The organism is Rhizobium sp. BT04 (genome assembly GCF_030053135.1).
GTDB classification, from domain to species: domain Bacteria; phylum Pseudomonadota; class Alphaproteobacteria; order Rhizobiales; family Rhizobiaceae; genus Rhizobium; species Rhizobium binxianense.
This window is the reverse complement of the sequence record NZ_CP125652.1, coordinates 1,453,472-1,566,854: the sequence shown is the minus strand read 5'-3', so window position 1 is coordinate 1,566,854 and position 113,383 is coordinate 1,453,472. Positions and strand designations below refer to the sequence as shown.

Here is a 113,383-nt window from a genome sequence, read left to right as displayed (position 1 = left end):
CTCTTGGTACGTCCGAGCTCGCGGAACAACGCTCGCTACTGCGTCGGGAAGCGGCTCAGCATCCGGTCGTGGACATTCTCCTCGCCGACGATCATCGCCGCAAGCGAGATGGCTTTGTCGCGGTCTGCGGCTTTCGTGATATAGCCTTCGAGCAGGACGACAGGGCCGAGCATCCGGATCTCGATGGCGCTGTTGTCGATGTCCGGATCTGCGGACAGGGCTGCCTCGATGGTTGCGATCGTCGATGCTGAACTGTGGCCTTGCGAGCAGCGCTCTTCGTAGCTGTAGTTGTCGGGGCCGAACTTCATAGTCTCCTCCTGATCCGCCCTCCACGGATCTTCAACATGCCTCAAGGCTAATATGAACAGTAGGGCCTGGAGTTGCCAGTCCGACTTAAGTCCGCCTTTCTCTCGGCATCATCCGCTTTAGATGCTCCCCAGCCCTGTTGAAGGGCGCCAGATTGTCGATCCATATGGGGAATGAATAGCAATGCAAACGGTCGGAATAGCGGACTGGCATACAAGTGAAGACTTCGCGCCGCTGGGCCGTTCATCGAAGGTTAATGCCTGTTAACCCAGACTCACAGCCTGAAAGGATGCGCCGATGATGAAGATGCTTTTTTCGTCACTCGCAGCCATAGTGTTGGCTGCATCTTTCGCTCTGCCGCTGAACGCCACACCGATCGTGGTGCCGAACGCAGTACATGTGCGCACCGGCGACGTCGAGCAGGTCAAACACCGGAAACATCATAAATGGCACGCGAATCGCCACTGGGAACGGCGACACGCCTACCGCGACTGCAGGTATTACGGCTCGTGCTACCGTCAGCGGTATTACGGCCATCGCGACTATTACGGCTACCGCGACGATTACCCCTATCGCCGTCGGTCAGGTGTGACCGTGTACTTTGATTTTTAGTCGGCATTGCCGCGGACACCAACCCTAGCGCCAGCGCGCCGTCGGCATCACCGGCCGGCGGCTTTTCCGCCCTTCGCCGTTGTCGTAAAGAGTGCCGATGAACAGCACCTTCATCCATCCCCGAAAGAAACGCGTGCGCCATCGGGGCGCACCGGCTTCGTTCGGAGATGGACATGCATCACAAGAGAAAGCGCCCGCGGAAAGCCGCCTGCGGGCTGTGCAAGCCGCATGAAACTAGTGGCAATTGCCCGCGGCATAAAAACATGCAGGTGGGCAACCTGCGGCGCTACCTGTCGGGATCCGACCAGCTCCACTGCGAGGAGATCAAGATGTCGAGCAGGGATGGGAGCTATCAGCAGTAGTCAGCGATTTTTGGATGGACGACGACTCAACAGGCAGACTGTACACCCGCGCGGCTCGTCGTACGAAATTGGCGGGCGCGAGCGCAAAGCTGCTTCTGTCGGATCGAAACGAGACCAAAAGTATCCCGCTTGGCGGTTCAAGTTTTGAAAAGTGGGACCTAGAATACAAAGATCAGCAGGAAAAACAGGAGCCTGCAGAAAACGTTGGTGGGCCCGGAGGGACTCGAACCCCCAACCAAGCGGTTATGAGCCGCCGGCTCTAACCATTGAGCTACAGGCCCTTGGTGCCGGAGGCCGGCACCTGGATGCCGGGGCAATGGTTCCCACAGCATCGGTTCGCTCTAGCCCAAATTGCAGGGAGCCACAAGCGGGCAGGGCAAGATCTGTGGATGAGGCCGATTTCGCGGGCAAAAGCACTGGAACCTTCCAGAGCGGAAGACACTTATTCGAATCATATCCCGCATGAAAAGGTCGATTGCTGATGGTGGCTCTGAACAGTGCCGTGGTGCTCATCGTGGAGGACGAACCGGTGATCCGGTTCAATGTGCTCGATGTGCTGGAGGATGTCGGCCATGTGGCGCTGGAGGCGGCGAATGCCGATGAGGCGCTGGTGGTGCTGAAGGGCCGGCAGGATGTCGATATTCTGTTCACCGACGTCAACATGGCCGGTTCGATGGACGGTCTCCAACTTGCCAAGCGGGTGCGGGCGATGCGGCCGAACATCGGCATCATCATCACATCGGGCATGGTGCGGCTCGACCCCATGGCGCTGCCCGCCAATGCCGCCTTCCTGCCGAAGCCCTATATGCACGACGCACTGATCTCGACGATCGATTCCCTGATGACGTGACTGGATTGCCTGATGACATGACAGGGGCGCGCAGCCGCAAAACGGGGACTGGTTTTGCGGCTGCGCGCGAGGCGCCGGGAGACATGCTCGTCTTCGGGTGCAGCGGAGGGGGTCGCGCCCTCAGCCGAAGCTGCTCTTCAGCGCCTCGTTCTCGTGATGAGCCTTCTTTTCGTAGATCGTGAACAGCGCCATCGAGAGGAGATAGGAGAGGAAGGGATCGCCTATTTGCGTGGCGATGTCGCGGGATGCGAGAACATGGCGCTCCAGCATGCCGATGTCTTTCTGCGTAGCGGTTTCAACGATGCGTTTCATGCTGCCATCTCCAGGAATTGCGTCACGACCGAACGAGCCGGCACGTGTCTGATATAAAGGGGTAGGGTCAGGCCGAGGGCGGCGCGCATCTTGCGCAGCACGCGGTCCGACACTTCGAAGGCGCCGCAGCAGACGGGATACTTGCCGTAGCCGTCTGCGCGGCCGAGTTCTTCCACTTCGGCGCCCGCACGTTTGTAGACGCGCTTGAGATAGGGCTCGTAGTTGGAAATCATCGTATGGATGCCGTGATCGAGCGCGCATTCGCAAAGCGCAAGCAGCATCATCGAGAAGGCGCGGCCGGCATCGATATTGGGGAAATCAGTGGCGATCGCCTCCTCGTCGATGCACATGCGCGTGCCCTCCCAGATGCCGGGGGCGATGAGATCGGCGGCATCGGGGAACGTCTCGCGGAAGACGTCGTAGAGAAGGGTCGGGCCGGTGGTCGGCATCAGGCGCATGCCGCCGTAAAGGCGGGTGCGGCTGTCGTTGCACCAGACGAGATAGGCGGGAGCCAGCGAATCGTAGCTGTCGCGTTCGTAAGGGCCGACGACGGGAACGTCCCAGCCGAGCGTATCGGCGAACACCTTCTTGCGCAGGCGAAACATCTGATCGAGTACGGCAGCGTATTTCTGATACTCATGTGCCTGAATGATAACGAACATTTTGCCCTCCAGCGTTTGCAAGTCCGTGGAAAGCAGAATGGTTCAGGCAGGCCGGATCGGAAATTCCCTCAGATGGGCCCCCTCAAATGAGGGGATTAGCCCAAAAGTATGATGAGTCGAGTCAGGTGCAACCGCGGCGCGGCAAGGACCCGACGCTCCGGCTTTGTTAATCGAGGCATCGTGCTTTCCGAAAACTGATTTGATTTTCGGGCCGATGCTAGGGATTGATGATGCGCAATTGCACGGCCCGCGAGGCGGCGGCCGAGATCGTGGCGCAGCCGAGCTTGAAGCGGGCGGTCTTCAGGTAATCGCGCGTGGTGTGCTCGGATATGCCCAATATGACCGAGATATCCTTGTAATCCTTGCCGAGCGCCGTCCAGTGCAGACACTCGATTTCGCGGGGCGACAATGCCGGCACCGGATCGTTCTCGCCGTGCAGCTCATAGACGGCCTTGCGATGAATCAGATGGGCGATCTCGATCCATTCGTTGCGGCAGCGGCGGACGAGCTCGGCCCATTCGTCGGTCGGTAAGCGGGCATTCACCGATAGAAGCGCGCGGCGCTGCGCCTTGTCGGCGACGGGAATGGAGTAGCCGTTGCCGCCGATGCCGTGCTTCTGGGCGTCGACCAGCATGGCATAGGCCTCCGGCGTCGGCTCGACCTCGCTCCAGTCGAAGGGCAGCTGGCGTTCGAAGCCCTGCTTGACGATCGGGTCGACCTTCACATAACTGTTCAGGAGATAGCGGGAGACCCAGGCATCCGGATAGGTGGTGCGCACGAAGGGCGAATCGATCTTGCTCGCGATCGTCTGGGCGAGATGGTACGTGACGAAATCGAGGCCATATTCAGCCTGGAGAATGCGGATGGCGGCATCCACATTGACCGCGGCCTTGATCTGTTCGAATGCGGGTTCGAACTTTTCGCTATAGGTATTCTCGATCATTTCCACTGCCCCATTCCCTCAATCCTACCGTGAGGACCGTCACAAATACAAGGCATCCCCACATATGCGGGGAATGACAATCCGGGCTTCGTCTGCTAGCGCCTATCCACGAGGAGACCTCATATGGACAGCAAGAGACCATTCGAGATTGCCGAATGCCAACAGGCCGCCAAGGGCCTGAAATCCAGTTGGCAGGACATGGCGGGCTCCGAAGCGCTGATCCGCGCCCTCGTTGCCGAACGCAACGGCGACACCCCGCTGGCGCTGTTCTGGACCGAGGTCCACCGGGCGCTTTGCAAGGAACACAACGTCTTCTGACATGGCCCGCCCCCGCGGGTTTCTGGCTTTTCCCCGATATAAACAGGATCGACCGGGCCCCGGAATCGACGCCGCGGCGCCCCTGGCGGCGCGTGAATCGGTGCTCGCGAACGAACACGTTTCAGTCTCATCCGTTTCCGATTTTGCACAGAGAGTGTCGAGCGGCAATGTCGCGGGCGGGTGGACGCGAAGCACTTATCCAATGTTTTATGCAGATATGCTTGATGAAGCGTCTCCAGCGGGAGCAGGGACGTTGGCGGAGACGGTTTCACTGTGCCATTGCTGCCAGGCGGCAGGGGCCATCACCCGCCCCCGTCCTTCGAGGCTCCGGCCTGTGGCCTGCGCGCCTCAGGATGAGGGCTGATTGTGGTGCCTGCCGCCTGGGATAACTTGCGAGCTTCCCGTTGAGCCGGGCTGCCACCTCTTTCCAGCCTCATCCTGAGGTGCCCCGTAAGGGGCCTCGAAGGACGGGGCTGGCCGCTGCGCTCCGCTTTCGGTGACGCAAGCCGCGCCCTCTCTCCGCCCTCATCCTGAGGCGCCCCGCAGGGGCCTCGAAGGACGAGGCCGGCCACCGATCACACGCGCTCACTTGGCCTCGATCGGCCCGCGTTTCGACAAATCAGGCAAAGCTCCATAATCCATGGCGATCAACGCCTCCTTCTTGCGGCGCGACCAACCCTTGATCTGGCGCTCGCGGGCGATGGCGTCGATAATGCGGTCGTAGGTTTCGGTAAAGACGAGTTCGACGGGGCGGCGCTTGGTGGTGTAGCCGTCATAGGTGCCGGCATTGTGCTCCCAGACACGCGCCTCGACCTCCTGCTTGGTCAGCCCGGTATAATAAGAGCCGTCGCTGCAGCGGAGGATATAGACGGTAACGTCCAAGATGGGAGACTACCATGCGGAGTGAATGGGCAGCAATCGGGCGGCGTTGGAATGCTCCAGCCACCGCCCCCGTTAGGCTCCGGCCTTCGGTCTGAGCGCCTCAGGACGAGGGCTAGTTGTGGTACCGCGTGGCTGATGGGCGATCAGTGTGCTGTGAGGCAAGCGGCGCCCTCTCCCGCCCTCATCCTGTGGTGCCCCGCAGGGGCCTCGAAGGACGAGGCCGGCCACCGGAGTTTCCTCCGGCAACGGGCTCATCGATATTCCGTGAATTGCCGAGATGGGCTCAGCCGACCTTTGTCGAAGGGTTGACCCAGCCGTCGCGCGGCACCTCGGGCCGTTGCGCCTTCGGGCGAAACTTCACCAGCACCTCGCGCCCATCGGAAGAGGCCCGCGTTCGCTCCAGTTCATCGCGCTCGGCAACGGCCTGGCGCCAGTGTTCATCATCACGGCCGTGCGGGCGGCCCTGTTCTTCCCAGATCGCGTAAGCTCTTTTGCTGATCCATTCGTGACGTCGGCTGCTCATCTATCCAGTCCATTCTCTAAAAGCGTTATTCGGCAATTTTGTCCTGCAAAACCGGCGAACGGCGCTTGGCCGCCATGAGCAGGTCGAGCTCGATCGAAGAGGGCCCAAACCGGGTGAAGAGGCTCTCCGCCTGTTCCCCTCCCAGGCCATATTTGGAGGCGAATTCGTCAAGGCTATAGGGGCGGCCGCGCAGAATTCTGCTTCGGCGCTCCGGCTCACGGATTTGCGTCATTGGATTACCCCAGACTGATTTGCGAATTGTGAGAACAAAACAAATTACAGCGGCAAAAGTTCCGTGAATTTCCTGGGTTTTTTCCTCCGATCGTGCCGTTCGAAGGCATCTGGATCCGGCGGCATGGATTTTCCAGAACGGTGATCGATGAGAAAATTTCGACTAAAACATGCAAGAATATCAGCGTGTTATGGAATTAGCTTCCAAGATGGCCGATAAATGGGCTTTACCCCGGCGCGTTACTCTATAGAATCAATAGTGTTAATCGGTTCGCAGGGGCAGCAAATCGCTCGTTCCCCGCGTTGGCGCGACCGATACCGGAGGACTTTGGCTTCAACCCATCAAGAGGAGACAGACATGATGAATGCCCTGCCGCCACTTCATGACGGCCACGCGCCGTTTAACCTCCAGCAGCTGTTTCGCGAAGCGCTTTACGCCTTCGAGGAATGGGACAGCGAATTGACCGAGCCGATCGTCACGCACGAAGGACGGGTCATCCCCATCAGCTTCGTTTTCGAAGCCATGCGTACGTGCACCGACATCGTGCCGATGAATATCGTCGGCGCGGTCACCGAACGGCTGACCAAGCCGTGGGAAGGCGAAGGCCCGCTCGACCAGATGACTTTCTCGACGGCGGCGCGCGTCATGCGCGTGCTGGTGCGCAAGCGCCTTCTTGCCAACGGCACGGCCGATCTCGTCGCTGTTTCGGCCCACGCGGCCGAAGACCAGAGCCGCGACTGACAAAGTGAGGATCGCGGCCATGGCTGCGATCCTTTTCCGCTTGCCGGCGGAACCTCGCTCATTCCCAGCCGTTTAATTCGGCATGCACAGCCCGCCGCCAGAGACGGGCGAGGAATGAATGCCATGCTGAAATCCATCGTTCATGAACTCATCGGCACGCCCAGGCGCGAGCCTGAGCTTCCGCAATCGCTTGAGCAGTTCCGCGACAGGAAGCGGGTGCTGATCATCTTCGCCGACGCGCAGGACGACCGCGCCGACATTCAGGACGAATGGCTGCGCAAGGCGCATATGCGCCTCATCGAGGAGGACGTCGAGGTGTTCAGCATCGCCGGCGGCGGCGCGTTTGCGCTGTTCGACGACGACTGGGACCTCGATGCCGATGATATCCGGGAGCGGCTCCAAGGGCCGCCGTCCGGCGAATTCGGGCTGATCCTGATCGGGCGTGACGGACGGGTGAAGCTGCGCTCCAGCGAGCCGATGAGTGCGGAGGACATCTTCGCGGCCTTCGAGGTGCTGCCGAAGAAGACGCCGTGGTAATATTTGGGATGTCCGTTGAATCGATAGGGCGGGCAGCGAAGGCGGCACCCGCCCTTTTTCAGCTTTAAAGTTCGAAGGCTTCCTTGAGGCCGAGGCTCTTGCGTTCACGCAGGTCGAGGTCGGCCTCGATATGGGCGATGTGATGCAGCATCAGCCGGCAGGCGCGGTCGAGTTCGTCATTTTCGATCGCCGCAATGATGTCGCCGTGTTCGGAATGGCCGCAGCTCGATACGGTCGACTGGCCGTAGAGCGCGATCACCAACGACGAGCGGGCGACGAGCTCTTCCATGAAGCGCTGCATGATCGCATTGCCGGAGATTTCCGCCAGCCTCAGATGGAAATCGCCTGATGCCTTGATCTCGGCGCGCCGTGCCGTCTGGCCGCGCTCGCTCATCAGGCGGCCTTCTTCCAGCAGAAGCTGTTTCAGCTGGCTGATGTCACCGGGTGTCATTCGTGCCGCCGCCTCGCGCAATATGCCAGGTTCGACCAGGCGGCGGGCGGCAAAGATCTGCCGGGCCTCATCGGGCGAGGGGTAGGCGACGAAGGCCCCGCGGTTCTTTTCGACGCTGACGAGGCCTTCATAGGAGAGCGCCTGCAGTGCGGCGCGGGCTAGCGTGCGGCTGACGTTGAAGAGGTTGCCGACATCGTTTTCCGAAAGTTTGGTGCCCGGCGAAAGCCTGCGCTCGACGATTGCCTCGCGAATGGAATCACGGATCAGTTGTGCGCTGGTTTCGGCGGAGTCTTCGGCCTGCGTGGCCTTGGCAACGGATTTCATGAAAATCAATTTCCTGGTGATCGGCAAACCATATCCGGCTTCCCCGAAAAAGTTAAACGGAATTTGTGCTCGAAGCAGCGCGTAAATTGTATACGATCATTTGCATTAATCGCAGACAATAGCCTAAATCATGTGCAGACATCATTGCGCCTATAATTTGCCCACTCGCATCTCTAGCCGTGGACATCCCAGATTCATAAGGGTTTTGGCTCCGCCGCGGAGTTGGCACGGCAGATGCATCGTTTTGTCCGAACAGGGGAAGGCATGATGTCGAAAGCGGCAGAGATCGATATAGTATCCGTTTCGAAGGTCTATGGGGCGACGACCGCGGTCCAGGCGATCAGCTTGAAGATTCCGGCCGGCTCCTATTGCTGCTTCCTCGGGCCGTCGGGCTGCGGCAAGACCTCGACGCTGCGCATGATTGCCGGCCACGAAAGCATCTCGTCGGGCGATATCAGGCTCGGCAATGTCGTCGTCACCGATTTTCCGCCGGCCAGGCGCGGCACGGCGATGATGTTTCAGTCCTATGCGCTGTTCCCGCATCTCGATCTGATCGATAACGTCGCCTTCAGCCTGAAGATGAAAGGCGTCGACAAGGCCGAGCGGCGGGCCAAGGCGCTCGAGATGCTGAAGCTGATGCAGATGGAGCCTTATGCCGACAGGCGCCCGGCCCAGCTTTCCGGCGGCCAGCAGCAGCGTGTGGCGCTGGCGCGCGCGCTGATCACCGATCCGGAGGCGCTGCTGCTCGACGAGCCGCTGTCGGCGCTCGATCCGTTCCTGAAGATCCGCATGCGCGCCGAACTAAAGAAACTACAGAAGTCGCTCGGCATCACCTTCGTGCATGTCACCCACAGCCAGGAAGAGGCGATGGCGCTTGCCGATATCATCGTCATCATGAATGACGGCCGGATCGAGCAGGCGGCAGCCCCGCGCGAGGTCTTCGAGAAGCCGGCAACCGCCTTTGTCGCCCGCTTCATGGGCGATCACAACGTGCTGTCAGGCCGGGTGACCTCAAGCGAGAACGGCGTGCTCGTCATGACGGTGCCGGAGGGGCAGAGCTTTTCCGTGCGCGGGACGGGCAGGGCGGTCGGCGAGCCCGTCGATATCGGCATCCGCACCGACCGGGTGCGGCTGCAGGTGGCAACCGAATGGACGCTCGGCTTCGATGGCGTCGTCTCCAACATCGAATATCGCGGCTCCTCCGTGAAGATCACCGTTCTCGGCGCCGGCAGCGACGACTTCACGGTCATCGCCGACGACAGCGACTATTTCGCTCGGCCGGTTGCCGTCGGCGACACCGTTTCGCTCAGCTGGGCGCCTGAAGATGCAGTGCTTCTCGGCCGACCTTCCGCATAGACCATCACCATCAAGAACCATGAACCTTCCATATCAAGAAAAGGGGAACTGACATGACGACTGAGACAACATCGACCAAGGCGGAGAAGGGTCTCTCCCGCCGCACGCTGCTGAAGACGGGTGCTGCCGCCGTCGGCGCCATCGCCGGCTCCGGCGCCATCACCGGCTTTCCCACCATCTGGGCGAAGACCAACATCACGCTTCGCCAGTTCGGCACCGGCGTCTCCAACATCAATGCCATTGCCGAGAAGTGCAAAGCCGATCTCGGCATCACGCTGGAGATGACGGCGACCGATTCCGACGCCGCCGCCCAGCGCGCCGTCACCCAGCCCGACAGCTACGACATTGCCGACATCGAATACTGGATCGCCAAGAAGGTGTTTCCAACAGGCGCGCTGCAGCCGATGGACGTCAAGAAGCTGAAATATTACGACAAGATCGTGCCGCTGTTCATCAACGGCAAGCTGAAGGCAGATAGCGTGATTGCCCAGGGCACGGCGCCGCACACGGTCGGCTTCGTTGAGGCGCAAGGTTCCAAGAAGTTCGCCAAGGAGCCGACGCAGTGGATGACGATGGTTCCCACCATCTACAATGCCGATACGCTCGGCATCCGCCCCGACCTCACCGGCCGTCCGATCACCAGCTGGGCCGATATTCTCGATCCGGCTTTCAAGGGCAAGACCGCGATCCTCAACATCCCGTCGATCGGCATCATGGATGCGGCGATGATCATGGAAGCCGCCGGCAAGATCAAATATGCCGACAAGGGCAACATGACGAAGGACGAAATCGACAAGACGATCGACTTCCTGATCAAGACCAAGGGCGACGGCCAGTTCCGCGCTTTCTGGAAGAGCTTCGACGAAAGCGTCAACCTGATGGCCTCGGGCGAAGTCGTCATCCAGTCCATGTGGTCGCCGGCTGTCGCCGCCGTTCGCTCCAAGGGCATCGCCTGCACCTTCCAGCCACTCAAGGAAGGCTACCGCGCCTGGGGCGGCGGCCTCGGCCTTGCCTCGCACCTCAAGGGCGCGCAGCTCGATGCGGCTTACGAATACATCAACTGGTACACGTCAGGCTGGGTCGGCGGCTACCTCAACCGCCAGGGCTACTATTCCGCCTGCATGGAGACCGCCAAGAACTTCATGACGGCAGACGAATGGGGCTACTGGATCGAAGGCAAGGCTGCGACCGGTGACATTCTGTCTCCTGAAGGCAAGGTCATGGAGAAGGCCGGTGCGGTCCGCGACGGCGGTTCCTTCGAAGCCCGCATGGGCGCGGTTGCCTGCTGGAACTCCGTCATGGACGAGGACCGCTACATGGTCCGCCGCTGGAACGAGTTCATCGCGGCCTAAGGCGACTGCCATTTTTCCCCTCCCTAACCCTCCCCACAAGGGGAGGGAGTCCGGAGGCGGTGCGGCAGTGAAACTCCCTCCCCCTCGTGGGGAGGGTTGGGGAGGGGACTTCTCAGTCTCGCTGCCTGAAAGCAAGGTTCGCGGTGGCCCAGGCGCCGCCGCGATTCTCTTCTCCCCAGCAGGGGGCCGAAGGACGGGGCGAGACCAGTGGCTCGACCCAGGCAAAGGTGCCGGCAGGCGTCCCGCCCGACGTAATCAGAACGGAGAAAGCGAATATGGCCACCATCGCGGCGGAAACGGAAGAGGACGGCCATGGCGCGCGCGGCGGGCGTGGACTGAGGCTTTCCCCATCCGCGATCTCCTATCTCCAGGCGACGCCGCTGTTCGTCATCCTCGGCTTCTTCTTCCTGCTGCCGATTGCGATGATATCAGTCGTCAGCTTCTGGGACTATGATTTCGCCGGTCTCTATCCCGATTTTCTCACCATGAACTACACCGATACGCTCGGTTCGTGGGTGACATGGAAGACCTATCTCAACACGCTGAAATTCACCGCCATCGTCTGGTCGCTGACGCTCGTCATCGGATTCTGGGTTGCCTATTTCCTGGCCTTCCACATCCGCAGGACCTCGACGCAGATGATCCTCTTCCTCGTCTGCACCGTGCCGTTCATGACCTCGAACATTATCCGCATGATCTCGTGGATCCCGGTGCTCGGTCGCAACGGCCTTGTCAATTCGGCGCTGATCAAGATGGGCATCATTCCGCAGCCGATCGAATGGCTGCTCTATTCCGATTTCGCCGTCGTGCTCGCCATGGTGCATCTCTATACGCTGTTCATGGTGACGCCGATCTTCAACACGCTGATGCGCATCGACCGGTCGCTGTTCGAGGCGGCGCGCGATGCCGGCGCCTCGGGCTGGCAGGTGCTGTGGAACGTGGTCATTCCGCTCGCCAAACCCGGCATGGCGATCGGTACGATCTTCGTGGTGACACTCGTGATGGCCGACTTTTCGACGGTGCAGGTGATGTCCGGCGGCCAGAGCGCCTCGGTGGCGCTGATGATGAAGAACCAGATGTCGCTGCTGCAATATCCGGCGGCTGCGGCCAACGCCGTGGTGCTGCTCGCCGTCGTGCTTTTGATGGTCGCGGCCATTCTGCGCGTCGTCGACATCCGCAAGGAGCTTTGAGATGAACCACGAAAAACGCGGCCTCGAATTCTACCTGCTGGCGATCTTCTTCTTCATCTTCGTGCTGTTCCTCTACGGCCCGCTTTCGGCGATCCTGATCCTGTCCTTCCAGGGGCCGGATGGCGGCCTGACCTTCCCGATGAACGGCGTTTCCACGCACTGGTTCTTCAACCTGTTCGAGAAGCAGGCGGTCGGCGATTTCGGCGCTTCCTTCCGTCGTTCCTTCACTCTCGGGCTGATGGTGATGGTGGTGACGGTCGTCGTTTCGCTGCTCGCCGGCCTTGCCTTCCGCCGCCGTTTCCCAGGTTCGACCGCGCTGTTCTACGCCACCGTCGCAAGCCTTGTCGTGCCGTCGATCATCATCTCGCTCGGGATCGGCGTCGTCTTCCAGGAGGGAGGGCTGAAGCCCGCCTGGTATTCGTCGGCCTTCGGCGCGCATCTCACCTGGACGCTGCCCTTCGGCGTGCTGATCATGTTTGCCGTCTTCAACCGCTTTTCGCCGGCCTATGAAGAGGCGGCGCGCGACCTCGGCGCCAGCTCCTGGCAGACGTTCCGCCATGTCGTGCTGCCGATGATCGCGCCGAGCCTGATCGGCGTCGGCCTGTTCGGTTTCACGCTTTCCTATGACGAATTCGCGCGCACATTGATGACATCGGGCAGCTACAATACGCTGCCGCTCGAAATCTACGGCATGACGACCAACGTGACGACGCCGGTGCTCTATGCCCTCGGCACGGTGACGACGCTGTTTTCGTTCACCATCATTCTCATCGCGCTCGGCATCATGACGATGCTCAGCCGGCGGCAGGCAAAGATCAACTGATATGCGCATTCTCATCGTCAATCCGAACACCACGGCCTCCATGACTGAGAAGGCCGCGACCGCCGCGCGCGCGGTGGCAGCCGCCGGCACGGAGATCATCGCCGCCACCTCGCGCATGGGGCCGGTTTCCATCGAGGGACATTACGACGGCGCGCTGGCGATCCCCGGTCTGCTCTCAGAACTCAGGGAGCGGCAGGCGGTGGGCTATGACGCGGCTGTTATCGCCTGCTTCGACGATACCGGGCTCGAGGCGGCACGAAGCTTTGCCGATGTGCCGATCCTCGGGCTTTGCGAATCCGCCGTGGTCACGGCGGGCTTCCTGGCGCAGCGCTTCACCGTGGTGACGACGCTGGAGCGGTCACGGGTGCTGATCGACAATCTCGTACGCCGCTACGGCATGGGTGAGCGCGCCAAGGTGCGCGCCTCCGACATCCCGGTGCTGGAGCTGGAAGATGCGGCCTCGGGCGCGATCGGCAAGCTCAGGGCCGAGATCGAGCGGGCGCTTTCAGAAGACGGCGCCGAGGCGATCGTGCTCGGCTGCGCCGGCATGACCGATCTGGCGCGCGAGTTGCAGGAGATCTATGGCGTGCCTGTTGTCGACGGCGTCGCGGCCGCCGTCAAGCAGGCGGAAGCGCTGGTATCGCTCGGGCTTTCCACCAGCAAGCGCGGCTCCTATGCCTCGCCGCTGCCGAAACCTTTTACCGGCGCGATGAACCCCTTCTCGCCGGCTGGGCAGCTCGGCTGACCCATGGCCATTTCCTTCGACTTCACGCAGCTTTCGGAGCGCGAGCGTTACAAGCTGATGATCGGCACGATCATTCCGCGGCCGATCGCGCTGGTGACGACGGTCGATGAGCATGGCCGGATCAACGCCGCACCCTTCAGCTTCTTCAACTGCCTGTCGGCCGATCCGCCGATCCTGGCGATCGGGGTCGAGAACAATGCCGATATGTCGTTCAAGGACACCGGTCACAATATCCGCATGACCGAGGTCTTCACCGTCAACATCGTCTCCTTTGCCATCGCCGAGGCGATGCATGTCTGCGGCGCCAGATATCCGCGCGGCGTCGACGAGCTGAAGGAGGCGGGGTTGACCGCGATGCCGGGCGAGAAGGTGGCTTCGCCCTGGATCGCCGAGGCGCCGGCCGCCTTCGAATGCCGGCGGCATGTGACGCTGGAGCTCGGACGCTCGCGGCAGATCGTCATGGGCGAGATCGTTTATGCGCATTACCGCGACGGCGTCGTCGATCCGGAAAGGCTGCATGTCGATCCGGCCGCGGTCGATGCGATTGCGAGGCTCGGCGGCGACACCTGCGCCACCATCCGCGACCGTTTCGAGATGCTGACGCCGAAGCTCTGACGGGTGGGATAGGCCATAGGTCCAAGTTTTTGCTTTACTTTTTCGGCTCCCGCGCGAATGGTCTGCACGGATTATCGCGGCAGAGGAGCGCTTACCCATGACAATCGAGAACGATCTCAGCCGGATCGCGGAGCAGGAGAAGGCGCTGAGCTTCGACGCTTTCGACCTGACGACGGCATGGCAGCTCGGCAAGCTCCTGCAGGAACTCGCCACCGAGCGCGGCCTCGGCATTGCGATCGATGTGACCCTGCATTCGATGCCGGTCTTTTACGCGGCATTGCCCGGTGTTACGCCCGACAACGTCAACTGGGTCCGCCGCAAGCGCAACATGGTGCTGCGTTATTTCCGCAGCAGCTATGCCTCCGGCCTGAAGCTGCAGAAGGACGGCAAGACGGTTGAGGATAACGGGCTTGATGGCGCCGACTATGCGCCGCATGGCGGCAGTTTTCCGATCAACGTCAAGGGCACCGGCTGCATCGGCGCCGTCACCGTCTCCGGCCTGCCGCAGCGCGACGACCACAATCTCGCCGTCGAGGCGCTGGCGCTGATGCTGGCGAAGGATCTGGATACGCTGCGGCTTGCCCCACCGCTGTGATGCGGTTGCTCTGACATCGTCGCTTTCGCCGTAATTTTGACAGAAAAAAGCCATGAAAACTGCAAAATCGTGTCGCCGCTCCGGTGACGCGGGCTTGTCCTGCGGCTAAGCTGCGGTCATTGCACTCCTCATTTTACCCGGGACGCCATGATCCGCCTGTTCTTTGCGCTTGCCGCCACTGTCGGCTTCGGCCTTTTCCTTGTCTCCTGCAACACGCTGTCCAAGGAGGAATGTGTCGCCGCCGACTGGCGGGTGATCGGCGAGAGTGACGGGGCGGCGGGTTACGAGCCGCAACAGCGTTTCGCCGCACATGCGAAATCCTGCGAGCGGGTCAAGATCGTGCCCGACCAGACAATCTGGTTTCAGGGGTACCAGACCGGCCTGGTGCGCTACTGCACGCCGCTCAGCGGGCTTGCACGCGGCCAGGCGGGCAGCGGTTACGCCAATGTCTGCCCACCGGAAGCCGCGTCGGGCTTCCTGCGCGGCTTCAACCTCGGCAGCAAGCAGCACGGGCTGCAGGAGCGCCTGACCTCGATGCAGAACGATTATAGCTCCAAGGAGACTGAGATCGATGAGCTTTCCGACAAGCTGAAGGATGCCAAGGACGGCGACCGCTCGGAACTGCGCCGGCGGATCGAGGATCTGGAAGACGATATGCACGACATTCGCCGCGACCAGCGCGACGTGCAGGACGACCTCGACCGCGTCAACGAGGATGTCGAATGGTTCCAGCGCAACCCGAGCGCCGAACTGCCGGCGCCGGGCTACTGAACCTCAGAGCTTGCCGCCGGCCTCGGCGATGCCCTTCGTCAGGCTGCCGGTGGCCGGGAAGAGCGGGATGAGGCAGGCCTGCAGGGCGTGGTAGATGTCGCCCTTGCCGGGGAACAGCGAGTGCGAGGGCACGAGATCTTCCGTCAGTTCTTCGTGCCAGCCGCCGTTCTTGTGGTCGATGAAGGCGCGTTCGATCACGTTCCAGATCTTGCGGTAGCTCTCCTCGTGGAAATCGCTCGGCAGGTGCTCGTTGAGGAAGTGTGCGGCAGCCGCACCTTCGCAGGCCGGCCACCAGAGCTTGTTGCGCTTGGCGGGCTTGTCGTCCCAGTCGAGCGTGTAGAAGAAGCCGCCCCTGTCGTTGTCCCAGCCGAGCGCCATGGATTGGGCAAACAGCGCCTTGGCAGCATCCGGCATCCATTCGATGCGTTTACCGCCGAGCGCCCAGAGCTGCAGGATCAGGCGGGCCCATTCCAGCCAGTGGCCGGGCGTCGTGCCGGCCGGGCGGAACATTTCATTCGGGTGATAATAAGTCTTGTCGAGGGTCCATTCGGCGTCGAAATGCTCGGCAACGCGCCAGTCGACCGAACCGGCTGCCCGGCGGATGACGAGATCGGCGATGCTTTCGGCCTTGGTCAGATAGTGTTTGTCGCCGGTGGCTTCGAAGGCCGCCATCAGCGCTTCGGTTAGGTGCATGTTAGAGTTCTGGCCGCGATAGGCGCCGCCGTCGAGCGGCTGCCAGTCGGCGGTGAATTCCTCGGCGATCGCGCCGTGCTTGGCTTCCCAGAACTTGGTGGTCAGGATCTCGGTGATATCGTCGAGCATGCCGTCGGCCAGCGGATGGCCGATGGTTTTTGCGGAGGAGGCGGCGAGCAGCACGAAGGCATGGCCATAACCCTGCTTGTTGGAATCGACCGGACCGTCATTGTTAAGCGACCAGAAATAGCCGCCGTTTTTCCGGTCGCGATGGTGGTTCCAGAGATAGTCCATGCCGTGGTCGACGAGATCGCCAGCCCCCGGGCGGCCGAGCAGGGCGCCGATCGAGAAGCAGTGCACGGCGCGCGCCGCAATATGGATGCCGCGCACCTGGCCCTCGGCGTCGAGCGGCCTGCCTTGATCGTCGAGATCGTAGAAGCCGCCCTTGGGGTTGACGGAATTGTGCTGGAAGAAATCGAAGAGGCCGTTCGCCTGGTTGAGCAGCCAGCCGCGATGATAGGCGTGGGTCGTCCAGTTTCCAAGCACGGCGTTGCCGGTTGTGGGTGCCATGATGCTCCTCCGATTTCGTGCACAAACGTCGCAAACGCCTATATAGAGGTCGAGTGAACCTGTCATCGGCGAAGGTTTGCAAAGCACGAAATCACTAGCCATATATTGACATAAAGATATCTTTATGTGATTTGGAAGTCTGGTCTTACGACGTCAAGGAGCCCTCCCGTGTTTGACACCCTCTTTGGTCCGGAAACGGGCAAGCGTGACGGCAGCGAAGTTTTCGCGGCTTTGAAACAAGCCGCGAGCGAGCGCATCCTTGTCCTCGACGGCGCCATGGGTACGCAGATCCAAGGGCTCGGCTATGACGAAGACCAGTTCCGCGGCACGCGCTTCATCGGCTGCGCCTGTCACCAGAAGGGCAATAACGACCTTCTGATCCTGACCCAGCCGGATGCGATCGAAGAGATCCATTACAAATACGCCAAGGCCGGCGCCGATATTCTCGAGACCAACACCTTCTCCTCGACCCGCATCGCGCAGGCCGATTACGAGATGGAAGGCGCGGTCTACGACCTCAACAAGGAAGGCGCCGAGATCGTCCGCCGGGCAGCCCAGCGCGCCGAACGCGAGGACGGCCGCCGCCGCTTCGTTGCCGGCGCCATCGGGCCGACCAACCGCACCGCCTCGATCTCGCCCGACGTCAACAATCCCGGTTTCCGCGCCGTCACTTTCGACGATCTGCGCGACGCCTATGGCGAGCAGATCGACGGGCTGATCGACGGCGGCGCCGACATCATCCTCATCGAGACGATTTTCGACACGCTGAACGCCAAGGCGGCGATTTTCGCCTGCGAGGAGCGCTTCGCGGCCAAAGGCGTGCGCCTGCCGGTGATGATCTCCGGCACGATCACCGATCTTTCCGGCCGCACGCTCTCCGGCCAGACGCCGTCGGCCTTCTGGAACTCGGTGCGTCATGCCAACCCGTTCACGATCGGCCTCAACTGCGCGCTCGGCGCCAATGCGATGCGCCCGCATCTGCAGGAGCTTTCGGGCGTCGCTGACACCTTCATTTGCGCCTATCCGAATGCCGGCCTGCCGAACGAATTCGGCCAGTATGACGAAACGCCGGAGCTGATGGCGGCGCAGATCGACAGCTTCGCCCGCGAAGGCCTGGTCAATATCGTCGGTGGCTGCTGCGGTTCGACGCCGGAACATATCCGGGCGATTGCCGAGACCGTGGCGAAATACAAGCCGCGGCCGATCCCTGAGCATCGCCCCTTCATGTCGCTGTCGGGTCTCGAACCCTTCGAACTGACCAAGGACATTCCCTTCGTCAACGTCGGCGAGCGCACCAACGTCACCGGCTCGGCGAAGTTCCGCAAGCTGATCACCAATGCCGATTACACGGCAGCGCTCGATGTCGCCCGCGACCAGGTCGAGAACGGCGCGCAGGTGATCGACATCAACATGGACGAGGGCCTGATCGATTCCGAAAAGGCGATGGTCGAGTTCCTCAACCTGATCGCCGCCGAGCCTGACATTGCCCGTGTGCCCGTGATGATCGACTCGTCGAAATTCTCGATCATCGAATCCGGCCTGAAGCGCGTCCAGGGCAAGCCGATCGTCAACTCGATCTCGCTGAAGGAAGGCGAGGAAAATTTCCTCGCCCAGGCGCGGCTGCTGCACAATTATGGTGCCGCCGTCGTCGTCATGGCCTTCGACGAGACGGGACAGGCGGACAGCTATGAGCGCAAGGTGGAAATTTGCACGCGCGCCTACAAGCTGCTGACCGAGAAGATCGGCTTCCCGCCCGAGGACATCATCTTCGACCCGAACATCTTCGCGGTCGCGACCGGCATCGAAGAGCACAATAATTACGGCGTCGATTTCATCGAGGCGACGCGGACGATCCGTGAGCGCATGCCGCTCGTGCATATCTCCGGCGGCGTTTCCAACCTGTCCTTCTCGTTCCGCGGCAACGAGCCGGTGCGCGAAGCGATGCATGCCGTGTTCCTCTACCACGCCATCCAGGCGGGCATGGACATGGGCATCGTCAATGCCGGCCAGCTGGCGGTCTACGACAATATCGATCCCGAATTGCGCCAGGCCTGCGAGGACGTGGTGCTGAACCGCCGCCCCGAAGCCACCGAGCGGCTGCTCGAAGTGGCCGAGCGTTTCCGCGGCGCCGGCGCCAGGGAAGGCCGTGTCCAGGATCTCTCCTGGCGCGAATGGAGCGTCGAGAAGCGTCTCGAACATGCGCTGGTCAACGGCATCACCGAATATATCGAAGCCGATACCGAGGAGGCGCGCCAGCAGGCCGCCCGGCCGCTGCATGTCATCGAGGGCCCGCTGATGGCCGGCATGAACGTCGTCGGCGACCTCTTCGGCTCGGGCAAGATGTTCCTGCCGCAGGTGGTGAAGTCGGCGCGCGTCATGAAGCAGGCGGTCGCCGTGCTGCTGCCTTACATGGAAGAGGAAAAGCGCCTCAATGGCGGCGAAGAGCGCCAGTCGGCCGGCAAGATCCTGATGGCGACCGTCAAGGGCGATGTGCACGATATCGGCAAGAACATCGTCGGCGTCGTGCTGGCCTGCAACAATTACGAGATCGTCGACCTCGGCGTCATGGTGCCGGCGACGAAGATCCTCGAAACGGCGATCGCCGAAAAGGTCGATGTCATCGGTCTTTCGGGCCTGATCACGCCGTCGCTCGACGAGATGGTGCATGTCGCCGCCGAGATGGAGCGGCAGGGTTTCGAGATCCCATTGCTGATCGGCGGGGCGACGACCAGCCGCGTGCATACGGCCGTGAAGATCCATCCGGGCTACAACAAGGGGCAGACGGTCTACGTCACCGATGCCAGCCGCGCCGTCGGCGTCGTCTCCGCGCTGCTCTCGCCGGAAACGCGCCAGAGCTATGTTGATGATATCAGAGCCGAATATGCCAAGGTGGCGGCCGCCCATGCGCGCAGCGAAGCCGAGAAGGTGCGCCTGCCGCTACCGCGAGCCCGTGAGAATGCCCATAAGGTCGACTGGTCGGCCTACCAGCCGACCAAGCCGCAATTCTTCGGCACGCAGGTGTTCGAGGATTACGATCTCGCCGAGCTTGCCAGATACATCGACTGGACGCCGTTCTTCCAGACCTGGGAACTGCGCGGCCGTTACCCCGCCATTCTCGAGGACGAGAAGCAGGGCGAGGCGGCGCGTGCGCTCTGGGCCGATGCGCAGAGCATGCTGAAGAAGATCATCGACGAGAAGTGGTTCCGCCCGCGCGCCGTCATCGGCTTCTGGCCGGCCGGCGCCGTCGGCGACGATATCCGCCTGTTCACGGACGAAAGCCGCAAACAGGAACTCGAGACCTTCTATACGCTGCGCCAGCAGCTTTCGAAGCGGGACGGGCGACCGAACGTTGCGCTCTCCGACTTCGTCGCGCCTGTCACAAGCGGTGTAAAGGATTATGTCGGCGGCTTCGTGGTCACGGCCGGCATCGAGGAAATCGCCATCGCCGAGCGCTTCGAACGCGCCAACGACGATTATTCCTCGATCCTCGTCAAGGCGCTCGCCGACCGCTTCGCCGAAGCTTTTGCCGAGCGCATGCATGAGCAGGTGCGTCGCGACTATTGGGGTTATGCCAAGGACGAGACGCTCAGCAACGAGGATCTCATCACCGAAGCCTATGCCGGTATTCGCCCGGCGCCGGGTTATCCCGCACAGCCCGATCACACCGAAAAGGCAACACTCTTCAAGCTGCTCGACGCTGAAAAAGCGGCCGGTGTGAAGCTGACGGAGAGCTATGCGATGTGGCCGGGTTCCTCGGTCTCCGGCCTCTATATCGGCCACCCCGACTCCTACTATTTCGGCGTCGCCAAGGTGGAGCGGGACCAGGTGCAAGACTATGCCAAGCGCAAGGGCATGGAGGTTTCCGAAGTCGAACGCTGGCTCGGACCGGTGCTGAACTACGTGCCGCGCAAGGCGGATGAGGAAATCGACGACGCGGCCTGATGGCCGAGTCATCCTCGTCGCTTAAGGCGGCAAACTCAGAGATTGATTCAATGCGCGGAAAAGCCGGGAGGTGATTCACTTTCCGACTTTATGATATTGATGTGGCTTAACAATTCCCTCGATTTCACATCCTTTGAATTTGATGGCAGAATGCGAGGTGAAATGATATCATTAGCTAAGTTAGCTAATGAGGGCCGCGATGCAGGTTACGATCCATGCCGCAAAGACCAATCTGTCGAAATTGATCGACGCCGCTCTTTCCGGTGAGGAGGTGGTGATTGCCAAGGGGCGCAAACCTGTCGTGAAGATCATTCCGATTGTGCAGCCTTCCTTTAAAGTCGGCCTGCTCAAAGGGCAGGTTGTTGGACGTGGGCCGGACTTTTTCGAACCCATGGATGAGGGCGAACTTGCATCCTGGGAAGGGGCCGAGTGAATTCGCTTCTGCTCGACACCCATGCCTGGGCATGGTCGCTGACCGGCGACGAGCGGCTCTCGGCCAAGGCGATTGCTTTGATCGAAAAGGCGGAGATTATTCTCGTCAGTCCAATATCCCTGTTTGAAATTGGGCAGAAGGTTCGTCTTGGCAAATGGCCGGAGATGGAGCCTTTCATCGAGCGGCTCGCAGATCTGTTGCATGAACAGGGCGGCGTTACCGCCGCGCTGACGCCGGATATATGTTTGACCGCTGCTGTCATAGAGTGGCAGCATCGAGATCCCTTCGACCGGCTGCTTGCGGCAACCGCCATGCATAATGGTATACCAATCATCTCCGCCGACATGATCTTCGACGAACTTAGCGGACGCGACCTTTGGATTGCCCGCTTCTGGTAAGGTCTACGTGACCGCGATCGTCAGCTCCGCGACAAAGTCATAAGCGTCGCCGCGATAGAGCGAGCGGGTGAATTCCACGGCGCGGCCGGAGCCGAGGTAGGAAATGCGCTCGATCGACAGGCCGGCGGCGCCGACGGGGACGCCGAGAAGCTGGGCGTCGGCTTCCTTCATATTGGTCGCCGAAATGCGCTGCACGGCGCGCACGGGTCGGACCTGGAGGCGTTCGAGTTCGGCATAGAGCGAATTGGTGACCGCCGCCGGATCCGGCAGGAATTCGCCGGAGACGCTGGCATTTTCGATCGCCAGCGGCTGGTCGTCGGCGATGCGCAGACGGGAGAGGCGCGAAACCTTTACGTCGGCGGCGAGGCCGAGGATCATCATCTCGTCGGGCGAGGGGGTGTGGATGCCCTTATGCAGCCATTCGGAGCGCGAGGACATGCCGCGGCGCGCCATGTCTTCGGTGAAGGAGGTGAGCTGCGACAGGCGCTGCTCGACCTTGGAGACCGGCTTGGCGACGAAGGTGCCCGAGCCGTGGCGGCGCACCAGCAGGCCGTCGGCGACGAGTTCGTCGATCGCCTTGCGTACGGTGACCCGGCTGACGGCGGCAAGTTCGGCGATGTCGCGCTCCGGCGGCAGCGCGTCGCCATGGCCGAGGGTGCCTGTGCGCACGGCTTCTTCGAGCGTGCGGCGCAGCTTGACATAGAGCGGGCCGGTGCCGGCCGCCTGCAGGCGTTCCAGCGACAGGATTGTGGCGAGATCGTCGGTCATGCCGCACCTCTCTGCTGATCGTTCAGAAGCTTGACCGCAAGTTCCACCGCACCCTGCAGGGCATCTCCCTTCGGCTTGGCAAGCCGTGACCTGTAGCGTTCGGAAAGCCACGGCTCATAGGCTCCCGCAAGGCCACCGAGCAGGCAGATCGACGGGCATTCGGACCATAGCAGTGCTTCAAGGCTTTCGCCGATCGCCGTCGCCGCATCGGTGACGATGCCGGCCGCAACGGCATCACCCTTGGCGGCATGTTCGAAGACAACAGGCGCGTAACGGGCGAAATCCGTCGGCCGTGCCGAATGGGCGAATTCGACGATGCGCTCGGGGTCGTTGCCGTATTCCGCCATGACCGCCTCGGTCATCGGCGATGCCGGACGCACCTGGTCATGGGCGAGGAGCGAGCGTTCCATAAGGTCGCGGCCGAGGCGGGCGCCGCTCGCCTGGTCGCCGACGACGAAGCCCCAGCCGCCGATGCCATTCAGCCGGCCATCTCTACGGGCATTGTAGACCGAGCCGGTGCCGAAGGCGCCGACGATGCCGTCGGCATCGCCGAGCGCGCCTTGTAGCGCGATCAGCGCATCGGTGACGACGCGGCCTTCGGCAAAGGGCAGGGCCTTTTCGATTCGCTGGCCGTAATCCGTGACATTGGCGCCGGCGACACCGACGACTGATACAACGGAGGAAATCGCTTCAGCGTCGAGCCTCGCATCGCGCAGCGCATAGCGGGCGGATTCGACGATGTTGAAAAGAGAGTTTTCGAGATCTGACAGGATGTTGGCGGGGCCTGATCTGCCGCGACCGATGACATTGCCGCTCCTGTCCGCCACTGCGGCCCGGCAACTCGTTCCGCCGCCATCTATGCCGATTGCAAGCTCCGTCATCGGACCTCCGAATACGCCGTTCCCACATGTTTTGAATACAATACCAAAAAAATACCATTTACCAAGTGGGAATGATTGAGAAAATGTACCTTTTTATCATATTGATTTTGCTTGATAAAATTTTTTAATGAATTTTTGGCGGCGAAAAAGTTAAATTCGGCTGGACAATTGGTATTTTTTTGGCCTTAATTCGACAAAAGGGAACAGCATTTCGAAGCCCACGAAAACCGGCAGCACAGCCAAGCCGGAACCGCTTCGGGAATGATTGCCAGAATGCCGCCGGCCTGTCGGGGCGGTAGTGGAATTCAGGCGTCATCGGCTTTCCCATCATTTCGGCGCGTCCGGTGCAGGTCATCGGCAAGGCGCATAGTCCGGCCGCAGGCGATCCGCCTTTGCGTCCCATCGAGCTTTCGGGGTCGGCAGCCGCTGACGGCCCTCCAAGGGGCATTGGGGTGTTTCCTCAGACACGCCAACTGCTTGTTTCAGATCGAAAACGGCGCCTTCCGGCGCCTGAAAACAGGAGAGGGAAATGAAAAACACTGCTCTGAAAAGCTTCCTGCTTGCCTCAAGCCTACTGACGTCGGCAGGTCTCGTCCATGCCGCCGACGTCACGCTGACGGTCGAAAGCTGGCGTAACGACGACCTGCAAATCTGGCAGGAGAAGATCATCCCGGCTTTCGAAGCCAAGAACCCGGGTATCAAGATCGTCTTCTCGCCGACCGCGCCGACCGAATATAATGCTTCGCTGAACGCCAAGCTCGATGCCGGCTCCGCAGGCGATATCATCACCTGCCGTCCGTTCGACGCATCGCTCGAACTCTTCAACAAGAAGCAGCTCGTCGACATCACCAGCCTGCCCGGCATGGAGAACTTCTCTCCGGTCGCCAAGGCCGCCTGGTCGACCGACGACGGCAAGTCGACCTTCTGCGTGCCGATGGCTTCGGTCATCCATGGCTTCATCTACAACAAGGATGCCTTCGACAAGCTCGGTATTTCCATTCCGAAGACCGAAGACGAGTTCTTCGCAGCCCTCGACAAGATCAAGGCCGACGGCACCTATATTCCGCTCGCCATGGGCACGAAGGACCTCTGGGAAGCCGCCACCATGGGCTACCAGAACATCGGCCCGAACTACTGGAAGGGTGAGGAAGGCCGCGAGGCCCTGATATCAGGCAAGCAGAAGCTGACCGATGCCGACTGGGTCAAGCCCTATGAAGAGCTGGCCAAGTGGAAGCCCTATCTCGGCGACGGTTTCGAAGCCCAGACCTATTCGGACAGCCAGAACCTCTTCACGCTCGGCCGCGCCGCCATCTATCCGGCCGGTTCCTGGGAAATTGCGCTCTTCAACACGCAGGCGCAGTTCAAGATGGGCGCCTTCCCGCCGCCGGTTCCGAAGGCCGGTGACACCGGCTATATCTCCGACCATCCGGATATCGGCGTCGCTCTGAATGCCAAGAGCAAGCATGCCGAAGAAGCCAAGAAGTTCTTGAGCTGGGTCGCTTCGCCCGAGTTCGCCGACATCTACGCGAACTCCCTGCCGGGCTTCTTCAGCCTGAACTCCACCCCGGTCAAGATGTCCGATCCGCTGGCTCAGGAATTCGTTTCCTGGCGGGGCCCGTACAAGTCGACCGTGCGCTCGACCTACCAGATCTTGTCGCGCGGCACGCCGAACCTCGAAAACGAGACCTGGGTCGAATCGGCCAACGTGATCAACGGCACGGATACGCCGGCGGTTGCTGCCGAGAAGCTCCAGAAGGGCCTCGACAGCTGGTACAAGCCGGCCAAGTGAAGTGATCAGGGGCGGCGTTTGCAGCCCCTCATCCGGCCTGCCGGCCACCTTCTCCCCGCTTGCGGGGAGAGGGAGACTCGCAGCGACCTCCCAGCCCGACATGACATCCCAGCAGGGCGCGTTCCTTCTCGTATAGGGAGAGAAGGTGAGGGTGAGGCGCAACGTTATCCATCTGCGCTGCGCCTTGCGGCCAGGCGACTAGAACGGGCAAAGCCATGAGCCAAACCGACAACGCGGCCGATATCGTTCCGATCAAGCGCCCGGTGCGCTGGCACATTTTCGTCTTCATGCTGCCGGCCCTGATCGTCTATTCCGCGGTCATGGTGCTGCCACTCATCGAAACGCTCCGGCTTTCGCTCTACAATACGGTCGACGGGCAGCCGGCCTTCGTCGGACTGGCGAATTTCAAAGTGCTGTTCGGCGATCCGCGCTGGGCGCGCGATTTCTGGAATGCGCTCGTCAACAACCTGATCTTTTTTGCTATCCACATGTGTGTGCAGAACCCGATCGGCGTGGCGCTTGCCGGCCTGCTTTCGGTGCCGAAGCTGCGCGGTGTCGCCTTCTATCGCACGGCGATGTTTCTGCCGACGCTGCTCTCTTTCGTCATCGTCGGTTTCATCTGGAAACTCATCCTTTCGCCGATCTGGGGTGTCGCGCCCTGGATGCTCGATCTCATCGGCCTGAAATTCCTGTTCGCGCCCTGGCTTGGCCAGTCCGGCCCGGCGCTGATTGCTGTGTCGCTGATCTCCAACTGGCAATATATCGGCATTCCGATGATGCTGATCTATGCAGCGCTTCTCAGCATCCCCGAAGAGGTGATCGAGGCAGCCGAATGCGACGGCATCACCGGCTGGGCACAGTTCTGGAAGATCAAGCTGCCGCTCATCCTGCCGGCGATCGGCATCATCTCGATCCTGACCTTCGTCGGCAATTTCAACGCCTTCGACCTGATCTATACCGTGCAGGGGGCGCTTGCCGGGCCCGACATGTCAACCGACATTCTCGGCACGCTGCTCTACCGCACCTTCTTCGGTTTCCAGCTGCAGCTCGGCGACCGCTCGATGGGCGCGACGATCGCCACGGTGATGTTCCTCATCATCCTCGCCGGCGTCTCGCTTTATCTCTTCGTCATCCAGCGACGCATGCGTCGCTACCAGTTCTGAGGAGCGCGCATGTCCAAGGCACGCACATCTCCCATCCGCACCGGCCTCGTGCATCTGGCGCTGAGCGCCTATACGCTGGTCGCGCTGTTTCCGGTGTTTCTGACCATCGTCAACTCCTTCAAGGATCGCGCCTCGATCTTCCGCGAGCCGCTGATGATCCCGACGCCGTCGACCTTCAGCCTCGTCGGCTACCAGACGGTGCTGGGGCAGGGCGATTTCGCCACCTATTTCCAGAACAGCTTCATCGTCACGATCGTCTCGATCCTGCTGGTGCTGCTCTTCGGCGCCATGGCGGCCTTCGCGCTCTCGGAATATCGCTTCCGCGGCAATACGCTGCTCGGGCTCTATATGGCGATCGGCATCATGATCCCGATCCGTCTCGGCACGGTGGCGATCCTGCAGGGCATGGTCGCGGCCGGCCTCGTCAATACGCTGACGGCGCTGATCCTCGTCTATACCGCGCAGGGCATACCGCTGGCGATCTTCATCCTGTCGGAATTCATGCGCACGGTTTCGGACGATCTCAAGAATGCCGGGCGCATCGACGGGCTTTCCGAATATGCGATCTTCTTCCGCCTGGTTCTGCCGCTGGTGCGCCCCGCCATGGCGACGGTCGCCGTCTTCACCATGATCCCGATCTGGAACGATCTCTGGTTCCCGCTGATCCTGGCGCCTTCCGAGGCCACGAAGACGGTCACGCTCGGCTCGCAGATCTTCATCGGCCAGTTCGTCACCAACTGGAATGCGGTGCTGGCGGCGCTGTCGCTGGCGATCCTGCCGATCCTCGTCCTTTACGTCATCTTCTCGCGGCAACTGATCCGCGGCATCACGTCAGGAGCCGTCAAGTGACCGTAAAACCGATCCGTGTCCTCGTTGCCGGCCTCGGCAATATGGGCCGCAGCCATGCGCTCGCCTATCACAACAATCCAGGCTTCGAGATCGTCGGTCTCGTCAACCGCTCGACGCCGCAGCTCGAGCCCGCGCTGCAGGCCTATACGATCCATCCCGACTTCATGACGGCGCTCGCCGAGCTGAAGCCGGACCTCTGCTCGATCAATACCTATTCCGACAGCCATGCCGACTATGCCGTCGCCGCCTTCGAGGCCGGCTGCGACGTCTTCGTGGAGAAGCCGCTGGCGACCACGGTCGCCGATGCCGAGCGTGTCGTGGCGGCGGCTGAGAAGGCGGGGCGCAAGCTGGTGATCGGCTATATCCTTCGCCATCACCCTTCCTGGATGAAGCTGATCGAAGAGGCGCGCAAGCTCGGCCCGCCTTACGTCTTCCGCATGAACCTCAACCAGCAGTCCAGTGGCCCGACCTGGGCGACTCACAAGTCGCTGATGCGCACAACTTCGCCGATCGTCGATTGCGGCGTGCATTATGTCGACGTCATGTGTCAGATTACCGACGCCAGGGCCGTCGAGGTGCGCGGCATGGGGCTGCGCCTGTCCGACGAGATCGCCGCCGACATGTATAATTACGGTCACCTGCAGGTGCTTTTCGAGGATGGCTCGGTCGGCTGGTACGAGGCCGGCTGGGGGCCGATGATTTCTGAGACCGCCTTCTTCGTGAAGGATGTGATGTCGCCGAAGGGCGCGGTGTCGATCGTCATGGATCCGAACGCCAAGTCCGACGATATCGACACGCATACCAAGACGTCGGTGATCCGTCTGCACACGGCCGAGACCGGCCCGGACGGCAAGTTCATCCGGCCCGACCAGGATATGAGAATGACGGGCGAGCCCGGTCATCAGGCGCTCTGCGACCTGGAACAGGCCTTCATGCTGAGGGCGATCCGCGAGGATCTGAACCTCGATCGCCATATGGCGGATGCGGTGGCATCGCTGCGCATCTGCCTTGCCGCCGACGAGAGCGTGCGTACCGGCCAGCCGGTCAGATTATAAGGAATAACCAGTGGGATCGCTTCAACTCAAATCCATCCGCAAGACCTATGGCACGCATGAGGTGCTGAAAGGCATCGACCTCGAAGTCAAGGACGGCGAATTCGTCATCTTCGTCGGGCCGTCGGGCTGCGGGAAATCGACGCTGCTGCGCAGTATTGCGGGCCTTGAGGACGTCACCTCGGGCGCGGTGGTCATCAACGGCCGCGATGAGACGCTGACGCCACCGGCCAAGCGCGGCATCGCCATGGTGTTCCAGTCTTACGCGCTCTATCCGCACCTGACGGTCAAGGACAATATGGGGCTCGGTCTCAAGCAGGCCGGCACCGCCAAGGACGAGATCGACAAGCGTGTCGGCAAGGCATCCGGCATGCTTTCACTGGAACCCTATCTGGCGCGGCGGCCGGCCGAGCTCTCCGGCGGCCAGCGCCAGCGCGTCGCCATCGGCCGTGCCATCGTGCGCGAACCGGAACTCTTCCTGTTCGACGAACCGCTGTCGAACCTCGATGCGGCGCTGCGCGTCCAGACCCGCCTCGAGATCGCCCGGCTGCACCGCAGCCTGAAGGCAACGATGATCTATGTCACCCACGACCAGGTCGAGGCGATGACGCTTGCCGACAAGATCGTGGTGCTGAATGCCGGCGCGATCGAGCAGATCGGTTCGCCGATGGAGCTTTACAATCGTCCGGCCAATGTCTTCGTTGCCGGCTTCATCGGCTCGCCGCAGATGAATTTCATCGCGGCCGAGAAGGTCGGCGATCACAGCGCCAAGACGATCGGCGTGCGTCCCGAACACCTGACGTTGTCGCGCGAACAGGGGACTTGGGCTGCGAAGGTCGTGCATGTCGAGCATCTCGGCGCCGACACGATCATCTATCTGGAATCCGACCAATGCGGCCTGCTGACGGCGCGTCTTTTCGGAGAGCACCAGTATGAACCGGACGAGATCGTCTATGCGACCCCGGACCAGGCGCACGTGCATCGCTTCGATGTAGACGACCAGGCGATCCGCTAAGCGCATGACAGAACGAAAAAGCCCCGACAAGCCTGGCGGGGCTTTTCATTTCCCGTCGTGCACGGTTCGATCAGCCGAGCAAGGGCCGCATGAAACTGCGTTCATAGCTGACGATACTGCGGTTGTGTTTGTCGAGTTCAAACGCGGCCTGACATTCCGGATCGCTTGCCATGCGTGTGCGATAGTCCTCGTAGGCGGCAAGGCTCGGGAAGGAAAACAAGGCAACGGCAATGTTGTTGGCGCCTTCGGACGGCAGGAAATAACCGTGATGGGTGCCGCCCATCCTGTTGACGATCGGAATCCAGAGCCGGGCATATTCCTCGAATTCGGCAAGCTTGTGTGGATCGATCACATAACGCAGGTGGCAGGTAATCATTGACATATCCCATCGCGTAAAATGCCGGACGGAGGGCTACCCGGCTCGTTTGGTTCGCTCAACTTCTGGCACCGAGCTGGGAGAGTTCAAGTGCTTTGCGGTGATGGCTGCATCACGTTTGCTGACAGGTCGGACGACCTGAAATGAAAAAGGCGCCGTTTCGCGGCGCCTTTTGCCTCAGCAGTATTGGCGAAATCAGTCGCGGATGATCAGCAGGTCGGCTGCCATGAAGCGCAGCGTTACCGTTTCGCCGGCCTGCGGCGGGGTGGTGCCCGGGCTGTTGAACATGTCGAAGGAGATGACGTTGCCGCCGACATTCATGCGGGTGCGGATGACCGAACCCAGGAAGTGCGCCGAGACGACCTGACCGGTCAGCGCCGTGTCGCTTCTGGCGCTGTCGGAGAGCGAACCTGCTTCCGGGCGCAGCGCCAGCGAAATGGTCTCGCCGGCCTTGTGGGCTGCGACCGACTGCTTCAGCGTGACAGCCTGGTCGCCGATCTGGATGCGGTTCGTGTTGGGGTCGACGACCGTGGCCTCGATGAGGTTCAGCGTGCCGACGAAGGAAGCGACGAAGCGCGTCGCCGGCGTGTTGTAGATTTCGAAGGGCGAACCGATCTGGTCGGCCTTGCCGGCATTCATGACGACGATGCGGTCGGAGATCGAGAGCGCCTCTTCCTGATCGTGGGTGACGAAGACCGTTGTGATGCCGAGCTGCTGCTGGATCTGGCGGATTTCCTCGCGCAGCGACACGCGGATCTTGGCGTCGAGTGCGGAGAGCGGCTCGTCGAGCAATAATACCTGCGGCTTGACGGCAAGCGCGCGGGCAAGGGCGACACGCTGCTGTTGGCCGCCCGACATCTGGTAGGGGAAGCGGTCGGCCAGGTGATCGAGCTTGATCAGGCCGAGCATTTCCTTGACGCGGGCGTCGATTTCAGGCTTCGGGGCGCCGGCGACCTTGAGGCCGAAGGCGACATTGTCGTGGACCGTCATATTGGGGAACAGCGCGTAGGCCTGGAACACCATGCCGATATTGCGCTGGTTCGGTTTCAGCGAGCTCTGGTCCTTGCCGTTGATGGTCAGCGTGCCGCCGGTCGGTGTTTCGAAGCCGGCGATCATGCGCAGAACGGTCGTCTTGCCGCAGCCAGACGGTCCGAGGAAGGACACGAACTCGCCCTTCTCGATCGTCATGTTGAAGTTCTTGACGACCTGAACCGGGCCGAAGGATTTCTGAATGTTGGTCAGCGTGAGAAAAGACATGAGCCAGATACCTTAAGCCTTTGCCGGGGCGGCTTTGCCGAAGCGGGAAACGAGATTGAGCAGGCCCATGCTGAGCCAGGTGATCGAGAAGGCGATGACGGCGAGCGCCGAAGGCTCATAGGCCTTGTTGGCGCCGACCAGCTGCAGGTAGGGACCGAAGGCCGGACGGTTGAGCAGTGCGGCGAAGGTGAATTCGCCCATGACGATCGCGAGCGTGATGAAGGCGCCCGACAGCACGCCGCTCATGACGTTCGGGAAAATGCACTTGAACAGGATGGTCGTCCAGCGGGCGCCGAGGCTCTCGGCCGCTTCCGTCAGGGTGCGGACGTCGATGGCGCGCATGGCGGTATCGACGGCGCGGTACATGTAGGGCAGCGACAGCGTGATATAGGAGAAGACCAGTAGGATGTTGGTGCCGGTCGTCGAACCCGTCAGCGGCAGATAGGACGACGAGTTGTACATCCTGAGGTAACCGAAGACGATGACGATCGCCGGAATGACGAGCGGCAGCAGCGTAATGAACTCGACGACGGGGCGCATCTGCGGCAGGCGCAGCCGCACCCAATAGGCCGTCGGCACGACGAGCAGCATGCCGAAGACGATGGTCAGCAACGCCATCAGCATGGAATAGCCGAAGGTCTCGCGGAACTGAATGTCCGAGAAGACCGATTCATAGGCATCGAAGCTGTATTCTCCGCGGCGCATGCGCAGCGAAAACTCGATCGTGCCGATCAACGGAATGACGAAATAGGATGCGCCCAGAACGACGGCGATCCAGGCTCCGAGACGTTGAGCTTTCATTTCTGCCACCGTTCGGCGCGCATGCGCAGCATGAGGTAAAGGATGTTGGAGACGCCCGTGATGACGATCATGCCGAGCGCGATGGCGTAGCCAAGGTTGGCATTGTGCAGGACGTCGCCGCGGATCTGCGCATAGAGCAGGATCGGCACGATATTCAGCGAGCTGCCGGTCAACGCAAAGGCGGTGGCTATGGCGCCGAAGGCATTGGCGAAGAGCAGCAGCGTCGTGCCGAGCAGGCTCGGCCAGAGGATCGGCATTGCGACCATCGTCCAGTATTGGCGGTTGGTGGCGCCTAATATCTGCGAGGCTTCGCGCCATTCCTTCTTCATGCCATCAAGCGCCGGCGTCAGGATCAGCACCATCAGCGGGATCTGGAAATACATGTAGGTGATGGTGAGGCCGAAGAAGGACAGCAGGTTGAAACCGGTGCCGTAGAGATTGAAGCCGAACCATTCGCGGAGGAGGAATGTCACGAGGCCGGTGCGGCCGAGCGTTGCCAGAAAGGCGAAGGCAAGTGGCACGCCGGCGAAATTCGAGGCGACGCCGGAGAAGGTCAGCAGCGTCGAGCGCACGGAGGCGGGCAGGCCGCCGAGCACGACGGCCCAGGCGAGAAAGAAGCCGATCAGCGCGCCGCCAAGGGCGGAGGCGACCGAGACGCGGATACTGATCCAGTAAGCGCTTATGATCGATGGGGTAAAGAGATCGCCGATGTTCTTCAGCGTAAGGTCGCCCTCGGGCGTCAGGAATGCGCCCGCCACAAGATAAAGCGTGGGGATGATCAGGAACAGCAGGGAGAAAATGATGAAGGGTGCAATGCCCAGCCAGTCGATCACACGGTCTCGGTTGATCAAGGGGGCGCTGCTCACCATAGGCGTTGACACGGTGCTCATGGAAAAGCTCATCCTGGGGCGTCGGAGTGAGAAAGCCTCCCCGCCTTTTGGGCGGGGAGGCTGGATCGGAGATTACTTGACGGCGGCGCCGACGACGGAATCCCAGTTCTTGGTGATGGCTTCCTTGCCGGCAGCCTGTTCTTCGAGCGTCGGGAAGACAGCCTTTTCATAGGCTGCTGCCGGCGGCAGCTTGTCGAGCAGGTCCTTCGGGATCTTGTTCTTCTTGGCAAGATCGTTGAAGCGGATCGGGTGGCAATAGCCCTTCAGCCAGCCGAGCTGACCTTCGTCGGAATAGAGGTATTCCATCCAGAGCTTGGCAGCGTTCGGGTGCGGAGCGAAGGCGGAGATAGCCTGGACGTAGACGCCGGCAACGACGCCGGTCTTCGGAACGATGACCTCAAACGGAGGGTTGCCCTTCAGGCTTTGACCCCAGGAGAGAGCATTGTAGTCCCAGGCGACGATGATCGGCGTGGAGCCCTGTGCGAACGGAGCGGCCTTGCCGACGACCGGTACGAAGTTGCCGTTCTTGTTCAGTTCAGCGAAGAACTTCAGACCTTCTTCGCCTGCCTTGGCTGCGTTACCGCCGGAAGCGGAAAGACCAGCAGCGTAAACGCCCTGGACAGCCTGGTTGGCAGTGCGCGGGTCGCCCGCGAGGGCGACGGTGTTTGCGTAGTCGCTCTTCTTCAGATCGGCCCAGTCGGCCGGCGACTGCTTGACGAGATCCTTGTTCACGAGGAACGAGAGAACGCCGTAGTAGTCACCGTACCAGAAGCCATCGGCATCCTTTGCGGTGTCCGGGATCGAATCCCAGGTGGAGACCTTGTAAGGCTGGATCAGGCCGTCTTTCTTTGCAGAGGGGCCGAAGGAGAGGCCGACGTCGATGACGTCAGGAGCCTGCGGACCGGTGTTACCCTTGTTGGCCTTGATGGCTTCGACTTCGTCGCCCGAACCCGCATCGGGGTTCAGTTCGTTGACTTCGAGGCCATACTTGGCCTTGAAGCCGGCAATGACGTCGCCATAGCCGCACCAGTCGTGCGGAAGAGCGATCGTCGTGAGGGTGCCTTCCTTCTTGGCGGCAGCGATAAGTTCAGCGCTCGGCTCAGCAGCGGCAATCGCGGTCGAAGCCACGATCATCGCAGTAGAAAGTGAAAGCAGTCGAGAAATGTTAGAGATCACTGTTGTTCTCCTTCGGGTTTCAGTGTCTTGCGATGCTGTTAATGAGCTTGCATGAAGCTTGTGTGACACTTGGATGACGTTAATTTTGCCATGAATGGCAAGCGTTTGCGACGGATGGTTTATTTGCGACAGCGCCATCGGTTTTCGCGAAAAGCCGTCATTGTTTTTCCTTTGTTTTAGCCGCCCTCCTAACCCGGTTTGCGGAAAAGCTTGGTCTGCTCGAACAGGCCTTCCAGCGTCTTCATGCGCTCCTTCGTCTCGTCCCAGGTCGAATTCTGAACAGCCTCGATCAGCGCTTCGACGATGAAGAGGGTGACGACGGAAGAATCCCAGGCGGACGGCGCCTCGATGCGGACGCGGAAGGCATGCTTGGCGAGCTTGGCGGCAGGCGAGCCCCACTGGTCGGTGAACACCACGATTTCTGCGCCGCGCTTGCGGGCGGCGGTGGCAAGGCTCACCATCTCCTGTTCGTAGCGGCGGATATCGAAGATGATCAGGACGTCGCCGGCATTCATGTTGAGGACATATTGCGGCCAACTGCTGGAATTCGACGACAGCAGCGTCGTTGCCGGCCGGATCACCTGCATATGGGTGAAGAAGTACTCGGCGAGCGCGCCGGTGATGCGGCCGCCGGCGAAATAGAGGCCGCGCTTGCGGTCCGACAGCAGCGCGGCGACGTTGTCGAAGGTCGCGGTGTCGAGATCGGTTAACGTCTGGCGCAGGTTGCCCATGATGGCATCGGCGAAACGGTTGAGGATATGCGTGCCCGGCGCGTTCTGCGCCCAGCGATCGTGCTTGGCGATCGGGTTGGAGATCGTCGCCTCGACCTCCTGATGCAGATGCGCCTGAAAATCGGGATAGCCCTTGAAGCCGAGCTTCTGCACCATGCGCACGACGGTCGGCGTCGAGACGCCGGCATTTTCGGCGATGGTGGTGATGCTGCCGAGGCCGGAAACCGGATAATTGTCGAGAAGGCTTTCCGCCAATTGCTTCTCGGCGCGTGTCAGCACCCCAAGATGCGAGTGGATGACGTCCGAAACCGTCTTCGACGCAGTTGTCACTGACTTTGCTCCCCGGGATGGTCTAGCGCCACTTTCCCACCCAAAGTTAACAACGCTGTCATAATCCATGTCAACTGCTGTCATGAAAAGAAACTTTCAGCGGATGCTTGACAGCGGCCGAAAGCTGAAGAATTCTTTTCTTATAAATATTTTATTAAGGGATAGGAGTGGCGCCTTTGGTGCTGGCCCAGCCGAAAATCCTCAGCGAAGCCGACGGCGAATGCGTCGGGATCGAGCGTATTGGCGGCCGCAGCCCGGTGCTGCTCGTCTGCGAGCACGCTTCGAACACGCTTCCTGCCCGGTTCGGTGATCTCGGCCTGTCCAGCGAAGCGCTATCGAGCCATATCGCCTGGGATCCGGGGGCCTTAGCGGTTGCGCGCGGCATCTCCAAAGCGCTCGACGCCACACTTGTCTATCAGCGTTTCTCCCGGCTGATCTACGACTGCAACCGTCCTCCGAGTTCGCCAGGCGCCATGCCGGAGACGAGCGAGATCTACGCCATTCCGGGCAACAAGGATCTGACCGACAAAGAGCGCCTTGCACGCACGGACGCACTCTACGTGCCTTTCCACGATGCCATTCGCGGGCTGATCGGCGATCGCCGGGCGAGGGGGCAGGACAGTGTCATCGTGACGATGCACAGCTTCACGCCGGTCTATCACGGCCACCAGCGCGGCGTCGAACTCGGCATATTGCACGACGAGGATAGCCGGTTTGCCGACCGCATGCTCGACGCTGCGGCCGAGGCGCCGCTTTACCGGACGGAACGCAACGAGCCTTACGGGCCCAAGGATGGCGTGACCCACACGCTGATCCTGCACGGGCTTTCGAACGGCTTGCGCAATGTGATGATCGAGGTCCGCAACGACCTCATCGCAGACGATATCGGCCAAGGGGTCATGGCCGATTATCTAAAAGGGCTGCTCCAGCAAAGCCTGGACGCCTGAATAAAAAGAAGACCCGAGGGAGCAGTCTAACTGCGAACGTCCGCATGGCGCAAATGTCGCGGACAATTTGGCACTGAACCGGCACGCAATCCCGCGGCCGATCGTGAACAGGGGGAAGTCATGTCGGACTATACCGAACTTGATAAGAAGCAGGATGTGCACATCCTGCATTCCATGGGCTATGCCCAGGAACTCGAACGACGCATGAGCTCGTTCTCGAACTTCGCCGTCTCATTCTCCATCATCTGCATTCTTTCCGGTGGCATCAATTCGCTGGCGCAGGCGACCTCGGGCGCCGGCGGAGCCGCCATCGGTATCGGCTGGCCCGTGGGATGCTTCATCTCACTCGTCTTCGCCGTCGCCATGGCGCAGATCAGTTCGGCCTATCCGACGGCCGGCGGCCTCTATCACTGGGGTTCGATCCTCGGCAATCGCTTCACCGGCTGGCTGACCGCCTGGTTCAACCTGCTCGGTCTCGTCACCGTGCTCGGCGCCATCAATGTCGGTACCTATTATTTCTTCATGGGATCGTTCGGCACCAGCTATTTCGGGCTGACGGACACGACGTTGGTGCGCATCGTCTTCCTCGTCATCATCACCGGCGCGCAGGCGCTCGTGAACCATATGGGTATCGGGCTGACCGCGAAGCTGACCGACTTTTCAGGCTATTTGATCTTCGCGACCTCGATCGCGCTGGCGGCCGTCTGCCTGATTGCAGCGCCCTCTTACGAGATCAGCCGTCTCTTCACCTTTGCCAACTATTCCGGCGAAGCCGGCGGCAATGTCTGGCCATCCACTTCGGGCGCCTGGGTCTTCCTCGTCGGCCTGCTGCTGCCGATCTACACCATCACCGGCTACGATGCCTCGGCGCATACGTCGGAAGAAACCGTGAAGGCCGCGGAGTCGGTGCCGCGCGGCATGGTCGCGTCCGTCCTGTGGTCGGCGCTTTTCGGCTACATCATGCTGTGCGCCTTCGTCCTCATGCTGCCGAACATGGACGACGCTGCAAAACAGGGATGGAACGTGTTCTTTTGGGCGATGGACAGCCAGGTCAACCCGATCGTCAAGGACATTCTCTACCTCGCCATCCTGGTCAGCCAGTGGCTGTGCGGCCTTGCCACCGTCACCTCGGTCTCGCGCATGATCTTCGCCTTCTCGCGGGACGGCGGCTTGCCGGCATCGAAGGCGCTGTCGAAGGTCAGCCCGCAGTATCGCACGCCGGTGGCTGCGATCTGGACCGGCTCCATCCTGTCGGTGCTTTTTGTTTGGTTCACCTCACTCGATTTCATGAAAGTCGGTGACACGCCGGTTTACACGATCGTTGTCTCGTGCACGGTCATCTTCCTGTTCTTCTCCTTCGCGATCCCGATCACGCTCGGCCTCTTCGCCTGGGGCACATCGAAATGGGACAAGATGGGCCCGTGGAACCTCGGCGAAGGCGTCTTCAAGCTCTTTGCCGTGCTGACTGTGATCGCGATGATCCTGATCTTCATTCTCGGCATCCAGCCGCCGAACGGTGCTGCGCTTTACGTTACCGTTGGCTTCCTCTTGCTGACCGCGATCGTCTGGTTCGGTTTCGAAAGCCGGCGCTTCAAGGGTCCGCCGATCGGCGCCGATGTGGCAAAGCGCCAGGCCGAGATCGCGGCGGCCGAAGCGGCGGTCGGCGAGAGCGGCGAAAAGTAAGCATCGAGGCTTCCCTCTCAAATGGCGGGGCCGCATCCTGCGGCCCCATCACCGGTTCAACGAAAAGGCATCAGGCCATCATCCGGCCGAGCGCATGCGATTTCGTTGCCCCGATCTCTCAATTCCAAATTTCAGGCGGATCAATCATGAGCAGCAGCTACACAATCGACGATCTCAGGAAGGATGTTGCCGAAGGGCGCATCGATACGGTTCTAGCCTGCCAGGTGGATATGCAGGGCCGGCTGATGGGCAAGCGTTTCCAGGCGGAATATTTTGTCGAGAGCGCCTGGAAGGAAACGCATAGCTGCAACTATCTGCAAGCGACCGACATGGAGATGGAGACCGTCTCCGGCTACAAGGCGACGAGTTGGGAAAAGGGTTACGGCGACTACACGATGAAGCCGGATCTGGCGACGCTGCGTCGCATTCCCTGGCTCGAAGGCACCGCGCTCGTCCTCTGCGACGTGCTCGACCATCACACGCATGAGGAGGTCGCCCATTCGCCGCGCGCGATCTTGAAGAAGCAGGTAAAGCGCCTGGAAGACTTGGGCATGAAGGCCTACATGGCTTCCGAGCTCGAATTCTTCCTGTTCGACCAGAGCTACGAGGCGGCGCAGGCTTCCGGCTACCGCAACCTCAAGCTCGCCAGCGCCTATAACGAGGACTACCACATCTTCCAGACCACCAAGGAAGAAGAGGTTATGCGGGCGATCCGCACCGGGTTGCAGGGCGCCGGCATTCCGGTCGAGAACTCCAAGGGCGAGGCTTCGGCCGGCCAGGAGGAAATCAACGTGCGTTATGCCGATGCGCTCGCCATGGCCGACCGGCATGCGATCATCAAGAACGGCTGCAAGGAAATCGCCTGGTCGAAGGGCAAGGCCATCACCTTCCTTGCCAAGTGGAACTACAATGCCGCCGGCAGTTCCTCGCATATCCACCAGTCGCTCTGGAGCCTGGAGGAAAAGCCGCTGTTCTTCGACCATGCCGGCAAATACGGCATGTCGCCGCTGATGCACAATTACGTCGCCGGGCTTCTTTCCCATGCGAGCGAGATCACCTATTTCCTGGCGCCCTACATCAATTCCTACAAGCGCTTCATGGCCGGCACCTTTGCGCCGACAAAGGCGATCTGGAGCAAGGATAACCGCACCGCCGGCTATCGTCTCTGCGGCGAGGAGACCAAGGGAATCCGCATCGAATGCCGTGTCGGCGGCTCCGATCTCAATCCCTATCTCGCCTTCGCCGCGCTGCTCGCAGCCGGCATCGACGGGATCGAGAACAAGCTGGAACTCGAAGCTCCCTTCGTCGGCGATGCGTATGGCGGCAAGGATATTCGCGAAATCCCGCGCACGCTGCGCGCGGCGACGACCGCAATGACGGAATCGGCAATGCTGCGCAAGGCCTTCGGCGACGACGTGATCGACCATTACACCCGCGCTGCCGAATGGGAGCAGGAAGAATATGATCGCCGCATCACCGACTGGGAAGTAGCGCGCGGGTTTGAAAGAGCTTAATAGGCATTTGCGGTTTGCTTGCCCTTCACCCTAACCTCGCCGGGGTCGAGCCACTGGTCTCGACCCGTCCTACGGACCCCCGCTGACGGGGAGAGGGGATTTGCCGCACGGATCGCTTGAGAGTGCGGAAAAGGTGCGGCAAATCCCCTTCGCCCCGCGAGCGGGGAGAAGGTGCCGGCAGGCGGATGAGGGGCGGTCGCCCACCAAATTTTGAATAATACGAGGACAGGAAATCGATCATGGCAATGATCCAATGCATTTCACCGGTTGACGGCTCGGTCTATGCCGAGCGTCCGGCACTTTCGCTCGATGCCGCCAAAGATGTGGTGGCGCGTGCCCGCAAGGCGCAGAAGGCCTGGGCGAAACGGCCGCTCGAAGAGCGCGTGCAGTTGGTGCTGAAGGGTGCTGCGCGGCTGAACGAGATGTCCGACGTCGTCGTGCCTGAGCTTGCCTGGCAGATGGGCCGGCCGGTCAGGTATGGCGGCGAATACAAAGGCTTCAACGAGCGCTCCAACTATGTCGCCTCGATCGCGGCGGACGCGCTGGCGCCTCTCGTCGTCGAGGAGAGCGAGCGTTTCGAACGCCGCATCGAGCGCGAGGCGCATGGCGTCGTCTTCGTCGTAGCACCCTGGAACTATCCCTATATGACGGCGATCAACACGATCGCGCCGGCGCTGATGGCCGGCAATACAGTGGTGCTGAAACATGCGTCGCAGACGCTTGTTGTCGGCGAGCGGCTGGTGCAGGCCTTCATCGAGGCCGGCGTTCCCGAGGATGTGTTCCAGAACGTCTTCCTCGATCACGAGACGACGTCGGCCTTGATTGCCGTCGGCAGCTTCAATTTCGTCAACTTCACCGGATCGGTCGAAGGCGGGCGGTCGATGGAGCGGGCGGCTGCCGGCACCTTCACCGGCCTCGGCCTCGAACTTGGCGGCAAGGATCCGGGTTATGTCATGGAAGACGCCGATCTCGAGGCGGCCGTCGATACGCTGATGGACGGCGCGACCTACAATTCCGGCCAATGCTGCTGCGGCATCGAGCGCATCTATGTGCATGAATCGCTCTACGACGCCTTCGTCGAAAAATCGGTCGCATGGGTGTCGAACTACAAGCTCGGCAATCCGCTCGATCCCGAGACGTCGCTCGGGCCGATGGCGCACAAGCGCTTCGCCAAAGTGGTGCGCGAGCAGATCGCCGACGCGGTTTCCAAGGGCGCCAAGGCGCTTGTCGATCCCAAGCTTTTCCCTCAGGATGACGGCGGCGCCTATCTCGCACCGCAGGTTCTCGTCAATGTCGACCATTCCATGGCCTTCATGCGCGAAGAGACTTTCGGCCCGGCGGTCGGCATCATGAAGGTGAAGAGCGACGAAGAGGCACTCGCTTTGATGAACGACAGCCAGTACGGGCTCACCGCCTCGCTCTGGACCAAAGATGTCGAGCGGGCAGCGCGGCTTGGCCGCGAAATCGAAACCGGCACCGTTTTCATGAACCGCGCTGATTATCTTGATCCGGCGCTCTGCTGGACCGGTGTGAAGGAGACCGGCCGCGGCGGCTCGCTCTCGATCATCGGCTTCCAGAATCTGACGCGTCCGAAATCCTTCCATCTGAAGAAAGTCACAGCATGAGCAGCAGCAACATCACCGCAAACTGGAGCTATCCGACATCGGTCAAGCTCGGCCGGGGCCGCATCAAGGAACTGGCCGACGCCTGCAAGAGCCTGGGCATCAAAAAGCCGCTGCTCGTCACCGACCGCGGCCTTGCCTCGATGGCGATCACCAAGACCGCACTCGATATCCTCGAAGATGCCGGTCTCGGCCGGGCGATCTTCGCCGACGTCGATCCGAACCCGAACGAGAAGAACCTCGATGCCGGCGTCAAGGCTTTCAAGGACGGCGGCCATGACGGCGTCGTCGCCTTCGGCGGCGGCTCTGGCCTCGATCTCGGCAAGTGCGTCGCCTTCATGGCCGGCCAGACCCGGCCGGTCTGGGATTTCGAAGATATCGGCGACTGGTGGACGCGCGCGAGCCTTGAGGGCATCGCCCCGATCGTCGCCGTGCCGACGACGGCAGGCACCGGTTCGGAAGTCGGGCGCGCCAGCGTCATCACCAATTCCGAAACCCATGTGAAGAAGATCATCTTCCATCCGAAGTTCCTGCCCGGCGTCGTCATCTCCGACCCGGAACTAACGGTCGGCATGCCGAAGATCATCACGGCCGGCACGGGCATGGATGCCTTCGCTCATTGCCTGGAAGCCTATTCCTCACCCTTCTACCATCCGATGTCGGCCGGCATTGCGCTCGAAGGCATGCGCCTCGTCAAGGAATTCCTGCCGCGCGCCTATAGGGAAGGCACCGATCTCGAAGCCCGCGCCAATATGATGGCCGCTGCCGCCATGGGTGCGGTCGCTTTCCAGAAGGGGCTCGGCGCCATCCATGCGCTGTCGCACCCGATCGGCGCCGTCTACAACACCCATCACGGCATGACCAATGCGGTGGTGATGCCGGCGGTGCTGCGCTTCAACCGCAAGGCAATCGAGGAGAAGATCGGCCGCGCTGCCGCCTATCTCGGCATCTCAGGCGGTTTCGACGGATTCTACGACTACGTGCTGAAGCTCCGTTCCGAGCTCGGGGTGCCGGAAACGCTGTCGGCAATGGGAATCGCGGACGATCGCATCGATGAATTGTCGGCCATGGCGATCGAGGACCCGAGTGCGGGCGGCAATCCGGTCGCACTGACGCTCGAAAATACCAAGGCGCTTTTCAGGGATTGCTTCTGACGGCATAAGACCGGACTTGCAAATTGGCCTGGAAGACCTCGGTTTTCCAGGCTTTTTTGTACCGTCCGTATCCCAAATTTTAGGGATGTGAAAAATACCGGCTGCAATTTCGCCGCGCGTGTTTCGAATTTGTTAACCATGATTAGAAAGGATGGATTAACCGCACGATGCTCCGAGGGTGCGTAAAAGAGCAATTCCGGCTCGCACCATCTCCTTCCGAGGACCGAACATGCCTGTTATCACATTCGCAAATACCAAGGGCGGCGCCGGCAAGACGACGGCTGTCCTCCTGCTCGCAACCGAGCTTGCCCGCAAGGGCTATCGCGTCACCATTCTCGATGCCGATCCGCAGCACTGGATTTCACGTTGGCACGAGATATCGGGTCACGTGCCTAATGTTTCGGTGATCGATTTCGTGACCACCGCCTCGCTGCCGCAGCATATCAGCGAGAACAAGCACAATACCGACTATTTCATCGTCGACCTGCCGGGCGCCCGCAATCCGCTGCTCGCCACCGCCGTCGGTCTTTCCGACCATGTGCTGATCCCGATCCAGGGCTGTGCGATGGATGCGCGCGGCGGCGCGCAGGTGCTCGAACTGCTGCAGTATCTCGACGAGAAGGCCGGGATCAAGATCGGCCATTCGGTGGTGCTGACCCGCGTCAACTCGATGGTGACGACGCGGGCGCTGCAAGTCGTCAAGTCGCTGCTCAGCGAGCGGCATGTGCCGGTGCTTGATACCGCCATTATCGAACGCTCCGCTTTCCGCGACATCTTCGACTGTGGCGGCACGCTGCACACGATCGACTCGACGCGCGTCAGCAATCTCGATAAGGCGCGTGAAAACGCCACCTGTTTTGCCGAGGAGATGATGCGCAAGCTGCCGGTCAGGCTGACCGCATCGGCGCGGATGGCGACGGCGGCCTGACATATCCCGTATCCTCAAACGAGTGCGCCCGTTCGCCCGCGACGCATTTCGTTTTTAGGCGCTTGCCGTGCGGCGGCCATCATTGAGGGAATGAGCCAGAAGGCCGGAAAGACGCCTTTTGACTCCGGCCAATTCGTCCGACATACGATTGCGTTGCCGCGGCAGGCCTATATCGACCACTTCCAGAATGCGTCCCGGCCAGGGGCGCATCACGACGACGCGATCTGCCAGAAACGCGGCCTCTTCGATGTCGTGCGTGACCAGCAGCATCGTCGTGGTATTCACACGCCATAGATCGATTAGATGATCCTGGAGTTCGACACGCGTCATCGCATCGAGGGCCGAGAAAGGCTCGTCCAATAAAAGCACGGCCGGCTTCGTCACGAGCGCGCGCGCCAAGGCCACGCGTTGCGCCTGCCCGCCGGATAGTTCCTTGATCCAGCGCTTCTCGTAGCCGGCAAGGCCGATCTTCTCCAGAGCAGCCGATACCTGCTCTTCGCGTTCGCCGCTTGCCAGATGACGCAGGCCGAAACCGATATTGTCGGCGACCGTCAACCAGGGAAAGAGCCGAGGCTCCTGGAAGACGAGGTTCACGAGGGCGTCCGGCTCCGTCAGCCGCCGTCCCTCCAGGCTGATTTCGCCCTGGGTGGGCGCTTCCAAGCCCGACAACAGCCTCAGAAGAGTGCTCTTGCCGCAGCCCGATCCTCCAATGACTGCGATCAGCTCGCCCTTTCCGATGCTCAGGGAAAAATCCTGCAGCGCATGCGTTCCGTTGGGATAGATCTTGGATAGAGAACGGATATCGAGCATCAGATCCCGCTCGCATGGTTGTCGCGCCAGCGCAGAAACGGCGCGGTCGCAATTAGAAGCAGGCTGTCGGTCGCCTTGCCGACAATGGCAAAGATCAAGATAGCGGCGAGGATCTGATCCGGTTTTCCGAGCTGCTGCCCGTCCACCAGGAGATATCCCAGGCCCTCCGACGCGCCCATAAATTCCGCCGCGACGACAAACATCCAACCGAGACCCAAGCCGGCGCGCAGGGCAAGGATATAGTCGGGCAGAACTGCCGGCAGCAGGATCAGACGAATGAGCTCGAACCCGGAAAGCCGGAAGACGCGGCCGACCTCGACGATGCGCCTGTCGACGCCGACGACGGCGCCATAGACCCCGAGATAGACGGGAAAGAAGACGCCGACGCCGATCAAGGCGACTTTGGAGGCTTCGAAAATGCCGAACCACAGGATGAATAGCGGCACCCAGGCAATAGACGGAATGGCTCTGAGGGCCTGCAGGCTCGGATCGAGCAGGCGTGCGAGCAATTTGGAAGAGCCGGTCAGCGCCCCGAGCGCGGTTCCCGCCAGGGAGCCGAAGGCAAAACCGATCGCCACTCTGCGCAGTGTCGCACCGACATGGGTAGCCAGATCGCCGGATGCGGCCAGCGCATAGACCGTATAGAGAATCTTCGAGGGCGGAGGCATCAAGCGGCCGCCGACAAGCCCCGTGCGCACGAGGATCTCCCAGGCGGCAAACAATGCGATTGGAAACACGATCCCGACGATCGGGTGATCGAAAGGCGAGACCCGGCGCTGCCGGGTCTCCCTTTCTGTTTCGGTATTGCGCCATGACAGCGCGATGTCGACCAACGACATGGGAATGTGTTTCCTATCGCTTCATTGGCCGAGGGCGGCGGAGGCGAAGCTTGGATCGATCAGCGCGGAGACAACTGTTTTGACATCGACATCCGCCTTGATGACATCCGCCTTTTGCAGAGCAAGGCCTGCGGCTTCGATCGTCTGGCGCTGGGCGTCGCCGATCACGGAATAGCCGAGGTTCGTGCGCTCCAGCTGGCGCTCAATCACGGTATCGGGCAGTTTGGTGGCGGCAACGAGGGCGGCTTTGAGCTTGGCCGGATCTTTCAGAGCCTCAGTGCGGGCCTTCTCGTAGGAGGCAAGCACGCGTTTGACGATGTCAGGATGCGCGGCGGCAAACTCCTCGCGCACGTTGAGAACGCCCCAGCTGTTGTTCTCCGGCTTGCGATAAAACAGAACATCGCCATCTTCGATCTCGGCGGAGGCCATGATCGGATCGAGGCCCGCCCAAGCATCGACGTCACCGCGCTTCAGCGCAAGGCGGCCGTCCGCATGCTGGAGCAGAACAAGCGAAACATCTTTTTCGGTGAGGCCGGCATCGGCAAGCGCGCGTACCAGGAAAATGTGGGGATCGGTGCCGCGCGTCACGGCGATGGACTTGCCCTTGAGGTCCTCGACCTTGGCAATGCCGGTATCCTTGCGGGTTACGAGCGCGGTCCATTCCGGACGCGAATACACGTAGATGGATTTGATTGGATTGCCGTTGACGCGGCCGATCAATGCCGCCGCACCCGCGGTCGAGCCGAAGTCGAGGGAGCCGGCATTCAGGAATTCCAGGGCTTTGTTGGAGCCTGCGGACTGGACCCAGGTTATCTTGATCCCGTCCTTTTCGAATTCCTTTTCCAGGATGCCTTCATCCTTCAGAATGAGGCTGACCGGGTTATAGGTTGCCCAGTCCACGCGAATTTCCGAGACATCGGCAGCCTGTGCCGTGCCCATTGCAACCAAACCCGCGAACACGCTCAAAGCCAAGCGAACAAACGATTTCATACGACCTCCTAAATGTCAGGAGATGAAATCTACAGATTTGATAGCTTTTTGCGCGCTTTCAGGTTCCAAACTTTGAAAAAGGGAGAGCAAATTTGAACTGCCGCTGCGGCCGCCGCTAGATTGTTGTGTCAAAAAGCGGACGTGGCTTGGCTGTGTCAGGGGCAATCCGCCTGACGACGCGTTACTGCGGTCAGTCGACGAATTCGACCGTCACGCCCGGCTTAACCATCTTGGCCAGCTCGGTCGCATCCCAGTTGGTCAGGCGGATGCAGCCGTGGCTCTGGGTGCGGCCGATCTTAGAAGGCTCGGGCGTGCCATGGATGCCGTAGGTAGGCTTCGAAAGCGCCATCCAGACGGTGCCGACGGGGCCGTTCGGTCCGGGCGGGATGTTGAGGATCTTGTCGTTGGCACCCTGCTGGAAATTGATCTTCGGGTTATAGGTGTAACCGGGATTGAGGGCGACACGCTCGACATTCACCAAGCCCGACGGAGAGGGGGTGTCGGTGGAGCCGATCGATGCCGGATAGGCGGCGAGGAGATTGCCGGCGCCGTCATAGGCGAAGACCTGCTTGCGGCCCTTGTCGGCGATGATGCGGGCGACTTCACCGCTTTTCGGCTCGCCGGGATTGACGACCTTGATGACGGTGCCGGGAACGCTGAAATCGGCGCCGGGGTTCATCTCCTTGAGGAAAGCCTCATCCATGTGGAAGCGTTCGGCCAGCATTTCGGTGGTCGAGGTATAGGCTAGCGAGGGCAGCAGCGCCTTCTGCGAATAATCTTCCGGGATCTGGGCGACGAAGGGACCGGCGGCATCGGCCGGCGTGATCGTGTAGCTGACGACGGGCAGGCCGCCGTTCATGCGCAGCTCTTCCAGAATGGCATCGGTGTCGTTGGGATCGAGCTTCGACCCAGTCATCTGGTCATAGGCATAGATGCCCTTGGTGACGTTCGAGCCCATATGGCCGTCGATGACGCCGGGAGAGATGCCGGCGCGATCAAGGAAGACCTGCAGTGCGACGATCTCGGGCTTCGACTTGTTCTTCAGCGTGATGACGGGTTCATCGGGTGCTGCCTTCGGCGCGTCGGCAGGCGGGATCTGCTGGTCGGGATCGATCGAGGCGTAGTCGTCGTTCGGCTGCGGATTGCCGATGCTGTTATCCTCGGGATAGGGCTGGTCGCCGAGCGGCTGGCGTTCGATCGCCGCATCGCGCGGAATGCCGCCGGTGACCGCACCGCGCTCGGAGTAACGCGTGTCGCCATAGGTATTGTCGTCGGCATAATAGGGATCGTTGCCGTTCTGGTCGGCATAGACATCGCGCGGGCCGGGCCGCGGCGGATAGTAGCCGCGGGCGCGCATCTCGGTGGCGACGACGTTGCCGTAGTCGTCGATCAGCACGCGGTTGCCGCTGCGGTCGCGGGCGTAAATATAGCCGCGCGGGACATAATCGAGGATTTCGCCGCTCGGCGTCACCAGCACGACATCGCTCTGGCGGCGGTCGCGGAACTGCTGTGCGCCCGCCTCCGGCGCTGCAGCCGCAATGGCCGCCAGCACGGCCGCAAGCGAAAATGCCGACTTCAAAAAGCGATTCACGTCTGAAAACCTCGAACAGTGACTGGCAGACACACACCTGCGAATTTTGACGCTAGTGTGGAATTTATGAAAGCGTGCTGAACAAAATATGAAAATCACTAAGATTTCCTTTTACTCATAAACGTTTGCGTCTCTGTGTCGGTTCCGCAAACTCCACACTTGCGGCAAAAACACCAGATGGCGGCGGCGCTAATTGACGAAAGACGGTGCGAAACCTAACGCTACGACGGCTATAATCTCTTGAGGAGACCGCGATGATCGAATTTGCCGCCGCAAGCGGGCCGCGCCTGATGCTCGATGAAACATCGGTGCTGGATATCGGCGGATGCATCATCGAAGGCATCGATATTGCGCCGAAGCGCGCCATTCCCGACGACGGCGATCCGCGAATCGATCATTCGCTCGAAGGCTTCCTCTTCACTTGCGGGCCGGACCATATCCGCCATCGCCAGCCGATCGCCGGCCGGGCCGACGGCAAGGTCTACCCGCTGCACGGATCGGCCTCCGGCCATGCGGCAAAGGTGCTGTGGACGAAATTCGAGAACGGCAATGCCGAATGCCGTGCCGATATCGACATCACCACCGTCGAGGGACTGCCGCAGCGCATCGAGCGGCTGTGGCGCATCGACGGGGCGACCGGCGAAGTGCGGCTCGATGACCGGGTGGTCAATACCAGCGACCAGACGGTGCCGACCTTCCTGATGTACCACATCAACACTGGCGGCAAATGGCTGGACGAGGGCACGCGGCTCGAAGGTCGGATGCTGGAGAATGGCGGTTTCCCCTGGGCGTTCGGCGAGGAGCCAGGCGGCATCTTCTGCGTTGCGGCGCCGGCGACGGAGGAGGGTTTCGCGGAGGTCCGCCTCGGACCAATCGCCGCAATCGGCGGCAGGACGCTGCGTGTGCGCTTCCGCGCCGACACGCTGCCTTATCTGCAGGTGTGGCGAAACCAGAAGGCGCCGGCCCATATCATCGGCATCGAGCCGGTTTCGCATCGCTGGATATCGCGCGACGAGCTTCAGGCCGCAGGTGAGTTCAATATGCTGGCGCCCGGCGAGAGCCGCAGCTATGCGCTGAGCTTTACCTTTCGGTGAGCGAAGTGTTGTTGACGCTGGCAGACCTCCGTCGTAGACCTTCAGCCCACGATTTTTGAGGAGACAAGACGATGGATATTCGCCAGATCGACGATGAATATTCGGTTTCGGGCCAGATCACGCTGGAGGAGCTCGACGAGATCAAGGCGCTCGGGTTCAAATCGATCGTCTGCCACCGCCCCGATCATGAGAGCCCTGATCAGACATCGTTCTCCGTCATCGAGGCGCGCGCCAAGGAGCTCGGTCTCGAGATCGCCCATGTGCCTGTCGGACCGATGGGCGTGACCGAGGAAGCGGTGCAGGGCATGGTCGATGCGCTCGACGAATTCCCGCGGCCGATGCTCGGCTATTGCCGCTCCGGCGCCCGCTCGACGGCGATCTACCAGAAGACCCACCATATCCGCAGCTAGGTCCCGTTCCGGCTGCCGATTTCCGGCGCTGCGCTGCAGCGCCATCACCTTCCATTCACTCAGGAGACTAGAATGAGCATTAAGCGTATCGACATCGGCTCGCGCATGAGCGGCGCCGTCATTCACGGCAACACGGTCTATCTCGCAGGCCAGGTCGGCGAGGGCGAAAGCGTCACTGATCAGTGCAAGTCCTCGCTTGCCGAAGTCGACCGCCTGCTGGCTGCATCAGGCAGCAGCAAGTCGAAGATCCTGCAGACGATCGTCTATCTCTCCGACATCGCCGATTTCGCCGAGATGAACGCCGTCTGGGAAGGCTGGATCGATCCGGCCAATCCGCCGGCCCGCGCCACCAGCGAAGCCAAGCTCGCTGCGCCGAAATACAAGGTCGAGTTCATCGTCACGGCTGCGATCGACTAAAAACCGTTCATTTTTAAACTGGTTGAAGCCGGTGAGTTCAGTTCACGAACTCACCGGCTTTTTGTTTGCGCGATTTCGGACAGCGTGCGTGTCGGCGTGATCGCTTCCGGATCGAGCTTCACTTCGATGATCGCGGGTTTGCCGCTGGCGCGCGCCCGCTCGAAGGCCGCGGCGAATTCTTCCGTCCTTTCCACCGTCTCGCCATGGCCGCCATAGGCGCGGGCAAGGGCTGCGAAATCGGGGTTGGTCAGATCGGTGCTGCTGACGCGGCCGGGATATTCGCGCTCCTGATGCATGCGGATGGTGCCGTAAATGCCGTTGTTGACGACGACCGCGATGATCGGCAGGCCATAGCGGATGGCGGTGGCGAATTCCTGGCCATGCATCAGGAAACAGCCGTCGCCGGCAAAGCAGATGACCTCGCGCTCGGGAAAGAGCCGCTTGGCGGCGACGGCGGCGGGCAGCCCGTAACCCATCGAGCCAGAGGTGGGGGCGGCTTGCGTGTTGAAGCGGCGGAAACGATGGAAGCGGTGCACCCAGGTGGCATAGTTGCCGGCGCCGTTGGTGAAGATCGTCTCTGGCCCGGTATTGGCCTCCAGCCACTCCATGATCGGCCCCATATGGACGGCGCCCGGACCTGTCGAAGGCGGCTTCGACCAGGCAAGATAGGCCTGGTGCATGCGCTCCGTGCGCTCCGCCCAGTGCGGCTCGGCCGGCGCTTCCAGATCGGCGAGCGCTTCAACGAAATCGACAGCTGCGGCGCAGATCGCAAGATCCGGACGGTAGATACGGCCGAGTTCGGACGCATCGGGATAGACGTGGACCAGCGATTGCTGGGGGTAGGGGATATCGATCAGTGTGTAGGACGAGGAGGGCATTTCCGACATGCGGCTGCCGAGCAGGATCAGCAGGTCGCTCTCCCTGATCTCCTTTGCCAGCGCCGGATTGATGCCGATGCCGACATCGCCGGCATAACAGGGATGCAGATGGTCGAACAGCATCTGCCGGCGGAACGAGCAGCCGACCGGCAATTTGAAACGTTCGGCGAAAATTGCAAAATCGGCGACGGCATCGGCATCCCAGCGCGTGCCGCCGAGGATCACCATCGGCCGCTCGGCTTTGAGCAGGCGCAGGTAGAAATCGTCGATCTGGCTGCGGCCGGGGTGGGCTTCGACGCCGACATAGCGCTTGGCGCGGGGCGCCTCGACTTCGTCGCGCAGCATGTCTTCCGGCAGCGTCAGCACCACAGGGCCGGGGCGGCCGGAGGTTGCGATCGCAAAGGCGCGGGTGACGAACTCGGGAATGCGGGCGGCATCGTCGATCTCGCCCACCCATTTGGCGAATTCGGTGAAGGCGCGGCGGAATTCGACCTCCTGGAAGGCCTCACGCTCGCGTGCTTCGCGCTGCACCTGGCCGATGAAGAGGATCATCGGGATCGAATCCTGCTTTGATATATGCAGGCCGGCGGAGGCATTGGTGGCGCCGGGGCCGCGGGTGACCATGCAGATGCCGGGTTCGCCGGTCAGCCTGCCCCAGCAATCCGCCATCATCGCCGCCCCGCCCTCCTGGCGGCAGACGAGGACGTCGATATCGCTGTCGCGCAGCGCGTCGAGGACGGCGAGGAAACTCTCGCCGGGCACGCAGGAAAGACGCTTGACGCCGTTCGCCTTCAACGCCTCGACGATCAGTTCTCCGCCGCTCTTCTTCATGACGATGCCTCCCTCTCGTACTCGGCGAGTTCTGCCAGAATTTCATCCCTGTGTTCGCCGAGGCGCGGGCTCGGCCTGGTGTAACGCAATGGCGTCTCGGACATGACGACCGGCGTCCTGACACCCGGGATCATCGTGCCTGCGGCATCCGCAAGGTCGATGCGCAGGCCGCGGGCCTGCACCTGCGGATCGGCGAACATTTCCTCGATCGTGTTGATCGCGCCTGATGGGACCGCATTCTCCTCGCAGGCCTTCAGAAGATCCGCCTTCTGCCATTTCAGCGTCTCGGTAGAGATGAGGCGGCGCACCTCGCCGCGATTGGCGACGCGGGCCCTGTTGGTGGAAAAGCGTTCGTCGCCTGACATCGCCACCAGGCCGAGGATGGCGCAGAGGCGGCGGAACTGGCCGTCGTTTCCGACCGCGAGGATGAGGTAACCGTCAGCCGCCGGCACGACCTCATAGGGCGAGATATTGGGATGGGCATTGCCGAGGCGGGTCGGTGCTGAGCCGGAGACCAGGTAGTTCATGTTCTGATTGGCGAGGACTGCCGATTGCACGTCGAGCAGGGCCATATCGATGAGCTGGCCTTCGCCTGTTTTCAGCGCGTGGATCAGGGCTGCCTCGATTGCCGAGACGGCATAAATGCCGGTGAAGATATCGGCGATCGCGACGCCCGCCTTCATCGGCTGGCCGTCAGGCTCGCCGGTGATCGACATGAAGCCGGATATGCCCTGGACGATATAGTCGTAGCCGGCGAGGCCGGCATAAGGGCCGGTCTGGCCGAAGCCGGTGATCGAGCAATAGACGAGCTTCGGGTTCACCTTCCGCAGGCTGTCGTAATCGAGTCCATATTTGACGAGGCCGCCGAGCTTGAAGTTCTCGATCACCACATCGGCGGTGGCGACGAGCCGGCGGACGAGATCCTGGCCTTCCTCGCTCTTTAGGTCGGCGGTGATGGAGCGTTTGCCGCGATTGGCGGCGTGATAATAGGCGGCCGAGAGATTTTCGCCATCGGCGCCTTCGACGAAGGGCGGCCCCCATTGGCGGGTATCGTCGCCGCCATCGGGATTTTCGACCTTGATGACGTCGGCGCCGAGATCGGCAAGCATCTGTCCTGCCCAGGGGCCGGCCAGCACGCGGGCAAGCTCGATCACTCGAATGCGGGCAAGCGGCGGCTTTTTCGTCACGGTTTCCGTCATATTCCTCCGGAAGGCGGTTACGGCGCCAGCGTCGCCTCAGATGTATCGGATACGGGTCTGGATGCAAAGCGGCGCTCGCGCCAGAGGATGTAGAAGCCCGACGCCATGATGATCATGATGCCGAGCCATTTGACCGCATTCGGAAAGTCGCCGAAGACCAGCCAGGCGAAGATTGTCGCCGATACGATCTCGAAATATTGCAGCGGCGCCAGCGTCGAGGCCGGTGCGGCGCGATAGGCATAAACCCCGAAGATACCAGCGATTGCGGCCGTGGCGCCGACGCCGGCGAGATAGAACCAGACATTGCCCTGCGGCATGACGGGATCGAGGAGGTCGGAACCGGTTCCCTCGCCGAAATAGAGCAGGATGGCGCAAAAGAGCAGGCCCCAGATGCCCATCTGGAACTGCATCGCCCAGGGGTCTTCCCTGTGCGAGAGGACGCGGGTCATCAGCACGAAGATTGCGATGCAGAGCGCGCTGAGGACGGGCAGAAGCGCGACATAGCCGACCTCCTCAAAACTCGGCTGGATGATCAGCATCGCTCCGAAGAAGCCGACGCCGCAGGCGGTATAGCGCCGCCAGCCGATTGTTTCCTTCAGGAAGATGCCGCCGAAGATCGTCACGATGATCGGCTCGACGAAGAAGATCGCAATCGCGTCGGCGACCGCCATGTATTTCAGGGTGGTAACGAAGGAGATCATCGAGACGGTGATGATCGCGCCGCGGATGGCATGGAACAGGCTCTGGCTCCAGGAGAAATCGGTAAAGCTGCGCCGCCACAGCACGATCGGCAGCATGCAGAGCGCCTGGATGGCGAAGCGGGCGGCGGTGACCTCGGCGGATGGAATGGTGACGACGGCAAGCTTGGAGAAGATATCGATGAGCGGCGAGACCATCACCGATAGAAACATCAGCGCAAGCCCTGTCGTCACTTCGGAGGGGGACGATACTGTACGGGAGGAGGAGCTGCTCATGATGGAATCCCTATGGCTCAGGCTCTTGCGGCGGCCCCGTCGCACCAGTCCGCAAAGGCCGCGGTCGCCGCATCCGCGCCGATCTCATTCAGCGTTTCGTGCCGCATGTCCTGATATATCTGAGTGCTGATACGAGAGAAGCCTTGGGCTTTCAAATGGTTTGACAGCCAGCGGATAGCTTTTCCACGCTCTGTGGCGGGATCCTCTCCGCCGCCGACCAGATGGATCGGCATATCACGGGGCACTCGGTCGAGATGGGATTTCTGCGGCGCGCGAAACGTCAGTTCGAAGAGATCGAGCCAGAGCGAGACCGAGGCATCGAAGCCGCAGAGCGGATCGGCGATATATTTATCGACTTCACCGGGTAGGCGCGACAACCAGTCGAACTCGGTGCGGCGGCCCGGGATCGCATTTCCCCAGGCGCCGAAGGTCAGCTTCGGCAACAGGCCGCTCGGCACGTCGGAGCCCTTCAGCATGCGCTCGGCAAGCAGGATTGCCTGGGCGGCGCGGCCGGCAAGGCCGACGGCGAAATTCGAATTCCAGACGGCGACGGCATCGAAATCGGCCGGCGCCGTGACGGATGCATTGAGGGCGATCAGGCCGCCCATCGAATGGCCGAAGAGGATCACCGGCAGGCCGGGATGGCGGGCGGCGGCATGGCCGCGCATGGCAAGGACGTCACCGATCACCTTTTCGACGCCACCTCGTTGGGCGAAGCGGCCGATCGGCGCGTCGGCTGCGGTGGTTTCGCCGTGCCCGCGATGATCATGGGCATAGACGTGATAGCCGCGCGCCGCCATCGTCTCGGCAAAGGCGCGATAGCGTTTCGAATGTTCGGCAAGACCGTGCGATATCAACAGGATGCCGCGGGCCGCGCCTGTGGCTTCGGCATGGTGATAGGCGAGCGACGCCCCGGGCACGGCGAGCCTCTGCGTTTCAGAAAACATGTCGGTCCTCCTTGCCGCAACAGACCAGATCACCGCCCAAAAGCAACATCGGTTCCGGGGTTATCCGATAACAAATTGCATTGCTGTTGCGATTCAGGGTTGCGGGCTTGCGATCTTCGTGCTTATTTGTTCCTGTATTGTTCTTTTTTGGGGGTTGAAATGAGCAGCATGCAGTTGCGTACCTTGACGTTCGCCGTGTCGATGGTTCTTGCCGGCGCCGCCGTGGCGCAGGAGGCCGGCGGGCGCACCCGTTTTATTCTTGCGGCAAGCTGGCAGCCCGCCTTTTGCCAGACGAACCAGAAGAAGGCAGAATGCGCCAGCCAGACCGGCGAGCGCCCCGATGCGACGAATTTTTCGCTGCACGGGCTCTGGCCGATGCGGCAGGATTATTGCGGCGTGAGTGCCGAGCAGAAGGCCGCCGACAAGGACGGCAACTGGACCACATTGCCGGAGGTCACGCTTTCGGCCGAGACGAAGGCGGCGCTCGCAAAAGCCATGCCCGGCACGCAATCCGGCCTGGAACGGCATGAATGGACAAAGCACGGCACCTGCACGAAAATGAGCGCCGAGGACTATTTCGGCGTCGGCGTGCATCTCCTCGGCGCACTCAACACGTCGGCCGTGCGCGATCTCTTTGCCGCCAATATCGGCAAGCCTGTTAAAGCCGAGGCGATCAAGGCGGCTTTCGACAAGAGCTTCGGGCCGGGTGCCGGTGACCGCGTCAAGATGAGCTGCCGGCGGGCGGGCAATGTCAAGATGGTCAGCGGGTTGACGATCGGGCTTTCGGAGGCCGCCGGAGCGGCGTCGGCGAAAAGTGCTGGCCTTGCCGATCTGATCCAGGGGGCGGGGAAAACCTCCTTCGGCTGCGACGAGGGCGTCGTCGACGCTGCGGGCTTTTGACCGGAAATCCTGAGTAAACCGGGTTTCGGCGTTGCCCGCAGGCGCTGTTTCGCCTACATAGCGGCACGATCGAAGTTTCCCGCCCGGAGCAGCGCAGCATGGCACGTCAGTTCATCTATCATATGTCCGGCCTCAACAAGGCCTATGGCAACAAGAAGATCCTGGAGAATATCCACCTCTCCTTCTACCCCGATGCCAAGATCGGTATCCTCGGACCGAATGGCGCCGGTAAATCCACCGTGCTGCGCATCATTGCCGGACAAGACAAGGAATATACCGGCGAAGCCTGGCTCGCCGAAGGAGCGACGGTCGGCTACCTCGAGCAGGAGCCGCACCTCGATCCCAGCAAGACGGTGTTCGAGAACGTCATGGAAGGCGTTGCCTCGAAGACGGCCGTGCTCGAGCGCTACAATGAACTGATGATGAACTATTCCGACGAGACGGCGGAAGAGGGCGCGAAGCTCCAGGACATCATCGACAGCCAGAACCTCTGGGATCTGGAAAGCCAGGTCGAGATGGCGATGGAAGCCTTGCGCTGCCCGCCGCGCGACGCCGATGTTACCAGCCTGTCCGGTGGTGAGCGCCGCCGGATCGCGCTCTGCCGCCTGCTGCTGTCGCAGCCGGACCTGCTGCTGCTCGACGAACCGACCAACCACCTGGACGCCGAGACGATTGCCTGGCTCGAAAAGCATCTGCGCGACTATCCGGGCGCTGTGATGATGATCACCCACGATCGCTACTTCCTCGACAACGTCACCGGATGGATCCTCGAACTCGACCGCGGCCGTGGCATTCCCTATGAAGGCAACTACTCGGCTTACCTGCTCGCCAAAGCCAAGCGCATGCAGCAGGAAAACCGGGAAGAGGCAGGCCGTCAAAAGGCGATCAGCCGCGAACAGGAATGGATCGCTTCCAGCCCGAAGGCCCGTCAGGCAAAATCCAAGGCGCGTATCAAGTCCTACGAGCAGCTGGTGGAGGCCGCCGAAAAGCAGCGTCCCGGCGACGCGCAGATCATCATCCCGGTCAGCGAGCGCCTGGGACAGGTGGTCATCGAGATGGAGGGCATCACCAAGGGCTTCGAGGGCCGCACGCTGATCAACGACCTGTCGATTAAGCTGCCGCCGGGCGGCATCGTCGGCATCATCGGCCCGAACGGCGCCGGCAAGACGACGCTGTTCAAGATGATCACCGGCCAGGAAAAACCGGACGCGGGATCCGTCCGCATCGGTGAGACGGTCCATCTCGGTTATGTCGACCAGAGCCGCGACGCACTTGACGGCAGCAAGACCGTTTGGGAGGAAATCTCAGGCGGCGCTGAGGTCATCAAGCTCGGCAAGTTCGATATGAACTCCAGGGCCTATTGCGGCGCCTTCAACTTCAAGGGCGGCGATCAGCAGCAGAAGGTCGGCAATCTCTCGGGCGGCCAGCGCAACCGCGTTCACCTTGCCAAGATGCTGAAGGCCGGCGGCAACGTTCTGCTGCTCGACGAACCGACCAACGACCTCGATACGGAAACGCTGGGTGCGCTCGAAAGCGCGCTGGAAGCGTTTGCCGGCTGCGCCATCATCATCAGCCACGATCGCATGTTCCTCGACCGTCTGGCGACGCACATTCTGGCTTTCGAAGGCGAGGGCCATGTGGAATGGTTCGAAGGCAACTTCGAGGATTATGAACAGGACAAGATCCGCCGCCTTGGCCCTGATGCCCTCAACCCGGGCAGCCAGGCGCATAAACGCCTGACGCGCTAATCGCATCTTCTGTCGTGTTGAAAGCCCCGGTTCGGCCGGGGCTTTTTCATGTCTGCGCTGTCGCAATTTGAGCAGGCAATTTCGCTGAAGTGCGAATTGCTGCTTGTCACCGCAATCCAAATCACATAAAGATATCTTTATATCTTGATTGGACCGAAGATGAGCGAACCCTTGAAGCTTGGACTGGATGCGCTGGTGGACGTCTTGAAGGCGGCCGGCGAGCCCACGCGCCTGCGTCTTCTGGCGCTTCTCGACGGCGGCGACCTGACGGTGACCGATCTTACCGAAATTCTCGGCCAATCCCAGCCCCGCATCTCCCGACATCTGAAGCTGCTTGGCGAGGCCGAGCTGATCGAACGCTATCAGGAGGGCGCCTGGGCCTATTTCCGCCTCAAGCAGGACGGCAAGGCGGCCATGCTGGTGCGGGCATTGCTGAAGCATGTCTCCGAGAACGATCCGACCATTCTTCGCGACGGCGAGCGGCTGTCGGCGGTCAAGCGCCAGCGGGCCGAGCGGGCACAGGCCTATTTCAGCCGCAACGCGGCGGAATGGGACGAGCTTCGCCGCCTGCATGCGGCCGACGAGGAAGTCGATGCCGCCGTCATCCGGCTGCTCGGCAGCCAGCCGATCGATTCGCTGCTCGATCTCGGCACCGGCACCGGCCGCATCCTCGAACTGCTTTCCGGGCTCTACCGCCGGGCGATCGGTGTCGATGCCAGCCGCGACATGCTGAGCGTGGCGCGCGCCAATCTCGACAAATCCCGCATCACCAAGGCCACCGTGCGCCATGCCGATATCCTGAACCTGCCGTTCGAGGGCCAGGATTTCGACCTGGTGACGATCCATCAGGTGCTGCATTTCTTCGACCAGCCGGAGATCGCCATCGCGGAAGCGGCGCGCATGCTGCGGCCGGGCGGCCGGCTCGTGGTCATCGACCTTGCGCCGCACACGCTCGAATATCTCCGCGACGAGCATGCGCATGTCCGTCTCGGTTTTTCGCACCAGGCGATATCCGACTGGCTGCACAGGGCCGGGCTCGACGTCGAGCAGGTGGTCGATCTTCATCCGGGTCAGCAAAGCGGGCAGGGGTTGACGGTCACCGTCTGGCTCGCGCGCGATCCCAGGCGCCTCATGGCTTCGCAGACGAGCGAAGGCGCCGAACCTACATTTGCCGGGAGAGTATGACATGGCTTTGAATAACGAGGTACGCGGCCGCAACATCGGGATTTCCTTCGAATTCTTCCCGCCGAAATCGGAGGAGATGGAAGGGCAGCTCTGGGATACCGTCAGCAAGCTGCAGGACTGGGCTCCGGATTTCGTGTCGGTGACCTACGGCGCTGGCGGCACCACCAAGGCGCCGACGCTCACCGCCGTAACACGGTTCCTGTCGCAGACGCCGCTTGCCACCGCCTCGCACCTGACCTGCGTCGGGGCGACTAAGGACGAGACGCATCAGATGATCGAGACCTTCCGTAAGGTCGGCGTGACGCATTTCGTGGCGCTGCGCGGCGATGCGCCCGGCGGCGCCGGCGCGCCCTACCAGCCGCATCCCGGCGGCTATGCCAATGCGGCGGAGTTGGTGGCCGGCCTCAAGGAGATCGGCGATTTCGAGATTTCGGTTTCCGCCTATCCGGAAAAACACCCGGAAAGCCGTGACACGGCTGCCGATATCGAGATGCTGAAGCGCAAGGCCGACAATGGCGCCGACCGGGCGTTGACGCAGTTCTTCTTCGACAACGACAATTTCGAGCGTTATCTGGAGCGGGTGCGCGCTGCCGGTATCTCGATCCCGATCGTGCCCGGCATCATGCCGATCCAGAATCTGACGCAGCTGAAGCGTTTCGCAGGCGCCTGCGGCACCATCATTCCGGCCTTCCTGGATGAGCGCTTCGCCGGCTTCGACGACAAGCCCGAGGAGCGGGCGAAGGTCGCAGCCGATGTCGCCGCCGAGCAGATCGAGGATCTCGTCCGGCGCGGCCTGAACGAGTTCCATCTCTATACGATGAACCGCGCGCCGCTGGTTTCCGCCGTGCTCGACAATCTCGGTCTCTCCCGCCGGGCGCCAAAGAGCGCGGGCGCGGCCGCCTGATCTTTCCACCTTAAAAGGGAAAAGCGCATGTCGGGCGGGGACATGCGCTTTTTCATTGGCGGATTGATCAGGGGAGTTCAGGTACTACCAGTCATTCCGTCTTCGTGTTGGCCGGCTCAGATGAAGAGCATGGACAAGACGAAAGCAAACGCTGCACTGACCAACAGAACATTCAAGGATTGCGTGAGTCCCATGTCTGTCTCCTCGCGTTAACCGGCCGATAATATGTCTGAAATATGTCGGTTGGGAAGAAGATTCTATGCTGCGCTGCAGAAGAGTGCGGTGGATAAGTCAAGTGGCATTTCGGCAAGTTTTTGAAATAAAACGATTATATTCCATAAATTTTTGTTCACAGATTTTAACATGCCGTTAAATTCGGCGACTGTGCATTTACCTATGCGCCCAAAACATGGCGAGCCCGCAACCGGTTGAAATTATAGGGAATCCGCAACCGGCTTTCAGGTGGTGCGGCTCAACAGGCGATAGATGCGGCCGTCAAGAATGACGAGGCCGAACCCGATCAGCGCCATACCGATAAATTCGCCGAGTGCGAGCCTTTCGCCGAGGAAAAGCGCGCCGAGAAGGATGGCGCTCGGCGGCACCAGCAGGGTGACGAGGGAGGCGTTAGTGGCGCCGGCGGCCGCCATGATGCGGAAATAGAGGATGTAGCCGAAGGCGGTCGACAGCAGCGCCAGCGCCAGAATGGCAAGCAGGACATCGAGCGACGGTGCGGCAAGCTTCCAGGGGCGATCTGACAGCAGCGACAGCGGCAGCGCAATCAGCGAGGAGGCGGTCAACTGGCCGGCAGCGGTGACCGGGGCGGGAACATTCCTGAAGCGTTTGCCGTAGGTGGCGGCGAAACCATAAGAGATGGCGGCAAGCACCGGCAGAAGCAGCGCCCAGAGCGGCGCCTCGCCACCGGCCGAGATGCCAGGTCCGATCAGCACGATCGTTCCGGCCAGGCCAACAAGGCAGCCGCCGATCTTTGCCGCGGACAGCTTCTCGTCGGAGGTGAAATAATTGGCGATGAGCACGGTCCATATCGGCGTCGTCGCATTCAGGATCGCCGCGAGGCCGGCGCCGATGCGGGTTTGGCCGAAGAAAATCAGCGCATGCGGCAGGGCATTGTTGATCAGGCCGAGGATGAGGAATTCGCGCCAGCGGCGCCAGAGGATCGAATAGAAGTCGAAACGGCCGGCGATATAGATATGCAGCGCCAGCGCTGCGAGCAGCAGCCTAAAAAAGACCAGCGTCAGCGGCGGCACGTGCTGGACGGCGATGCGGGCAAAGAAGAAGGAGCCGCCCCAGATCAGGCCGAGCAGGACCAGCAGGCCCCAGGTCCAGGCATTCATTCTGCTGTCCACGCCGATTCCTCCACCGCAAGCCGCATGCTCGCCGTATCGTCTTGTCGAAACCGGCGTCGGCTCCTGATCCCTATGTTGAGGGCAGGCCGCGGTCAGCGCCACCCGTTTCTTGCGAAGCGGGCGGCGGCGAGGTCTTCGCGGCGATCAGAGAGCGTTGAGCAGGGCAGGCGTCGCCCAGCCGTCAGCGGGGATGCCGAGGCGTTGCTGTTCCTTCTGGATCGCGACGCGTGTGCCGGAGCCGAGGATGCCGTCGATCTCGCCGACGTCATGGCCAAGCGACTGCAGCTTGGTCTGCAGCGTCTTCATCTGTTCGTTGGCGAGCCCTTGTTCCGGCATGCCCTTCAGATAGGTCGGGGCACCGGAAAGGCGCGTTCCGAAATAGGCGGCCGATGTCGTGTAGATGAACGACTTGTTCCATTCGAGATAGATCTTGAAATTGGGATAAGCGATGAAGGCCGGTCCCATGCGGCCCTGCGGCAGGACCAGGTCGCCTTCGAGGTTGCCGAAGGCGGTATTGCCGTCGCGCGGCTTCACGCCGAGCGCGAACCAATCGCTAGCCTTCATCGTGCCGCCGAGGCCGGATTTCTCCCAGGGCAGGTTATCGGGCAGGGTCACTTCCTGCAGCCAGGGCTGACCGCGCTCGAAGCCGAGATGCTGGATGAATTTTGCTGCCGTCAGGATGGCGTCCGGGCCGCTCTGCTTCAGGCGGACATGGCCGTCGCCATCGCCGTCCATGCCATAGGCGACGATGTCGCGCGGCAGCATCTGCACCTGGCCGATTTCGCCGGCCCAGGCGCCCGTATTGGTGGCGGGATCGAGGTCGCCGTGCTGTACCATTTCGACGAGAGCGATCAGCTGCGGGCGGAAGAGTTCCGGGCGGCGGCAGTCATGCGACAGCGTGACCAGAGCATTGCGGGTGTTGAAATCGCCCTGGACGGCGCCGAAATCGGTTTCCATCGCCCAGAAGGCGGTGATGACGCCGGGGGGGACACCGAATTCCTGTTCGGCGCGGGCAAAAACGTCGGCATATTGCTTCATCTTCTGGCGGCCGATGTCGAGGCGGGCCTGGCTGACGGTGCGCTGGGAGAATTCGAGGAAGGTCTGCTTGAAGACGCCCTGGGCACGGTCCCGGCTCAGCACCTTGGGGTCGATCTCGGCGCCGGCGAAGGCCTCGTCGGCGGCTGCCGCACTGGCGCCGGCCGCAACCGCATCTTTCTTGACGCCTGCGAGGAAGGCGGAGAGGTCGCCGCCGCAAGGGGCAGCCGGGGCTGCGTCCGGCGCCTGCTGGGCGGCCGCGGCGCCGGCCAGCGCGAGGGCAAACAGAAGGGCGAGTGCAGAGCGGCTTGCGAGCGAGCGGTGCATGGATGCGGTCCTTATATCAAACAGATAACCGTCGCTTTCACAGAGGAATGTGACGGAAGCAAGAAACATTGAAAGACGTTACTAAGAATTTCTATCCTTGGAAACGGCCGCGACCCAATTGTTCCAGTTCTTTGCGCTGCCGGCAAAGACATTGATATCGGTAGGACCGCTGATGCCGGGAATGACGCCGGTCGAGGTATATTGCCAGAAGGCCCAGCGGCGGTCGGAATAGGTCACTTCGGGGTGTTTTGCCACCGAACGGACCCAGAAATGATAATCCTGGAAGTAGCCCGCGAGATTGTCGCGATGGAAATCGACCGAGGTGTAGATGATCGGGCGCTTGCCGTAATAGGCCTCCAGCCGGTCCATGAAACGCTGCATTTCGGCGCGCACCGTTTCCGGGTCGGGACGATAGCGGCAGGTCTTCGATTCGGCGTTCCATTCCACGTCGAGCACCGGCGGCAGGCGCATGGCCTCCTTCGGCACGTTGCGGATGAACCAGTCGGCCTGCTGATCGGCCGAGGAGCAGAAATAGTAAAAGTGATAGGGGGCGTGCGGGATGCCGGCGGCGCGGGCTTCGCGCCAATATTCGTCGAAGCGCGGATCGACCCGGTCCTTGCCCTCGGTCGCCTTGATGAAGGCGAAGGCGACGCCGGAATTCCTGACCGTGGCCCAGTCGATATCGCCCTGCCACTTGGAGATATCGATACCGTGGATCTGGTTCTGCTCCGGATGCTTGGGGCCGAAATCCTGCGGATCGGTATCCTTAAAGCGTGTCTTCGGCTTGATCGACGCCGTTTCAAGATAGTCATGACCGGAGGAGGTGCAGCCGGCCAGCAAGATGGCCAGGGGCAAAACGCAAAACAAAAGCCGGCGCATGGGCGTCCCGTCGTAACTCGAATGATCTTTTTGCCCCACAGCTTGACCTTCGGAAATGACGAGTCAGCAGAGGATAACCCTCTTTTCACCATATCAACGTAAAAAATCGGTTAGTTTCAAGCGAATTATGAGCGCTTGCTGATAATGGCCGCCCGCCAGGTATAACCGCCGCCAACGGTATCGAACAACAATCTCGCGTTGTTTTCATGGGCTTGCGCCTCCAGAACCTCGCGCAGATCGGGGCGCGGGGTGACGTGGAATTTCGCAAGCCAGGACTGCAGCATGCGCCGGAACCAGCCAGGCAGGCCTTCCTGCTGGCCGAAATCGACGATGTGCAGCTGACCGCCGGGATTGAGTGCTGCGATCGATGCATCGACGGCCCGCTCCCAGTCCGGGATCATCGACAGGGCGTAGGAAATCAGGATGCGGTCGAAGCCGCTGACGCCGAATTCGCGCGGCGTGAACGCCGTGGCGTCGGCGACGCGGAAGTCCGGGATCGTCGCCTTGGTGGCGAAGGTCTTGCGCGCCGAAATCAACATCTCCTGGGAAATGTCGAGGCCGAACAGCTTGGCGGTCGGGAAATGCCGGTGGGCGAAAGCCATGTTGCGCCCCGTGCCGCAGCCGACTTCGAGCAGGGTACCGTCTTCGGGCACGTCGAGATTACGGATCGTGCTGTCGCGGCCGAGAAGGTAATATTTGCGGGTCAGGTCGTAGATATGGCGCTGGTAGCGGTACATGCCATCCATCAGGCTGGCATGTTCGTCGCTGTTGCCTGCCGTCTCGGTGCCGACCTTGCTCACGCCTTTTTCCCGTAAATGTGGAAGCCGCCATAGATCGCCGAGCGATCGAGCGCCGTCAGTTCACGCGACTTGTCCTCGAAGTAATCCCACTGGTCGCGGATCGAAGGAGAGAGGCGCCCCTCGATGATGCTCTTTTCGGCGGCGGTGCGGAAGATCACGCGCGCGCCTTCGCGCGCCGTGCGGGTGATTTCCCGCCAGACGTCGTTCAGCTGCTCGTCCGTCATCCAGTCCTGCGCGTCGAGCAGGATGTAGCGGTCGCGTGAGGCGGCCGGCTCGCGCGCCAGAAGCTCGGTGAAGCTTGCATGGTGGACGTTGACGCGGTCGACATTGGCGCGGATCAATTCGTAATGCTCCGACTTCAGATAGGTCGGCAGCGGGCCTTCCTCTTCGGTGCCGTAGCGGCGACCGAAGGCCTGCCAGGCGAAATAATTGTCGCGCATCGGGAAATGACAGGCGAGCTTTTCCAGGCGATGCTTCAGCACCGGCGCGATCGAATGATCGGCGGCGAGGCTTGCAAGCTCGTCATATTGCTGTGGCGGGATGCCGAGGCCGAACAGTGAGCTCTTGCGGCCGGTGATCCAACGCACGACCGGCTTTTCGAACAGTGGCGCGATCTGCTCTTCGAAGAACTGGCGCTGTTCGCGAATAGTGCGGGTCTTGGTCATTTCGCGCAGCTTGACGCCGTGCAGGCGGGCAAGAAGATGGGCTGCGCCGATGAAGCGGCCGAGCAGGCCGGTTTCATAGATATTACGGTCGAAGACCGTGACGCGGCGGCGGCCGAACTTGCGGCCGTTCCAGTAGCTGCGGGTCGTCTCGTCGAGCTTGGCGGCGAGGTGCCGGTCGAAGGCGCGGCTGTTCGACTTCTCGTTCGGCATCGCCAGGAAACGGACGAGATCGGCATGATCGGGGAGATGCTTGAAGGCGGCGAGCTTCAGGCGGTTCAGCGCGATATGGTGCGGGTTGAGATCGACGACGTCGATCGAGGCCGGCGCCTTGGAGAGATAGGCGAGCATGTTGCAGCCGCCGGAGCCGATGGTGACGATGCGATGGTTCGGCTTCAGCTCCATCGCCTGCATGTCGAGATCAGGATCTTCCCAGATCTGCGGATAGACGAGGCCGGAGAAGAGAAGGCCGAAGAGGCGCTCGGAAAAGCCGTCCTTCGAAAAAGCCTTGTGGCGGAGAAGGGCGTCCTTGAGTTTCCGGTTCTTGCGGAAGCCGGCATCCGGTGCAAATTCTGACATGAGTCTGTCACCTTTTTAGCGTTCAGGGCGTGTAGCGCGCCACTGCTACAGTTTGATGACGTGGGCTGTGGGCGCCCGCTCGCGCGGCTGCGGCTTTCATGAAGGGTGATCCCGATCACTTCTTCAGGAAGTGATCGGCATGGTGCGCCTTCTTCGCACCGGCCCCTTTCCGGCGGGTGCGATTCCTGCTTTTCTCCCGGCATGGAGGAATGCCATGCGATTTGTCCTGCGTATTCTGAAGGCGCTTGCTCTCCTTATCGTCCTCGTCGTCATCGGCGCCGCCGGCTGGCTCTTCGTCCAGCCGCCGGAATTGCTGCGGGTCGGCGACGGCTATGCCGCGAAGATCGTCTGCTCCAACGTCTTCATTGCCGGCCGCGAGGCCGGGGATGTGCTCCATGACGACGTCCAGGCGCCCGGAAATCCGCTGCTGCGGCTGGTGCGCGTCAGCGTCGACCGCGACAACGATCGCGTGACGGCGCGCTTCATGGGGCTGTTTGCGCCGAGTTATGCGCTCTATCGCAGCGCTTTCGGCTGCACCAGCGTGCCGGACGGCAATTTCGAGGCGGCGGCGAATGCGGTGCCTTTCGAAGCGCCGGCCAGAGTGGAGGCGAACGACGCGGTGTGGCCGCAAGGTGAGGGCGCCGGCGATCAGCCGGATGCGAAGATCGCCGCGCTGCTTGCTGATGCCCGACTTGCCGGCCCGGCCATGCGGGCGATCGTGGTGGTGCGCAATGGCCGCATCGTCGCCGAGGCCTATGGACCCGGATTCTCGGCAAGGACGCCGCTGATCGGCTGGTCGATGACGAAGACGGTGAATGCCGCAATTCTCGGCCGGCTGATGCTCGACGGCAAGATCTCCTTCGACGATGATCATCTGCTGGCGCAGTGGAAGAACGATGCGCGTGCCGGGATCAAGGTCTCCGATCTGCTCGGCATGGAGAGCGGCCTTGCCTTCAACGAGGATTATGGCGACGTCGCCGATGTGACGCGCATGCTCTATCTCGACCCCGACATGGTATCGTTGCCGGCCAACGCACCGATGGAGGCCGCACCCGGCCAGCGTTTCCGCTATTCGAGCGGCACGGCGGTACTCTTGTCGCGCATCTGGATGGACAGGGTCGGCAATCCGCAGGCGGCCTTTTCCTATCCGCACGACGCGCTGTTTTCACCGCTCGGCATGACCAGCGCCGTGTTCGAACTCGATGCGCGCGGCACCTTTGCCGGAAGCTCCTATCTCTATGCGACGGCGCATGACTGGGCTCGCTTCGGGCAGTTCCTGCTGCAGGATGGCGTCTGGAACGGCCAGCGGTTGCTGCCGGAAGGTTTCGTCGGCGCCATGCGCACGCCGACGGCGGCGTCGAATGGGAGCTATACGCAGGGCCAGGCCTGGCTCTCCCCCGGCGGCTCAAGCGCCAAGTTCGGGCTGCCGGAGGATACATTCTGGCTGACGGGTCATGACGGGCAGAGCATGGCGATCGTGCCTTCCGCCAATCTGGTCGTCATCAGGCTCGGGCTGACGCCGGGCTGGCTCGGCTATCAGCCGCAGACGCTTCTGAAGGCGATCCTGGCGGCCTTGCCACCGGGGGAACCGCAACAGCAGGCCGGATCACAATAGCCAAGCCCAGCCGCAGCCATAGGCTGCGACCGCCTTTCAGCCGTCATTCTATTCAGGAATTGCCGATTTCAATAATTGCCTTGGGCGATGTCGCTCATGCCCTTGCGCTTGGCGTCGTAATAATAGCCGCGCGCATAGAGGCGGACGGCATCGTCTTCCTTGTTGTCGGAGACGAGCCAGGCGCCACGCAAATATTTGGCGGCATATTTGATGTTGGTTTCCGCATCGAAGAGACCGCCCGGGGCGCCGTCATAACCCATCGACTTGGCGGTATTGTATTTGATCTGCATGAGGCCGAAATAGCCGCGCTTGTTGTAGGCCTTCGGATTGTAGCGGCTCTCGCGATGGACGATGCGGTGGAGCAGCGTCTCGGGAATTTCGTAGACCTTCGAATATTTTTGAATGAGCTTGGTGACGAAGCTTTTTTCGACCGTCGGCGCATCGTCTTTGTCGTCGTCGCTGAACATCGGCGGCGCCGTCGGCGGATCGATCGGCCCGGATTCGTCGAAACCGTAGTCCATGCTGGCACGCGGCGTGGTGTCGACGGCCGCAAGTGCTGCAAGCGCGCTGTTCTGCGGTGTCGCGGCAAAGGCAAGCTGGGTCGTCGGTTGTGCCGGGGTTCCCGGACGCGGCGTCGGCACGACGGACTGGATCGCCGTCATCTCGGGCGTCAGCGGGATTTGCGCATAGGCTGCCGGCTGCATGCCTGCCTGCATGGCGAGATCGGCAGACTGAGAGGCTGCTACGGTCGGCATCGCCGTTGCGGTCAGGGAGGGGGATGCCTGGGGAATGGTGGCGCCGCCTACGGCTGCGCCTTCGGCTGTCGGGATCGCCGCGAGTGTGGCGTCTTCGCCGGGTTTCGGCATCGGCACGACGGTCTGGGCAGCTGTCAGCTCGGCCTGGGACGTGTATTCGACGCTCGTGCATCCCGTCATCACGCCGCAGAGTATCGTCGAAACGACAAGACTGCGTTTCAGGCCGGACAATCCGATCGCTACCATTCCGCCACTTTCGTGAAATCGCGCCGCCCCGGCAGCGTATAAAAGTTACTAAAAACCTTAAGCCCTGCCCGACCCATTAACCTATTCGTGGCATTCCGGCAACCACGGAATATTTCTAGGCTGCAATACGGCGATACCCGGCAGTGACGGCGCCTGCGGCGATCAGCAAGGTGCCGCCGGTGCGGTTTACGGCGCGCTGGATGCTCGCCTTGCGAATCAGTCCGCGCGCGGTATGGGCGAGAAATGCGTAGGTGGAAGCGTTAAGGATCGCCAGCACGAGGAAGGTCGCTTCCATGATCGCCATCTGGCCGACGAAGGGCAGGGCCGGATTGAGGAACTGCGGCACGAAGGCGACGAAGAAGATGATGCTCTTGGGATTGAGGGCGGTGACGACATAGGCGTGGAGGAAGATCTTGAGCGACTTTTCCTCCGGCAGATTGTCGTTGTCGGCGACCGGTTCCCCGATCACAGGAGCCCGCCAGAGCTTGATTCCCAGCCAGATCAGGTAGGCGCCGCCGATCCACTTCAAGACGGTGAAGAGGGTGGCGGAGGCGGCCAGGACGGCGCCGAGTCCGAAGAGAGACGCCGTCATCGCGGTGAAGTCACCAAGCGCCACGCCGCTGACAGTCGCAAACGCAGTCCTGCGTCCATGACCGAGCGCATAGGAGACGACGAGCAGTATCGTCGGCCCCGGTATGGCCAGCATGATGGCGGATGCGGCCGCAAAAGCGAGCCAGGCTTCAAATGACATGGTGTCTCCTCCTATTCCTCAGGAACAAGCAAAGACATCATATTAACCATCCGTCAATCACGCTTCTTTGTATTTCTGGCCTATATTGTCCATGACTTCGGCAAACCATCCCGTAGAAAGGTCAAAAGCCTTGCCGCCCTTGATGCGCGGGAATTCTATAGTGCGCAATTTACCGTTTTGCGCTTCATCATGGCCGGTGACGCCGGAGACTTTGTTGAGCGCGCTTTCGACGGCGAGATCGACCATGCTCTGGATCAGCCTGAGATCGTCGCCGTTGGCAGGCGCCGAGCGGGCGAAATAGCCTGATTTCTGCACGAGGGAACGCTCGGCGTTCAACAGGCTGGCGAACTGCTTCTGGAACCAGGCGCCGACATTGATCGTGTCGATCTTCACATGGCCGAAGGCGTCGCGCTTGACGGTCTCGCCGGCGGCTTCACGCTCGGCGACGATGGCGTCGAGGCAGGCGCCTTCCGAGACGAAGACCGTGGCGTGGCCGTTGCGGTCCATGCTTTCCTTGAGACGGGCGGCCTCGGCGTCGAGGTCGAAGGCCATCTCAGGCAGGTAGACGGCGTCGATGCTCTTCAGATGCGCGTCCATCATCAGGCCGTCGACATACTGGTTGCGGCTGGTGCGCTGGAGATAGGCGCGGGCGGTGGCGGCCGTCAGCCAGCCGCAATGGCGGCCCATGACCTCGTGGATGACCAGGGTGCGCGGGGCGGCCGTCTGTTCGTTGCCGACATTGTCGAAGAAATGCGCGCCGACTTCGGCGGCCGTCCAGGCGCCGAGCGACTGGCGGATCGGCACGACGTCGTTGTCGACGGTCTTCGGCAGCCCGACGACGGTGAGGTTGTAACCGTTGGCAGCGAGGTAGGCGGCAAGGTCGGCGGCCGTGGTGTTGGTGTCGTCGCCGCCGATCGTGTGGAGAATGGTGATGCCGTCATTGGCGAGGCGTTCGGCGGCGACCCTGAGCGGGTTCTCGCCTTCCTTGACCAGGCCGCGCTTGACGCAGTCGGCAGCATTGGTGAGCTTGACGCGGCTGTTGCCGATCGGCGAGCCGCCATAACGATGCAGCAGCGGCGCCTTTTCGCGCATCTCGCGGGTGATGTCGATGCTGTCGCCGGTGAGCACGCCCTGGTAGCCGGACTTGTACGCGACGATATCGAGGTCGGGTGCCACGTCGCTGTAGCGTTCGATGAGGCCGCCGACGGCGGAGGAAAGACAGGGCGCCAGGCCTCCGGCGGTCAGCATTGCGACTTTCTGCTTGGCCATGATCCCTCCTATGGCGTTTCGGTGCGGCGGTATCGGCGAACGCGCTTCGCATCACATTTGATTCACGCGACGCGCTTAGCCCTTTGTTTTTATGCATGTCGTTATTCCGGAACCGCTGCACCCTTCCGGGCGACATGCATGAGCGCATGGATGCGGCAGGGAAAGGGACCTGTAAAGTAAAGAATTTACGAAAAGCGCGCCTTTCTGCCGCGTGGTGACTGGAAGAGCTGATATAATCGTTTCAAGCCGGTTATGACTGTCGAGAACTGTTGTGGAAATTGCCGGCGGCTTGCGCTCCGGAGCCAACCTATTGGACAGATGTCGGTCATCTCGGCGGCGCCGAGTCTTGCTCTCATGCGGGTCCAAGCGAGCGTGATGACCCTTTGCTGCGGTGCGACAATTACCAAATCGTGAAAACTGTGTTCGGCCCTACGACCAATAGTCGCCTTGCAAAGGCTGCGATTCTTTGGTCAAGCTGTTCTCTATAAGTTGACAAGTATGTGTGAGATTTTCGATGTCCTTCTGGGAAAAACTGTTGAATGCCATTGGCAATACCGCGGGCAATGCGCTCTCCGCGGTGGTCGAGGCTATCCGAACGGTTTTCGAAGGCGATCCCGAGACCCGGCGCAAGGTGGCTTTCTCTGTGGCGATCATCGCACTGTCGGCCAAGATGGCCAAGGCCGACGGCATCGTCAGCGAGAAGGAGGTCGAAGCCTTCCGCGAAATCTTCGAATTCCCTGAGGATCAAGCGAAGAACGTCGCCAGGCTGTACAATCTGGCACGCCAGGATGTGGCCGGCTACGAAGCCTATGCCGAACGGCTCTCGGCGCTTTGCGTCACCTGCGCGGCCAATTGCACGGTGCTGGAAGACGTGCTCGATGGCCTCTTCCATATCGCCAAGGCCGACGGGTTGATCCACGAGAAGGAACTGAATTTCCTGCGCCATATCGGCGAGATCTTCGAGATGAGCGAAACCCGCTTCGAGCAGATCGCCGCCCGCCACGTCTCATCCGGCGGCGATCCTTACAAGGTGCTCGGCGTCTCGCCTTCGGATGATTTCCCGACGATCCGCCGCCGTTACCATGGCCTCGTGAGCGAACATCATCCCGATCGGCTGATCTCACGCGGCGTGCCGAAGGAATTCCATGTGATCGCCAATGAACGCATGGCGGCGTTGAACGCCGCCTATGCGGCGATCGAGAAGGAACGCCGCGCCGCATGACCTCTTTCGAGGCCGACTTCAGGAGCGCCCGCGTGCAGCCTTCGCCGAACCACGGCGAGCGGACGGATGGGCGCCGCCCGGACATGATCCTGCTGCACTATACCGGTATGCCGACGGCGGATGGCGCGCTCGACTGGCTCTGTCGCGTCGAGAGCCAGGTTTCCAGCCATTATTTCGTGCATGAGAACGGTGAGGTGGTGCAGCTCGTGCCGGAAACGCGCCGTGCCTGGCACGCCGGAAAGAGCAGCTGGCGCGGCGAAACGGATATCAATTCGCTGTCGATCGGTATCGAGATCGCCAATTCCGGCCATCCGGGCGGGCTTCCCGATTATCCGGAAAAGCAGATCGGCGCGGTGATTGAATTGTGTCGCGACTGTGTCAAACGTTGGTCGATCGCGCCGGAACGGGTGCTTGGGCATTCCGATGTCGCGCCGATCCGTAAGGTCGATCCGGGCGAAAAATTCCCGTGGGCCGAGCTCCACCGGGCGGGCGTCGGGCACTGGGTCGAGCCGGCAAGGATCACCGGCGGGCGCTTCTTCCAGCGTGGCGATGCCGGCCAACCTGTCGAAGCCCTACAGTCGATGCTGTCGCTCTATGGTTATGGCACTGAGATCACAGGCCAATTTTCCGAAAAGACGGCGGGTGACGTGGAAGCTTTCCAGCGCCATTTCCGGCCCGAACGGGTTGACGGAATCGCCGATTTCTCGACGATCGACACGCTGCACCGGCTGCTGTCGGCGCTGCCGCGTTATTCCTGATCGGAAGAGCCAGGTATCAGGGCGGATTTCTCGCGACCGGCGGGAAAACCGTCTCGCCACATCATTTCCCTATTATCTCCTCATTGCGATGGTCTAAGGACGCCCGCTGAACAGCGCTCACAGCTTTTTCAAGTGTAACGATGGGCGCCAAATGAAACGATAAGAATTGCTGCGGAATGCGATCAGTCCTTGATCGCGTATGACCGGATGACGGCGAGGCGCGCAGTCATGCAATTCTTTGGGTCGGAGTGAAGAGACTATATGAAGAATTTTATTGTTGGCGCTGCGGCGTGCTTCGGCATGCTGCTGGCAGGGTATAACTTTGCCTCGGCGAATGATGACTGGGGTATCAGGGCGCAAACCATTTCGCTGAAGACCGTCGATCGCCAGAGCGGCTATGCTATGCCGGACTTCTCCACCGCCGTTCCCTATGCCGCGCTGATCAATAAATATGCCGCCGAATACAATGTGCCTGTCGCACTCGCCCAGGCCGTCATTCGCGTCGAGAGCAATTTCAATCCGAAAGCACGCGGCAGCGCCGGCGAAGTGGGCCTGATGCAGATCAAGCCGGCAACGGCCAGGATGATGGGATATTCCGGCACACGCAAGGGCCTATTCGATCCCGACACAAACATCAAATACGGCATGAAATATCTGGCCGCCGCCCATCAGCTCGGTGGCGGGCAGACTTGCAACACCATCCTCAAATACAATGCCGGCCATGCCGCAACGCGGATGAACCCGGTGTCGAAGACCTATTGCGGCAAGGTCCTGGCGATGCTCGACTGAGTACAGTGACGCGCGTCCGGGCAAGATGCCGTTGCGGCAATTTTGTGATATGAATCAGCCTGCTTGCCATGATATCCCGGCTTGAAACGAGGTGGACCACCTCGCAATGAGGTGGGATATGGCAGTCGATTTCAGGTTCATCGTTATCGGGCGCGGCATGATGGGCGCGGCGGCTGCGCGGCATCTCTCCTCGATGGCCGACGGCATTGCGCTGATCGGCCCGCGCGAGCCGGAGGAGCGCAAGGCCCATGATGGCGTCTTCGCCAGCCATTATGACGAAGCGCGCATCACCCGCACCTTCGACGGCAATCTGGCCTGGGGAACCTTCGCCGCCCGTGCGCTCGACCGTTACCGTGAGATCGAGGCAAGGAGCGGCATTTCCTTTTATTCCGAGGTTGGCTGCCTCTTTGCCGGTCCGACGCCAAAGGATGAGCAGGACTATATCAACCGGGCGCTGACGATCAGCCGGACGCTCGGCAGCGATATCGAGACCATCGTGCCGTCGGAACTTCGCCAACGTTTTTCCTATCTTGCCGTCGATCCTGATTTCACGGGATATTTCGAGCGCAAGCGCGCCGGCCACATCAACCCGCGGGCGCTGGTGCGGGCGCAGGCGTGGCTTGCCGAACTGGGCGGCGTCTCGCTGATCGAGGCAACCGCGACGTCCGTGCGCGACGCGGGTTCGCATGTCGAAGTGACGGCCGGCGGCAGAAGCTACAGCGCCGAGCGCGTACTGGTCGCGGCCGGCGGCTTCAGCAATTTTCATAGCCTGCTGCCGCGTCCCATCGATACCAGGGTGATGGGGCGCACGGTCGTCTTTTACGAAATGGGCGAGCGTGAGATGGCGATCTTCGGCGATATGCCGTCGACCATCGTGCTCGGCGATCGGGAAGAGGACCACATCTATATTCTGCCGCCGGTGCGTTATCCCGACGGCAAGACCTATCTAAAACTCGGCGGCGATACCGAGGCGCTTTCCTTCCAGAAGCTGGAGGATGCCGGCGCGTGGTTCCGTTCCGACGGCAGTGCGGCCGAACGCGATCACCTCTCGCGCATCGCCCTGCAGCTGATGCCGGAGCTTGCCGGCTGCCCGGTTACTTCAGGCCCATGTGTGGCGAATTTCACGCCGACCGGCTACCCCTATGTCGGCTTCACGCAGTCGCCGCGCATCGGCGTGCTCACCGGCGGTAATTTCGTGGCAGCCAAATCTTCCGACGAACTCGGGCGCCTCGGCGCCGTGCTTCTGGCGGAAGGACGGCTCTTGGATGAGGATTTCGGCCGCGCGCTGACGCCGGTCTTCGCTTGAGAGGGATAACATGGCAGTCGATTTCAAATATATCGTCGTCGGCCGCGGGCTGATGGGAGCCGCCGCCGCGCGGCATCTGGCGCGGCAGACCGATGGCGTGGCGGTGATCGGCCCGGATGAGCCTGATGATCGCAAGGCGCATCAGGGCGTCTTCGCCAGCCATTACGACGAGGGGCGCATCACCCGCACCATCGATCCCGACCGCAACTGGGCGCTGCTCGCCAACCGCTCGATCGGCCGTTATGACGAGCTCGCCCGCGACAGCGGCATCGACTTCTACCGCGAGGTTGGCTGCGTCGTCGTCGCGCCGGATGGAAGCGACTATCTCGAAAACACCCGGAAGGCGGCTATTTCGCTCGGCGTCGAAACCAGCCTTCTCGATGAGGCAGGGCTGAAGGCCGCCTTTCCTTTCTTCGCCTTTCCTGACGGCGGCGCCGGCGTCTTCGAGGCGAAGGGGGCCGGGCATATCAGCCCGCGCAAGCTGGTCAAGGCACAGTCGCTGCTGGCCGAAAAGGCGGGTGCGGCGGTTATCCGTGACTATGTCGTCTCAATCGGCAGCGAGGGCGGGTCGGCGGTCGTCAAGACATCGGGAGGTCAGAGCTATCGCGCTGAAAAGGTGCTGCTGGCGGCGGGCGGATTTTCCATTGCGGAGAATCTGTTGCCGCGGCCTGTTGCCATGACGGTTTATGCCCGGACCGTGACGCTGTTCGAGGTCAGCAAGGCCGATGCGGCGCGCCTGGCCGGGATGCCGTCACTGATTTTCAAAACACCTGACATTCATATCTATCTGCTGCCACCGATCCGTTATCCCGACAGCAAATTCTACCTGAAGATCGGCGGCGACCCGGACGATCTGGTCCTCCGCGACGAGGCGGCGATGCGCGCCTGGTTCAAGACCGAGGGGCGCGACAGCGTACGCGCGCATCTCACCCGCATCGTCGAAGGTCTCGTGCCCGACACGGTGCCGCTCTCGATCTCGACGGCGGCCTGCATCGTGTCGGAGACGGAAAGCGGCTACCCGATGATCGGTTATACCTCATCGCCAGAAATCGCCGTGTTGACGGGCTGTGCCGGCACATCCGCCAAGAGCTCGGATGAAATCGGCCGGCTCGGAGCCGAGCTGCTTTTGTCAGGCGGAATCAGCGCGCAGGGCTACTCCACGGATTTCACACCGCAATTTCGCTAAGCCATATCATTTATTTCGATAGCAATTGCCATCTCTCTCGTTTATGGGAGCCCTGCCAGTTGGCTGGGCAGCCGCGCTTTACCAATGCCGAAAGGCGGTAGGGTGAGGAAAGTCCGGGCTCCACGGAAACACGGTGCCGGATAACGTCCGGCGAGGGCGACCTCAGGGAAAGTGCCACAGAAAGCAAACCGCCTGTCATGACAGGTAAGGGTGAAAGGGTGGGGTAAGAGCCCACCGCATCTCCGGCAACGGAAATGGCACGGTAAACCCCACCGGGAGCAAGACCGAATAGGGATGACGCGGCGAGCCGAAAGGCTCTCCGGCTGGTTTCCAGGCCAGTCATCCGGGTGGGTTGCGTGAGGCAGCGTGCGAGCGCTGTCCCAGAGGAATGGCTGCCACGTTCCGGTTCACGCCGGAGCCATACAGAACCCGGCTTACAGGCCAACTGGCGATTAACATTTGTGGCGCGATCAGCCGCCGAATCGCGGGATAATTTCCATATAAGCCGCTGAAACAAAATGTTTTCAAGGAGATGCTGATGCATCCCTTCGGGCGGAAATTCGTTTTTGTGAAAGTGCCGTCGTTACGCCTCGTGCGAGTGGTGATCCTAACCCTTTGTTAAACTTAACGGCTTATAAATTTTTGATCATGCGTCCATTGCAAACTGGGCGTATCCCATTGACGCCCATATGGTCCCATGCTATCCCAAATGTGCACTGCACCGGGGCAATCACCTGCCCGTTCATCGCAAAGCAAAGGCGTCTTCCGCTCCGGAAGCGTCGGAGGGGTTTTTGCTCATCCGGCTTGCGAAGCTGTGCCTGATATCGGGAGTTTCGGGCGACTTTTGGTCCGGATCCCTGCGGGAACGGATGTTTCGTGTGATGAGCCGCTTCCTTTCGAACGCGACCAACAGGATCGATGCCAAGGGCAGGGTTTCCGTGCCTTCGGCATTTCGTTCCGTGCTGGCGCAGCGCAACGTTCAGGAGCTTTATTGCTTTCAGGACTTTGTGTTTCCGGCGATCAGCGTCGGCGGTCCGGATCTTCTCGAAAGATTCGAACGGCAGATTGCAGCGGAGGATCCGTTTTCGCCGGATGCGAACGAGATGTCGCTTCTCATTCATGGGGGCGGGGTCTTCATGAAGCTCGACGCCGAGGGGCGGCTGATGGTCACGGATTTCATTCGCGGCTTTACCGGCATCTCGGACGAAGTGACCTTCGTCGGTCGGGCGGATCATTTTCAGCTCTGGCAGCCGCAGGCTTTTGTGGCCGCGCAGGCGCAGGCACGAGGGGAGCGCAAGCTGGCGGGCAAGCGTTCCTGAAAGAGCGAGGGAACGGAATGGCGGCGAATCCTGGCGGAGGTTCAACTGATGCCGGTGGCGGACCGGTTCGTCACATTCCGGTTCTTCTCGACGAAGTGCTTTCAGCGCTGGCGCCCGCACCCGGCAAGCTCATCCTTGACGGCACATTCGGTGCGGGCGGCTACAGCTCGGCCATCCTCGCGGCCGGCGCCGAGGTGATCGCGCTCGACCGCGACCCCAGCGCGATTGCCGCTGGCCAGGCAATGGTCGCCGCCCATGGCGGCCGTCTCAAGCTCGTTCATTCGCAATTCTCACATCTCGCCGATCATGCGCCGCAAGGGGGACTTGACGGCGTCGTGCTCGATATCGGCGTTTCCTCCATGCAGATCGATGAGGCCGAGCGCGGATTCTCCTTCCAGAAGAACGGGCCGCTCGACATGCGCATGTCGGCGACAGGCGTTTCGGCCGCCGATGTCGTCAATCGTGCCAAGGTCGCCGACCTCATCCGCATCTTTCATTTCCTTGGCGAGGAAAGCCAGTCGCCGCGCATCGCGCATGCGATCGAGAAGCGTCGAGAGGAAAAGCCGTTCGAAACGACGCGCGATCTTGCCGGTCTCATCGAGCTCGTCACCCCGCGCAAGATGAAGGACAAGATCCATCCGGCAACGCGCGTTTTCCAGGCCTTGCGGATTTTCGTCAACGACGAGCTCGGTGAACTCGCGCAGGCGCTGTTTGCGGCGGAAGCGGTGCTGAAGCCGGGCGGCCGGCTCGTCGTCGTCACCTTTCATTCGCTCGAAGACCGCATCGTCAAGAAATTCTTCTCCGACCGTGCCGGCAAGGCGTCGGGGTCGCGGCATCTGCCGGTCGCGCATGAGCGGGCGGCAACGTTTGCGGCTGTGGGCAAGTCGATGGTTTCGGCAAGCGAGGCGGAGGCGGAGATCAATCCGCGCGCCCGCTCCGCCAAGCTGCGCGCCGGTCAGAGAACGGATGCCGCCGCCGAAGCTGCGGATATGTCGCTCTTCGGCTTTCCTAATCTCGCCAGTCTCGGAAAGCTTGGAGGTTGATATGCTGAAAACGTTCGATCTCGTGCTTATCGGCGTTATGACGGCCACCGCCGCCGTCACTTACACGATCAAGCATCGCGCCGAATTGAAGCTCGAGGAGGTTCATCGCCTCGAAGCCGAGATCAAGCTCGAGGAGGACACGATCGACCTTCTCAAGGCCGACTGGGCGCTGCAATCGCAGCCAAACCGTCTGGAACGGCTGGTCAAGGCCTATGATGACGAACTGCAGCTGCAGCCGACGGAATCGACGGCGCTGGTGCATGCCAAGGAATTGCCGATGTTGAAATCCGAGGTTCCCGTGCCCGATGTGACTGAGGCCAAAGCCAACGGTGCGGCCGGGGCGGGCGCCAAGGGTGCGACTGTGGCCAGCGCCAAAGGCGCGACCGAGGCCAGCGCCAAAGGCGCGACCGGCAAGGGGCAGCCCGTTCCGACGCCCGCGCCGCGCGGCGCAGTGGAGCCGCACGGCGCAGTGACGCTCGATGGCGGGGCGGAGGATGAGGCAGACGAGATCGAAACGGGGTCGGTGGAATAATGTCGTTTCTTTCCCGCATCATGGTTTTGAAGAGCCAGGCGCATTTTTCCGCCGGCGTTTATAACCGTTTCGGCGGTCCCTCCGCCGGCCTGGCGATCGAGGGGTCGCGCAAGAAAAAATCGGGGCAGGCAAAAAGCCGCGTCGGCCTGCTGATCCTCGGCTTCATGGGGGTTTACGTCATCATCGGCGGCCGCCTCGTCGAATATGCGATGAAGGATCAGGAAGTCGTCTCCAGCATCCTGCCGCCCGATCGGCTGATGGCCTCGCGCCCCGACATTCTCGACCGCAACGGCGAAGTGCTGGCGACCGACATCCGCACCGTCTCGCTGTTTGCCGAGCCCAACAAGATCGTCGATGCCGACGAGGCGGTCGAGAAGCTTTCAACGGTGCTGCCCGAACTCGATGTGAGGGACACCTATAAGAAGCTTTCGGTCAAGACCTCGCATTTCGCCTGGTTGCGCCGGCAGCTGACGCCGAAGCAGCAGAGCCAGATCCTGGCGCTCGGCATTCCCGGCATCGGCTTCCGGCCGGAGAAGCGCCGCTTCTATCCGGGCGGCTCGACTGCCGCGCACATCCTCGGCTACGTCAATATCGACAACCGCGGCGTCGCCGGAATGGAGAAATATATCGACGATCAGGGACTTGCCGACCTCGCTTCGGTCGGCATGACCAGCGACCAGCCGCTCGAGCCGGTGCGGCTTTCGATTGACCTGCGCGTGCAGAATATCGTCCGGGATGCGGTCGTCAACGCCGTGAACAACTTCCAGTCCAAGGGGGCGGGTGCCGCTGTTATCGACGTGCATACGGGAGAGGTGCTGGCGATGGCGTCGGCGCCGGATTTCGATCCGAACGAGCCGCAGGAAGGCGCCAAGGACGGTTGGCTCAACCGAATGACCAACGGCACGTTCGAAATGGGCTCGACCTTCAAGACCTTTTCACTGGCGATGGCGCTCGACACCGGCAAAGTGAAGATGACCGACAGTTTCGATGCCAGCAAATCGATCTATATCGGCGGCTTCACCATCCACGATTTTCATGGACAGCGCCGCTGGCTGACCGTTCCCGAGATTTTCCAGTATTCTTCGAATATCGGCACGGCGCGCGTCATAGACATCGTCGGCATCGACGCGCAGAAGGACTATCTGACCAAGTTCGGCCTGTTGACGAAGATGCAGACCGAGTTGCCCGAAGTGAAGATGCCGAGCCAGCCGCGCGTCTGGAAGAAGATCAATTCGATCACGATCTCCTTCGGCCATGGTGTCTCGACGACGGCGCTGCAGACAGGGGTGGCGGCGGCCGCTCTCGTCAATGGCGGCAAGCTGATCGAGCCGACATTCCTACCGCGCACGCGCGAACAGGCCGATGAGATCGCCACGCAGGTGATCAAGAAGACGACCAGCGACGAGATCCGCTATCTGCTTGACTTCAACGGGTACAAGGGTTCCGGGCGTGTTGCCCGCGTGCCGGGCTTTGCCGTCGGCAGCAAGACCGGGACGGCCGACAAGGTGGTGAACGGGCGGTATTCGGCGACACTGAACTTCAATTCCTTCATTGCCGCATTCCCCATCAACGATCCCAAATATGCGGTGATCACCTTCTGCGACGAGCCGAAGACCGGCGAAAAGCAATATGGCGGAACGATCTCCGCCGGTACCGCCGGCCCGATTGCCCGTGAGATCATCCGCCGCGCGGCCCCCATTCTCGGCATCGAGCCGAAATTCGGGGAGGGCCGATCGGCCTTGCTGGTGTCTTATTGAGTGTGAATGAATATCGACGCCGATTCGCGAGGGGTGAACCGGCTTCAACAGAGAAAAGTGCGTGCGATGAAATTGCGAGACCTGGCCGGAGATCAGTTTCCGGAACTTGAAGCACAGCTCGAAGGCCCGGCAGGCTTGCTTGATATTTCAGGCCTGTCTTCGGATAGCCGCCATGTGGCGCCGGGTTATGCCTTCGTCGCGGTCGCCGGCACCAAGGCTGATGGCGCGGGCTTCATTGCGGATGCCGCCGGCCGCGGTGCTGCGGTGGCGGTCGCCTCCCAAGCCATCGATGCCTCCATTCCGGTTCTTGCGGTCAAAGAGCCGCGGCGTTTCCTTTCCATCGCCGCTTCGCGCTTCCACGGCAGGCAGCCCGATACGATGGTTGCCGTCACCGGCACGGCGGGCAAAACCTCCGTCGCCTCCTTCGTCCGGCAGATCTGGGCGCATGCGGGGCATGCGGCGGCGATGATCGGCACGACGGGTGTCGTCTCGCCGACGCGCAACGAATATGGCGCGCTGACGACGCCCGATCCGGTGTCGCTGCACAAGCTGCTGGCCGAACTCGCCGACGAAGGTGTCACGCATGCGGCGATGGAGGCCTCCAGCCATGGCCTCGACCAGTGCCGGCTCGATGGCGTCAAGCTTGCGGCCGCCGCCTTCACCAATCTCGGCCGCGATCACATGGATTATCATCCCACGATCGAAGACTATATGGCCGCCAAGATGCGGCTTTTCGATACGCTGTTGCCGAAGGGGTCGCCGGCGGTGATTTTTGCCGACGATCCGTGGTCGGCGCAGGCAATCAAGGCCGCGACCGATGCCGGTCACGACGTCCGCACCGTCGGGCGCAAGGGCGATTACCTCTCCTTGAAACGCGTCGAGCACTTCCGCCACAAGCAGATGGCGGAGATCCATATCGGCGGCGAGATCTTCGAGGTGGATATTCCGCTGGCGGGGGATTTCCAGGTCGCCAACGCCCTTGTTGCGGCAGGGCTTGCGATGTCGACCGGCGTGGCCGCTAGGGTTGCGATGGCCGCACTCGAGAAGCTCGTCGGCGCCTCCGGCCGTCTCGAACTGGTCGGCCATACGAAAGACGGCGCGCTCGCTTATGTCGACTACGCCCACAAGCCGGATGCGCTGGAAAATGTGCTGGGCTCGGTCAGGCCTTTCACGACAGGCCGCGTTATCGTCGTTTTCGGCTGCGGCGGCGACCGCGATCGCGGCAAGCGGCCGATCATGGGCGAAATCGCCTGCCGGCTTGCCGATGTCGTGATCGTCACCGACGACAATCCGCGTTCGGAGGAACCGGCCTCGATCCGCGCCGAGATCATGGCGGCAGCAAGCTGCGCCTCGGAAATTGCCGATCGCGCCGCGGCGATCCGCGAAGCTGTCGGCATGCTGAGATCCGGCGATACGCTGATCGTTGCCGGCAAGGGGCATGAGGAAGGACAGACGATCGGCGGCATCACGCTGCCGTTCTCCGATCATGCGGAGGTGCGCAAGGCCTTGGAGGAACTGAAATCTTGAGCTGGCTCTGGACGACCGAAGACATGATCGCAGCGATGGCGGGGCGCCCCTTCGGCACTCTGCCCGAAGGCATCACCGGCATTTCCATCGACAGCCGCTCGATTGCTCCGGGCGAGGCCTTCTTCGCGATCAAGGGCGACCGTGTCGACGGTCACGACTACGCATCGATGGCGACGGCAAACGGCGCCTCCCTTCTCGTCGTCAGCGAGGCGAGGCTTCCCGCCATGGGCCGCCTGACGGTGCCGATGATCGTCGTCGAAGACGTGCTCGCCGCCCTCGGCCGGCTCGGCCTTGCCTCGCGCGAGCGCTCGCGGGCTCGGATCATTGCGGTGACGGGTTCTGTGGGAAAGACGACCACCAAGGAAATGCTGCGGCATGTATTGTCGCCGTCGGGCAAGGTGCATGCCTCTGTCGCCTCCTTCAACAATCATTGGGGCGTGCCGCTGACGCTGGCGCGCATGCCTGAGGATACGGATTACGGTGTCTTCGAAGTCGGTATGAACCATCCAGGCGAGATCCGGCCGCTGGTGGCGATGATCCGTCCCGACGTCGCCGTCATCACCACGATCGCGCCGGCGCATCTCGGCAATTTCAAGAACATCAAGGAAATCGCCGCCGCCAAGGCGGAGATCTTCGAGGGGCTGGAGCCGGGCGGCCATGTCGTGCTCAATCGCGACAACGACCAGTTCAATTTCCTCGACCGCACGGCGCAGTCGCTCGGCATCGAACATATCCACTCCTTCGGCCAGCATGCCAAGGCCGAATTCCGGCTGGCGGAATTCAACGGCTCGGACGAGAATTCGACGTTGTGGCTGACGATCGGCGGCGAGACGCTGGAGGTCGCGATCGGCGCCCCCGGCCGCCATATCGCCGAGAATGCTCTGGCAGCGCTCGGCGTCGTCAGGATCGTCGGCGCCGACATGGAAAAGGCGATCGACGCGCTTGGGACGCTGAAGCCGGAAAAGGGCAGGGGCAAACGCCACCGGCTTTCGATCGGCAGCGGCAGCTTCACACTGATCGACGAGAGCTACAATGCCAATCCGGCTTCGATGCGCGCGGCGATCGCGCTGCTGGCGGCCTCAGAGCCGACCGGCCGCGGACGCCGTATCGCCGTGCTCGGCGACATGCTGGAGATGGGCGAGTATGCGCAGAAGGTTCATGGCGATCTCGCCGTGCCGCTGCTTGCGGCCGGCATCGAATATGTCTGGCTCGCAGGAGCAGAGATGGCTGCGCTCAAGGAATCGTTGCCGGAAAGCGTCCATGTCGAATATCGCGAAAACACCGGCGAATTGACGGACTATGTATTGAACTCGGTCGTACCAGGCGACGTGTTCATGGTGAAATCGTCTCTGGGCATCGGTTTCGGCAAGATCGTCGCCGCGCTCCTTGACAAGTTCCCACCATTTTCCGACACGCAACGCGAACTTTGATCGGGTAAACAAGGGGCCCTGAATGCTGATCTGGCTTGTCGAACTGTCGGAATATTTCAAATTTCTGAACCTGTTCAGATATATTACCTTCCGCACAGGGGCCGCGCTCTTCACCTCAGCACTGATCGTGTTCCTGTTCGGGCCGACGATCATCAATTCGCTGCGCATCCGGCAGGGCAAGGGCCAGCCGATCCGCGCCGACGGGCCGCAGACGCATTTCAAGAAGGCCGGCACGCCGACCATGGGCGGGCTGATGATCCTCGCGGGCATCGTCGGTGCATCACTGCTCTGGGCCGATCTCTCCAACGTCTATGTCGTGGCCACTCTGCTGGTGACGCTCGGCTTCGGCGCAATCGGCTTCTATGACGATTATCTCAAGGTCACGAAGCAGAGCCATATGGGCTTTTCCGGCAAGGCGCGTCTCGGCATCGAATTCGTCATCGCCGGCATCGCCGTCTATTTCATGATGCGCACCGCCCTTGCCTCGGGCGTTGCCGGCTCGACCTTCGGTTCTTCGATCGCCTTTCCGTTCTTCAAGGACTTCATGATCAATATCGGCATCATGTTCGTCGTCTTCGGCGGCTTCGTCATCGTCGGCGCCGGCAATGCCGTCAATCTGACGGACGGTCTCGACGGACTTGCCATCGTGCCTGTGATGATCGCCGCCGCCTCCTTCGGCGTCATCGCCTATCTCGCCGGCAACGTGGTGTTTGCAAACTACCTGCAGATCAATTTCGTGCCCGGCACCGGCGAACTCGCCGTCGTGCTCGGCGCCGTCATCGGCGCCGGACTCGGCTTTCTCTGGTTCAACGCGCCGCCGGCTGCCATCTTCATGGGCGACACCGGGTCGCTGGCGCTCGGCGGCACGATCGGCACCGTCGCCGTCGCAACCAAGCACGAGATCGTCATGGCGATCATCGGCGGCCTTTTCGTCATGGAGACGCTCTCGGTCATCATCCAGGTCGGCTTCTTCAAGATGACCGGCCGGCGTGTCTTCCTGATGGCGCCGATCCATCATCACTTCGAGAAGAAGGGCTGGACCGAGAGCCAGGTGGTGATCCGCTTCTGGATCATCGCCGTCGGCCTTGCCATGCTCGGCCTGTCGACGCTGAAGCTGCGGTGAGGCGGCGATGATCCCGATCACGACGCTCAAGGACAGGAAGGTCGCGCTCTTCGGCCTCGGCGGCTCCGGCTTGGCCACCGCGCGGGCGCTGGTTTCAGGCGGCGCCGAGGTGACCGCCTGGGACGACAATCCCGACAGCGTCGCCAAGGCTTCCGCCGAAGGCATCAGGACGGAAGACCTGCATCACATCGATTGGGGCCAGCAGGCTCTGTTCGTGCTGTCGCCCGGCGTGCCGCTCACTCATCCGAAGCCGCACTGGACCGTCGATCTCGCGCGCGCCGCCGGCGTCGATATCGTCGGCGACGTCGAGCTCTTCGTGCGCGAGCGCCGCGCCCATGCGCCGGATTGCCCCTTCATCGCCATAACAGGCACCAACGGCAAGTCGACCACGACGGCGTTGATCGCCCATATCCTGAAATCATCAGGCTACGACACGCAGCTCGGCGGCAATATCGGCACGGCGGTGCTGACGCTCGATCCGCCGAAGGCTGAGCGTTACTATGTCGTCGAATGCTCTTCCTACCAGATCGATCTGGCGCCGACGCTGAACCCGTCCGCCGGCATCCTGCTCAACCTGACGCCCGATCATCTCGACCGTCACGGCACGATGCAGCATTATGCCGACGTCAAGGAGCGGCTGGTCGCCGGCAGCGCTGTCGCGATCGTCGGCATCGACGACAGCCATTCGGCGCTGATTGCCGACCGCGTCGAGCGGGCGGGCGTCACGGTGGTTCGCATCTCGCGCCGCAACGTGGTGGCATCAGGCATCTATGCCGAAGGGACCAAACTTGTTCAGGCCGCCGGCGGCGCCATGCTGCCCTTCGCCGATCTCGACGGCATCCAGACGCTGCGCGGCAGCCATAATGCCCAGAACGCCGCAGCCGCCGTTGCCGCCTGCCTCGCTGTCGGGGTTTCCGCCGACGACATCCGCGCCGGCCTTGCCTCGTTTCCCGGCCTCAAACACCGCATGCAGCCGGTCGGACAGCGTGGCCGCGTCGTTTTCGTCAATGATTCCAAAGCAACCAATGCGGATGCCGCAGCACCGGCTCTTTCGAGCTATGATCGCATCTACTGGATTGCCGGCGGCCTGCCGAAATCAGGCGGCATCACGACGCTTGCGCCCTATTTTCCGCGCATCGCCAAGGCCTATCTGATCGGCGAGGCAGCGGCGGAATTTGCAGCGACGCTCGGCGAGGCCGTGCCTTACGAAATCTCGGGCACGCTGGAGCGCGCGGTCGTGCATGCGGCAGCCGACGCCGAGTGCGACGAGAGCGGCTCTTCGGCCGTCATGTTATCACCGGCTTGCGCAAGCTTCGACCAGTATAAGAATTTCGAAGTCAGGGGCGATGCCTTCGTCAGCCACGTGGCGGCCCTTGACGGAATGACGATGCTGATCGGTTCGGCTACAGGAGAGAAATGACATGGTAAGCCGCGCGGAACGTGGGCCTCTGGCCGATTGGTTCTGGACCATCGACCGCTTCTTCCTGGCGATGTTCATCTTCCTGATGGGCATCGGCTTCATGCTGTCGTTTGCTGCGTCTCCAGCCGTTGCCGAGCGCATCGGGCTTGAGCCCTTCCACTTCGTCAAACGCCACGCAGCCTTCATGATCCCTTCGATCACCGTCATGCTCGGGCTGTCGTTCCTGACGCCGCGCCAGGTGCGGCGAACCGCGATCCTGCTTTTGATCATCTCGCTTGCGATGATGGTGCTGGTGCTGTTCGTCGGCCAGGAGGTCAAGGGCGGCAGGCGCTGGATCTGGATCGCCGGCCTTTCCATCCAGCCGTCGGAATTCATGAAGCCCGCCTTCGTCGTGGTCTGCGCCTGGCTGTTTGCCGAACATGCGCGCCAGCCGGAGATTCCCGGCAATCTCTTCGCCATCATCCTCTTTGCCATCGTCGCCGCTCTTCTCGTCGCGCAGCCGGACCTCGGCCAGACCATCTTGACGACGGCCGTCTGGGGCGGGATGTTCTTCATGGCCGGCATGCCGTGGATCTGGATCATGCTGCTCGGCATCGGCGGCGCCGGCGGCCTGCTCAGCGCCTATTACGTCTTCCCGCACGTGGCGCTGCGAATAGACAAGTTCATGACCGGCGAGGGCGACACGTTCCAGATCGACACTGCGCGCGAGGCAATCATCCGCGGCAGCTGGTTCGGCCAGGGACCGGGCGAGGGCATCGTCAAGCGCATTATTCCGGATGCGCATACCGATTTCATCTTCTCGGTCGCGGCCGAGGAGTTCGGCATCGTCTTCTGCATGGCGCTGGTTGCGCTGTTCACCGTGCTGGTGCTGCGTGGCCTCTCGCATGCCTATCGCGAGCGCAACGACTTCAACCGCTTCGCGGTCGCCGGCCTGGTGCTGCAGATGGGCATCCAGTCGATCATCAATATCGGCGTCAACCTCGAATTGCTGCCGGCAAAGGGCATGACGCTGCCGCTGATTTCCTACGGCGGCTCGTCCATGGTGGCGATCTGCGTCACCGCCGGCTTCATTCTGGCGCTGACGCGCCATCGGCCGGAAAAACGTGCGCAGGACCGGAGCCTTTTCCGCGTCCCGCACGGCATGCCGGCGGAGTAAAGGACCATGAGCAAAGGCATCGTGCTGCTTGCCGCCGGGGGAACCGGCGGCCACGTGTTTCCAGCGGAGGCGCTCGCCTTCAAGCTGAAGGAGCGCGGCTATTCGGTGCATCTCGTCACTGACAGCCGGGCGGAGCGTTATGCCGGCAAGTTCCCGGCCGAGGAAATCCATGTCGTGCCGTCGGCGACGATCGGTTCGAAGAACCCGGTTGCCGTCGCCCGCTCGCTGTGGACGCTCTGGAGCGGCATGCGGGCGGCGAAGAAACTGGTCCAGCGGCTGAAACCCGCCATCGTCGTCGGTTTCGGCGGTTATCCCACCGTGCCGCCGCTGCTTGCCGCCACCCGGCTCGGCGTGCCCTCGATGATCCATGAGCAGAATGCCGTGATGGGCCGCGCCAACAAGGCCTTGGCGAGCCGCGTGCAAGGCATTGCCGGCGGTTTCCTGCCGGAAGGCGGCGCCGCTTTTCCCGAGAAGACGGTAACGACGGGCAACCCGGTTCGCCCGGCGATCATCGCAGCCGCCGAGGTGCCTTACACGCCGTCGCATCCCGGTGAAGCCTTCAATCTCGTCGTCTTCGGCGGCAGCCAGGGCGCGCAATATTTCTCCAAGGCGCTGCCGACGGCGATCAGTCTGCTCGACGATGCGCTTCGCCTGCGCCTGCGCATCACCCAGCAGGTGCGTCCCGAGGATATGGAAATGGTCGGCGGCTGTGTCGCCAAACTGGAGATGGGCGCCGATATCGCCCCCTTCTTCACCGACATGGCCGAGCGGCTGGCGAAAGCTCACCTTGTCATCTGCCGTTCCGGCGCCTCGACGGTTTCGGAAATTTCCGTCATCGGCCGGCCGGCAGTGCTCGTGCCTTACCCCCACGCTCTCGATCACGACCAGGCGGCCAATGCGGCGGCACTGGCGGCCACCGGCGGGGCCAAGGTGATCGCCCAGTCGGAGCTTTCGCCGGAGAAGATCGCAGCGATCCTGACGGCCGTCATGAACGACCCGGAAAAGCTTGCACATATGGCAGCGGCTGCGAAACTCGCCGGGAAACCCGATGCCGCGAACTTGCTTGCCGACATGGTTGAGGCTATTGCCGCCAAACGGACAATAGCGGAATTCAAGAGGACACGCGCATGAAACTGCCGAAGGCGATCGGTCTCGTCCATTTCATCGGCATTGGCGGCATCGGCATGAGCGGTATCGCCGAGGTGTTGCACAATCTCGGCCACAAGGTGCAGGGATCGGACCAGGCCGACAGCGCCAATGTCCAGCGCCTGCGCGACAAGGGCATCGAGGTGTTCGTCGGCCACCGGGCGGAAAACCTGGGTGATGCCGAAGTCGTCGTTGTCTCGACGGCGATCAAGAAGAGCAATCCGGAGCTGATCGCCGCGCGCGAAAAGTTGCTGCCGGTGGTGCGCCGCGCCGAGATGCTCGCCGAGCTGATGCGCTTCCGCAATGCAATCGCCATCGGCGGTACGCATGGCAAGACGACGACCACTTCGCTGGTCGCCACACTGCTCGAAGCCGGCGGGCTTGACCCGACCGTCATCAACGGCGGCATCATCAACGCCTACGGCACCAATGCCCGAATGGGCGAGGGCGAGTGGATGGTGGTCGAGGCCGACGAATCGGACGGTACCTTCCTGAAGCTTCCGGCTGATGTCGCCGTCATCACCAATATCGACCCCGAGCATCTCGACCATTATGGCAATTTCGATGCGGTGCGCGCCGCCTTCCGGCAGTTCGTTGAGAACGTGCCGTTCTACGGCTTCGGCGTCATGTGCCTCGACCATCCCGAAGTGCAGTCGCTGGTCGGCCGCATCGAGGATCGCAAGATCATCACCTACGGCGAGAACCCGCAGGCCGACGTACGCTTCACCAATGTGCGCATCGACGGCACGCGCTCGATCTTCGATGTCGAAATCCGCCGCCGCCGCACCGGCCAGGTGATCGAGCTCAAAGGGCTGGTCATGCCGATGCCCGGCCGCCATAATATTTCCAACGCGACGGCGGCGATCGCCGTTGCCAACCGGCTCGGCATATCGAATGCAGATATCGCCAAAGGGCTTGCCTCCTTCGGCGGCGTCAAGCGTCGTTTCACGCTGACCGGCGAATGGAACGGGGTGCAGATCTTCGACGATTACGGCCACCACCCCGTCGAGATCAAGGCGGTGCTGCGCGCTGCCCGCGAAGCCTGCAAGGGCCGGATCATCGCGGTCCATCAGCCGCACCGCTATAGCCGCCTTGCCAGCCTGTTCGAGGAATTCGCCGCCTGCTTCAACGATGCCGACAGCATTTTCCTGGCGCCGGTCTATGCGGCGGGCGAAGATCCGATCGAAGGCATCGATTCCGTCTCACTCGTCTCGCGGATCAAATCCGGCGGCCATCGCGACGCCCGTTTTCTCACCTCGGCGGAACTTCTGCCGCAGATGGTCGCGGAGGTTGCAAAGCCTGGTGATTTCGTGGTTCTGTTGGGGGCTGGGAGCATCACATCCTGGGCAGCGGCGCTGCCCAAGCAACTGGAAGGCCTATCGGGAAAGTCCGCATGAAACAGGTGAATGGGGAAAAGCTTCTCGCGTCTCTCGGAGACGGTGTAAAGGATATCCGCGGCCGTATCACGCCGGATGCCCCCATGGACCGTGTTACCTGGTTCAGGGCCGGCGGCCTGGCCGAGCTGATGTTCCAGCCACATGACATCGACGATCTCGTCGCCTTCCTGAAGATCTTGCCGGAAGAGGTGCCGCTGACGGTGGTCGGCGTCGGCTCCAACATCCTGGTGCGCGACGGCGGGATTCCCGGCGTCGTGCTGCGCCTGTCGGCCAAGGGGTTCGGCTTCGTCGAGCTTGCCGGCGAAAACCGCATCCTGGCCGGTACCATCTGCCCCGATAAACATGTGGCGGCGATGGCGATGGATAACGGCATCGGCGGCTTTCATTTCTTCTACGGTATTCCGGGCAGCATCGGCGGCGCGGCGCGCATGAATGCCGGGGCGAACGGCGTAGAGACGCGCGAGCGGTTGATCGAGGTCAACGCGGTCGACCGCCAGGGCAACAAGCATGTGCTTTCCAATGCCGAGATGGGCTATTCCTACCGGCATTCCGCAGCACCCGCCGACCTGATCTTCACCTCGGTGCTGTTCGAGGGTTATCCGGAAGAGCGCGCCCAGATCCGCGCCGAGATGGATGCCGTTCGCAATCACCGCGAGACGGTGCAGCCGATTCGCGAAAAGACCGGCGGCTCGACCTTCAAGAATCCGGCGGGCCATTCGGCCTGGAAGCTGATCGACGAGGCAGACTGCCGCGGCCTCGTCATCGGCGGTGCGCAGATGTCGTCGCTTCACTGCAACTTCATGATCAACATGGGGCAGGCGACCGGCTACGATCTCGAATATCTCGGCGAACAGGTGCGCCGCGAGGTCTTCGAAAAAGAGGGCATCAAGCTCGAATGGGAAATCAAGCGCCTCGGCGTCTTCATGCCAGGCCGCGAAGTGCGCCCGTTCCACGGCGTCACAAGCGAATAAAGTTTACTTCACGGCCAGCTTCAGACCTTCGCGCGGCGTGACGATGGGCGACCAGCCGAGAACGTCGCGCGCTTGGGATATGTCGACCTGGAGGGAGCCACAAAGACGTTGGTAGACAGCGTCCTTTCCCGTGACTCTCGCGCCCATCTGCAACAAGGCGGGGGGGAAGGGGAGCAGGATCGGTTTGACACCCAGCCCCGCGGCAATCCCTTCAATAAGCCCTGGCGTCGAAAGATCTTCTCCATCACCTGCGAGAAGGGTCTCGCCGGCTGCCCCGGGATGCTTCATCCCGGTGATGATCAGATCGACGAGATTTGGAAGCGCGACCAGTGTTCGGCGGTTCTTCAACGACCCGAAAGGGAGCGGTATCTTCTTCCGGACAAGTCCGACGAGCAGAGCAAAGTTGCCCCTCGCACCGGGTCCATAGACGAGCGGCGGGCGAATGACGACGACCTCCATGCCTGTTCGGGCGGCGATTTCATGTAGCCCGATTTCAGTTTCCAGCTTCGAGATGCCATAGGGATCGATCGGCATTGGCGTATCGTCGTGCCGGAAGGGCCTATCGTTCTCCTCGCCATTGACCTTGATGCTGCTGGTGAAGACGAACCTTTTTACATCAGCGCGGGCGGCCTGCTCGGCGAGGTTCAACGTGGCGGCGGTGTTGATCCGACGAAATTCCGCAAGAGGATCGGCTGCGCGGTCGTTCATGATGTGAACACGAGCGGCGAGATGGACGATGACATCAATACCCTCGAGAGCTGCTGTCCAATCGGTTTCGCTTGTTATCTCGATGGGGAAATGCCGCATAGATGCCGGGAAGCTGGCGGTTGCAGATCGCGTCGTCACCGCAAGCTCGCATATCCGTTCTCTATGCAGTCTTTCGACGAGAGGCCTACCGACAAAGCCGGCTGCGCCGGTAATGAGGCATCGCATGATCTGTCCCCCGTTCTACCGTGAGTGCTCCGGTTAACCGGAAGTGCTCACGGCATCAATCAAAAAGCCGCGACGTTAGGGCGCCGTGCGTCCTTTCGGACGCACAAAGGACGCTCTAGCACTTTGAATCTACGCATCGGCCCGAAAGTCGATTCCGATTTTCGGGCCGATGCGCTAGCCGTCTCGGCTTATTGTTCATTTCTCGCGGCCCGACAGCCGACACAGCTCAGTGGAGAGACCGCAATATGGGGCAGAACACCGGTCCCCCAGTCGGCAGCACAGCATGAGGCAAAATGGAGGTAGTCTGGAAATCACCGCCTACTTCCCAGCCCCTTCTTCAGTGAGCGGTATAGGCCCCGTCCACCAAATAGTGCGCCCCAGTGATGAAACTGGCCTGCTCGGACAAGAGGAAACACACAAGAGCCGCGACCTCTTCCGGTTTTCCACGCCTGCCCATTGGTTGAAGCGATGCCATGCGACGCGAACTCGCCGCTTCAAGGTGCTCTGACAAAAGTGGCGTTTCGATCCAGCCGGGACCGACGGCATTTATGCGGATACCCAATCGCGCATACTCCATCGCAGCGACTTTCGTCAGTCCAACAACCCCGTGCTTGGCTGCGGTGTAGGCCGCCGCGGTGGGTAATCCAACGGACCCGAGAGTGGAAGTCATATTCACGATTGCGCCGCCACCCAACTTAAGCATCGCGCCAATTTCGGACTTCATGCTATAGAAAACGCTGTTCAGATTGACGTTCATCACCTCGTGCCAACGATCGAGCGGATAGTCTGCGACCGCTGCGCGCACCCCATCGATTCCCGCATTGTTGACCGCCAGATCCAAGCCGCCACATGTCTCGACGGTAAAATCGACAAGTCTCTGCACACTCCCACTGTCACTGACATCAACGACAAATTCACGGGCGAGGCTTCCCTCTGATCTGATTGCGGCGGCAATTGTACGTGCTGCGTGAGCATTGATATCGGCGACAACAACCTCGGCACCCTCCTCAGCGAGTTGTCGGGAAACGGTGGCACCAATTCCGGAACCTGCGCCCGTCACAATCGCGATTTTTCCCTCCAGGCAAAGCTTCATCGTCTCTGTCCTTATTGCTATGCTAATATTCGATCGGCGCGTTTATTGATGCAAGGGGTTTCCCGGATTAATAGAAGCGCATGGTATTGCGCAGCTTCGGATGTTGCCAGTGTTGCGACCTCATCCTCCACAGCGTTGAGTGTCTTTGTCAAAAGATGTCGCACTCTAATTTGGAATGAACGGGATCGACGGAATTACTTGGCAGGTGGGAATGGACAAACACCATATTACACGCCGGGGGCTCGTGCTGGGGAGCTTGGCTCTGATGCTTTCTGCATGTACTTCAGGCGATGGGCCGCCGCTGGGCTACCGGTTTGGGTTTGCGATGGATCCTGATTTCGATCCCCGCTATCGACGACGAGAGGTTGCGTATACGGGGAGTGAACCGCCCGGAACGATCGTCGTCGATACGGCGAGCCGCTACCTTTACTTCGTGGAGGCTGGCGGACAGGCGACTCGCTATGGCGTTGCGGTCGGAGAGGAAGGGCTGAGTTTCAAGGGCGAGGCCACCATCGGCTATAAGGCAGAGTGGCCTTCGTGGAAACCCACCAGTGACATGATTCAGCGCAAGCCCCGGCTGGCCCAATATGCCGATGGAATACCGGGAGGACCACTCAACCCTCTCGGTGCAGCGGCCCTCTACCTCTACCAAGGCGGACAAGATACCCTGTTCCGGTTGCACGGAACGAATGCCCCCTGGTCGATAGGCCGTGCAGTTTCGAATGGGTGTATTCGTTTGACGAACGCAAACATCCTCGACCTTTACTCTCGTGCACGCGTAGGCACGCGCGTGGTTGTCATCTGACGGCGTTTACCATTTGCAATCGCTGGGTTGGTCATAACAATACGTATCTGCTAATGTAGATTCGTTGCATGTTGCATCATGTCTGCCCTATCCAGGGTGCTGATTGTCGCTAAACTGTAAGGTGTAGCCCTCAAAAAGCTATCCCATGATGAGGAGAGAGGACTTCCTGATGAGCAGAATTCTAATCGTAATCGTTGCAATGTTTGCGGTGGCCAATCTGAGTGCTTGCGGGTCGATTGGCAAAGGCAAGGGGAAAGCCCCACCGCCGGCAGAAGCAGTCTACAAGTAGCATATCGCGTTTGATATTTAGGAAGGGTCACATAGACCCTTCCGCTTCTTACACCATAAACCCCAGGCTTGCGCTCCTTCGCAACTCACAGCGCACGAGTGGCATTGCTGACGTCGGGCTCCCATTCGTCAGGGCCTGCATATGGAGCTTAGTGATGGCGCTTGGAAGAGGCGGTAGGTCGCTAGTTGTTATGTTGGCGGTCGTGGCATCGTCATGCCAGACAGAAGACAAAAGGCCTTTACCGCATTATACGTCGACTGGCAGAGGTGTAGCTCCAACCAATGCGGCTGAAAACAAATCAAATCGGTATTTCATCGAATTCCGCTCACGCTATGCGCTGACCTACGGCCACACCTATGTCGTTTTTGGGCGGGCGGATAAAAGCGGAAATATGATCAATCCCGAAGTCGCAGGGCTTGCCCCAGCTTCTCCCGATGCCGCCCAGTATGTAATCGGCCACTTCATACCGGTTCCGGCCACGACCGGAGCTACGGATGGTGACCTGGAAGAGCAGTACAGGTCGGCAAGCTGGCGTGTGATGCTGAGTGATAGTGAATATAACGACACAGTTGCGTATATACGCAAACTGCAGGCAACCTCTCATCTCTGGGAGGCATCGGTATATAACTGCAATGCCTTTGTGGCGGATATCGCACGGCACATGGGTTATAAGGCGCCCGGCATTTGGCTAAGGCCGCAACAATTCATTGCAACCCTGCGGGAGATGAATACAGGTTGATTGCGTGCGGGCATCCAAGATACGCGTTGGCGATCACGGAAGGCGGATCATGGAAAGGTTCTGGTGACTTGATTTGAACTTATCAGCAGCCGTCGTCGGCGAGGTCGTCTGGGTTCTCGGAATTGTTGCATGGTACATCATTCGATACCCTTTTGAGCGCCGCGCAAAGCGAGTGCCTGTTATCAGCAACCGCCGCACCGGTTCTGAGGTGGTCGGGCTTGCGGCAGCTCTCGCCGGACTTGCGATCGTGCCGGGATTCTACGTCGCGACCGGCATTCCTGAAGCCGCCGACTATACACCTCATTTGTGGGCCGTCGTGATCGGGGCAATATTCTTCTGCGCCGCAATGTGGGTCTTTCGAAGAACCCACAAGCAATTAGGACGAAACTGGTCGATTACGCTGGAGATCCGCCAGCAGCACGAATTGATATGCGCTGGCCCGTACTCCCTTGTCCGCCACCCCATGTACACGTCGTTCCTTCTGATGGGGCTCTCACAAGCGTTTCTGCTGTCGAACTGGGTGGCAGGCACGGCGGGCCTGATCGGCTTCGCCGTTCTATTCTTCCTGAGGGTGGACAAGGAAGAACGTATGATGTTGGAAGTTTTCGGCCCGCAATACCGCGCATATATGGCGAAAACCAAGCGCATCATCCCTTATCTTTACTAGAGGTGGCAAGATGAGAGGACGAACGATCAAGCTCTCGGCATCGCGACGACTTGTCGGAGATCTGATGAGATTCTCGATCGGGGTACCGCGTGTGACGGTCCAGCGGCAAATGAACCTTCGGCCCCTCCTCGATGCCAGAGACGGACCGGATGCCCGGCCGTCCTGGACCGTGCTTTTCTTGAAGGGATACGCCCTGCTTTCTCAAGAAATTCCCGAATTGCGGCGCGCTTATATCAAGTTTCCATGGCCGCAGCTCTATGAATATCCGGCCAGTGTGGCCTCTATTGCCCATGAGCGCGAGCATGAGGGAGAGAGGGTCGTTCTGCTGAGCATCATCAAAGGTCCCGAGCAACGCTCCATTTCCCAGCTGGAAACGCTGATCCGCGCAGCGAGGTCACTTCCGGTTCTGGAGATTAAAGAGTTTCGGCGCTCTCTGAAGCTTGCTCGCGCACCTGCCCCTGTGAGGTGGCTGCTCATGTGGCTCGGGCTCAATATCGGGCGGAAGCGTGCGCGCTATTTCGGCACGTTCCAATTGTCCGTCTATTCGGGCCTTGGAGCGGAGTCCCTCAACCCCCTTACCCCACTGACCACACTTCTCAACTACGGTCCAATCGGCAAGGATGGATCGGTTGCTGTCCGCATCCACTACGACCACAGGGTCATGGATGGAGCGAATGTCGCTCGGGCATTGGAACGGTTCGAAAGGATCTTGAACGGCGAGGTCGCGGACGAAGTAACACGCATCGCCCAGAGCGGTACCCCTGCCATCATGTCGGCGGCAGGGACATCGAAATGACGTCGCGCAGTGAGCCCCGTTTGGCTGTCGTCGTGGTTGGTGCTTCCCGTGGCATTGGACGAGCAATCGCAAAGGTTGCGGCACGTGAACGCAATGTCGTCGTACTCGTCGCGCGTTCGCCTGAGGGCCTCGCCGCGGCGGCGGTCGACGTACAGCAGGCCGGCGGGGAGGCGTTCACGCTGCAGCTGGATCTCTTTGCGGCCGATGCGTCGGCGCGCCTTGAGGCTTTTCTAATCGCCAACGATTTGGTCTGCGGCGTCTTGGTCAACAGTGCCGGGTATGGTCTGCGAGGCGCAGCAACGTTACTCCCCGTCAAAGATCAGATGGGGATTATCGATGTCAATATACGCGCCCTGACCGACATGACCCTTCGCTTCCTGCCTGGAATGCTGGCGCGCGGACGTGGCGGAGTGATCAATCTCGGCTCCATAGCGGGTCTCGTTCCCGGGCCGTACATGGCATTGTATTACGCAAGCAAGGGTTTTGTGCGCTCTTTTTCGGACGCGCTCCATCAGGAAGTGCGCCGTTTTGGCGTTACCGTGACATGTGTGGCGCCAGGACCGGTATCCACCGAATTCCTTGAAAAGGCCGGCGCCAACCGGGCGGCTCTCTTCAAGATATTGCCCAAGCTGGACGCTGAATATGTCGCTGAGCGGGCCTGGAGCGGTTTCAACTCAGGCCGTCGCCGCGTCGTTCCCGGCATTTCAGCCAAGTTGTTTACTCTTGTCGCCGCATTCTTGCCGACCGCAGTTATTCTCCCCCTGATCGGCCGCCTGCAGCGCAGGAGCAAAGATCCATGTCCTTGCGGTTCAGGGAAAAGCCTCAAGGAATGTTGCGGTAGCCGCTCCCCGGCACGGAGCAACCTGCAGAAATAATGGCTGTCGACGAGGGTGAAGCCGACCGATGATGCCGGCCACGCAGAGATCCTATAACCGAGCCCGCCCTTTTCCAGGGGTGTCGTGCCCCAGGAGAGCGTGAAGACTGTCATGAGGTAGAACAACACGAAGGTCGCGACGGCAATGAAGGTGCCGAGGATCAGGCTCCGCAGATGACCGCGAAAGACGACTTCGATCGGCACGGCGACGCGCTCGTGCTTTTCGACGGCTTTGCGGAATTCCGGCGTCTCGGCGATCTTCAGACGGACATAGAGGCCGACGGCGACGAGGGCGAGGCTGGCGATGAAGGGAATGCGCCATCCGTAGTCGAGGAAATCCTCGTTGCTCATCGTTTCCGCCAGGATGAGGAAGAAGCCGGAGGAAAGGATGAAGCCGATCGGCGCGCCGAGCTGCGGGAACATGGCGTACCAGCTGCGCTTGCCGGGGGGAGCATTTTCGGTGGCGAGCAGGACGGCGCCGCCCCCTTCGCCGCCGAGGCCGAGGCCCTGACCGAAGCGGCAAAGCGCCAGCAATAGCGGCGCGGCGATGCCGATCGCATCATAGCCCGGCAGCATGCCGATCAGGACGGTCGAAAGCCCCATCGTCATCAGCGCGGCGGCGAGCGTCGCCTTGCGGCCGATGCGATCGCCGAAATGACCGAACACCACGGCGCCGATGGGGCGGGCGAAGAAGGCGATCGAGAAGGTGACCAGCGACTGCAGCGTTGCGGCGTTCGAATCGCTTGCCGGGAAGAAGAGATGCGGAAAGACGAGGACGGCTGCCGTCGCGTAGACGTAGAAGTCGAAGAATTCGATGGTCAGTATTTTTATGAATCGCATTGAGGCTGGCAGGTCTTAACGCAATTTCAGGTCTGAGAAACGTCTCCTCGCGCCGCATCCGCCGCATCTCCACCCGTTTCGCGATCCTTGCGTGAAGCTTGCCGCAGCAATGTCCGCGCGCTTGACCGGAATCGAATTGTAACGGATTCATTTAAACTCTTGGTTGAGGTTAAGGGGCGCGCATGCAAAAAAGTCTAGTTGCCGAGTTTCTCGGCACGTTCTGGCTGGTCTTCGGCGGATGCGGCAGTGCCGTGCTCGCGGCTGCCTATCCCGAGCTCGGGATAGGATTTACGGGTGTGGCCCTTGCGTTCGGCCTGACCGTGCTCACCATGGCCTATGCCGTGGGCGGCATTTCCGGCGGTCATTTCAACCCGGCCGTCTCCCTCGGTCTGACGGTTGCCGGACGGTTTCCTGCGGCGCGCCTCGTTCCCTATATCGTCGTCCAGGTCGTCGGCGCCATCGCCGCGGCCGCGCTGCTCTATCTCATTGCCAGCGGCAAGGCGGGTTTCGAACTCGGCGGCTTTGCCGCCAACGGCTATGGCGATCATTCGCCGGGCGGTTATTTTCTGCTTTCGGCGCTGCTGATCGAAGTGCTGCTGACCATGTTCTTCCTGATCATCATCCTGGGATCGACCGGCAGCCGGGTGCCTGCCGGCTTCGCGCCGCTTGCAATCGGCCTCGGGCTGACACTGATCCATCTCATTTCCATCCCTGTGACGAATACCTCGGTCAATCCGGCGCGTTCCACCGGCCAGGCGCTTTTCGTCGGCGGCTGGGCATTGCAGCAGCTCTGGCTGTTCTGGATTGCACCGCTTGCGGGCGGGGCGCTCGGCGGACTCGTGTGGAAATTCCTCGACGACGCAGACTGACAACAAGATATCGACCTATCCCATTGGGCCCGCGCGGTTTTTCGGCGCGGGCTTTTCTGAGTCAATGGATCGGCAGGCACCTTCGCCCCTGCAGTCCGAAGAAGCGAAAGTTAAAAAATCAAGGACGCGGCAAGAGGCAGTTAACGAAAGTAAACACTTCATTAACCATAATGGTGCTCTAATGTTTGCAGGTCGGACAAAGGCCGGAAACGGCGCCGACAGCTTGGCGCAAGCGTCGATTTCGAGAATGGAAGTTATTTTTGGGGGTGTTGATGAGTCGCAAGCATGTCGCTGTCCTGATGGGCGGGTTTTCCTCGGAACGGCCGGTCAGCCTTTCCTCGGGAAAGGCTTGCGCAGAGGCCCTCGAAGCGGAAGGCTTCGAAGTGACGTGCATTGACGTGGCGCGCGACGTTTCCGAGAGGCTCGCCGCGCTGAAGCCGGATGTGGTCTTCAATGCACTTCATGGGCCCTTCGGTGAGGACGGCACGATCCAGGGGATCCTCGAATATCTCGAAATCCCCTATACGCACTCGGGCGTGCTTGCCTCGGCCCTGGCGATGGACAAGGACAAGGCGAAGCTCGTTGCTGCAGCTGCCGGCATTCCGGTCGCCGAATCACAGGTCATCAATCGTTTCGCTTTTCCCTCGGCGCATCCGATGAGGCCGCCCTATGTAGTGAAGCCGGTGCGTGAGGGCTCAAGCTTCGGCGTCGTCATCGTCACGGAAGATCAGGCGCATCCGCCGCAGGTCGTCAGCTCCCCCGAGTGGCATTACGGCGAGGAGGTGCTCGTCGAGCGCTATGTTTACGGCCGCGAACTCACCTGCGGCGTCATGGGCGAGACTGCGCTCGGCGTCACCGAGGTGGTGCCGCAGGGCCACAATTTTTATGATTACGACTCCAAGTATGCGGCGGGCGGTTCAAAACACGTCATCCCGGCGAAAATTTCACCGAATATTTACCAAAAAATACAAACATTGGCCCTAAGGGCGCATCAGGCAATCGGTTGTCGCGGCGTCAGTCGGTCCGACTTTCGTTACGACGATCGTTTCTCCGAAGACGGCGAAATCATCTGGCTGGAGGTCAATACCCAGCCCGGCATGACTCCAACCTCGCTTGTGCCCGAAATGGCCGGTCATGCCGGCTATTCCTTTGGTGAGTTTCTCCGGTGGATGGTGGAGGACGCGTCTTGTTTGCGTTGACGGTCAAGAAGATAGGGCGTCCCAGCCGTCATGCCGCGCTTCCGATGATGGAAGCCGAAGAGCGGTTCGTGCTGCCGCGTCCGTTGCGCCGCGTCACCCGCTTCCTGATCAGCCTTGGCAGCGGCCGCATCTACATCCCCGCCCATACGGGCACGGTTTCGGCGCTTGCCTTTCTGGCTGCGACTGGGCTCTACGGCATGTCGCTCGGCGGCCACACGGAAGCCGTCGCGCAGGCGACGACAACGGCGGCGGGCTTTGCGATCGAGGACGTGAAGGTCTCCGGCAATTCGGAGACCTCCGAAATTGAAATCCTGCAGCTGATTGGCCTCGATGGCACGACCTCGCTGGTCGCCCTCGACGTCGATGCCGCCCGCCGGAAGATTGCGCATCTCCCCTGGGTCGAAAGCGTCGAGGTTCGCAAGGTCTATCCGAAGACGATCGAGGTGAAGCTCAAGGAGCGTCAGGCCTATGCCATCTGGCAGCACGGGCAGGAGCTTTCGCTGATCGAAAAGAACGGCAGCGTCATTGCGCCGCTGCGCGACAACAAGTTTTCGGCGCTGCCGCTGGTGGTCGGCCGTGATGCGGAAACGGCGGCGGCGTCACTCGACGACGCCTTCTCCAAGTGGCCCGACGTGAAGGCCCGGGTGAAGGCCTATGTCTGGATATCCGGCCGCCGCTGGGACCTGCACATGGATAACGGCGTCGTCGTCAAGCTGCCGGAAGACGGTATCGACCAGGCGCTGGCGACGCTTTCGAAGTTCGACAAGGAGCACCAGCTCCTGGAGCGGGACATTGCTGCGGTGGATCTCAGGCTGTCCGACAGAACCGCGATCCAGCTGACGCCGGAAGCGGCGGTCCGCCGGCAGACGGCTGTGACGGAGCGTACCAAGGAATTGAAGAAGGCGGGGCAGAATATATGAGCTTGTTCGGTTCATCCCATTTCGGATTGCCGCGCCTGAAGCCGCTTTCGTCGAAGCGGTCGCATGTCGTTTCGGTGCTCGACATCGGCTCGACCAAGGTCGTCTGCATGATCGGCCGGCTGACGCCGCGCGAGGAAAGCCAGATCCTGCCGGGCCGAACGCACAATATCGAGATCATCGGTATCGGCCACCAGCGATCCCGCGGCATCAAGACCGGCGTCATTGCCGATCTCGACGCGCTGGAAGGCGTCATTCGGCTGGCCGTCGACGCGGCCGAACGCATGGCCGGGCTGACCGTCGAGAGCCTGATCGTCAATCTGACGGCCGGCCGTCTCGGCAGCGACATCTATACCGCGACGATTGATCTCGGCGGCCAGGAAGTCGAGCTCAACGATCTCAAGAAGGTGCTGTCGGCAGCCTGCCAGCAGTCGCTGCGGCAGGACCGTTCGGTGCTGCATTCGCTGGCGACGGGTTTCTCGCTCGACGGCGAGCGCGGCATCCGCGATCCGCTGGCAATGTACGGCGATGCGCTCGGCGTCGACATGCATGTCGTCACGGCGGAGCGCTCGGCGCTGAAGAACCTCGAACTCAGCGTCAACCGCGCGCATCTGTCGGTCGAGGGCATTGTTGCGACGCCCTACGCATCCGGCCTTGCGGCGCTCGTCGACGACGAGGTCGAGCTCGGCTGCGCGGCGATCGACATGGGCGGCGGCACGACGACGATCTCGGTCTTTGCCGAAGGCAAGCTCGTTCATACCGATGCCGTCGGCCTCGGCGGCCATCACGTGACCACTGATCTGGCGCGCGGCCTTTCGACCCGCATCGAGGATGCCGAGCGGCTGAAGGTCGTGCATGCGACAGCGCTTTCGAATTCCTCCGACGAGCGCGAACTGATCTCGATCCCGCCGATCGGCGAGGATGATCGCGACCAGCCGTCGCAGGTGCCGCGGGCGCTGGTTTCGCGCATCGTTTCGGCCCGAATCGAAGAGACGATGGAACTGATCCGCGACCGCATCCAGCGCTCCGGCTTCAGCCCGATCGTCGGCAAGCGCGTCGTGCTGACCGGCGGCGCCAGCCAGCTGACCGGCCTTGCCGATGTGGCGCGGCGTATCCTTGCCCGCAATGTCCGCATCGGCCGCCCGATGGGCGTCTCGGGATTGCCGACGGCGGCCAAGGGCCCGGCCTTTTCGACGGCCGTCGGCCTGATGATCTATCCGCAGGTTGCGGACATGGAGACACATGCGTCACAGAGCGGTCTGCTCATGTCGCTTGGAGGAAATAACAGCCGCATAGCCCGGATGGGCCAGTGGCTGAAGGAAAGCTTCTGAAATTGAGTGATTGGCCGGCGTGGCGATGCGGCCAGAGAGAGAAGGAACAGGTACCATGACCATCAAGCTGCAAAAGCCTGACATCACAGAGCTGAAGCCGCGCATCACCGTATTCGGCGTTGGCGGCGGTGGCGGCAACGCCGTCAACAACATGATCACCGCCGGTCTCCAGGGCGTCGACTTCGTCGTCGCCAACACGGATGCGCAGGCGCTGACGATGACGAAGGCCGAGCGCATCATCCAGCTCGGCGTCAATGTCACCGAAGGCCTCGGCGCAGGTTCGCAGCCGGAAGTCGGTCGCGCGGCAGCCGAAGAATGCATCGATGAGATCGTCGATCACCTGAACGGCACGCATATGTGCTTCGTCACCGCCGGCATGGGCGGCGGCACCGGCACCGGCGCTGCGCCCGTCGTCGCGCAGGCCGCCCGCAACAAGGGCATCCTGACGGTCGGCGTCGTCACCAAGCCGTTCCATTTCGAAGGCGGGCGCCGCATGCGCCTGGCCGAGATGGGCATCCAGGAACTGCAGAAGTCTGTCGATACGCTGATCGTCATTCCGAACCAGAACCTCTTCCGCATTGCCAACGACAAGACGACCTTCGCCGATGCCTTCGCGATGGCCGACCAGGTTCTCTATTCGGGCGTTGCCTGCATCACCGACCTGATGGTGAAGGAAGGTCTCATCAATCTCGACTTCGCCGACGTCCGCTCGGTGATGCGCGAAATGGGCCGCGCGATGATGGGCACCGGCGAAGCCTCGGGCTCCGGCCGCGCGCTGCAGGCCGCCGAGGCTGCAATCGCCAACCCGCTGCTCGACGAGACTTCGATGAAGGGCGCTCAAGGGTTGCTGATCTCCATCACCGGCGGTCGCGACCTCACCCTCTTCGAAGTCGACGAAGCCGCGACCCGCATCCGCGAAGAAGTCGATCCCGACGCCAACATCATCCTCGGCGCCACCTTCGACGAATCGCTTGAAGGCATCATCCGCGTCTCGGTCGTCGCCACCGGCATCGATCGGGCGATGAACGAAGCCGCCGAGCGCAACTTCCAGCCGGCCGCAAAGCCTGCTATCCGTCCTTCCGCGGCTGTTGCTCCGGCAGCGGCCGCAGTTCAGCCTGCGCCCGTGATGCAGGCACCGAAGGCCATGGATCCGATCGCGCAGACCATCCGCGCAGCCGAGATGGAACGCGAGCTTGAAATCCCGGCCCCGCGTGCTGCTGCACCACTGCAGCAGCCGGTGGCACAGCAGGAAACCTTCCGTCCGCAGAGCAAGATCTTCGCGCCTGCACCGGAAGCTCCGATCATCCGTCAGGCACCGGTGCAGCAGCAGGCTCCCGCGCCCGTCATGAGCCAGCCGGTCATGAGCCAACCGGTCGTCAGCCAGCCCGTCCAGCAGCAGCCGGTCCGGCAGGAGCCGATCATCCGCCAGGCGCCCGAACCGATGCGCATGCCGAAGGTCGAGGATTTCCCGCCGGTCGTTCAGGCCGAACTCGACCACCGCACGCAGCCGGCCTCCGCGCATGCGGGGGAAGAGCGCGGTCCGATGGGCCTGCTGAAGCGAATCACCAATTCGCTCGGCCGTCGCGACGACGACGCGGTTGCCGCCGACATGACGGCAGCACCGCCGGCCGCTTCGCAGCAGCGCCGTCCGCTGTCGCCGGAGGCAAGCCTCTACGCACCACGTCGCGGCAACCTCGACGACCAGGGCCGGGCGGTTCCGCAGGCCCGGATGACGCAGGAAGACGACCAGCTGGAAATCCCGGCATTCCTGCGCCGCCAGTCGAATTGAGGGGCTGCTTCAGCACCGTTCATGCCCGGGATCAAGGTCCCGGGCATTGCTGTTTTTCAGTTTGTGATTCGCGAGCGATTTCAATCGCCTGACTTCGTAACAAAGCGAAAGAAACAGTGATTTGGATTGGAGCGCCGGCGCACGTAAGTATTGTGCAAGGAAACTGCACTACGAGACCTTTCGACAGGCTCCTTGTGCAGAATGAATGATGACCGTGCCGATCGGACAGACCGCCGGTGCGGAAGATAAAGGCAGAATTTATGGCAATTGGCTTGCTGGGTTTTCAAACGACGGTATCGCGTCCCGTGACGCTCACGGGCACGGGAGTTCATTCGGGCGCAGAAGTCTCGATCACCCTGAACCCAGCCGAATCGGACACCGGCGTCGTTTTCCAGCGCCTGCATGACAATGGCGACATCACCGAACTCAAGGCCGTCTCCTCGCAGGTCGGCAATACCGACCTCTGCACCGTGCTCGGCTTCTCGCCCGCCCATTCGGTCGCGACGATCGAACATGTCATGGCCGCCATCTATGCGCTCGGCCTCGACAATGTGGTGATCGAGGTGCAGGGCGCCGAAATGCCGATCATGGACGGCAGTTCGTTGCCCTTCGTCGAGGCGATCGAGCAGGTCGGTCTCGTCTCGCTCGGCGTCAAGCGCCGCTATATCCGTATCACCAAACCGGTGCGCATCGAGCAGGGCGGCTCCTGGAGCGAATTCCGTCCCTATGACGGTACGCGCTTCGAAGTCGAGATCGATTTCGACTGCCCGCTGATCGGTCGGCAGAAGTGGGCCGGAGACATGAGCGCTTCCGTCTTCAAGACCGAGCTTTCCCGCGCCCGCACCTTCGGTTTCATGCGCGATGTCGAGCGTCTCTGGGCCTCTGGCCACGCGCTCGGCTCCTCGCTCGAAAACTCCGTCGTCATTTCGGACGACAACACCGTCATCAATATCGAGGGGCTGCGTTACGCCAAGGACGAGTTCGTCCGTCACAAGACGCTCGATGCCGTCGGCGATCTGTCGCTTGCCGGCGCCCAGTTCATCGGCTGCTACCGCTCCTATCGCGGCGGCCACAAGATGAATGCCAATGCGCTGAAGGCGCTGCTCGCCGATCCCTCGGCCTACGAGGTCGTGGAGACGTCGACGCCGCGCCAGCGCGTCGCTGCCCGCGAACTGATCGCAGTCAGCGCTTCGGAATTCGCTCCCTGGTCGGCATGACCTCCAGCCTATTCTCAAGACCAGGCCGCCTCTTTCCCGGAGGCGGTTTTTTTATGTCGGCCCCAGTCTGCGACGATAGGTGTTTTATCGCAGTTGCTTAGCTGCCACAGATTGGAGAGAAGAGGAAAAGCCGGTCATTCTGGCAGCTGCTGCCACAAAAATGCGTTAATGCCTTATCATTGCGTTGCTCTTGATACACATTTGTGGCTAGAAACGCCAGCGAGGCGTGGCTGCCGTGGAGCGAGCGGCGGCAGTGGGGTTCTTTCGAATGGGTTATGCAGGATCTGAAGGTATGATGAAGACAGCGCGTGCTTTGTTCGCATCGCTTCTGGTGCTCAGCGCAGGCGCCTCGATATCCGGTTGCCAGTCGGATCCCGATATCGACATCACCAAGCTCGGCCTCGAAACCGATCCGCCTGACGTGCTCTACACCCAGGGCCTTGCCAATATGAAGGCCGGCAACATGGCGGAAGCAGCGCGCAAGTTCGACGCGATCGACCGCGAGAACCCGTTCTCCGAATGGGCGCGCAAGGCGCTTGTGATGAGCACCTTCGTCAAGTACCGCCAGGGCCGCCTGGACGATGCGCTTGCATCAGGCAACCGCTACATGTCGCAATATCCGAAGTCCCAGGATGCCGCCTATGTGCAGTATCTCATCGGTCTCACCTATTCCAAGCAGATCGTCGACGTGACGCAGGACCAGCGCGCCTCGGCCAAGACGATCGAGGCGATGCAGGCCGTCATCGACAATTATCCGAACTCCGAATATGTCGACGACGCGCAGGCCAAAATCCGCTTCGCGCGCGACCAGCTCGCCGGCAAGGAAATGCAGATCGGCCGCTACTACATGGAGCGGAAGGAATATCTCGCCGCGATCTCGCGCTTCCGCATCGTCGTCGAGAAATATCCGAACACGAACCAGATCGAAGAGGCCTTGGCACGTCTCGTCGAGGCTTATTACGCGATGGGCATCGTCGACGAGGCCCAAACGGCGGCCGCCGTCCTCGGTCACAATTATCCCGACAGCCAGTGGTATGCCGATTCCTACAAGCTGCTGCAGACCGGTGGCGCCGAGCCGCGGGAAAACAAGGGCTCGTGGATCGCTGCGGCAGGCAAGAAACTCCTTCTCGGTTCATAAGTCCAATGCTGATCCAGCTTTCGATCCGCGATATCGTCCTGATCGAGCGGCTGGATCTTGCCTTCGAGACCGGACTTTCCGTGCTGACGGGCGAGACCGGGGCGGGCAAATCCATCCTGCTCGACAGCCTGTCGCTGGCGCTCGGCGGGCGCGGAGACGGTGATCTGGTGCGCCACGGCGAGGACAAGGGTCAGGTGACGGCGGTGTTCGACGTCGGCATGGACCACGGCGCTCGCGCGCTCCTGCGTGAAAACGGCATCGACGACGAAGGCGACCTGATCTTCCGCCGCCAGCAATCGGCGGACGGGCGCACCAAGGCCTATGTCAACGACCAGCCGGTCAGCGTGCAGCTGATGCGCCAAGCCGGTCAGATGCTGGTCGAAATCCACGGCCAGCACGACGATCGCGCCCTTGTCGACACCAATGCCCACCGCACTCTGCTCGATGCCTTCGCCGGCCTTGCCGACGAGGTTTCGGAGGTCTCTCGGCTCTATCGCCTGTGGCGCGACAGCGAGCGGACGCTGAAGAAGCACCGCGAGAAGGTGGAAAGTGCGGCCCGCGAAGCCGACTACCTGCGTTCATCCGTCGAGGAGCTCGAGAAGCTCTCGCCGCAGGATGGCGAGGAGGACGAACTCGCTGACCGCAGACAGAAAATGATGAAGGCCGAGCGAATTGCCGGTGATATCGCCGAGGCCTCCGAATTCCTGAACGGCAATGCCTCGCCGGTGCCCCACATAGCCTCGCTGGTGCGCCGCCTGGAGCGCAAGAGCCATGAGGCGCCGGGATTGCTCGAAGACACTGTGATGCTGCTTGATGCCGCGCTCGACCAGCTTTCCAATGCGCAGATGGAAGTCGAGGCAGCACTGCGGAAGACCGAATATGATCCGAGAGAACTGGAACGGGTGGAGGAGCGGCTTTTTGCGCTCAGGGCCGCCTCGCGCAAATATTCCGTGCCCGTCACCGAACTGCCGGCGCTTGCCGTCCGCATGATCGCCGATCTTGCAGATCTCGACGCGGGCGAGGAGAGGCTTGCGCGGCTTGAAGCCGAGGTCGGCCTGGCGCGGGAAAATTACGATGCGGCGGCGCGTTCGCTCTCCGACAAGCGCCATCACGCCGGCACCGCGCTAGCTGCGGCCGTCATGACCGAGCTGCCGGCGCTGAAGCTCGAACGCGCCCGTTTCATGGTCGAGATCACCACGGATGCGCAGGAGGCGCTCGCCGAAGGCATCGACGTCGTCGAGTTCCATGTCCAGACCAATCCGGGCACGCGGCCGGGCTCGATCATGAAGGTTGCTTCCGGCGGCGAACTGTCGCGTTTCCTGCTGGCGCTGAAGGTGGCGCTCGCCGATCGCGGATCGGCCCCGACGCTCGTCTTCGATGAAATCGATACCGGCGTCGGCGGCGCGGTGGCCGATGCGATCGGCCAGCGGCTAAAGCGGCTGTCGGAGCGGGTGCAGGTGCTTTCGGTCACGCATGCGCCGCAGGTGGCGGCCCGGGCGGCGACGCATCTGTTGATTTCCAAGGGACCGGCGGCCGAGGGATCCGAAAAGATCGCCACGCGCGTGGCGACGATGGCGCACAAGGATCGCACCGAAGAGATCGCCCGCATGCTGGCCGGGGCTTCGGTAACCGAAGAGGCGAGGGCGGCGGCGAAGCGGCTGCTGGCCGGCAACGGTTGATCGCAATTGAGCTGTCGGTCAGGCCGACGGCGGTGACGAGCGTCTCGCTTTGCGCTATCGGTAACATTCCGATCCGCGACGATCCGTTGCCATGCGCCTTTTCCATTTCAGCGATGATCCCGACATTGCGGTGTTCGAACCGCGCCCGGTTCGCGTGCCGTCGATGCGCCCAACGGGCCGGGAATGGCTGAACGGTCCGCTCGTTTGGGCGATCGATGGCGACCATGACTTCATGTATCTCTTTCCCCGTGACTGCCCGCGGATCTTGATCTGGGCGATCCCCGAGACGCCGGAGACGGAGCGTTGGCGCTGGCTCGGCGATTGCCGGGCCGCTGCTTATGTCGAGCGTCATTGGGTGGAAAGGCTGGAAGCGGAGACGATCCATCGCTACGAGTTGCCTGTCGAGGGTTTCGAAGATCTCGGCGATGCAGGCATGTGGGTGGCCCGAAAGACAGTGGCGCCGCTAGAACATATTGCCATGTCACAGCTCGATCGGGAATTTGCCCCGCGTGGCGTGGAGCTCAGAGCGGTCGACAGCCTGTGGCCGCTGAAGAGCCTCTGGGACACCGGCCTCCATGTCAGCGGCATCCGGCTGCGCAATGCGCACGATTGGGAATAGGCCGATAGGCCAATCTTCTCGATAGGGCATGCGCGGCCTCTCTTTTCATCCGGTGATTTTGCTCTAAAAACAATGCAGATTTCTGGCCAGATTCTCTGGAGTGCTGTTCCATGTCCACCGAAGGTTCCGCCGTCGACGCGTTGACGATCGAAGAGGCTGCCGCCGAGCTCGAACGGCTGGCAAGGGAGATCGCGCATCACGATGCGCTCTACCACGGCAAGGACCAGCCGGAGATTTCGGATGCCGATTACGACGCGCTGAAGCGCCGCAACGATGCGCTGGAAGCGCGGTTTCCCGAGCTTATCCGTGAGGACAGCCCGTCGCGGCGTGTCGGTGCCGCGCCTGCCGTCACCTTCTCGCCGGTCGTCCATGCGCGGCCGATGCTGTCGCTCGACAACACCTTCTCGCAGGAGGACGTGCAGGATTTCGTCGCCGGCGTCTATCGTTTCCTCGGCCGTCTGCCGGATCAGTCGATCGCCTTTACCGCCGAGCCGAAGATCGACGGTCTGTCGATGTCGATCCGTTACGAGAACGGCAGGCTGATGACGGCTGCGACGCGCGGCGACGGCACGACGGGGGAGAATGTCACCGCCAACATCCGCACCATCGCCGAGATCCCCAACGAGCTGCCGAAGGGCGTGCCCGCGGTCGTGGAGATCCGCGGCGAGGTCTATATGGCCAAAAGCGACTTCCTGGCGCTGAACCGGCAGATGGAGGCGGAAGGCAAGCAGACCTATGTCAACCCGCGCAATACGGCCGCCGGCTCGCTGCGCCAGCTCGACGCCAAGGTGACGGCGAGCCGCAAGCTGAAATTTTTCGCCTATGCCTGGGGCGAGATGTCTGACATGCCCGCCGACACACAGTTCGCCATGGTGCAGACCTTCAAGGATTGGGGTTTTCCGGTCAATCCGCTGATGAAGCGGTTGAACTCGGTCGCCGATATCCTGGCGCATTATGACGAGATTGGCCTCGAGCGTCCGGATCTCGACTACGACATCGACGGCGTCGTCTACAAAGTCGACAGTCTCGAACTGCAGCAGCGCCTCGGCTTCCGCTCGCGTTCGCCGCGCTGGGCAACCGCGCATAAGTTCCCGGCAGAGCAGGCCTTCACCGAGGTCGAGAAGATCGAGATCCAGGTTGGCCGCACCGGAGCGTTGACGCCGGTGGCGCGGCTGAAGCCGATCACGGTCGGCGGCGTCGTCGTCACCAATGCGACGCTGCACAACGAGGATTACATCAAGGGTATCGGCAATAGTGGTGAGCGCATCCGGCCGGAGGACCACGATATCCGCGAAGGCGATACCGTCATCGTCCAGCGCGCCGGCGACGTCATTCCGCAGATCCTTGACGTGGTGATGGAAAAACGCGCCGCCGACGCCGGCTCATACGAGTTTCCGAAGACATGCCCGGTCTGCGGTTCGCATGCGGTGCGCGAGGTCAACGAGAAGACCGGCAAGATGGATTCGGTGCGCCGCTGCACCGGCGGCTTCATCTGCCGGGCGCAGGCGACCGAGCATCTGAAGCACTTCGTCTCGCGCAACGCCTTCGATATCGAGGGGCTGGGCTCGAAGCAGATCGACTTCTTCTTCGAAAATGAGGATCCGTCGCTGCAGATCCGCACCGCGCCCGATATCTTCACGCTGGAGAAGCGCCAGCAGCAATCGCTGACCAAGCTGGAGAATATCGACGGCTTCGGCAAGGTCAGCGTCGGCAAGCTCTATGCGGCGATCAACGAACGGCGCAGCATTGCGCTCCACCGCTTCATCTACGCGCTCGGCATCCGCCATGTTGGCGAGACCACGGCGAAGCTGCTGGCGCGCTCCTATGGCACCTATGCGGCCTTCGAAGCCGGGATGCGGGAGGCCGAGACGCTTGCCGGTGATGCGTGGAACGATCTCAACGCCATCGACGGCATTGGCGAGGTTGTCGCGCGTGCCATGGTCGAATTCTACAAGGAGCCGCGCAATGTCGAGGTGATCACCCGGCTGCTCGCCTCGGTGACGCCTGAGGAGGCCGAACAGCCGGTGACGGCAGGCAGCCCGGTCGCCGGCAAGACCGTGGTGTTCACCGGCTCGCTGGAAAAATTCACCCGCGACGAGGCGAAGGCGAGGGCCGAAAGCCTCGGCGCCAAGGTGGCGGGATCGGTCTCGAAAAAGACCGACATCGTCGTTGCCGGCCCCGGCGCCGGCTCCAAGCTCGACAAGGCGCGCGAGCTCGGCGTGCAGACGATGGATGAGGACGAGTGGCTGGCGCTGATCAGCGGGTGAGGGGCTGACGGCGGACCGCCAGCCTCCCGCTCGCTCATAGTCTGAGCCGCGCCATCGTATAGGCGTCGACATACTCCCCTGATCGAAAGCCGAAGGCCTTCATCAGGCCTTCCTGTTCGAAGCCGAATTTCCGGTAGAGGCCGATGGCGACATCGTTGTCGGTATAGACGGTCAGTTCCAGTCGTTTGATATCGAGCCAGTCATCGGCGGCGTCGACCATCGCGCCGAGCAGGATGCGTCCGAAGCCGCGGCCGGTGAAGTCGTCATGCACACCCATGCCGATGCTGGCGACGTGCTGCCGGCGGCCGGAAAGGCGATTGAGACCGCCATTGCCGACGATCTTGCCATTTTGGGTGACGACGAGGTTAAGCGCGCCGGGAGAGGGATTTTCCATGTGCTTGCGAACCTCCTCGACCCGCTGGTAGGGCGGCCGCAAGGTGCCGGCCCGGTAGCCTGGAAGATTTATGAGATCGGTGATTTCCTCCGCATCGGAAAGGCGGACGGCGCGCACGAGGACGCCATCCGGCAGGCGCGCTCGGCCGCGAGCTTCGTTCTCTTCGTTTTCAGACATGGGATGCCCTCCTTGGGTTTCAGGAGGAGAGCTGGTTTCCGAAAACCCTGCTCGCCTCGGCAGGGTTTTCGGGATGATCGGACGGCTAGTGACGCACCATCGCTCCCGCGTACCCTGGAAGGGTCGTGGCGATATGATGCATGGTTGATGTCACTGAGTTGATCATGCATAAAAGCTTCCCCATTTGCGTGCAGATGTCAACAGGCCGGAATTTGCCTTTGCATGCGGCTATGATTATTTCGGTAGGGGCAGACGATTCGGATATTTGCCCTTGAAGACCATCGCCATCGATTTCGAGACAGCCAATGAGCAGCGCGGCAGCGCTTGTTCGGTTGGGCTTGCCTGGATCGAGGAGGGCAGGGTCACGCGTGTCGAGGAACGGCTGATCCGGCCGCGGGAGATGCGCTTTTCCGGGATGAACATTGCGATCCACGGCATCCGGCCGGAGCATGTCGAGGATGCGCCGGAGTTTCCCGAGGTGATGGACGAATTCCACGAGGATATCAGCGGCGCGACGATGATCGCGCATAATGCCGCCTTCGATTTCAGCGTCTGGCGGGCGAGCCTCGATCACTATCGGCAATCCTATCCGGAACTCACCTATCTCTGCAGCCTGAAGATGGCGCAGCGGATCTGGCCGCACTTCCTCTCACACCGGCTGAACCTGATTGCCGAGCATCTCGGCTTGCGTTTCGTGCACCACAACGCCGCCGAGGATGCCGCTGTCTGCGCGGCCGCGGCGATCGAGATGGCGAAGGCGGTCAAGGCCAATGCTGTTCACGCCATACCGGCGATGATCGGTATGAGGCCCGGACGGCTGACGGCGCGGGCCCATGAGCCCTGCACCTGCCGGAAAGGCTGATCGCTTCTCCGGGGCGCCATTTCTTGCAAAGCCTCAGGGCGCACTTATCTAGAATGCGGATCACTCAGGGAGCCGCCATGTCCAAGCTGCGCAATCTTTTCCTCGCCGCCTTTTCCTTCGCCGCCCTTTCCGCCGGCGCCGCCTCGGCCGAAGTTGTCGGCAAGGTCGGGGTCGACTGGATCGGCAACGACATCATCGTCGAGGCGGTCTCCGATCCAGAGGTCAAGGGCGTCACCTGCCATGTCACCTATTTCGACCGAAGCCTGATCGACCGGTTCAAAAACGGCAACTGGTTCGAAGACCCGTCCAACAATTCCATCGCCTGCCGGCAGACGGGGCCGATCGAGATCGGCAATATCGACCTGTCCAAGGATGGCAGCGAAGTGTTCCGGCAAGGTATGTCGTTGATCTGGAAGACGCTGGTCGTCAACCGCATCTACGATAAGACCAACGACACGCTGATCTATCTCGCCCATTCGCGCGAACTGACGGATGGCTCGGCGAAGATGTCGATTTCGACGATTCCGCTCTATGGGCAGAACGTTGTGTGGAAGAATGGGAAGCCGTAGGGGCGGGAGGACGGGATTTTTCGCTTTTGGATAAGGACCCCGCCCCAAACCCCTCCCCACAAGGGGGAGGGGCTTAACTTGCCGCACCGGTTTTCCAGATCTTCGACCTTTTAGGAGAAGCGAGGTGGGCGCTCCGGGTTAGTCCCTCCCCTTGTGGGAGGGGTTTTCCCAAAGGCTGATCCGATGCCGGCTTTACTCTCCACACAGAACAAAAAAGGCCCGAACGAGCCGGGCCTTCGAACTCCATTTTCCAATACGGCTCAAGCAGCCTGATTCAGCTCGTCGGCGATAACGGTGTCGAGGTTCAGGAAGCAGACCATGGTCTTTTCGAGCGCAACGATGCCGCGGCAGAAGGCGCGCTGGGCTTCTGGGATGATTTCCGGCGGCGGCTGCAGGTCTTCGCTCTTGATGGTCATCATGTCGGAAACCTGTTCGACCAGCAGGCCGACCAGCTTGCCGGCGATGTCGGTGACGATGATCGCCGAGCGCTCGGAGGGCTCGGTCATCTTCATGCCGAGGCGGCAGGCCATGTCGATGACGGGGATCACCGCGCCGCGCAGGTTGATGAGGCCCAGCACGTAGGGCGGGGTATGCGGCATCGGCGTCACCGGCGCCCAGCCGCGGATTTCGCGGATGGCCATGATGTCGATGCAAAATTCCTGATCGCCCAGATGGAACGAAACGATTTCGAGATAAGCACCGGACTGCTTGATGGCATTGTTGTTGTTCATGATCAGAATTCTTCCCAGTTGTCCCCAGTGGGAGCGGCGATGCGGAACCGCCGTTAAATATAGACGTGACCGCTTAAGTCTTTCCTAACGATATGTATTTTCGGATTTCCCGTCGCTCCAAAGGCAAGCTATTCAAACACCTGGCATTTTTGATCCGTGCAGATTCCTGAGGCCGGATTTCGTTGCTGTGGCGGTTTCTATCGGTGAGACAATTAATCACGGGTCAGAAAACATATTGTTGAATTGCGCGCCTTCGGTCGAGACTATAATCACGCCGGCAGGGGCGGGCGGCACATCCGCCTGGATCGAGGATCATGCCAATGAAGACATTCCGCATCGCCGTCTGGGCAAGTGTTCTGATACTTGCCGGGCTGCTTGGCGCGTTCAAGCTGTACCCGATGAAATCAAGGGACGTGGTGGCCGAACCGCCCTTCGGCGTGCCCTTCACGCTGGTCTCCCAAAGCGGACAGCCGATCACCGAAGAGGCGCTGCGCGGCAAGCCGACGGCGCTGTTCTTCGGCTTCACGCATTGCCCGGAAGTCTGCCCGACCACGCTTTTCGAGCTGAATGGCTGGATGGAGAAGGTCGATCCCAAAGGTGACAAGCTGCAGGCCTATTTCGTGACCGTCGATCCGGAGCGCGACACGCCCGAGATCATGAACGCGTATGTTTCCAACGTTTCCAAGCGGATCACCGGCATTTCAGGCGCGCCTGACAAAATCGCCGAGGTCATCAAGGGTTTCCGCGTCTACGCCAAGAAGGTGCCGGTCGACGAGAAGGATCCGAACGGCGACTATACGATGGATCACACCGCCTCGGTGTTCCTGCTCGATTCGGCCGGGCGGTTTTCCGGAACGATCGCCTATGGCGAAAACCCGGACACGGCGGTAAAGAAGCTGGAGAATCTCGTCAACAAGGGATGAGGGCTTGCGCATGACAGGGCGTCGGCTCGATCGGTGGCGGGCAACGGAAACGGGAAAGACCGCCTATCGTGAGTGAAATCCGCCTTTACGTGACGACGACCGAAAGCAAGGCCGAAGAGATCCTCGACCTACTGAGCGCGGTCTTCGGCGAAGAAGACTTCGCCATCGGCACCACCGAGATCGACGAGAAGAAGGATATCTGGGAAGCCTCCGTCTACATGATGGCCGAGGACGAGGCGGAGGTACGCTCCCGCATCGAGACGGCGTTGAAGACTGCCTTTCCCGATGCTCAGTTGCTGCGGGAGGTCATTCCCGACGTCGATTGGGTGGGGAAATCGCTGGAGGGGCTGAAGCCCGTCAGGGCAGGGCGCTTTCTGGTGCACGGCTCGCACGACCGCGATAAGGTCCGCCCCGGCGATATCGCCATCGAAATCGATGCCGGCCAGGCCTTCGGCACCGGCCATCACGGAACTACGGCAGGCTGCCTCGAGGTGATCGACGCCGTGGTGCGCTCGCGCCGCGTCCGCAATGCGCTCGATCTCGGCACCGGCAGCGGTGTGCTGGCGATTGCGGTCCGCAAGCTGAAGAACATTCCGGTGCTTGCCACCGACATCGATCCGATCGCGACCAAGGTCGCGGCAGAAAACGTGCGCCGCAATGGCATTGCCTCGGGCATTGTCACCCGAACCGCGCCGGGTTTCCATTCGACGGCCTTCTCCGAGCATGGCCCCTTCGATCTCGTCATCGCCAATATTCTTGCCCGGCCGCTGATCCGCATGGCGCCGAAGCTCGCGACGCATCTGGCACCCGGTGGATCGGTGATTCTTTCAGGCATCCTCGCCGCACAGCGCTGGAAAGTGATTGCCGCCTATAGCGGCGCGCGGCTTCGCCATGTCAGGACGATCTGGCGCAATGGCTGGGTGACGATCCACTTCGATCGGCCTTGACTTCTTTTGGAGTAGGGAGGCAGGAGGCTTGTCCTGCACCGCACGCCTTATTTGAGGTGGGACGTCTCCTCCACCTCACCTCATCCTGTACCTGTCATAGGAAGTCATCCACCGCGCGTCCGCGCGGTGGATGACTCCGTGACCCTGAAGAGAGTTTCCCGCGCCCAAGGACCT

Annotated in this window: 109 protein-coding genes, 1 tRNA gene, 1 other RNA gene and 2 pseudogenes; 73 read left to right on the top strand and 40 right to left on the bottom strand. The window is 61.5% G+C overall.

Going from position 1 to position 113,383, the window contains the following annotated elements:
- Window positions 1-35: 35 nt before the first annotated feature.
- Complete coding sequence (locus QMO82_RS16275; RefSeq protein ID WP_183608117.1) at window positions 36-308, bottom strand: BON domain-containing protein; 273 nt, start codon at window positions 306-308, stop codon at window positions 36-38.
- Window positions 309-606: 298 nt separating this feature from the next.
- Between QMO82_RS16275 and QMO82_RS16270 the strand changes: the two genes are divergently transcribed.
- Entirely contained in the window at window positions 607-918 is a 312-nt protein-coding gene (locus QMO82_RS16270) for a hypothetical protein (protein ID WP_183608358.1), read from the top strand.
- Between the two features lie 567 nt (window positions 919-1,485).
- Here QMO82_RS16270 and QMO82_RS16265 read toward each other — a convergent pair.
- Window positions 1,486-1,561, bottom strand: a tRNA-Ile gene (locus QMO82_RS16265).
- A gap of 200 nt (window positions 1,562-1,761) precedes the next feature.
- Between QMO82_RS16265 and QMO82_RS16260 the strand changes: the two genes are divergently transcribed.
- The gene (locus QMO82_RS16260) at window positions 1,762-2,130 is read left to right on the top strand and encodes a response regulator (protein WP_097620356.1); all 369 of its coding nucleotides are present in this window, start codon (window positions 1,762-1,764) and stop codon (window positions 2,128-2,130) included.
- Between the two features lie 120 nt (window positions 2,131-2,250).
- On the opposite strand, the gene QMO82_RS16255 is transcribed toward QMO82_RS16260, so the two are convergent.
- The 3 genes from QMO82_RS16255 to QMO82_RS16245 form a co-directional block, all read right to left on the bottom strand.
- On the bottom strand, window positions 2,251-2,442 hold the full coding sequence (locus tag QMO82_RS16255; protein ID WP_097620357.1) for a hypothetical protein: 192 nt from the start codon (window positions 2,440-2,442) through the stop codon (window positions 2,251-2,253).
- Entirely contained in the window at window positions 2,439-3,104 is a 666-nt protein-coding gene (locus QMO82_RS16250) for an acyl-homoserine-lactone synthase (protein WP_183608118.1), read from the bottom strand. Before QMO82_RS16250 ends, QMO82_RS16255 begins: the two co-directional genes overlap by 4 nt.
- A 217-nt stretch (window positions 3,105-3,321) precedes the next feature.
- Window positions 3,322-4,047: a LuxR family transcriptional regulator gene (locus QMO82_RS16245; protein WP_183608359.1), complete on the bottom strand. Its 726-nt coding sequence runs from the start codon at window positions 4,045-4,047 to the stop codon at window positions 3,322-3,324.
- A 123-nt stretch (window positions 4,048-4,170) separates the two neighbouring features.
- On the opposite strand from QMO82_RS16245, the gene QMO82_RS16240 reads away from it, so the two are divergent.
- Complete coding sequence (locus tag QMO82_RS16240; protein ID WP_183608119.1) at window positions 4,171-4,365, top strand: hypothetical protein; 195 nt, start codon at window positions 4,171-4,173, stop codon at window positions 4,363-4,365.
- A gap of 585 nt (window positions 4,366-4,950) precedes the next feature.
- On the opposite strand, the gene QMO82_RS16235 is transcribed toward QMO82_RS16240, so the two are convergent.
- The 3 genes from QMO82_RS16235 to QMO82_RS16225 form a co-directional block, all read right to left on the bottom strand.
- Window positions 4,951-5,247, bottom strand: a complete 297-nt coding sequence (locus tag QMO82_RS16235) for a GIY-YIG nuclease family protein (RefSeq protein WP_183608120.1) — start codon at window positions 5,245-5,247, stop codon at window positions 4,951-4,953.
- A gap of 283 nt (window positions 5,248-5,530) precedes the next feature.
- Window positions 5,531-5,770: a DUF2934 domain-containing protein gene (locus QMO82_RS16230; RefSeq protein ID WP_183608121.1), complete on the bottom strand. Its 240-nt coding sequence runs from the start codon at window positions 5,768-5,770 to the stop codon at window positions 5,531-5,533.
- Window positions 5,771-5,795: 25 nt separating this feature from the next.
- Window positions 5,796-6,002 (bottom strand): hypothetical protein, encoded by a 207-nt coding sequence (locus tag QMO82_RS16225; protein ID WP_097620833.1) that lies wholly within the window; start codon window positions 6,000-6,002, stop codon window positions 5,796-5,798.
- A 357-nt stretch (window positions 6,003-6,359) separates the two neighbouring features.
- On the opposite strand from QMO82_RS16225, the gene QMO82_RS16220 reads away from it, so the two are divergent.
- Both QMO82_RS16220 and QMO82_RS16215 read left to right on the top strand, forming a co-directional pair.
- On the top strand, window positions 6,360-6,743 hold the full coding sequence (locus QMO82_RS16220) for a hypothetical protein (protein WP_097620834.1): 384 nt from the start codon (window positions 6,360-6,362) through the stop codon (window positions 6,741-6,743).
- 123 nt (window positions 6,744-6,866) lie between these two features.
- The gene (locus QMO82_RS16215; RefSeq protein ID WP_183608122.1) at window positions 6,867-7,280 is read left to right on the top strand and encodes a DUF4174 domain-containing protein; all 414 of its coding nucleotides are present in this window, start codon (window positions 6,867-6,869) and stop codon (window positions 7,278-7,280) included.
- Between the two features lie 64 nt (window positions 7,281-7,344).
- On the opposite strand, the gene QMO82_RS16210 is transcribed toward QMO82_RS16215, so the two are convergent.
- Entirely contained in the window at window positions 7,345-8,055 is a 711-nt protein-coding gene (locus QMO82_RS16210) for a GntR family transcriptional regulator (RefSeq protein ID WP_183608123.1), read from the bottom strand.
- Window positions 8,056-8,322: 267 nt separating this feature from the next.
- Here QMO82_RS16210 and QMO82_RS16205 point away from each other — a divergent pair, with 267 nt between their 5' ends.
- The 8 genes from QMO82_RS16205 to QMO82_RS16170 all read left to right on the top strand — a co-directional run bounded on the left by QMO82_RS16205 (window position 8,323) and on the right by QMO82_RS16170 (window position 15,502).
- Window positions 8,323-9,411 carry an ABC transporter ATP-binding protein gene (locus tag QMO82_RS16205; protein ID WP_183608124.1) on the top strand — a complete coding sequence of 363 codons (1,089 nt, stop codon included), beginning with the start codon at window positions 8,323-8,325 and terminating at the stop codon, window positions 9,409-9,411.
- Between the two features lie 53 nt (window positions 9,412-9,464).
- Window positions 9,465-10,763: a PotD/PotF family extracellular solute-binding protein gene (locus QMO82_RS16200; RefSeq protein ID WP_183608125.1), complete on the top strand. Its 1,299-nt coding sequence runs from the start codon at window positions 9,465-9,467 to the stop codon at window positions 10,761-10,763.
- Window positions 10,764-11,038: 275 nt separating this feature from the next.
- Window positions 11,039-11,953 (top strand): ABC transporter permease, encoded by a 915-nt coding sequence (locus tag QMO82_RS16195; protein ID WP_183608126.1) that lies wholly within the window; start codon window positions 11,039-11,041, stop codon window positions 11,951-11,953.
- Between the two features lies 1 nt (window position 11,954).
- Window positions 11,955-12,776, top strand: a complete 822-nt coding sequence (locus QMO82_RS16190) for an ABC transporter permease (RefSeq protein ID WP_183608127.1) — start codon at window positions 11,955-11,957, stop codon at window positions 12,774-12,776.
- 1 nt (window position 12,777) lies between these two features.
- Window positions 12,778-13,521 carry an aspartate/glutamate racemase family protein gene (locus tag QMO82_RS16185; protein ID WP_183608128.1) on the top strand — a complete coding sequence of 248 codons (744 nt, stop codon included), beginning with the start codon at window positions 12,778-12,780 and terminating at the stop codon, window positions 13,519-13,521.
- Window positions 13,522-13,524: 3 nt separating this feature from the next.
- A complete protein-coding gene (locus QMO82_RS16180; protein WP_183608129.1) occupies window positions 13,525-14,136 on the top strand; it encodes a flavin reductase family protein in 612 nt (203 codons plus the stop codon).
- 97 nt (window positions 14,137-14,233) lie between these two features.
- Window positions 14,234-14,731 (top strand): heme-degrading domain-containing protein, encoded by a 498-nt coding sequence (locus QMO82_RS16175; RefSeq protein ID WP_028756352.1) that lies wholly within the window; start codon window positions 14,234-14,236, stop codon window positions 14,729-14,731.
- A 147-nt stretch (window positions 14,732-14,878) separates the two neighbouring features.
- Window positions 14,879-15,502: a DUF2799 domain-containing protein gene (locus QMO82_RS16170; RefSeq protein WP_183608130.1), complete on the top strand. Its 624-nt coding sequence runs from the start codon at window positions 14,879-14,881 to the stop codon at window positions 15,500-15,502.
- 3 nt (window positions 15,503-15,505) lie between these two features.
- Here QMO82_RS16170 and QMO82_RS16165 read toward each other — a convergent pair whose 3' ends face one another.
- Window positions 15,506-16,765 (bottom strand): AGE family epimerase/isomerase, encoded by a 1,260-nt coding sequence (locus QMO82_RS16165; protein ID WP_183608131.1) that lies wholly within the window; start codon window positions 16,763-16,765, stop codon window positions 15,506-15,508.
- A 168-nt stretch (window positions 16,766-16,933) separates the two neighbouring features.
- Between QMO82_RS16165 and metH the strand changes: the two genes are divergently transcribed.
- The 3 genes from metH to QMO82_RS16150 all read left to right on the top strand — a co-directional run bounded on the left by metH (window position 16,934) and on the right by QMO82_RS16150 (window position 21,538).
- On the top strand, window positions 16,934-20,707 hold the full coding sequence (gene metH, locus QMO82_RS16160) for a methionine synthase (RefSeq protein WP_183608132.1): 3,774 nt from the start codon (window positions 16,934-16,936) through the stop codon (window positions 20,705-20,707).
- 199 nt (window positions 20,708-20,906) lie between these two features.
- Window positions 20,907-21,140 (top strand): type II toxin-antitoxin system Phd/YefM family antitoxin, encoded by a 234-nt coding sequence (locus tag QMO82_RS16155; protein ID WP_183608133.1) that lies wholly within the window; start codon window positions 20,907-20,909, stop codon window positions 21,138-21,140.
- The gene (locus tag QMO82_RS16150; protein WP_183608134.1) at window positions 21,137-21,538 is read left to right on the top strand and encodes a type II toxin-antitoxin system VapC family toxin; all 402 of its coding nucleotides are present in this window, start codon (window positions 21,137-21,139) and stop codon (window positions 21,536-21,538) included. The genes QMO82_RS16155 and QMO82_RS16150 overlap by 4 nt, the downstream gene beginning before the upstream one ends.
- Window positions 21,539-21,541: 3 nt before the next feature.
- Here QMO82_RS16150 and QMO82_RS16145 read toward each other — a convergent pair whose 3' ends face one another.
- The 3 genes from QMO82_RS16145 to QMO82_RS16135 form a co-directional block, all read right to left on the bottom strand.
- Window positions 21,542-22,306 (bottom strand): GntR family transcriptional regulator, encoded by a 765-nt coding sequence (locus tag QMO82_RS16145; protein WP_183608135.1) that lies wholly within the window; start codon window positions 22,304-22,306, stop codon window positions 21,542-21,544.
- Window positions 22,303-23,187: an N-acetylglucosamine kinase gene (locus QMO82_RS16140; protein ID WP_183608136.1), complete on the bottom strand. Its 885-nt coding sequence runs from the start codon at window positions 23,185-23,187 to the stop codon at window positions 22,303-22,305. The genes QMO82_RS16145 and QMO82_RS16140 overlap by 4 nt, the downstream gene beginning before the upstream one ends.
- Before the next feature lie 124 nt (window positions 23,188-23,311).
- On the bottom strand, window positions 23,312-23,590 hold the full coding sequence (locus QMO82_RS16135) for a hypothetical protein (protein WP_183608137.1): 279 nt from the start codon (window positions 23,588-23,590) through the stop codon (window positions 23,312-23,314).
- A 126-nt stretch (window positions 23,591-23,716) separates the two neighbouring features.
- Here QMO82_RS16135 and QMO82_RS16130 point away from each other — a divergent pair, with 126 nt between their 5' ends.
- From QMO82_RS16130 to QMO82_RS16110, 5 genes are all read left to right on the top strand, one after another.
- On the top strand, window positions 23,717-24,976 hold the full coding sequence (locus QMO82_RS16130) for an ABC transporter substrate-binding protein (protein WP_183608138.1): 1,260 nt from the start codon (window positions 23,717-23,719) through the stop codon (window positions 24,974-24,976).
- Between the two features lie 215 nt (window positions 24,977-25,191).
- Window positions 25,192-26,139 carry a carbohydrate ABC transporter permease gene (locus tag QMO82_RS16125; RefSeq protein ID WP_183608139.1) on the top strand — a complete coding sequence of 316 codons (948 nt, stop codon included), beginning with the start codon at window positions 25,192-25,194 and terminating at the stop codon, window positions 26,137-26,139.
- A gap of 9 nt (window positions 26,140-26,148) precedes the next feature.
- Window positions 26,149-26,988: a carbohydrate ABC transporter permease gene (locus QMO82_RS16120; protein ID WP_028755805.1), complete on the top strand. Its 840-nt coding sequence runs from the start codon at window positions 26,149-26,151 to the stop codon at window positions 26,986-26,988.
- Entirely contained in the window at window positions 26,985-28,043 is a 1,059-nt protein-coding gene (locus tag QMO82_RS16115; RefSeq protein WP_183608140.1) for a Gfo/Idh/MocA family protein, read from the top strand. The genes QMO82_RS16120 and QMO82_RS16115 overlap by 4 nt, the downstream gene beginning before the upstream one ends.
- 10 nt (window positions 28,044-28,053) lie before the next feature.
- Window positions 28,054-29,055 (top strand): ABC transporter ATP-binding protein, encoded by a 1,002-nt coding sequence (locus tag QMO82_RS16110; protein WP_183608141.1) that lies wholly within the window; start codon window positions 28,054-28,056, stop codon window positions 29,053-29,055.
- Window positions 29,056-29,125: 70 nt separating this feature from the next.
- Here the strand turns inward: QMO82_RS16110 and QMO82_RS16105 are convergent, their stop codons facing one another.
- From QMO82_RS16105 to QMO82_RS16080, 6 genes are all read right to left on the bottom strand, one after another.
- Complete coding sequence (locus QMO82_RS16105) at window positions 29,126-29,431, bottom strand: NIPSNAP family protein (RefSeq protein ID WP_183608142.1); 306 nt, start codon at window positions 29,429-29,431, stop codon at window positions 29,126-29,128.
- 195 nt (window positions 29,432-29,626) lie between these two features.
- Complete coding sequence (locus QMO82_RS16100) at window positions 29,627-30,688, bottom strand: ABC transporter ATP-binding protein (RefSeq protein WP_183608143.1); 1,062 nt, start codon at window positions 30,686-30,688, stop codon at window positions 29,627-29,629.
- Between the two features lie 12 nt (window positions 30,689-30,700).
- Complete coding sequence (locus QMO82_RS16095) at window positions 30,701-31,489, bottom strand: ABC transporter permease (protein WP_183608144.1); 789 nt, start codon at window positions 31,487-31,489, stop codon at window positions 30,701-30,703.
- Window positions 31,486-32,379, bottom strand: a complete 894-nt coding sequence (locus QMO82_RS16090) for an ABC transporter permease subunit (protein WP_183608145.1) — start codon at window positions 32,377-32,379, stop codon at window positions 31,486-31,488. Before QMO82_RS16090 ends, QMO82_RS16095 begins: the two co-directional genes overlap by 4 nt.
- 72 nt (window positions 32,380-32,451) lie before the next feature.
- Window positions 32,452-33,555: an ABC transporter substrate-binding protein gene (locus QMO82_RS16085; protein WP_183608146.1), complete on the bottom strand. Its 1,104-nt coding sequence runs from the start codon at window positions 33,553-33,555 to the stop codon at window positions 32,452-32,454.
- 188 nt (window positions 33,556-33,743) lie between these two features.
- Complete coding sequence (locus QMO82_RS16080) at window positions 33,744-34,616, bottom strand: MurR/RpiR family transcriptional regulator (RefSeq protein ID WP_183608147.1); 873 nt, start codon at window positions 34,614-34,616, stop codon at window positions 33,744-33,746.
- A gap of 176 nt (window positions 34,617-34,792) precedes the next feature.
- On the opposite strand from QMO82_RS16080, the gene QMO82_RS16075 reads away from it, so the two are divergent.
- From QMO82_RS16075 to QMO82_RS16050, 6 genes are all read left to right on the top strand, one after another.
- Entirely contained in the window at window positions 34,793-35,563 is a 771-nt protein-coding gene (locus QMO82_RS16075; RefSeq protein WP_183608148.1) for an N-formylglutamate amidohydrolase, read from the top strand.
- Window positions 35,564-35,683: 120 nt separating this feature from the next.
- A complete protein-coding gene (locus tag QMO82_RS16070; RefSeq protein WP_183608149.1) occupies window positions 35,684-37,246 on the top strand; it encodes an amino acid permease in 1,563 nt (520 codons plus the stop codon).
- A 146-nt stretch (window positions 37,247-37,392) separates the two neighbouring features.
- Window positions 37,393-38,760, top strand: a complete 1,368-nt coding sequence (locus tag QMO82_RS16065; protein WP_183608150.1) for a glutamine synthetase family protein — start codon at window positions 37,393-37,395, stop codon at window positions 38,758-38,760.
- Between the two features lie 239 nt (window positions 38,761-38,999).
- Complete coding sequence (locus QMO82_RS16060; RefSeq protein WP_183608151.1) at window positions 39,000-40,385, top strand: aldehyde dehydrogenase family protein; 1,386 nt, start codon at window positions 39,000-39,002, stop codon at window positions 40,383-40,385.
- Window positions 40,382-41,536: an iron-containing alcohol dehydrogenase gene (locus QMO82_RS16055; protein WP_183608152.1), complete on the top strand. Its 1,155-nt coding sequence runs from the start codon at window positions 40,382-40,384 to the stop codon at window positions 41,534-41,536. Before QMO82_RS16060 ends, QMO82_RS16055 begins: the two co-directional genes overlap by 4 nt.
- 229 nt (window positions 41,537-41,765) lie before the next feature.
- On the top strand, window positions 41,766-42,464 hold the full coding sequence (locus QMO82_RS16050; RefSeq protein ID WP_183608153.1) for a ParA family protein: 699 nt from the start codon (window positions 41,766-41,768) through the stop codon (window positions 42,462-42,464).
- Between the two features lie 54 nt (window positions 42,465-42,518).
- On the opposite strand, the gene QMO82_RS16045 is transcribed toward QMO82_RS16050, so the two are convergent.
- From QMO82_RS16045 to QMO82_RS16030, 4 genes are all read right to left on the bottom strand, one after another.
- Window positions 42,519-43,274, bottom strand: a complete 756-nt coding sequence (locus tag QMO82_RS16045) for an ABC transporter ATP-binding protein (protein ID WP_183608154.1) — start codon at window positions 43,272-43,274, stop codon at window positions 42,519-42,521.
- Window positions 43,274-44,113: an ABC transporter permease gene (locus QMO82_RS16040; RefSeq protein WP_183608155.1), complete on the bottom strand. Its 840-nt coding sequence runs from the start codon at window positions 44,111-44,113 to the stop codon at window positions 43,274-43,276. Before QMO82_RS16040 ends, QMO82_RS16045 begins: the two co-directional genes overlap by 1 nt.
- A 21-nt stretch (window positions 44,114-44,134) precedes the next feature.
- Complete coding sequence (locus tag QMO82_RS16035; protein WP_183608156.1) at window positions 44,135-45,103, bottom strand: aliphatic sulfonate ABC transporter substrate-binding protein; 969 nt, start codon at window positions 45,101-45,103, stop codon at window positions 44,135-44,137.
- 190 nt (window positions 45,104-45,293) lie between these two features.
- The gene (locus QMO82_RS16030) at window positions 45,294-46,694 is read right to left on the bottom strand and encodes a L,D-transpeptidase (protein WP_183608157.1); all 1,401 of its coding nucleotides are present in this window, start codon (window positions 46,692-46,694) and stop codon (window positions 45,294-45,296) included.
- Window positions 46,695-46,948: 254 nt separating this feature from the next.
- Between QMO82_RS16030 and QMO82_RS16025 the strand changes: the two genes are divergently transcribed.
- From QMO82_RS16025 to QMO82_RS16015, 3 genes are all read left to right on the top strand, one after another.
- Window positions 46,949-47,788 carry a DUF4432 family protein gene (locus QMO82_RS16025; RefSeq protein WP_183608158.1) on the top strand — a complete coding sequence of 280 codons (840 nt, stop codon included), beginning with the start codon at window positions 46,949-46,951 and terminating at the stop codon, window positions 47,786-47,788.
- Window positions 47,789-47,859: 71 nt separating this feature from the next.
- On the top strand, window positions 47,860-48,198 hold the full coding sequence (locus QMO82_RS16020) for a TIGR01244 family sulfur transferase (RefSeq protein ID WP_138330492.1): 339 nt from the start codon (window positions 47,860-47,862) through the stop codon (window positions 48,196-48,198).
- Window positions 48,199-48,270: 72 nt separating this feature from the next.
- Complete coding sequence (locus tag QMO82_RS16015; RefSeq protein WP_183608159.1) at window positions 48,271-48,615, top strand: RidA family protein; 345 nt, start codon at window positions 48,271-48,273, stop codon at window positions 48,613-48,615.
- A gap of 50 nt (window positions 48,616-48,665) precedes the next feature.
- On the opposite strand, the gene QMO82_RS16010 is transcribed toward QMO82_RS16015, so the two are convergent.
- The 4 genes from QMO82_RS16010 to QMO82_RS15995 are packed head-to-tail and all read right to left on the bottom strand — an operon-like array spanning window position 48,666 to window position 53,444.
- Window positions 48,666-50,324, bottom strand: coding sequence for a thiamine pyrophosphate-binding protein (locus QMO82_RS16010; RefSeq protein ID WP_183608160.1), 1,659 nt, complete (start codon window positions 50,322-50,324; stop codon window positions 48,666-48,668).
- Complete coding sequence (locus QMO82_RS16005) at window positions 50,321-51,523, bottom strand: CaiB/BaiF CoA-transferase family protein (protein ID WP_183608161.1); 1,203 nt, start codon at window positions 51,521-51,523, stop codon at window positions 50,321-50,323. The genes QMO82_RS16010 and QMO82_RS16005 overlap by 4 nt, the downstream gene beginning before the upstream one ends.
- 17 nt (window positions 51,524-51,540) lie before the next feature.
- Entirely contained in the window at window positions 51,541-52,497 is a 957-nt protein-coding gene (locus QMO82_RS16000) for a DMT family transporter (RefSeq protein ID WP_183608162.1), read from the bottom strand.
- 17 nt (window positions 52,498-52,514) lie between these two features.
- Window positions 52,515-53,444: an alpha/beta fold hydrolase gene (locus tag QMO82_RS15995; protein WP_183608163.1), complete on the bottom strand. Its 930-nt coding sequence runs from the start codon at window positions 53,442-53,444 to the stop codon at window positions 52,515-52,517.
- A gap of 159 nt (window positions 53,445-53,603) precedes the next feature.
- On the opposite strand from QMO82_RS15995, the gene QMO82_RS15990 reads away from it, so the two are divergent.
- The 4 genes from QMO82_RS15990 (at window position 53,604) to metF (ending at window position 58,181) form a co-directional block, all read left to right on the top strand.
- Window positions 53,604-54,344 (top strand): ribonuclease, encoded by a 741-nt coding sequence (locus tag QMO82_RS15990; RefSeq protein ID WP_183608164.1) that lies wholly within the window; start codon window positions 53,604-53,606, stop codon window positions 54,342-54,344.
- Between the two features lie 98 nt (window positions 54,345-54,442).
- On the top strand, window positions 54,443-56,092 hold the full coding sequence (gene ettA, locus QMO82_RS15985; protein ID WP_183608165.1) for an energy-dependent translational throttle protein EttA: 1,650 nt from the start codon (window positions 54,443-54,445) through the stop codon (window positions 56,090-56,092).
- Window positions 56,093-56,251: 159 nt separating this feature from the next.
- Entirely contained in the window at window positions 56,252-57,277 is a 1,026-nt protein-coding gene (locus QMO82_RS15980) for a metalloregulator ArsR/SmtB family transcription factor (protein WP_183608166.1), read from the top strand.
- 1 nt (window position 57,278) lies between these two features.
- Window positions 57,279-58,181, top strand: coding sequence for a methylenetetrahydrofolate reductase [NAD(P)H] (metF, locus tag QMO82_RS15975; RefSeq protein ID WP_183608167.1), 903 nt, complete (start codon window positions 57,279-57,281; stop codon window positions 58,179-58,181).
- Between the two features lie 458 nt (window positions 58,182-58,639).
- Here the strand turns inward: metF and QMO82_RS15970 are convergent, their stop codons facing one another.
- From QMO82_RS15970 to QMO82_RS15950, 5 genes are all read right to left on the bottom strand, one after another.
- A complete protein-coding gene (locus QMO82_RS15970) occupies window positions 58,640-59,545 on the bottom strand; it encodes a DMT family transporter (protein WP_183608168.1) in 906 nt (301 codons plus the stop codon).
- A 144-nt stretch (window positions 59,546-59,689) separates the two neighbouring features.
- On the bottom strand, window positions 59,690-60,907 hold the full coding sequence (locus QMO82_RS15965) for a lytic murein transglycosylase (RefSeq protein ID WP_183608169.1): 1,218 nt from the start codon (window positions 60,905-60,907) through the stop codon (window positions 59,690-59,692).
- 81 nt (window positions 60,908-60,988) lie between these two features.
- Window positions 60,989-61,786, bottom strand: coding sequence for a GH25 family lysozyme (locus QMO82_RS15960; RefSeq protein ID WP_183608170.1), 798 nt, complete (start codon window positions 61,784-61,786; stop codon window positions 60,989-60,991).
- A 125-nt stretch (window positions 61,787-61,911) separates the two neighbouring features.
- Window positions 61,912-62,586: a class I SAM-dependent methyltransferase gene (locus tag QMO82_RS15955; protein WP_183608171.1), complete on the bottom strand. Its 675-nt coding sequence runs from the start codon at window positions 62,584-62,586 to the stop codon at window positions 61,912-61,914.
- Complete coding sequence (locus QMO82_RS15950; protein ID WP_183608172.1) at window positions 62,583-63,827, bottom strand: DUF3419 family protein; 1,245 nt, start codon at window positions 63,825-63,827, stop codon at window positions 62,583-62,585. The genes QMO82_RS15955 and QMO82_RS15950 overlap by 4 nt, the downstream gene beginning before the upstream one ends.
- A gap of 214 nt (window positions 63,828-64,041) precedes the next feature.
- Here QMO82_RS15950 and QMO82_RS15945 point away from each other — a divergent pair.
- Window positions 64,042-65,464 (top strand): annotated as a pseudogene (locus QMO82_RS15945) (serine hydrolase domain-containing protein).
- Between the two features lie 46 nt (window positions 65,465-65,510).
- Here the strand turns inward: QMO82_RS15945 and QMO82_RS15940 are convergent.
- The 3 genes from QMO82_RS15940 to QMO82_RS15930 form a co-directional block, all read right to left on the bottom strand.
- A complete protein-coding gene (locus QMO82_RS15940; RefSeq protein ID WP_183608174.1) occupies window positions 65,511-66,443 on the bottom strand; it encodes a lytic transglycosylase domain-containing protein in 933 nt (310 codons plus the stop codon).
- Window positions 66,444-66,558: 115 nt separating this feature from the next.
- On the bottom strand, window positions 66,559-67,194 hold the full coding sequence (locus QMO82_RS15935; protein ID WP_183608175.1) for a LysE family translocator: 636 nt from the start codon (window positions 67,192-67,194) through the stop codon (window positions 66,559-66,561).
- Between the two features lie 57 nt (window positions 67,195-67,251).
- The gene (locus QMO82_RS15930) at window positions 67,252-68,463 is read right to left on the bottom strand and encodes a pyrophosphate--fructose-6-phosphate 1-phosphotransferase (protein WP_183608176.1); all 1,212 of its coding nucleotides are present in this window, start codon (window positions 68,461-68,463) and stop codon (window positions 67,252-67,254) included.
- Between the two features lie 514 nt (window positions 68,464-68,977).
- On the opposite strand from QMO82_RS15930, the gene QMO82_RS15925 reads away from it, so the two are divergent.
- The 18 genes from QMO82_RS15925 (at window position 68,978) to murB (ending at window position 88,545) form a co-directional block, all read left to right on the top strand.
- Window positions 68,978-69,685, top strand: a complete 708-nt coding sequence (locus tag QMO82_RS15925; RefSeq protein ID WP_183608177.1) for a DnaJ family molecular chaperone — start codon at window positions 68,978-68,980, stop codon at window positions 69,683-69,685.
- On the top strand, window positions 69,682-70,443 hold the full coding sequence (locus QMO82_RS15920; RefSeq protein ID WP_183608178.1) for an N-acetylmuramoyl-L-alanine amidase: 762 nt from the start codon (window positions 69,682-69,684) through the stop codon (window positions 70,441-70,443). The genes QMO82_RS15925 and QMO82_RS15920 overlap by 4 nt, the downstream gene beginning before the upstream one ends.
- Window positions 70,444-70,704: 261 nt before the next feature.
- On the top strand, window positions 70,705-71,232 hold the full coding sequence (locus QMO82_RS15915) for a lytic transglycosylase domain-containing protein (RefSeq protein WP_183608179.1): 528 nt from the start codon (window positions 70,705-70,707) through the stop codon (window positions 71,230-71,232).
- Between the two features lie 118 nt (window positions 71,233-71,350).
- Entirely contained in the window at window positions 71,351-72,538 is a 1,188-nt protein-coding gene (locus tag QMO82_RS15910; protein WP_183608180.1) for an FAD-binding oxidoreductase, read from the top strand.
- 10 nt (window positions 72,539-72,548) lie between these two features.
- The gene (locus QMO82_RS15905; RefSeq protein WP_183608181.1) at window positions 72,549-73,724 is read left to right on the top strand and encodes an FAD-binding oxidoreductase; all 1,176 of its coding nucleotides are present in this window, start codon (window positions 72,549-72,551) and stop codon (window positions 73,722-73,724) included.
- Window positions 73,725-73,779: 55 nt separating this feature from the next.
- Window positions 73,780-74,177: RNase P RNA component class A (gene rnpB / locus QMO82_RS15900), an RNA gene on the top strand.
- Window positions 74,178-74,605: 428 nt separating this feature from the next.
- Complete coding sequence (mraZ, locus tag QMO82_RS15895; protein WP_024320776.1) at window positions 74,606-75,043, top strand: division/cell wall cluster transcriptional repressor MraZ; 438 nt, start codon at window positions 74,606-74,608, stop codon at window positions 75,041-75,043.
- Window positions 75,044-75,060: 17 nt separating this feature from the next.
- Complete coding sequence (rsmH, locus tag QMO82_RS15890; RefSeq protein WP_183608182.1) at window positions 75,061-76,086, top strand: 16S rRNA (cytosine(1402)-N(4))-methyltransferase RsmH; 1,026 nt, start codon at window positions 75,061-75,063, stop codon at window positions 76,084-76,086.
- A 1-nt stretch (window position 76,087) separates the two neighbouring features.
- Window positions 76,088-76,618 (top strand): hypothetical protein, encoded by a 531-nt coding sequence (locus tag QMO82_RS15885; protein ID WP_183608183.1) that lies wholly within the window; start codon window positions 76,088-76,090, stop codon window positions 76,616-76,618.
- Window positions 76,618-78,375, top strand: coding sequence for a penicillin-binding protein 2 (locus tag QMO82_RS15880; protein ID WP_183608184.1), 1,758 nt, complete (start codon window positions 76,618-76,620; stop codon window positions 78,373-78,375). The genes QMO82_RS15885 and QMO82_RS15880 overlap by 1 nt, the downstream gene beginning before the upstream one ends.
- Window positions 78,376-78,381: 6 nt before the next feature.
- Complete coding sequence (locus QMO82_RS15875; RefSeq protein WP_183608185.1) at window positions 78,382-79,902, top strand: UDP-N-acetylmuramoyl-L-alanyl-D-glutamate--2,6-diaminopimelate ligase; 1,521 nt, start codon at window positions 78,382-78,384, stop codon at window positions 79,900-79,902.
- Window positions 79,899-81,332 (top strand): UDP-N-acetylmuramoylalanyl-D-glutamyl-2,6-diaminopimelate--D-alanyl-D-alanine ligase, encoded by a 1,434-nt coding sequence (locus QMO82_RS15870; protein WP_183608186.1) that lies wholly within the window; start codon window positions 79,899-79,901, stop codon window positions 81,330-81,332. Before QMO82_RS15875 ends, QMO82_RS15870 begins: the two co-directional genes overlap by 4 nt.
- A 22-nt stretch (window positions 81,333-81,354) precedes the next feature.
- Window positions 81,355-82,455: a phospho-N-acetylmuramoyl-pentapeptide-transferase gene (gene mraY, locus QMO82_RS15865; RefSeq protein ID WP_003593357.1), complete on the top strand. Its 1,101-nt coding sequence runs from the start codon at window positions 81,355-81,357 to the stop codon at window positions 82,453-82,455.
- Between the two features lie 7 nt (window positions 82,456-82,462).
- Window positions 82,463-83,875, top strand: coding sequence for a UDP-N-acetylmuramoyl-L-alanine--D-glutamate ligase (gene murD, locus QMO82_RS15860; protein WP_183608187.1), 1,413 nt, complete (start codon window positions 82,463-82,465; stop codon window positions 83,873-83,875).
- Window position 83,876: 1 nt separating this feature from the next.
- Window positions 83,877-85,031: a putative lipid II flippase FtsW gene (gene ftsW / locus QMO82_RS15855; protein WP_097620895.1), complete on the top strand. Its 1,155-nt coding sequence runs from the start codon at window positions 83,877-83,879 to the stop codon at window positions 85,029-85,031.
- A 6-nt stretch (window positions 85,032-85,037) separates the two neighbouring features.
- The gene (gene murG, locus QMO82_RS15850; RefSeq protein WP_183608188.1) at window positions 85,038-86,162 is read left to right on the top strand and encodes an undecaprenyldiphospho-muramoylpentapeptide beta-N-acetylglucosaminyltransferase; all 1,125 of its coding nucleotides are present in this window, start codon (window positions 85,038-85,040) and stop codon (window positions 86,160-86,162) included.
- Window positions 86,159-87,574 (top strand): UDP-N-acetylmuramate--L-alanine ligase, encoded by a 1,416-nt coding sequence (gene murC / locus QMO82_RS15845; protein WP_183608189.1) that lies wholly within the window; start codon window positions 86,159-86,161, stop codon window positions 87,572-87,574. Before murG ends, murC begins: the two co-directional genes overlap by 4 nt.
- Entirely contained in the window at window positions 87,571-88,545 is a 975-nt protein-coding gene (gene murB / locus QMO82_RS15840) for a UDP-N-acetylmuramate dehydrogenase (RefSeq protein ID WP_183608190.1), read from the top strand. The genes murC and murB overlap by 4 nt, the downstream gene beginning before the upstream one ends.
- A 3-nt stretch (window positions 88,546-88,548) precedes the next feature.
- Here the strand turns inward: murB and QMO82_RS15835 are convergent, their stop codons facing one another.
- Both QMO82_RS15835 and QMO82_RS15830 read right to left on the bottom strand, forming a co-directional pair.
- Window positions 88,549-89,478: an SDR family oxidoreductase gene (locus QMO82_RS15835; RefSeq protein WP_183608191.1), complete on the bottom strand. Its 930-nt coding sequence runs from the start codon at window positions 89,476-89,478 to the stop codon at window positions 88,549-88,551.
- Between the two features lie 337 nt (window positions 89,479-89,815).
- Window positions 89,816-90,571 (bottom strand): SDR family NAD(P)-dependent oxidoreductase, encoded by a 756-nt coding sequence (locus QMO82_RS15830; RefSeq protein WP_183608192.1) that lies wholly within the window; start codon window positions 90,569-90,571, stop codon window positions 89,816-89,818.
- A gap of 211 nt (window positions 90,572-90,782) precedes the next feature.
- Here QMO82_RS15830 and QMO82_RS15825 point away from each other — a divergent pair, with 211 nt between their 5' ends.
- The 6 genes from QMO82_RS15825 to QMO82_RS15800 all read left to right on the top strand — a co-directional run bounded on the left by QMO82_RS15825 (window position 90,783) and on the right by QMO82_RS15800 (window position 94,742).
- Window positions 90,783-91,376: a L,D-transpeptidase gene (locus tag QMO82_RS15825; protein ID WP_183608193.1), complete on the top strand. Its 594-nt coding sequence runs from the start codon at window positions 90,783-90,785 to the stop codon at window positions 91,374-91,376.
- 169 nt (window positions 91,377-91,545) lie between these two features.
- A complete protein-coding gene (locus tag QMO82_RS15820; protein WP_018243378.1) occupies window positions 91,546-91,665 on the top strand; it encodes a hypothetical protein in 120 nt (39 codons plus the stop codon).
- 154 nt (window positions 91,666-91,819) lie between these two features.
- Window positions 91,820-92,404: a hypothetical protein gene (locus QMO82_RS15815; RefSeq protein WP_183608194.1), complete on the top strand. Its 585-nt coding sequence runs from the start codon at window positions 91,820-91,822 to the stop codon at window positions 92,402-92,404.
- Window positions 92,405-92,477: 73 nt separating this feature from the next.
- Window positions 92,478-93,071 (top strand): protein-S-isoprenylcysteine O-methyltransferase, encoded by a 594-nt coding sequence (locus tag QMO82_RS15810; protein WP_183608195.1) that lies wholly within the window; start codon window positions 92,478-92,480, stop codon window positions 93,069-93,071.
- Window positions 93,072-93,081: 10 nt separating this feature from the next.
- Complete coding sequence (locus QMO82_RS15805; RefSeq protein ID WP_183608196.1) at window positions 93,082-93,867, top strand: hypothetical protein; 786 nt, start codon at window positions 93,082-93,084, stop codon at window positions 93,865-93,867.
- On the top strand, window positions 93,864-94,742 hold the full coding sequence (locus QMO82_RS15800) for an SDR family NAD(P)-dependent oxidoreductase (RefSeq protein ID WP_183608197.1): 879 nt from the start codon (window positions 93,864-93,866) through the stop codon (window positions 94,740-94,742). Before QMO82_RS15805 ends, QMO82_RS15800 begins: the two co-directional genes overlap by 4 nt.
- A 53-nt stretch (window positions 94,743-94,795) precedes the next feature.
- Here QMO82_RS15800 and QMO82_RS15795 read toward each other — a convergent pair.
- Window positions 94,796-95,593 (bottom strand): annotated as a pseudogene (locus QMO82_RS15795) (MFS transporter); the annotation flags it as partial.
- A gap of 170 nt (window positions 95,594-95,763) precedes the next feature.
- On the opposite strand from QMO82_RS15795, the gene aqpZ reads away from it, so the two are divergent.
- The 10 genes from aqpZ (at window position 95,764) to ligA (ending at window position 108,606) form a co-directional block, all read left to right on the top strand.
- The gene (gene aqpZ, locus QMO82_RS15790; protein ID WP_183608198.1) at window positions 95,764-96,450 is read left to right on the top strand and encodes an aquaporin Z; all 687 of its coding nucleotides are present in this window, start codon (window positions 95,764-95,766) and stop codon (window positions 96,448-96,450) included.
- Window positions 96,451-96,722: 272 nt separating this feature from the next.
- Window positions 96,723-97,649, top strand: coding sequence for a D-alanine--D-alanine ligase (locus QMO82_RS15785; RefSeq protein WP_183608360.1), 927 nt, complete (start codon window positions 96,723-96,725; stop codon window positions 97,647-97,649).
- On the top strand, window positions 97,637-98,569 hold the full coding sequence (locus QMO82_RS15780; protein ID WP_183608199.1) for a cell division protein FtsQ/DivIB: 933 nt from the start codon (window positions 97,637-97,639) through the stop codon (window positions 98,567-98,569). The genes QMO82_RS15785 and QMO82_RS15780 overlap by 13 nt, the downstream gene beginning before the upstream one ends.
- Window positions 98,566-99,897 carry a cell division protein FtsA gene (gene ftsA, locus QMO82_RS15775; RefSeq protein ID WP_003565034.1) on the top strand — a complete coding sequence of 444 codons (1,332 nt, stop codon included), beginning with the start codon at window positions 98,566-98,568 and terminating at the stop codon, window positions 99,895-99,897. Before QMO82_RS15780 ends, ftsA begins: the two co-directional genes overlap by 4 nt.
- Before the next feature lie 55 nt (window positions 99,898-99,952).
- Window positions 99,953-101,686, top strand: a complete 1,734-nt coding sequence (gene ftsZ, locus QMO82_RS15770) for a cell division protein FtsZ (protein WP_183608200.1) — start codon at window positions 99,953-99,955, stop codon at window positions 101,684-101,686.
- A gap of 260 nt (window positions 101,687-101,946) precedes the next feature.
- The gene (gene lpxC / locus QMO82_RS15765) at window positions 101,947-102,903 is read left to right on the top strand and encodes a UDP-3-O-acyl-N-acetylglucosamine deacetylase (protein WP_183608201.1); all 957 of its coding nucleotides are present in this window, start codon (window positions 101,947-101,949) and stop codon (window positions 102,901-102,903) included.
- A gap of 268 nt (window positions 102,904-103,171) precedes the next feature.
- Window positions 103,172-104,041 (top strand): outer membrane protein assembly factor BamD, encoded by an 870-nt coding sequence (locus QMO82_RS15760; protein WP_183608202.1) that lies wholly within the window; start codon window positions 103,172-103,174, stop codon window positions 104,039-104,041.
- A gap of 5 nt (window positions 104,042-104,046) precedes the next feature.
- Entirely contained in the window at window positions 104,047-105,720 is a 1,674-nt protein-coding gene (recN, locus tag QMO82_RS15755) for a DNA repair protein RecN (protein WP_183608203.1), read from the top strand.
- A 91-nt stretch (window positions 105,721-105,811) separates the two neighbouring features.
- Window positions 105,812-106,339, top strand: a complete 528-nt coding sequence (locus tag QMO82_RS15750) for a DUF6886 family protein (RefSeq protein WP_183608204.1) — start codon at window positions 105,812-105,814, stop codon at window positions 106,337-106,339.
- Between the two features lie 110 nt (window positions 106,340-106,449).
- Complete coding sequence (gene ligA, locus QMO82_RS15745; RefSeq protein WP_183608205.1) at window positions 106,450-108,606, top strand: NAD-dependent DNA ligase LigA; 2,157 nt, start codon at window positions 106,450-106,452, stop codon at window positions 108,604-108,606.
- A 34-nt stretch (window positions 108,607-108,640) separates the two neighbouring features.
- On the opposite strand, the gene QMO82_RS15740 is transcribed toward ligA, so the two are convergent.
- Window positions 108,641-109,177, bottom strand: a complete 537-nt coding sequence (locus tag QMO82_RS15740; protein ID WP_183608206.1) for a GNAT family N-acetyltransferase — start codon at window positions 109,175-109,177, stop codon at window positions 108,641-108,643.
- A gap of 271 nt (window positions 109,178-109,448) precedes the next feature.
- Here QMO82_RS15740 and QMO82_RS15735 point away from each other — a divergent pair, with 271 nt between their 5' ends.
- A complete protein-coding gene (locus QMO82_RS15735) occupies window positions 109,449-110,039 on the top strand; it encodes a 3'-5' exonuclease (protein WP_183608207.1) in 591 nt (196 codons plus the stop codon).
- 77 nt (window positions 110,040-110,116) lie between these two features.
- Window positions 110,117-110,608: a CreA family protein gene (locus QMO82_RS15730; protein WP_183608208.1), complete on the top strand. Its 492-nt coding sequence runs from the start codon at window positions 110,117-110,119 to the stop codon at window positions 110,606-110,608.
- Between the two features lie 260 nt (window positions 110,609-110,868).
- Here the strand turns inward: QMO82_RS15730 and QMO82_RS15725 are convergent, their stop codons facing one another.
- Window positions 110,869-111,339: a chemotaxis protein CheW gene (locus QMO82_RS15725; RefSeq protein WP_085737779.1), complete on the bottom strand. Its 471-nt coding sequence runs from the start codon at window positions 111,337-111,339 to the stop codon at window positions 110,869-110,871.
- A gap of 320 nt (window positions 111,340-111,659) precedes the next feature.
- On the opposite strand from QMO82_RS15725, the gene QMO82_RS15720 reads away from it, so the two are divergent.
- Entirely contained in the window at window positions 111,660-112,262 is a 603-nt protein-coding gene (locus tag QMO82_RS15720) for an SCO family protein (RefSeq protein WP_183608209.1), read from the top strand.
- Window positions 112,263-112,330: 68 nt separating this feature from the next.
- Window positions 112,331-113,209: a 50S ribosomal protein L11 methyltransferase gene (locus QMO82_RS15715; RefSeq protein WP_183608210.1), complete on the top strand. Its 879-nt coding sequence runs from the start codon at window positions 112,331-112,333 to the stop codon at window positions 113,207-113,209.
- Window positions 113,210-113,383 lie beyond the last annotated feature (174 nt).

Bases quoted from the DNA above. Each gene is read 5' to 3' on its own strand.
- QMO82_RS16145 (WP_183608135.1), bottom strand. From the start codon at position 22,306: ATGACCGACGATCTCGCCACAATCCTGTCGCTGGAACGCCTGCAGGCG.
- QMO82_RS16165 (WP_183608131.1), bottom strand. From the start codon at position 16,765: ATGGCACCCACAACCGGCAACGCCGTGCTTGGAAACTGGACGACCCAC.
- QMO82_RS15815 (WP_183608194.1), top strand. From the start codon at position 91,820: ATGGCGCTTGGAAGAGGCGGTAGGTCGCTAGTTGTTATGTTGGCGGTC.
- QMO82_RS15995 (WP_183608163.1), bottom strand. From the start codon at position 53,444: ATGTTTTCTGAAACGCAGAGGCTCGCCGTGCCCGGGGCGTCGCTCGCC.
- QMO82_RS15740 (WP_183608206.1), bottom strand. From the start codon at position 109,177: ATGTCTGAAAACGAAGAGAACGAAGCTCGCGGCCGAGCGCGCCTGCCG.
- QMO82_RS16140 (WP_183608136.1), bottom strand. From the start codon at position 23,187: ATGACGGAGCTTGCAATCGGCATAGATGGCGGCGGAACGAGTTGCCGG.
- ligA (WP_183608205.1), top strand. From the start codon at position 106,450: ATGTCCACCGAAGGTTCCGCCGTCGACGCGTTGACGATCGAAGAGGCT.
- metF (WP_183608167.1), top strand. From the start codon at position 57,279: ATGGCTTTGAATAACGAGGTACGCGGCCGCAACATCGGGATTTCCTTC.
- QMO82_RS15785 (WP_183608360.1), top strand. From the start codon at position 96,723: ATGAGTCGCAAGCATGTCGCTGTCCTGATGGGCGGGTTTTCCTCGGAA.
- QMO82_RS15880 (WP_183608184.1), top strand. From the start codon at position 76,618: ATGTCGTTTCTTTCCCGCATCATGGTTTTGAAGAGCCAGGCGCATTTT.
- QMO82_RS16010 (WP_183608160.1), bottom strand. From the start codon at position 50,324: ATGAAGAAGAGCGGCGGAGAACTGATCGTCGAGGCGTTGAAGGCGAAC.
- rsmH (WP_183608182.1), top strand. From the start codon at position 75,061: ATGGCGGCGAATCCTGGCGGAGGTTCAACTGATGCCGGTGGCGGACCG.
- QMO82_RS15830 (WP_183608192.1), bottom strand. From the start codon at position 90,571: ATGAAGCTTTGCCTGGAGGGAAAAATCGCGATTGTGACGGGCGCAGGT.
- QMO82_RS15800 (WP_183608197.1), top strand. From the start codon at position 93,864: ATGACGTCGCGCAGTGAGCCCCGTTTGGCTGTCGTCGTGGTTGGTGCT.
- QMO82_RS15910 (WP_183608180.1), top strand. From the start codon at position 71,351: ATGGCAGTCGATTTCAGGTTCATCGTTATCGGGCGCGGCATGATGGGC.
- QMO82_RS15930 (WP_183608176.1), bottom strand. From the start codon at position 68,463: ATGGCCAAGCAGAAAGTCGCAATGCTGACCGCCGGAGGCCTGGCGCCC.
- lpxC (WP_183608201.1), top strand. From the start codon at position 101,947: ATGGCAATTGGCTTGCTGGGTTTTCAAACGACGGTATCGCGTCCCGTG.
- QMO82_RS16230 (WP_183608121.1), bottom strand. From the start codon at position 5,770: ATGAGCAGCCGACGTCACGAATGGATCAGCAAAAGAGCTTACGCGATC.
- ftsW (WP_097620895.1), top strand. From the start codon at position 83,877: ATGGTAAGCCGCGCGGAACGTGGGCCTCTGGCCGATTGGTTCTGGACC.
- ftsZ (WP_183608200.1), top strand. From the start codon at position 99,953: ATGACCATCAAGCTGCAAAAGCCTGACATCACAGAGCTGAAGCCGCGC.
- QMO82_RS16250 (WP_183608118.1), bottom strand. From the start codon at position 3,104: ATGTTCGTTATCATTCAGGCACATGAGTATCAGAAATACGCTGCCGTA.
- QMO82_RS15825 (WP_183608193.1), top strand. From the start codon at position 90,783: ATGGACAAACACCATATTACACGCCGGGGGCTCGTGCTGGGGAGCTTG.
- ettA (WP_183608165.1), top strand. From the start codon at position 54,443: ATGGCACGTCAGTTCATCTATCATATGTCCGGCCTCAACAAGGCCTAT.
- QMO82_RS15960 (WP_183608170.1), bottom strand. From the start codon at position 61,786: ATGCGCCGGCTTTTGTTTTGCGTTTTGCCCCTGGCCATCTTGCTGGCC.
- QMO82_RS16180 (WP_183608129.1), top strand. From the start codon at position 13,525: ATGGCCATTTCCTTCGACTTCACGCAGCTTTCGGAGCGCGAGCGTTAC.
- QMO82_RS15805 (WP_183608196.1), top strand. From the start codon at position 93,082: ATGAGAGGACGAACGATCAAGCTCTCGGCATCGCGACGACTTGTCGGA.
- ftsA (WP_003565034.1), top strand. From the start codon at position 98,566: ATGAGCTTGTTCGGTTCATCCCATTTCGGATTGCCGCGCCTGAAGCCG.
- QMO82_RS16045 (WP_183608154.1), bottom strand. From the start codon at position 43,274: ATGCTCGATATCCGTTCTCTATCCAAGATCTATCCCAACGGAACGCAT.
- QMO82_RS15980 (WP_183608166.1), top strand. From the start codon at position 56,252: ATGAGCGAACCCTTGAAGCTTGGACTGGATGCGCTGGTGGACGTCTTG.
- QMO82_RS15835 (WP_183608191.1), bottom strand. From the start codon at position 89,478: ATGCGATGCCTCATTACCGGCGCAGCCGGCTTTGTCGGTAGGCCTCTC.
- QMO82_RS15760 (WP_183608202.1), top strand. From the start codon at position 103,172: ATGGGTTATGCAGGATCTGAAGGTATGATGAAGACAGCGCGTGCTTTG.
- QMO82_RS16130 (WP_183608138.1), top strand. From the start codon at position 23,717: ATGAAAAACACTGCTCTGAAAAGCTTCCTGCTTGCCTCAAGCCTACTG.
- QMO82_RS15935 (WP_183608175.1), bottom strand. From the start codon at position 67,194: ATGTCATTTGAAGCCTGGCTCGCTTTTGCGGCCGCATCCGCCATCATG.
- QMO82_RS15940 (WP_183608174.1), bottom strand. From the start codon at position 66,443: ATGGTAGCGATCGGATTGTCCGGCCTGAAACGCAGTCTTGTCGTTTCG.
- QMO82_RS16255 (WP_097620357.1), bottom strand. From the start codon at position 2,442: ATGAAACGCATCGTTGAAACCGCTACGCAGAAAGACATCGGCATGCTG.
- QMO82_RS15965 (WP_183608169.1), bottom strand. From the start codon at position 60,907: ATGCACCGCTCGCTCGCAAGCCGCTCTGCACTCGCCCTTCTGTTTGCC.
- QMO82_RS16065 (WP_183608150.1), top strand. From the start codon at position 37,393: ATGAGCAGCAGCTACACAATCGACGATCTCAGGAAGGATGTTGCCGAA.
- QMO82_RS16275 (WP_183608117.1), bottom strand. From the start codon at position 308: ATGAAGTTCGGCCCCGACAACTACAGCTACGAAGAGCGCTGCTCGCAA.
- murG (WP_183608188.1), top strand. From the start codon at position 85,038: ATGAGCAAAGGCATCGTGCTGCTTGCCGCCGGGGGAACCGGCGGCCAC.
- aqpZ (WP_183608198.1), top strand. From the start codon at position 95,764: ATGCAAAAAAGTCTAGTTGCCGAGTTTCTCGGCACGTTCTGGCTGGTC.
- QMO82_RS16270 (WP_183608358.1), top strand. From the start codon at position 607: ATGAAGATGCTTTTTTCGTCACTCGCAGCCATAGTGTTGGCTGCATCT.
- murC (WP_183608189.1), top strand. From the start codon at position 86,159: ATGAAACTGCCGAAGGCGATCGGTCTCGTCCATTTCATCGGCATTGGC.
- QMO82_RS16185 (WP_183608128.1), top strand. From the start codon at position 12,778: ATGCGCATTCTCATCGTCAATCCGAACACCACGGCCTCCATGACTGAG.
- QMO82_RS16260 (WP_097620356.1), top strand. From the start codon at position 1,762: ATGGTGGCTCTGAACAGTGCCGTGGTGCTCATCGTGGAGGACGAACCG.
- murB (WP_183608190.1), top strand. From the start codon at position 87,571: ATGAAACAGGTGAATGGGGAAAAGCTTCTCGCGTCTCTCGGAGACGGT.
- QMO82_RS16100 (WP_183608143.1), bottom strand. From the start codon at position 30,688: ATGTCTTTTCTCACGCTGACCAACATTCAGAAATCCTTCGGCCCGGTT.
- QMO82_RS16095 (WP_183608144.1), bottom strand. From the start codon at position 31,489: ATGAAAGCTCAACGTCTCGGAGCCTGGATCGCCGTCGTTCTGGGCGCA.
- QMO82_RS16220 (WP_097620834.1), top strand. From the start codon at position 6,360: ATGATGAATGCCCTGCCGCCACTTCATGACGGCCACGCGCCGTTTAAC.
- QMO82_RS16090 (WP_183608145.1), bottom strand. From the start codon at position 32,379: ATGAGCACCGTGTCAACGCCTATGGTGAGCAGCGCCCCCTTGATCAAC.
- QMO82_RS16240 (WP_183608119.1), top strand. From the start codon at position 4,171: ATGGACAGCAAGAGACCATTCGAGATTGCCGAATGCCAACAGGCCGCC.
- QMO82_RS15905 (WP_183608181.1), top strand. From the start codon at position 72,549: ATGGCAGTCGATTTCAAATATATCGTCGTCGGCCGCGGGCTGATGGGA.
- QMO82_RS16020 (WP_138330492.1), top strand. From the start codon at position 47,860: ATGGATATTCGCCAGATCGACGATGAATATTCGGTTTCGGGCCAGATC.
- QMO82_RS15750 (WP_183608204.1), top strand. From the start codon at position 105,812: ATGCGCCTTTTCCATTTCAGCGATGATCCCGACATTGCGGTGTTCGAA.
- mraZ (WP_024320776.1), top strand. From the start codon at position 74,606: ATGAGCCGCTTCCTTTCGAACGCGACCAACAGGATCGATGCCAAGGGC.
- QMO82_RS16070 (WP_183608149.1), top strand. From the start codon at position 35,684: ATGTCGGACTATACCGAACTTGATAAGAAGCAGGATGTGCACATCCTG.
- QMO82_RS16055 (WP_183608152.1), top strand. From the start codon at position 40,382: ATGAGCAGCAGCAACATCACCGCAAACTGGAGCTATCCGACATCGGTC.
- QMO82_RS16035 (WP_183608156.1), bottom strand. From the start codon at position 45,103: ATGAAATCGTTTGTTCGCTTGGCTTTGAGCGTGTTCGCGGGTTTGGTT.
- murD (WP_183608187.1), top strand. From the start codon at position 82,463: ATGATCCCGATCACGACGCTCAAGGACAGGAAGGTCGCGCTCTTCGGC.
- QMO82_RS16225 (WP_097620833.1), bottom strand. From the start codon at position 6,002: ATGACGCAAATCCGTGAGCCGGAGCGCCGAAGCAGAATTCTGCGCGGC.
- recN (WP_183608203.1), top strand. From the start codon at position 104,047: ATGCTGATCCAGCTTTCGATCCGCGATATCGTCCTGATCGAGCGGCTG.
- QMO82_RS16170 (WP_183608130.1), top strand. From the start codon at position 14,879: ATGATCCGCCTGTTCTTTGCGCTTGCCGCCACTGTCGGCTTCGGCCTT.
- QMO82_RS16210 (WP_183608123.1), bottom strand. From the start codon at position 8,055: ATGAAATCCGTTGCCAAGGCCACGCAGGCCGAAGACTCCGCCGAAACC.
- QMO82_RS16155 (WP_183608133.1), top strand. From the start codon at position 20,907: ATGCAGGTTACGATCCATGCCGCAAAGACCAATCTGTCGAAATTGATC.
- QMO82_RS16120 (WP_028755805.1), top strand. From the start codon at position 26,149: ATGTCCAAGGCACGCACATCTCCCATCCGCACCGGCCTCGTGCATCTG.
- QMO82_RS16205 (WP_183608124.1), top strand. From the start codon at position 8,323: ATGTCGAAAGCGGCAGAGATCGATATAGTATCCGTTTCGAAGGTCTAT.
- QMO82_RS15950 (WP_183608172.1), bottom strand. From the start codon at position 63,827: ATGTCAGAATTTGCACCGGATGCCGGCTTCCGCAAGAACCGGAAACTC.
- QMO82_RS16195 (WP_183608126.1), top strand. From the start codon at position 11,039: ATGGCCACCATCGCGGCGGAAACGGAAGAGGACGGCCATGGCGCGCGC.
- QMO82_RS16200 (WP_183608125.1), top strand. From the start codon at position 9,465: ATGACGACTGAGACAACATCGACCAAGGCGGAGAAGGGTCTCTCCCGC.
- QMO82_RS15990 (WP_183608164.1), top strand. From the start codon at position 53,604: ATGAGCAGCATGCAGTTGCGTACCTTGACGTTCGCCGTGTCGATGGTT.
- QMO82_RS15820 (WP_018243378.1), top strand. From the start codon at position 91,546: ATGAGCAGAATTCTAATCGTAATCGTTGCAATGTTTGCGGTGGCCAAT.
- QMO82_RS16040 (WP_183608155.1), bottom strand. From the start codon at position 44,113: ATGTCGTTGGTCGACATCGCGCTGTCATGGCGCAATACCGAAACAGAA.
- QMO82_RS16105 (WP_183608142.1), bottom strand. From the start codon at position 29,431: ATGATTACCTGCCACCTGCGTTATGTGATCGATCCACACAAGCTTGCC.
- QMO82_RS15885 (WP_183608183.1), top strand. From the start codon at position 76,088: ATGCTGAAAACGTTCGATCTCGTGCTTATCGGCGTTATGACGGCCACC.
- mraY (WP_003593357.1), top strand. From the start codon at position 81,355: ATGCTGATCTGGCTTGTCGAACTGTCGGAATATTTCAAATTTCTGAAC.
- QMO82_RS15720 (WP_183608209.1), top strand. From the start codon at position 111,660: ATGAAGACATTCCGCATCGCCGTCTGGGCAAGTGTTCTGATACTTGCC.
- QMO82_RS16025 (WP_183608158.1), top strand. From the start codon at position 46,949: ATGATCGAATTTGCCGCCGCAAGCGGGCCGCGCCTGATGCTCGATGAA.
- QMO82_RS16000 (WP_183608162.1), bottom strand. From the start codon at position 52,497: ATGAGCAGCTCCTCCTCCCGTACAGTATCGTCCCCCTCCGAAGTGACG.
- QMO82_RS16190 (WP_183608127.1), top strand. From the start codon at position 11,955: ATGAACCACGAAAAACGCGGCCTCGAATTCTACCTGCTGGCGATCTTC.
- QMO82_RS16050 (WP_183608153.1), top strand. From the start codon at position 41,766: ATGCCTGTTATCACATTCGCAAATACCAAGGGCGGCGCCGGCAAGACG.
- QMO82_RS15725 (WP_085737779.1), bottom strand. From the start codon at position 111,339: ATGAACAACAACAATGCCATCAAGCAGTCCGGTGCTTATCTCGAAATC.
- QMO82_RS16015 (WP_183608159.1), top strand. From the start codon at position 48,271: ATGAGCATTAAGCGTATCGACATCGGCTCGCGCATGAGCGGCGCCGTC.
- QMO82_RS16215 (WP_183608122.1), top strand. From the start codon at position 6,867: ATGCTGAAATCCATCGTTCATGAACTCATCGGCACGCCCAGGCGCGAG.
- QMO82_RS15920 (WP_183608178.1), top strand. From the start codon at position 69,682: ATGACCTCTTTCGAGGCCGACTTCAGGAGCGCCCGCGTGCAGCCTTCG.
- QMO82_RS15925 (WP_183608177.1), top strand. From the start codon at position 68,978: ATGTCCTTCTGGGAAAAACTGTTGAATGCCATTGGCAATACCGCGGGC.
- QMO82_RS16245 (WP_183608359.1), bottom strand. From the start codon at position 4,047: ATGATCGAGAATACCTATAGCGAAAAGTTCGAACCCGCATTCGAACAG.
- QMO82_RS16125 (WP_183608139.1), top strand. From the start codon at position 25,192: ATGAGCCAAACCGACAACGCGGCCGATATCGTTCCGATCAAGCGCCCG.
- QMO82_RS16135 (WP_183608137.1), bottom strand. From the start codon at position 23,590: ATGGGACGCAAAGGCGGATCGCCTGCGGCCGGACTATGCGCCTTGCCG.
- QMO82_RS16005 (WP_183608161.1), bottom strand. From the start codon at position 51,523: ATGACGGAAACCGTGACGAAAAAGCCGCCGCTTGCCCGCATTCGAGTG.
- QMO82_RS15730 (WP_183608208.1), top strand. From the start codon at position 110,117: ATGTCCAAGCTGCGCAATCTTTTCCTCGCCGCCTTTTCCTTCGCCGCC.
- QMO82_RS16175 (WP_028756352.1), top strand. From the start codon at position 14,234: ATGACAATCGAGAACGATCTCAGCCGGATCGCGGAGCAGGAGAAGGCG.
- QMO82_RS15875 (WP_183608185.1), top strand. From the start codon at position 78,382: ATGAATATCGACGCCGATTCGCGAGGGGTGAACCGGCTTCAACAGAGA.
- QMO82_RS16060 (WP_183608151.1), top strand. From the start codon at position 39,000: ATGGCAATGATCCAATGCATTTCACCGGTTGACGGCTCGGTCTATGCC.
- QMO82_RS15915 (WP_183608179.1), top strand. From the start codon at position 70,705: ATGAAGAATTTTATTGTTGGCGCTGCGGCGTGCTTCGGCATGCTGCTG.